Genomic DNA, 115,343 nt, shown 5'->3' with positions numbered 1-115,343 from the left:
CAACACCAACGGAACACCTGTCAATACAGAAAATATTGTAGCCGTAACTAAAGATAAAGAAACCTTAACTAAACAATATAACGAAAATCTTCCTGTTAATGCCGATCTTTTAAATAAGTCAAACCAAAAGATCATTGATGCTTATTATGAAATTGCCAGTTTCTATCTCCAGGAACTGGATGATCCGATAGAAGCTCAGGAGGTATACCAAACATTACTCAACAGATTTCCTGCTAACAATCACCTTGCAGCAACTTACTATAGCTTATTTCTGATCAATAAGAATGCTGATCCAAATAAATCGGCAACATATAAAGAAAAATTACTGAAGGAATTCTCTACTTCTCCATATGCCAAAATCATACTTGACCCATCATTCTCTATCAAGCAGTCAGAACTGGAAACGGTAGTAAATAAGCAGTACAATGATATCTTTGAACTATACACGAGGAAAGATTTCAACACCGTAATCCAGCAGGTAAGCGAAACTACGAAAAGCAGTCCCTCAAACTACCTATCACCTCAATTTGCTTATCTAAAAGCAATTGCTGTAGGCAGAACTAATAACGTAGATAGTTTATTAAATGCTTTCAATACAATTACCACACAGTTCCCGGAAGATAAGCTGATCACACCGCTGGTTAAAGATCATACCGCTTATATCAATGAGCACCTTGCGGATTTCAAAAAAAGAACAATAGCCCTGATCGACTTTGACCCTAATGAGCCTCCGTTTGCTGCTCAGCAAGTAGTTTCCAATAATCAGGTTACCCAAAATACCCTGCCTAAGGAACAAACTCCAAAAGCTGCAATACAACCTGAACCAACAGTTAAAAAACCGACAGATACAAAAACTCCTGAGGTGGCAAAACCTCTCCCAACGGCTGTTAAAACCGATGGGCTCTTTACAGATGCAAAATCTACAGCTTATTATTATGTAGTCCACGTTGCTGATGCATCTTTAACACTAAGTTCTTCACGATTTGGTATAGGACAATTTAACCGGGGAAATTACGGTGAAAGCAATTTAAGGCATCAGCTTAAAGAATTTGACAATGATCAGCTCATTTATGTAGGGAACTTTAGTAATTTTGACGATGCTAAAACCTATGCAGCAGGGATCACTCCTCAACTAAAACAAATCATGAAGGTTCCCGTTAACATTTACACCGGTTTCATTATCAGCAAGGAAAACTTTGACAAGATTAACAGTAAGTCATTGCTGAGCAGGTATATGGAATTTTATAAAAACAACTATTAAAATGAATAAATCACTTTCGCAGGACGATATTAGAAAGTATAATTATAGATTGTGGAAATTATTGATCGGGGCAATGGTCATATTTGCCCTCTTCATCGTTGCAATAGGATTTGGACTATTTGGAGAACTGCCTTCTTTCAGAGACATAGAACATCCAAAAAGCAACCAGGCTTCTGAAATTGTAACAGACGATGGAAGAATTCTGGGCACCTACTTTGTCCAAAACCGTTCAAATGTAACTTATCAGGAAATATCACCAAATGTAATCAATGCATTAATCGCTACTGAAGACATCCGGTTCAAGGAGCATTCCGGAATTGATTTCAAACGCACATTCACTATATTTCTATATGCCCTGATTGGCAAAAAGCAAGGCGGTAGTACCATTACTCAGCAGCTTGCCCTCAACCTTTTTTCTGAAGAAGGCAGACAAAAGAATTTTGCAAAGCGCTTACTTCAGAAATTTCAGGAATGGGTCATAGCCGTTAAACTCGAAAGAAACTACACCAAAGAGGAGATCATTGTAATGTACCTCAACACCGTAGATTTCGGGAACCAGGCATACGGTATCAAATCAGCCGCGAGGGTCTACTTCAATACAACACCTGATAAGCTGACAGTACCTCAGGCAGCAACACTTGTTGGAATCCTGAAGGGAATAACCAGGTATTCTCCAACACGTAATCCAGATAGATCACTGGCTCGCAGAAATACCATTATGGGCCTAATGGTCAAAGAAGACTTCCTCACTCAGCAACAATACGATACAGACAAAGAAACGTCACTTGGTTTAAAATTCAGTGCCGCTACTGTCAATGACGGTATTGCACCCTATTTTAGAGCGGTGTTGAAAAACGACATCAGAAGGATCTTCGAAGAACGCTCTATCACTAAACCGGATGGCACTCCTTATGATCTGGACCGGGACGGACTGAGAATTATTACAACAATCAATTACGACATGCAGATCTATGCTGAGGAAGCTCAGAAAGAATACATGAAGATACTACAGGCTTCTTTCGCCAAGAGTTGGAAAGGCCGTAATCCGTTTAAGGGTAAAGAATTGCAGATCGAACAGGGTGTTAAACGTTCTGACAGATATAAAGCACTTCAGATAGAAGGAAAGTCGGAAGCAGAGATTAAAGAAGATTTCAATACACCGACAAGGCTGACCATCTTTACCTGGAAAGGAAACATCGATACACTGATGAAACCTATCGATTCTGTAAAATATTATAAAATGCTATTGAGAAATGCCATGATGGCTATGGATCCGCAAACCGGCTATGTAAAAGCCTGGGTAGGCGGCATCAACTATGAGCATTTCAAATACGACCAGGTCAAAATGGGGACGAGACAAGTGGGCTCAACCGCAAAGCCATTTACTTACGCAGTGGCAGTTGAAAATGGATACTCTCCATGTTTCACTGTACTGAATGAGCCCGTTACGATAGAAGTACCAGGCAGTGCTCCATGGACCCCGCGTTCGGGAGGTACCGTTCCAGGTTATCTAACGCTGCAAAAAGGGCTGGCATTATCACAAAACTATATAGCCGCTTACTTAATGAAGCAGGTTGGCCCTACAGCAGTAGCGACACTTGCAAAGAAAATGGGTATATCATCAGACGTACCAGCTTATCCATCAATTGCCCTGGGTTCTTTCGATGCCTCTGTCTATGATATGGTTGGTGCATACAGTGTATTTGCAAATAAAGGAGTACTAACTAAACCAACTTACATCCTAAGAATAGAAGATAAAAATGGAGTAGTACTGCATACCGAAAAACCAATACCTGTTCCGGTGATGAATGAAGAGGTTGCCTACATCATGACCAGAATGCTAAGAGGGGTTGTTACCAATGGAACTGGCTGGAGATTAGCCGGAAAATATGGAGTAAAAGCTGCCATAGGTGGAAAAACAGGTACTACTCAAAATAACTCCGATGGATGGTTCATGGGCATCAGCCCTCAACTCGTTGCCGGTGTCTGGACAGGTTGTGAAGACCGTGCCTTCCATTTTACCAGCACTGCACAAGGTGATGGTGCCACTACAGCCCTGCCCATCTTTGCTGGTTTTATGAAACGGGTATACGCAAATCCCAAGCTCAAGATTTCTCAGGCTGATTTCGAACCTCCTAAAAACGGAGTGTCTATCATCTATGATTGTAATCAATATCAGCAACAGGAACAAAAAACCGAGCTGGACGAAAAATTAGGTTTTTAATTAGCTTATAATCCTTTGAATCAAATGAGTGCTTTTGATCATAAAAAGGCAGTAGCCGATATTCCTCATAAACCTGGTGTTTACCAGTTTTGGGATATTGACGGTACACTCATCTATATAGGTAAAGCGAAAGACCTCCGTAACAGGGTTGGTTCTTACTTTAACAAGGACAATCAGATGAATGGGAAAACGCGAGTACTGGTTTCCAGGATCCGCAAAATTTCCTTTACTATTGTTGATACTGAAATTGATGCCTGGCTGCTGGAAAACAGCCTGATCAAAAAGCACCAGCCCAGGTACAATATCATGCTTAAGGATGATAAAACCTACCCCTGGATCATCATCAAGAAAGAACCCTTTCCAAGAGTATTCTGGACCCGTAAAATGGTCAAAGACGGTTCTACCTACTTCGGCCCTTATGCCTCTGTAGGAATGATGCATACCATCCTCGACCTCATCAAGGAAACTTATCCGCTCCGCACTTGTAACCTGCCCCTTACGCCTAAGAATATTGATGACGGCAAATTTAAAGTGTGCCTGGAGTACCAGATCGGCAATTGCAAAGGACCGTGTCAGGCTTACCAGACCCTTCAAAATTATGAGGACAATATTGAGGAAATAAAAGACATCCTCAACGGAAAAATAGGTAATGTAATCAGGGATGTAAAACAGATCATCAGAACTGCTTCTGAAGAACTCAACTTTGAATACGCACACCAATACCAGAAAAAACTATTGGTGCTGGAAAAATATCAGAGCAAGTCGACCGTCGTAAACAGCGCCATCACAAATATTGATGTCGTAAGCATCGCTTCAGACGAAAGGTATGCATTCGTAAACTACCTTAAAGTCATGAATGGTAGCATCATCCAGACCCAAACCATTGAGATCAAAAAACGGCTTGATGAGACTGATGAAGAATTGCTCACAATAGCCATCACAGAATTCCGCACTAAGTTCCACAGTACATCGAAAGAAATCATTGTTCCATTTGAGATTGTACTGCTTGATACTAACCTTAAATTTACTGTACCGAAACTTGGTGAAAAGAAAAAACTGCTTGAACTCTCTCAAAAGAATGTACTCTTCTTCAAGAAGGAAAAGCTAAACCAATACGAAAAACTAAATCCAGACCTCAGAACTGATCGGATCCTTACACAAATGCAAAAGGATTTGAGGCTGACACAACTTCCTAAACACATCGAGTGTTTTGATAACTCCAATTTCCAGGGCGATTATCCCGTTTCAGCGATAGTCGTATTTAAGGATGCCAAACCCTCCAAAAAGGATTACCGGCATTTCAATGTAAAAACTGTAGAAGGCCCCAATGATTTTGCCACAATGGAAGAGGCCGTTTACAGACGATATAAGCGCATGCTAGAAGAGGAAGACACTTTGCCTCAACTCATCATCATTGACGGCGGCAAGGGTCAGCTATCATCGGCCATGACTAGTTTAAAAAAGCTGGGCATAGAGAAGCGTGTAACTGTAATAGGTATTGCTAAGCGACTGGAGGAATTATATTATCCCGGCGACTCCTATCCGTTATACCTGGATAAAAAGTCGGAGACGCTCAAGGTCATCCAGCAACTCAGAGATGAAGCACACAGATTTGGAATCACTTTCCATCGCAAGAAACGAGATCAGGGCACATTAAAAACCGAACTGGCACAAATACCGGGTATAGGAAAAACTACGGCAGACAAGCTGCTCATTCATTTTAAATCAGTTAAGAAAATCAAAGAAGCTACAGATGCTGAGCTTGCCGCTGTATTGAATAAAAAACAGGTTCAGACGCTGCTTGAATATTTTACTAAATAAAAAAGAGGGTTAATCATCATAGGATATTCCCTCTTTTATATGGTTATCATTCTCTTATATAGTTGTCATCCTTTTATATGGTTGTCATCCCGGGCTATAAACACGTCATCTCGACGTTAGGAGAGATCTTTGAACTATATCTAAAGATCTCTCCTAACGTCGAGATGACGAAAAAGTTAACACAAAATCTTTTCTAATATTCCCAAAGACTCTGCTCAAAATCGGAGATAGATTTTTTAATCCTTTCCGATTCATATAGCTTCCTTGGATCTTTAGGATCTGTAAGGCCTAACATATCTGTAATATTCTTATTCCCCGGATTTGTTTCCTTAATCACATAGCTGGAGAAAAGTCGTCTTACAAAGAAATCATCAAAAGACAATGTAGAGGCATCATTTCCTGGATTTATCAAACGTTTGGTACTCAGCAATTGTCTTGCATCATCATAGTAAACCCAAAATACAGGCTGCCAGTTACCTTCTACTTGTTTCATAGGCGCTATACCCACAATTCTAGGTTCAAAAATAGAACGCTTCGTATCCAGGATCCAATCTTCTTTAATCCTGTATTTTACAAATTCATCCGATCTCAGTCTCCTTAAAGTAGGATCACCGATCTTACCACTAACAGAATCTATCACACCTTCAGTTACCCCTTGTGCACTTTGTAAGGCCTGTTGCGCAGTTAAAGCAATCCTGAAAGAATCATTATCATCCAGTATCTTACCTGCAGTAGTATCTTTATTTGAATAAACAGTAAGCTCTTCATTCTTAACCGCCTCAAGAAGTACATCTATCAGCTTAGAATCAGCAGCATTCAAAACAGAATTGATGGTATCTCTTAAATCAATTTCACGCCAGATTCTTTTCGCATAATAAACGTCCTCTTCGCGTACATCTGCATAAGGAACCATAATGTTGCTATCAACTTCTTTCCTTACTACAAATCCGTCTCTAGGTGGAGTTTTGATTTTGGTCTTCTTCAGCGAATCAACAGCTACGGCCTTAACAGGTGGAAGCGTGTTCTGCGCATAGGAACTCATTCCCAGCAACACCAATACTATAGCGCTTAATATGTTTTTCATAATATGCTTATTTAGCTATAAATGTAATACCATCCAATACCTTGGATCTGCCATCCGGACCTTCACAAACAATGTCCTTAAAGATAATCGTTGCATTAGGCTTCAATGAATTCAATGCAGCTTTTACCTCTCCGCTAAATCCAGCGCCATTATTCTGTTTAGTTACAGCATCAGATTTAGGATTGATAAAAGTAACTGCAAATCTGATCACCCTGAATTTCACATCAAAGACAAAATCTTCAAGCTGAGTGTCAATGGCTCCAGCACTTTCAATAAATTCAAGTGAAACATTTCCGCCTGACTTGCCTTTCACATAAGCTCTCGGAGTAGGCAAACCCTTAACCCTGAACTGCTGCGAACCTAAATTTAAGGTTTTTCCGGCATTTGTAGCAGAAACATTGATACTTAATGTTTTACCTACCTGTGAACCATCTACCTTTACAGTATATTTTCCATTTCCACCACGGATAGAGCCTCCATCCATAGTCGCCCTTACACTTTCCAAAGGAAAACCTGCGGCAGAAACTGAGAATGGATTGTCCAGACCTGCATAAATTACGTTCATTTTATCAGGAGAAACAGTTGCCGAAGGCTTTGCTACCTGGTAAGTCTGTTCAGGTGTATAATATTCCTTTACCTGACCGTCCGTTTGTTTCACACGGATTAAACCTTTCCACCTGAAAACCCCTACACTTCCTGTTCCGCCCGTATAAGTACCTTTACCGCTTTTTACAGACAATGGACTACCATTTACTGTAATTGAAGGGTTAGATCTTGAATCACTTGCTGTCAAGAATACCTCAGCTGTATATGGCTGCCCTTGTATCACGTATGAACTCGGGGCCACAGCCACTGCATTGAACTGGTCAAGATTTACCAGCGCTTTGTCCATGTTGCCAAATAATTTCTTTACAATCTCTGCTTCCGCATTTTTTACATCAGACTGGATCTTACTCAAAGTAGTATTTGCAGCTGTAAGCGGCATTCCCTCTCCGAAATTGATGTCTTCCCATTTCTTATTGCCATTGATGCTTTTCGCAGCATCTTTAGCCTCCAAAGTGAAAGTTACACCTGCTCGGTCTTTCTCATCCAGCAACGCAATCAGGTTTTCACGGGTCTCATTGATTTTATTCTTCAATTTTACCCCTTCTTTCTGATTGATCATAATTCCCTGAGCAATATCCATATTGGCTCTTTCTACAAGGTCGCCAGTTTCTTCATCTATTCCATTTCCGGCGGTATGAAACTGGTCTTTCAATTTCTGAACATAGTTATTCAGCTCATCAGCATAAGCTTTTGCCTTATTTGCTTTTTCCCAGATCGGTTGCGCCCTAGCTGGTTCGTCTTTTAATTTTGTGTTTTGAAACGATGAGAATAACTGCTCAATGCTGGTATTTACGTTAGTTTTAGAACTGACTAAACTATCATTAAAGTTTTTAAAAGCATTCAGTATAGTATCTGATACGTTCAATGCGAGCATAGCTAACAATACCAAATACATGATATTGATCATCTTCTGTCTCGTTGTCTCTCTTCCTCCGGCCATTTTAAATAGGTCTGTTTTGGTTAATTAATAAAACTAATTGATTACTAATTACACACGTGGCTGATTCATCGCAGACAACATGTTACCATAAATAGCATTTAAAGAAGCTAAGTTTTTAGCCAGTTTACCTACCTCGTCCTTAAACTGTTTCGAATCTTCCATAGATTCATTGAAGTTGTTCATCGTTAATGATAAGTTCTGGTAGAATTTGTTCATCGACTTAAGGTGAGCACTTGAATCCTGTAATTCCAACTCATAAACCGCATTTAAAGCAGAAAGGTTTTTTGCGAGTGCATTTACCTGATCATGGTAAGCAGAAGCGCCTACATTACTATTACCCATCTCTACCAACTGCGCAGTAGCCTTTTCAAAAGCACCACTCAGGTTGTCAAAACTTGCAGAAGCAGTTTTTACCTTTCCGGTGAATTCAGTCGTCGCAGTAGAGGCATCAGCAACATTGGAAATTGCAGCAACTTTATCTCCGAAAGTACGTAAGCCCGTACCCAAACTTTCAATCAGTTCCGGACCTATTTTAGCATCAACCAACATTTTATCTAATGCTGCTGTTGAAGAAAATCCAGTAGCAGCAGGAGCAGCTATTGGTCTTGTAGTAGCTTTAGGCAATTCACCATCAAAATCCGGTCTCAATTCCGGATATACACGTTCCCAAGGAAGCTCCTGTTCTGGTTGTCTGAATCCGGTTAAAAAGAACAAAATAGCTTCTACACCCAAGCCTATACCAATCGCTAGGTTACCAAAAGCACCACCAATATGCAGGATTTTAAATAACGCCCCTAAAATAACGATACTGGCACCCCAGGAAATTGCCACGTGTAACCAATCAAATTTTTTCTTTGCTGCCATCTTCTTTTAAATAAGGATTCTGATTATGAATTTAGTTTTTGTTTTTAGTATTAGTTTCTGTAGCTGATATCAGTTCCCGGATATGCAGATACACATCTAAAGCCGATATAAGATCTGCCCTGATCCTGATATTCGTAAGTGCCTACTGAGTTTTGAAGGAAAAAGCCTATGTCTTTCCATGAACCACCTCTTACTACTTTACGTTTCAAATATTTACTGTCGCCGGTTTTAGCAACATAAGTATAGTTCGGGTTAAAATCCAAAAGCATTGGTGCCGAAGACTGGTTGTAAGCGGTGATCGTCCACTCCGCTACGTTACCTGCCATATTGTACAAGCCATAATCGTTAGGAAAGTAAGACTTTACATTTACTGTATACAATCCGCCGTCATCAGAGTAATTACCTCGTCCAACCTTAAAGTTTGCCTGCATACATCCTTTGGTATTACGCACATAAGGGCCTCCCCAGGGATATTTAGTTTTGACATTACCCCCTCTTGCTGCATACTCAAATTGTGCATCACTTGGCAACTGATATTCAGGTCTTGCATTTAACGGCTGTTTTCTTGCAACGGCTACAGATTCATAAAAACGGGTACGCCATACGCAGAAAGCAGAAGCCTGCTCCCAGTTTACACCAACCACCGGATAATCATCATATGAAGGGTGGTTAAAATAAGTTTTTACCATAGGATCATTCTGAGAATAAGAATAATCTATCTTCCAAACCATGGTATCGGGATAAACAGAAATAGACGGATGATGATTAGGATTCATCGGATCAGGCATATCAGTATAAGTAACAATAAAATCCTGTCTTTTCTTAGCCGGGTCTTTTCTTCCCTCAGCAGCAAGATCAGTACTTACATAACTGTATGCATATTTTAATTTTCTTACGTCGATTTCATTTCTTCCAGGAATGGCATCAGCACCGCTGTAATACATATCCGTCAGCTTATTGCCCAATCCATTACTCTTCGTACTCCAAAGCGCCGATCCGTTACCAACCTTTTTCCAGTCGATATTTCTGGCTCCCCCAAGTGAAGCTTGTCCCTGGGCACCCGTAGGCTGTGCTTTGTAAAAATTAGGTGCACCGGATGGACCTAGCATCGTAATGGCAACTGAATCCCTCACCCAGTTTACAAATTGCCTGTATTCAGCATTTGTAATTTCGGTCTGGTCCATAAAGAAAGCACTAAAAGAAGTCATTCTGCTTGGAGAGCTTTGAGAGTTATTGATGTCCTCGTCAGAAATACCAATAAGCGTTCGTCCGGGAGGTATATAAACCATGCCTAAAGGAACCCTGTTATTTCTGAATTTCTTATTATATACACCAACCAGTTCTCCCTGGCCGCCCTTTCCACAACTGGAAAGCATGATGGTAACAATAAAAAATCCAAATAGATATATGTTCTTCATATTATAGTCAAGCAATTTTATAACAATTTTATCAATTATCATTGATATAAACAATTATTAGTCACAAAAATATGACCCTGAATAAAAAATGAACAAGATATCGTTGTAGGTCAGTCTACTTATTTGACTTTTTGATATAATTTTCAATAGCCATAATCATAGACGGCGCCTCTGGTGAAGGAGCAGCAATATCTACAATTAGTCCGGCGTCTTTAACAGCTTTATGCGTATTTACACCAAATGCGGCGATACGTGTATTGTTCTGTTTAAAGTCAGGAAAATTTGTAAACAGCGACTGGATGCTTGAAGGACTGAAAAATGCAATCACATCGTAAAAAACCTCTGCCAGGTCTGAAAGATCTGAAACAACGGTTTTAAACAACACCGCCGGAGTAAAATCATACCCGTTTTTCTGCAAAAAGTTCATCGTATCTTCAGTAGCGACATCAGAACATGGATACAAGAACTTTTCAGTTGCATGCTTTTTCAGCACTTCTGCCAAATCAGCAGCAGTTTGTTTCCCAAAAAATATCTTACGTTTCCTGTACTGGATGTACTTTTGAAGATACAGGGCAGTTGATTCAGAAATACAGAAATATTTCAAATCCGCAGGGACTTCATACCTCATTTCTTCACAAATTCTGAAAAAATGATCTACCGCATTTCTACTGGTAAAGACTACAGCCGTAAAGTCGGCTAAGTTGACTTTATCCTTTCTGAAATCTCTGGCCGGAACTCCCTCAACATGAATAAATGATCTGAAATCAATTTTCAAATTGTATTTTTTTGCCAAATCAAAATAAGGAGATTTTTCTGTTTCTGGCTTTGGTAATGTTACTAATATACTTTTTACCTTACGCAACCTATCTTCTGTCTTTTCTTGCATTTTACAAATTACAGCGTTATAACCCTATTGCCTTGATCAATATTAATATGGGGCAAATTTCGAGGGCACAAAAGTACAAAAACAAATAGACTTTTGAAAATCGATGATGAGATAAAATATTTACCCCTGCCCTGATGAATTGAAATACAAATATCATAATCAAAAGGACAAATGAGATCGCAATGTAGTAAGGACCATATTTCAGGGGTGATAAAGCAAATGCAATCACCAGGGGAATGAAGACCAAAGACAGGTTAAAATAACTTAAATATAATATTGTAACATATTCATTAACCGGTTTTTGAATATTAAAAAGGTACCCCAGAAGACGTAAAATGATTATTTTAAAAATGTAGAGCATGACAATAAGTATCGATATACTTAAATAAAACTGGAAACCACTCCCCGAAAATGCAATACCGTAAAACTGCGAAACCAGATAAAAGAACATCCCAACTGTAAAACCAAACTGAACAAATAACAGCAGAAAAGGCCAGGATGTAAACAGGTTATCTTCCTTGTTCAGATTGTTTAACACCCTGTTGCTAAAAAATGATTGTACGATAGTCTGAAGTTGTTTCGTAAACGATATCTTAAGAACAGCAAACAGGATGAGCAATAAAGCTACGACTCCCATCACCCACAATTGCCCTTTAGGTACAGGCTTTCCTGCCTGGTATTTACTCAACTTCCTCGGGCCAAAATCTTTATACCTCATCATCAGGTTAGACCTACCCACGGTATTGGCTTTAAGAATACTATCGATAATCATTCCCCTGTCGATCGCGGAATCCGGGAATAACCAGGTATGCCTCATAATGGAATCGGTCACAAATTTTTGCCGGGCCAGAAAAGCTGAGTCACGTACAACCCTGCGCTTGTAGGGATTTACCGATGCGGTGGTATCCTTAGGAGGCACTGTAACTTGTGCGATAGCCTGATCAAAGACAAGCAGACAAAGTACATATACAAGAAAAGCTATGCGTCCTAAATTCATCACTGCAAACTTAGATAAATCTGTCCAAGCATTTATACGCAAGCGCAGATTATTTATATCAGACAACCATTCTCATCATTTTTTCACTTTTTCCATAGGATGTTCTTTCAGCAATTGTTCTGTTGTATAAATCGTCTTTTTATTTTGTGTGGCTTTCCTTACCGCTTTCACTTTCTCCGGAGAAATAGCAGGCCCGTTATTCCCGAATGAGTTGCGGATATAAGTCAATACGGCCGCTACCTCATTGTCTTTCAGTAACCCGCCAAATGGAGTCATTGGAACTTGTCCGGGGTACTTTTTACCATTTACCTCTATCGGACCCATTAGGCCTTTCAATACAAGTTTGATCAGCCTTTCGTCACTTCCGTTTACCCATTTGTTGGGCGTCAGCGGAGGGAAACCCGACGCAGTGAGCCCTTTACCATTTGGCTGATGACAGGTTTGACAGTATCCTTCTTTGTTGTAAATAATTCTCCCCTGGTTAAACAACGCAAGTGTTGCACCTTTGAGTTGCGTTGTTTCCTTGCTGTTTTTTTCTTCTTCCACGTTTTTCCCATTCAAATGCGCCACAGCGGTCTTATGGGCATTTACCATCCAGCTATCCAACGGCAATTTACTGGCCTCAGCCAAAACTGGGATTCCCTTTTCCTTACCGATCCATGAAGCCGCTACGATAGCCATGAGCCTCACGCGGCTATTTTTATCCCTGGCGGCTTCCATCAGTAAACTCGCCTGGTCTGGCAACTGGTGTCCGGCATAACGTACTACCTGCACTGCCGCAGCTCTTGCACGATAATCTTTTGCTTTCAATACCTGTTTTAAAAGCCGCTGATCTACTTTGTTCATTCCCCAGCTCACCCAAATGCCTTCTAGTAAATGATTTTCATACCTTGCGTCGCTGGTATCCAGCTTTGCCACCCAGGTTGTGAGTTTCGATAATACCTGAGCTACATCACGTCCCCTCAGTTCCCTTTTGGTCCTGTAGCGGGTACGGTATTCAGGCAGTTTGAGGTTGTCCAGAAGTTCTTCTATGCTAGCTCCCGCTATTTTTGCCGGTTTTACCAAAGGCCTGGATGGATAAGTAATGCGGTAGATCCTTCCATGTGAATGGTCACGTAAGGGGTCCCGCGCATTGTGCTGCATATGCCCGATGAGAATGTTATGCCAATCGATCACGAATAAGGAACCGTCGGGCGCAAACTCCAGATCTACCGGGCGAAAATTAGGGTCATCGCTCACCAGCAGGTCCTGACGGAACCGGCTTTTATAACCTGTGCCGTCATCTTCGAGTGTATGTTCTTTCGTTCCCAGGAAACCAATGGTATTGTTGATCAGGAAATCTCCCTGGATCTCATCAGGAAAATGGCGGCTGGATACAATTTCGATGCCTGATGTTGGTCTTACCAGATGCTTCTGCTCGATCAGTTGTTTTGATTTGTGTGTCGCCTGACCATATCTCGGCAATACTGTTCCGGGAAGCATCCAGCGAAAATCAGGGCTTGATGTTTCGGCATAGAAGGGTTGCCCCCAATCGTCGAATGTAATACCCCAGGGATTTGGAATGGCCATTTGCGCTGTACGTTCCAGTTTCCTGCGTCGGGTATCGTATCTGTAAAAACCACCATTGGTCGCATAAACAGGACCGTAGGAAGTTTCTACATTGGTACGAAGAAACACCCCTTCGCCCGAATAGATGGCTCCGGAGGGATCTGTGGTAAAGGCATGACTGCTATGATGTGAGTCGTGGTCATCAAAGCCGCTCAATAAAATTTCTTTCTTGTCGGCTTTATCATCACCATCGGTATCTGTCAGCAGGATCAGGTTATTCCCCTGCGCTACATACACACCTTCCGCCGCAATTTCAAACCCGAGTGGTAAATGGAGCCCATCTGCGAAAACGGTTTGCTTATCTGCTTTGCCATCCATGTCGGTATCTTCAAGAATAATGATCTTGTCGTTGGGCTTTGCATCTCCCACTTTATATTGAGGATAAGTAGGCATGACTGCGACCCATAGCCGTCCCTTGTTGTCAAACGATAACTGTACGGGCTTGGCCAGAAAGCTAAATTCAGCTTCCGAAGCAAATAATTCCACCTTATAGCCCGGCGGCACTTTCAGGCTGTTTATGGCTTCCTGCCCCATGAGGTATTTAAGGTTACCGTTCTTACTGCTGGGCGTATAATTGGTTTTAACCTCAGGCAAAATGGTTGTATGTTTGTCAGCAGCTTCCAGATCCATTTTCTTCCCCTTAGCAGCCAGCCAAATGGCGGTATCCCTGATTGCGGTCATCTCGCGGATTTTTTTTATCTCAGCAGGAAAATTATCTGGCCCATATGGTTGATACCTGCGGCCATATACGTGTACCCCGTTGGGAATTTTGAAATCGTTCAGCCACATCCAGTTCTTTTCCATTACGGCATCATGTACCAGTTTTCTGTTGCTTTCTGCCCCGGAAGAATTTTCCCCAAAAATCTGGTCTGCCAGTAATGCCCCGAGTTTTTTATATCCTTCTTCATTCAGCTGAGAGCCATCTATGGTCAATGGCCCTACCGCGTCTTCATACCATTTTAACGAAGGGTTGAATACGTCTACGAAAAGCACTTTATTCTGTGCGGCAATTTCTTTCATTGCACTGGTGTACAGCTGGAGGTTTTCATTTTCCTTTCGGCCGTCTGGCAGATCGTAGCTGCTTTTACCGCTCAGGTCCTCAAAAGCGATAGGTGAAACAATCACGAGCTTTGGCGCCGAAGTACCGTTATATTTCTGCTTCAGGGTCCATTTAATAAAAGCATCCAATTCTGCTTTATAATTTTCAAGCCCCGCTTTTCCCGCAAAAGACTCATTAAAGCCAAAAAAAGAAATGATCACATCCGTTTTGAGCCTGCTAAGCCACTGATCCGGCGTCTCAAAAAAACCTTCGCCGGGGTCATCCATTTCTAATGTGCCGCCCGCGTCTTTCCTTTTTACAAGGTTTGCTCTTTCTACCTGGAACTTTTCTGCACCAGGGAAGGCCCATGGAGAATTCCTGCTCGCATGAGGCCGGAAGCCAGGCGTTTCTCCCCCGTCACACATATTACGGATGAATAACTTATGCTCTGGAAAACGAAGCTGCAGTTCTGTTTCAAAATTATCATAATGGATCATCCTCGATCCAAGATTGTTGCCAATGAGCGCAATACGGGTTCCCTTAGCAATAGCCAATGGGGCATCTTTATATTTAAAGGCGTTTATCATTACGGCCACAGGCACAATTACGAAGAGGCATAGCAAGCTAATCTTTATCAATCTCATGATTCCTGGCAGATTTATTTAGCAACACGATAAGGCACCTGGATATCCATTTTACCTTTCCATTTCTTTGGTACTTTAAGACCCAGTTCATCGTGAACGGCATTGATCACGAGCCGCTGAAAAGACTCTATCCTGAAATCCTCGGGATGACCAAGCGTGGTCATAAAAATCTTTCCGCCAAAAGAATTGGTGCCAGTCCAGGCAACAGGGTTCTCCACCGCAGCTGTTTGCGGGTTCACCGCTTTGCCTGTGAGCAATAAAGTAGAGCCTTTCAACGGATAATCCGGCACAACATGGTACAACCATGAGCGAACGTGAAAATCCTTCGCTACGCCTGTGAGGATAGGATTGTCTGCTGCTTTGGGAACAACGCTTACATCTGTGCTGCTGTTGTGTCCGTAGTGGGTATGTTTGGCTTTCCCGCCCCAGCCCGGAGGCGCATTCAATGCAAACTCCCCGAAGGCATTCCACTTTTCGCTAGGGTGTCCTTTGGGAAAATTGAATGCATGCGTAGTGGTGCGGAAACCCATAACAGGTTTCCCTGACTTCAGGTAGGCTTCAATATGGGCAAGCTGCTCAGAAGGGAGTCTTCGCCAGCGCAAATAGAAAACAGCTAAATCAGCTTCTTTTAGGGCTTCAAGTCCGGGGATGTTCTCTTCGCTGTTGTGGTCAGGAGATGCTTTAAGAACAATCGTCCTCATGCCATAGTTCTTTTCCAACTCTGCCGCAATAATGGGAAGGGTTTCTTCACCACTGTATTCGTGGTCTCCGCATACGAAAACAACCAGTGGCTTTTTAGTCTTTTGAGAAGATGGTGTACAGAACAATACTGTACTGATGGTTAACAATAAACCTGCAAAAAAAGTATTCATCTTAATAAGAGTTTAATGGTTATCATACGAAAGAATTACGGTTATATACGCTGTTTAATTCGGGCTGCCGACCGGCAAGTATTGCCACTACGTTATTTACTGTAAGCAGACACATCTGCCGGTATGTGGAAGCAGTAAGACTGGCGGAATGCGGCGTTACAATTGCATTAGGGTGCTCTACAACGGCCATGCTCTGCACAGGGGGTTCATCTGGCAGCACATCTGCGGCAAAACCTGCAATGCTTCCCGCATTCAGAGCATCCAGGAGTGCGGCATGATCAATCAGTGCGCCTCTTGCCGTATTGATCAGAAATGCCTGCGGCTTCATTAATTCCAGTTGCGCAGCTCCGATGATGTATTTCGTTTCATCGCTTAAAGGGAGGTGGAGGCTGACTATATCTGATTGTCGTAACACTTCTTCCATAGGCAGGTCCTGTGCTGATCTGCTCCAGTATAGGACTTTCATGCCAAAAGCCTCTCCAAGTCTGGCCACCCGTTTTCCTATATTTCCCATTCCCAGTATGCCTAGAGTTTTGCCGTCCAGTTCATCGCCGGTATATTGATTGCGCGAGTTCCAGTCGTTCTGTTTAACACGGCTCACCGATCTGTATAGGTCGCGCATTAGCATCAGCATCAAGGCCAGAGTGTGCTCTGCAATGGTAGCAGCATTACTGCCCGGGGCATTGACTACCCTGATCTTTCTTGCGGTTGCTTCGGCCACATCTACATTATCCAGACCTACACCACATCTGGCTGCCACCTGCAAATGCGGGCAGGCTTCCATCAGAGCCTTATCTATATGCTTTTTCCCCCTGGTCATGATCGCATGTATTTCCACATTGTTCAGGGCATCTTTTAATTCGGCTTCATCGTATCCTGTGAAAACATTGACATTTTCCTGCAATACGACCAATGCTTCCTCTGCGATGGTTTCCAGCAACAATACGTTTTTCCTCATGGCTTGTTATGATATAAAGTAGCATCATCAGACTTGAGGCCTCTGAAATCATTCCTGTTTGAAACATACAAGCCCTCTTCATAGAATTCATCTTTAAAAATGCGGTCATCCACTTTCTCTCCGGGTATAGAAGAAATCTCTACCAAATTACCGGAAGGGTCACGTACAAACATCTGCATGGCACCATCGGGCAGCTTTCTCACTTTCCCCCAGGGATGTACATCAATGGCATTCAGTTCCTTCATGCGAAAGAAGATGCTGCTAAAATCGTCTACCTGCACACAGATATGCCCGCGAAATGAAGTACGGTCTTCCCATTCTGAAATATGCAATTGCTGTTCGTCGTTAAATTTGAAGAACATCACGGGATAATCGAACCGAAAAGCGGGAAGCGGTTCAAGACCTAGTTCCTGTTTGTAAAACTCGCCTGCTTTTTCCAGGTTATCTACGATGAGCGTAACATGGTTAATTTTAAGTGCTTTTGCCATACGTAATTATTTATACCAATTGCTTAAACTCTTTCACAAAATCCCAGTTGGGGGTGACTCCTAATCCCGGAGCTGAGGGTGCAGTGATCTCGCCATTTACAACAGAAATCTGTTCGTTCACCAGCTCATACATCATCGGGTTTCCGCCCAGAGAAAACTCAATAATCGTTGCAGAAGCTGAGGCAAATGCTACTGTCAGCCCTGCCATAAAAGAAAAGGCAGAACCCCAGCAGTGAGGAGCCAGCTCCACCTGGTGCACACTGGCCAAATGGCTTACACGCATCGCCTCTGAAATTCCACCAATGATGGCGGCATCCGGCTGGATAACATCTATCGCCCTAAGTTGTAAGAGGTCATGGATGTCAAAGCTGGTAAACTCGCTTTCACCTGCGGCGATGGGTATGTGGGTCGAGGCTCTTACTTCTGCTGTTCCTTTCCTGTTATCAGGACTGATAGGCTCTTCAAACCAATACACATTACAGTCTTCCACACCTCTGCAAAATTGCTTTGCCTCGGGCACGCTGAAAGTTCCATGTGCATCGACCATCAATTTGATGTCCGGACCCAGTGCGGTTCTCGCAGCCTTTACCCTGTTTATACTTTTCTGAACGGTATCATCCATCACTCCCACACGCATCTTCACGCCCTTAAATCCTTTGCTCACGTAGCCTTTCAGTTGTTCGCCGATATTGTGTTCATTTGCCCAGCCTCCACTTGCGTAGGCGGGCATTTTCTCTCTGCAGGCCCCGCCAAGCAGATCCAGTATGGGAACGTTCAGCATTTTTCCCTTTAGGTCCCATAACGCGGTGTCGATGCCACTTATAGCAGATATGGTAAGACCCCGACGGCCAAGGATAGGAAATTTTCTTCCCCTGGACAAGGCGTAGTGATCTCTTGTACCGTTGTACATTTCTTCCCACAGGCGGGTGATGTCTTTTACAGACTTACCCAGCAATATCGGTTTCAGTTCATTTTCAATACAATTTACAATCGAAGCGCATATTCCGGAAGAGCCTACTGCGGCTTTGGCTTCTCCAAATCCCTGCAATCCTGAATCGGTGGTGATGACTACAAGGGCCATGTCAAAATTGGTGAGCAGACCATAGTCCGAAGCATGTTGTTTTGCTTCCGGGATTGGGCAACGTAACCAAAATGCTTCTACATTAGTTATTTTCATTAAATAAGCTTTGATAAGGTTTGATATGATGCTTTGGTAAGCAGGGTATAAAATTCGTCCGTAACAGAAGAACTGCCATGATCTATGAGGAACTTCTCCTGCTCAGGGCTGAGGTTTTCCGGCATTTCATCGATAGATCCTGGGTAAGGATTGGCAGGTGTGCGGTCTAATGGTGCACAGAACTCAACAGATAGTACACCATTATAATTTACTTCCCGCAGTGTATCTACGATCTTTTGCCAGTCGAGGTCCCCCATTCCTGGCGCCATTCTGTTATTATCGGCCACATGGAAACCTACCAGCCTGTCTTTTGCCATTCTTATGGCGTCAAACATGTTCCTTTCTTCGATATTCATATGAAAGGTATCCAGACATACGCCACAATTTGGACCAACTTCGGCAGCCAGTGCCAGCGCCTGTTCTGCGCGGTTGATGAAATAGGTTTCAAACCTGTTGATAGGTTCTATGCCCAGCAGTACGCCTGCGGCTTCACTATATGCATATATTTCTTTCATGGAATCAACAGCCCAGCCCCATTCTTCTTCCGGTCTCCCGTCCGGCACTATCTTTCCTACTGTGCCCGGAACTACTGAAACCATATGACCATCCAGCTCTTTCACCATTTTCACTACATCCTTTACATACTGCACAGAGGCTGCACGTTGCTCCTCGTTGCCGGCCAGCAGGTTACGTTCCCCCAGCATCAGCGTCACTGAGCCCCAGCAGGAGAGGTTATGCTCCTTCATTAGTTTTCTAAGGTCTTTTGTGTTGTACTGATCCGGAGTTCCGGCGATCTCAAGCCGGGTATATCCGATAGCAGAAACCCTTCGTATAGTTGTTTCTATAGTCTCAGCACGCATCCAATTGTGTATCGCAAGTTCCATAACGAGTTGTATATAATAACAAACTTATTCAGATTTCGGTTAAAATAACAGTACTTCATTTGCCAATTTGTAATACTATATTTACCTTAATGCTCTATTTTCGCTTTAAAAAATAAGTATTGTACTAAAAAAATAGTCATATGAAAGCTTCTTACCGACATATACCTACTCCTGAGGATGCTAGTTTTGCCATCAAAGAATACTGTCAGCCACGTTTTACCAATACTTTTCACTTTCACCACGGGTATGAAGTGATCCTGATTGTAAAAAGTTCAGGCCATGTATATGTGGGCAACAAGGTGATGAATTACAACGAAGGAGAGATTTTTGTGTTCGGACAGGGGCTGGTGCATTGCTTTTCCAATGACAACTTTGCTAAAAATACACCTGAGGTAGCGCACGCCATAGTAGTACAGTTCACCGCAGATTTCATGGGGAAGGATTTCTTTGAGCGCCTGGAGCTGAGAAAGATAAAAGAACTGCTACAACAATCGGCTTATGGTATAAAGTTCAGTACCGCCGGACCTTCACTCAAAGAGCTCTTCTTCCAATTCCAGCCCAACCAGCAAATGAGGAACCTGATCCTGTTGCTGCAGGTACTCGAAGAACTGTGCCTCCGCAATAGCGAAGGTGCCTTATTACTCACAGACGATATCAGAAAAATACGGTTCAAGGAAAGTGATTCTAAAAAACTGGCCTCGATTTTCAACTATGTGTTTGAAAATTACCATCATGATGTAGATATCAGCGCGGCTGCTTCCATGGCCTGCATGAGCAAAGCTGCGTTTTGCCGTTACTTTAAAAGAAGCACCCATAAAACCTTCTCACAGTTTGTAAATGAGATCAGGATAAGTCATGCAACCAGACTATTAACAGGAAAAGAGGACAACATTACAGACATATGTTATGCCTGTGGTTTTGATAATGTCTCCTATTTCAACCGGCAATTTAAAATTCAGCAGGGTATATCACCCAGAGAATACCGCAAAGCATTTATGATTTCATAAATTGATCAGCTGGCGGCATGGCAAGCAAAATATACTTACATATCGTCTTTTAAGATATCCTTGGCATTGTCTTTACTACGGCTGATTTTTCCAAAACGATAGGAAATATTAATACTACCAATCAGCCTTCTACTTCTGTTATAGGAATGCATGTTGTACCCATCCGCCTCAATAATACTTTCATTTGTAAAATATGGTTGATGAAAATTGCTGATCATACATGAAAAATTCATTTTTCCCCGTGTGTAGGTAGCAGAGAAATTGGAGCCAAATCGCGCCGGTATCTTTGATTGAAAACTGGTTCCTCCATTATAACTCAGTCCGCTTCTCAAACGAAAACTTGGTGAAGGTGTATAAGCAAAATTTAGTCCTTCAGCCCATTGCAGGGTTTTCTGAACTGTGCTTGCATCTAAATGAAAGTTTACAAAGCTCAGGTTTGACGACAATTGAGCGGTAAGTCGTGGTAAGAGAAAAAAATTAAACGAAATATCGCCTTTATACTGATCTGAGGAAGAAAGATTACGATAGGTTTGAATGATGGTACTATCTACAGCCATACGGTATTGAGAAATGGCATTGGCAGTATGTGCGAACCTCCCTGTGGCGATAATACCCAAGTCGCCGACCGCTGTGTTCACCGTGCCGGAAAGGTCCAATATCCTGGCTGGTTTCAGATCGGGGTTACCTATGGTCTGCATCCCGCTGATGCTGAATTGCCCGCCATAATTGATTACCGTAGACATCATACTTAGTTCTGGACGGCGTTGTGAATATTGAGCTTCAAAGCGGAGACTACCGGTCTTTATGTTTCGCAATACCGAAAGATAAGGAGAGAAGGTTATAAAGCTTACTTTATCTCTGCCTTTGTAATTTTTAATGAAGTCATTGCTGTAATCCTCTTTGAGCACTAAGCGCATGGAAAAATCCCTGAATGCCCTGTCCCAGGAAACCAAGAAAGCCCCATAATTGTAAGTGATGTCATTATCCTGAAAAATGGTACTATCTGCACCTGCCTCATTTACCTGGTAATTGTAATCATATGTTTTGTACTGGCTCCTATTGAAGTATTTCATTACAAATTCAAAATTACCTGACTTCTGATGCTTATACTCGTAGCCTACCAGGCCATAAATGCCTTTATCTTTTCCTCCATTTATACTTTTATAATTGCTGTGTGGTATAAAGCCTCCGCTCAAAGCTGTTGCATAGGCATTGGCCTCATTGCTGCTATTTTTAAGCTCATATTCCAACGATACATCAAAGCGCTTACTGGAATACTCGCCCGTCCTGGGCTTATAGATATACCCTACATTTGCTTTGGCTATGTTATTCGGCCCTGCCTCGGCACTATTCTCCAACAGGATTTTGGTACGGCTTGACAATGCTCCAGCCCTGTACTGCTCATTGGTAGTAAGCATGTTATAGGTCATTTCATTTGCCGAGTAGTTAAAAGAGGTATTTAATGTATGACCCGCAGCGATAAAATAACTGTCATTGATCCCCAGTGAAGCGCTATTTGAATAGTTCTTCTGCTGCTCGTTTTTCCTTAACTCTTTATAATTTCTGTTGTAATAATCCGTTTCCCAGTTTACATCATTTTTGGGCGCATACATTAAAGAAGCTGATGGAATGATGTTTAGCAGGTGTTTCTTTTTACTCAATGATAATGAAGAATTCAGGGTACTTGAATTCGTCCCTAAAGTCCCGCCCACACTTCCAAAATAACCCTCCTGATAGGTTGGGGCAACAAAACTGAGTGTCGGCCTTTCTGTTTTGAGGTCAAACAGGTTTAGTTCTATTTTATCATAGGTAATTGCACTACCGCTATTCAGGGTGTTCAAGACCTGATTGTCAAATCCTGCAACTGATACACCATCCCTTAGTATGGAAACCTCTTTACCCATATAGGTAATTTTATTGGTCACCTCATCAATCTCAACACCGGGGATTTGTTTAAGTGCGTCGGCAAGCGTCCAGAACTTGGCATCCGGGATTTTAGTTAGATCCAGGCTACTTCCCCTGGCTGTTTCTTTCAGCGCCTTTTTTGGCACTGAAATGGTTACATTGTTCAGTTGTACAGGCTTGTCCTGGGCATTCCCATCCAACGAATACAAGGTAAAAACACAACTTAATGTGCAGAGCGTTAAAAACTTCATTTACTTTATTTCTTAGGCTCAGGCACCCTTTTTAGCAAGACTTCTACAGTATCAACAACCTCTTTCTTTGATGGGAATTTGACCATCACATCTACTGGTTTATAATTGATTTCGTTGCGATCTTCCTTCCATTCTGCCTTTTTATATTTATCGTCATTCATATTGATCTCTACTTTTGGATAGTAATTGCTCATGGTAAACCGTATGAGACCATAGCCTTTATCATCTGCCTTATTACTATTGATCACTGTTCCATTTTTGATCACAGCAAACTTAAGCCCCGGAAGCGGCACCTTCGTATCGGCATCTACAAAACGGAAAAATTTGGTAAAGAATTTCTTGCTGGTAGCTGAACCAGATCCTCCGCCACCTGCAGTAAAGACTTTTTCCTGGCCAGATGCACTATTGAACGAAAGGAGAATTATAACAGATGCCGCTATTTTAAAGTATAGTGTTGGTTTCATTCTATTTTTTATTTTCAGATACTCTGCGTAGCAATACTTCTACAGTATCTATGATATCTTTTTTTGATTTGAATACGATGATAGAATCTAATGGCTTATAAGCTATTTTATTCCGGCCTTCAGTAATATGCGGACGCATGTACTTATTGTCATTCATGTTGATCTCCAATCTGGAATAATAGTTATTCATGTTGAATAAGACAAGTCCGTAGCCGGCAGCATCAGAAATATTGCCAGTGATTACTGTATGATCTCTTACGACCGAGAATCTTAAACCGTTAAGTGGTTCTTTAGTGTCAGCATCAATAAAACGTACTACCTTTTTTATTGCCTTTTTACTTGATGCAGATCCGGAGCCTTTTGATCCGGCTACAACTACGGTTTCCTGTGCAGAGCCCAAAGTATAGGCAAAACACATCAGTATGATTAATATTGTTGTTTTCATAGGTCATAAGTTAAAGTGTTATTTTAAACCTATTGGGATAAGCTGGTAGCATTACCCCAATAGATTTTCTAAATTAATGCACTGAGCAGCCGCAGCTGTGGAAAATCAAGCTGGGAAAATCGCAGGTTGCAGTTTCTTCATTAAACTCTAAGCCTACTGGGCAAGAGTGACGATACCAGATATTGTCACCTTCGCAAATAAAGAAATCATAGCAGTAAATTGAACTGGCGCCATACTCTCCATAATTCAAACATGGTCCGCCTGGTGTATTCCACTGGGCTTTAACTTGAAGGGCTCCTGTAGCGAATACCAAAAGCAATAAAAAAAGATACATTTTTTTCATAATTGTTTTTTATTAGTGTTAGGAATTGAGAATTCAATTAATCTCCCAGTACAAGGCCTTTTATGGTCAATTGTAGAGGCGCATTGCTTGCATTTGATCCGATCTCCAGCATGTGAGCAAATTCACCTGATCTGCTGGCGGTGAAGTTCACCCGAATTATCCCTGTATCTCCAGGTCTGATCGCTGTTTTAGGATAATTGGCCACAGTGCAATTGCAATCGGCAACGATGTTATTTAAGAAAAGGTCTTTTTTACCGATATTTTTCACCGGGAATTCAACCATTGTTTTGGCTGCAAACTTCAGTTTACCAAGGTTCTTATCTACTTCTGGAAGGCCTATATAGGCATCGGTGTAAGCATTATAATTCTTGTCTGCTATCATTTTTAATTCTGTCCGCAATCCAGAATTAAAATACAATGCCGCCGGGTCTTCGACAAGCAGTGCTGTTTCTGCGTTTTTGGTTGCCTGGTCACTATTGTTATTTAAGGCATAGTATTTAGAAAGCAGGTAATTATTGTAAAAGGTAGAATAGGCATTTATACTTTCCTTTAACGGGGCTTCCATCTTTGCCAACGCAGTTTTTTGTTTAGATAGATTGTAACTGTCCCATTGGTACTGCGCTTCAATTACATTACCTACATAGTCGAGTATCTTTTCCTGCGACATATCCTTTTCAGTCCCCATCTGAAAATGACCGTCCACCCACGATTCTGAATTCCTGACCTTGTTCAGAAGTTTGCCCATTCTATCCTTTTTAATTGCTCCCATCTGAAGGCCAATTAACTTTCGCTCCTTATTAAAGAAAAGAAAGATAGGAAAGCTTCCCCTGTTCAGGATTCGTGACAACCATTTATTTCCTGTCGCATTCTCATTCACACGCTGAATGACAAAATCACTATAGATTTGATTTGCATAGGTTTCATCCTTCATTAAGTCTACTTCAAAGAGCTCGCACATACTACAGCCCGTTTTATTGGAAATCAGTAGTAACCCCTTGTTTTCTGCCTTAGCTTTTTCAAAGCCAGCATGCAATGATTTATCTTTCAGAAAGGTCTGAGTAGCGGGTTGTTTTTCATTACAGGAAAAACTGAGAGTTGCTACCAAAAGAAGGCAGGCGAGAACGATTTTCTTCATCATTAAATAATATTTATCCCTAAAATAAACCATGTATTCAACAACAACAATAGATTGCTTCTATCAAATCACTGACGTCCATTTTTCTCTTGCTTTTGTCTTGCTTTTCTCTTGCTCCTCTCTTGCTATTGTCTTGCTCAGGCAGGAAAACATCAAGATTTAGGCAGTATCTTAACCGGTAAAATAAAAGCACATACTTAAGCGCAGTAGAAAGGGTTCAGGAAGAGCCCGGAATATACAGGAGCCACCTCACATCAAAAGCATCAGTTACCTCAACGAGTTTCTGATCGTCATCAATTGCAGAAAAATTATCTTTATGAAATTTCAGCTTTTCAATAAGCACTTTTCTTTCATTGGTATTCTTGCAGCGTAAAAAAATAGACATGTAATTCCCTACCTTTCTTCCTTCATCGTGCACCAGGTCGGAACCATAAATGATCACACTGTCAGAAACCAGTGATCCGCTAACCACAGGTATTTCAGTGTAACCATCTAATTCTTTTTCAAAAGTTTCAAATTGTAATCGGCCACCAAAACAACTTTGGTAAAAGCTAAGGGCCTTTTTACAATTTCCCGAGAATGTTATAAAAACCGCCGCCACAATATTTTAATCATTATGCTGAATCTTTTTGCTATACACATAAGAAACAGCAAGTATACCCAAGACCACCAAAGGCATCACCATATACCCGATATTTTTATCTACACAGGCATGGCTGATGAAGGCAAAGATCAAACTAAATGTGAGTCCTGCATAGGCCCATTCTTTTAGCCTGGATGGTGTTCTAGGGTAAGAAATAGCAAAGACCCCAAGAACTTTACAGATGATCAGCGCGTAGGCAAAATAATCGGGATACCCCAAAGGTTTTGTACCCATATTCACGTACTCTGGTGCAAAAAGCATGGTACCAAGTGGCATTACTCCTTCCCAAAGGAGTATGATACCGGTTGCCACCCAAAAAATTACTTTATTCTTTTTCATATTATAATTTTGTTTATTTAGTCATTACTCAAAGATACACCGGGTTATAAAATCGGGTATGTTGTGAAAACGACAAATTAGAGGTGAATTGTGACAATAAGTATTTTCGTAGCTTAGTATTCTAAATCTTACAATTGATATGCGCATTTCAGTATTTGTGCCCCAATACGGGGTAATTGAAGCAGTGACACCTCCGTTTAGAAGCTTTCATACCGCCAATGATTTTTTAACCACATTTGGTAAAAAGCCAATTTTTGAGGTAGAATATGTGGGTCTGAACGAGTATGTACCGGCAAACAATGGGGAGTATACCATCAAAACGGATAGGTTACTCAAAGACGTTACCGAAACAGATCTATTGATTATACCTCCTACATTTGGCGACACCACAAAAGGAATACTGGCCAATGCAGCAGCGATACCTTATTTTAAAAAGCTATATCAAAATGGTTCAAGTCTTGCCAGTTTATGTATTGGAGCTTTTCTGTTAGCGGAGACGGGCTTACTTAACGGCAAAAAATGTTCTACTCATTGGGCACATATCAGCGATTTCAGGGAAAGATATCCGGAGGTGGAAGTAGAAGATGGGGCTATAATAACAGAACACGATAATATTTACAGTAGCGGGGGAGCAAGTAGTCTATGGAATCTGGTATTGTATCTGATTGAAAAATATGCCGATAGAGAAACGGCTGTAATGATTTCAAAATATTTTGCTTTAGATATAGGAAGAGATAGCCAGTCGCAATTCGCAATGTTTAAGGGTCAAAGAAATCACGGAGATCAGGAAATCCAAAAAGTACAGGATCATATTGAAAAGCACTATGAATGTAAAATAACGGTAGATACGCTCGCAAATCTAATTAATACAAGCCGTAGAACATTTGAACGACGATTTAAAGACGCTACCAACAATACATCCATAGAATATATACAACGAGTAAGAATAGAAGCCGCTAAAAAATATTTTGAGGCATCGCGGAAGAATGTATCAGAAATCATGTTTGACGTAGGCTATACGGATACAAAAACATTTAGGGATACCTTTAAAAAGATAACGGGGCTTACTCCAATTGAATATAGAAATAAGTTCGCGAAGGTGTCATACGAGATTTAAAAAGCCCCTACTGTTTAAACAATAGGAGCTTTCGAAGATTCTTATTCAGGATGCATTCACATATTTAAAATATCCTATGAAGAATTCCTGTGCTTCCAGCTTAAAAACTCCTGCAATCTGTACGATGCGTTCGACATGCATACTGGTACGCCCATTTTCAAGCAGACAGTACGCGTTTTGAGAAATATTTATAGCATTGGCCATAAAATATTGAGAGTATCCATTCTGTTGTCTCAATTTCCTAACATAGTCCCCTATGGTAGCCGAGTTGATGATCAATTGCTCTCGCATAAATTATATACTTAGGGGTTGAGAAGGTTAATTTAATGAGGCTTGAAAGTACTTATCACTTTTGTTAACAAGTCCGGCTTTTTTAATACCCCAGCCTGCGTATTGCTTTGCTTTTTCTTTCTGTTTTTGGTCCAACATAATTCGTGTGGCAGTACCCAGTAATTCATAGCTTGAACTTTCTTTAACTACCTTTTTCATCCATTCTGCATACAACTTCTTTTCTTCTTCATCTACTGTAGGTAATGAAAGATAAAAAGCCATATAACGAACTTTGTTGTCATCATCGTTGTAATTCTCAGCAGCATATTTAAAAAAGGTCTTGTGATCCTTTAACTGCTTGTAGTAGTACTCTTCGGCAATATCAAGCTTGGCATATGGCCAGTCTTCTTTAGAAAACAATGGCTTAACTTCTGCAAGGAAAGCCGCAAACTTTACATCGTCACGTTCCGGTACGCTGGTTTTTAGTTTAGCTGCCATTGCTGCAATGCGTTTGCTCCAAACCATGTCTTTTCCATACATCTTTTCCAGAGGATAATAGTTTTTCAACAAATATTCAGACAACTCGGGACTTACTGACCTGTTGAATAAAAATGGCACAGCATAACGCTCTTCTGTAATGTTATTTCCTTTTAAATAGTTCACCAGATCCTGTGCAGTATAAGCTTTACGTTCTTTGAAAGCCGCAACATAAAAATCCGGATATTCTACCGCCATTGAAGCGCTAAAGCCCTTCAATGTTTCTCCTTTTTTTGATTTGGCTATCGCCTCTTTTAAAAGGGTTTGAAATTTATCCGCTTCCTGATAGCCAGAAAACTTTGATACCAGTTCAGCATTGCTGTTCAATAAAAGAAATGTCGGGAACCCTGTAACAGCATATTTTACCTGAAGTTGTTTTCCCAGGTCTTCCTTCAGGAAATCTATTTTCACACTAATGAAGTTATCCTGCATTAATTTCATTACCTGAGGTAAAGGAAATACCTCATCATCCATTTGTTTACACGGGTGACAGCCAACAAAATAACTGTCCACGAATATCATCTTTTTCTCTTTCTTCGCTTTCGCAACCAGATTATCCCAGTCGGTAGCTGATATAAATTGTCCTTCCTGGGCATTTGCAGTCAGCACAAATAGGAGCATCAGGCTCAAATAAAATTTTAATGCTTTCATTTTTTGTTGTTTTTGTTAGGAATAATATAGATTTCTTTCTTTTGCATGTTGATGGTGAAATTGTAATTGCTGATCAATCCAACACCTATAGAACCATCAAAACCCGGGTTCCAGCTTTCACTTTGTCCGCCTCCTGCCATTAGCGTAACCGACATATCTTTAATCGGCTGCATTCCTGCAAAGGAAAAAGCAGCGGCCTTTCCGGCAAATGTCGGCGTACTCATGCCCATGCTCGTCGTACTTCCATGGCTATCGGCTTTAAAACCACTAACCAGCAATTTGTGTTGTTTTACAAATGGCCGAAAACAGATTAGGTTATATGCAGCACCTGTATCGAAAACAAAATTTCCAGTGTGTGGCTGGTCTGTGGTGATACTCAGTGTACCTGGGATAATAAATAATCCAGATGGGATGCTAAACGGAATTGCTATACCGCCTTTTTCTTCAAGATCGCCAAAATTGTAAAGAATCATCTCTTTACGATCGTAATCTACTTTAACGATATAATGCCTGGCCAGGGTATTGCCTATTATACCGTCTGTCCCCTCTTTGTGCATTTCTTTAAATATGGCGATACTCTGCTCTTTGAAATCAAAGCTACCCATATGTACCGTGTTGCCGGTGGAAACGGATATATCCATAGAGCCACCAACTACTGATGCTTTCTGTACGCGGGCTACTTTCAAGCCAATAGAATCAGCCAGTGGCTGACCTACTGCCATCCCATCAGCTCCTGTATCAAACAATAGTCTTAAAGGGCGTGAGAAGTCATTTAATTTGACAGTGAGGATGATTGTTCCATTGTGATTTTCAAACGGGATTCTGGCTACCTCTTTTGCCTGCTGTGCATATGAAAATGACTGAGTGACTAAAATCAGTAAAAAAGCCAATCCCACCGAGCTATATTTTAATTTCATCGATTTATTATAATTAGTTTATTGTTAAAGCGCTGATTAAAATCCATAGATTTTTTCCAAAGCTTTGTCTATGTCGTCTGTAGCACTTGCAGTAACACGCAAAATGATTTTACCTTGTGCATCTACCAATATTTTTGTTGGAAAGGCATTCACATGATAGGTCTTTACAACATCCTGCTTTTCTATACCGTCCTGGTTTAAGATGTGTACCCATGTAATCTGGTCATCCTGAATTGCCTTGAGCCAGCTCGCTTTAGAATCGTCCAAGGTCTTTCCCCGTTCTTGTGCAATAGCTACAATCTCAAAACCTTTACCTTTATATTTTTTATAAAGCTCTTTCAAATGAGGGTGACTGGCTCTACAAGGACCGCACCAACTTCCCCAGAAATCTAAAAGATAGGTCTTACCTTTTAGCAGTGCGGGACTCACTTTATTACCATCTTTATCTGTCCGTTCGAAGGCAAATGCAGCAGTACCGGCTAAAGTTGGGGCGAGTTTTTCAACTGTTTTCTGAATACTTTTCCCCGCTTCAGTATTTTTATAGGTTGGTGCTAATGCATTCCAGGCAGCAACATAATTGTCCGCACTATATAAATTGGTCATGCGGCTCAGCAGAAATACTGAGGTGAAATTATTTGGATGAGTTTTTACGAATTCCTTTTGTTTCGTGTAACCTGCCATGGAATTGTCTCTGATCTCCTGATGCAATGCCAGTGAATCTTTGGATGATAACTTTTTGCCAAGCATATTTAAGAGTTCCTGATACCTGATTTCAGACTTGGCAGATTGTTGTTTCAATTGATCATAGAGATTATTCTCTTCGTCTCCTTTGATCCGCATAGCAGGGATGCTATTTGCATCTCCGGTTAGGGATAAATCTTTATTCCAAACAAAAAAGTTAAAGGGCGCAATAGGCATCTGCGGCTTAGCAGAAGGATCTCTAGGCCAGGCAATTGATAACCTTGCACCAGCAGGGATGGCTTGCGCCTTGACTTTCCCCGAAAATTTGTCATTGATACCCTGAAGAGAAGTATATTGTGGTTTGCCATTCTCGTCAACATATGAAATCGCAACTTTATTATTATTGAGTCCTTTTAACTGACCGGAGATCGTGATGCTGTCGGTCTGCGATTTTGCCATTGTAATAGACAATAGCAATGGGATACATGTCAGAATTGCTCTCATGTTCTTTTATAAATATAGAGATGTAAAAAAGGACTGGCGATTGCCAGTCCTGTATTCATTATGAGTTACTTAGCTGCTAATGTTTTTTCTAACAATGCTTTCAGCTCCGGATTCGATGGTCTTGGAGAATCAACAGTAACGATCTTTCCTTGTTTATCAAAAACCAGAAAACGTGGGATAGTATTTACTTTATAATATTGTGAAAACTCATTTCCAGGACCACCTGCAAATAATTGGGTACCACCCAGGTTTTCATCTTTAATCATCTTCAACCACTTTGCTTTGTCAGCAGGTGCGTCAGTAGATAAGCTGATGATTTCTACATCTTTTCCTTTCATTTCCTCCTCAAGTTTTTTTAGATGAGGGATTTCTGCTTTGCAGGGGCCACACCATGTAGCCCAAACGTCTACTAAAACCACTTTACCTTTTAAGGAAGCCATGCTAACCGTCTTACCATCTTTATCAGGATAAGAGAATGCATAAGCACTATCTCCTGGTTTAAGTGTCAACAGAGGAGTCAGGATATCAAGATTTTTCTTTTTCTGACTTGCAGTAATTACATATTTTCCAAAAGCATCATTCAAATCCTTGTAGTCATTGAAGCTTCTTACACTTGCCACTCGCTCTATTAGAACATCTCCTTTAAGTGTATCATTAGGAATTAATGCGAAAGTGTTTTTTAAACCTTCTACACCCGGAAGATATTTGATATTTTGCTGTCTCATATTAAGACTTACTAAACCAGATAAGGTTCTGCCACCCCATGGATAAGCATAGATACCAGTTGTGTTTTTAGCAAAATCCTGAGCATTAAGTGTAGCGTAGTAAGGGCTATATTCTTCTACTGAAGGATGAGCAGAGCGTGGTGTATTGATGAAGTTGGTCGCATAGCTTGCAAGATCCCAAGCCATATACTGCTTCATGTTTTTATCAAACTTAGCATTGCCTGTAGCTTTTCCAGTCAGGAAAGTTTTGGCCTTAGCTGTAACACTTTCTAAATCCGGGAAGAAGTCAACAAAAGTACTCTGAACTTTCATAAAATTTACTGCCTTATGCTCGATCGGATGTACAAGGTCATGCCATTGAGTCAAAACAACGTTCTCTTTGGAGTTCAATTTGCCATTCAGTACATAGCTTGAATCCAGGATAGAAACTGATAGTTTATCACCACCTTTAAAGTAGAACTTATAGTTATCATTAGGGCTGCCAACAGTACCGGTACCGATAACATATAGGCCTTCATATTCAGGATAAAATATAAATCCGAATTTACCCTTTTCTTCAGGTGTAGTGTTTGAAATTTCAACTGATTTGCCTTCTACTACTTTAAATAGCTTTACAGGCGTAAGTCTTTTTTTAACCAATACACCGGTTACCTCTACAGGCAACTGTGCAAAAATTGAAGTTGTTGTGAAGCTTAGCAATAAAGCTGCTCCAAATAATTTTTTAATCATTGTTAGTTTATTTATGTGTGGTTATTAAGTTGTTTAAACACCTGAGTGTTAAAAACTCAGGTGTTCTATTTTCTAATAGGAATAACTATAAGTTGTCTCACTCACTGATGGAGACATATATAAAACGTCTCTTACAATACCTGTACCCTCTAAAGTAAATGCCGGGGTAGATGCCAGGTTGCCTGAAGATTTTGTGAACATTCGAACTTTGTAATTACTTCCGGATTTAGTGCCGATCATTACGTAGTTGTGTGCATAAGCTGCTTCTGACGTATATTTTCTGTGACGAACAAAAGTAACCTCTTCACCGGCAGGAGCAGTATATTGAAGCTGTTCGAATTTGTTGCTCAGGTTCCTCGACCATATTTCATTACCAAGAACAAAATAGATCATATTCTCATCACCATCCAATAAAGCAAATCTTGTGGCATTGTAAATTTTACTGGTGGTCTGCAACGTATCGTTTATCATTTTAAATGCCGTTCTGTTAGGGGTTATCGCAGACAATATTTTCAGGGATGGAACTGTTTTATCCTGGAACATCGCGTAGGCCATATTGCTCGCTTTATATCCCATGTATAACATTTTCTTGTTGTTGTTATTTGCCGGCATATCGGTTACTTTTTTACCATCAACAGGTGGCGCATCTGAAACTGATGTCATCACGGCGCCGGTACCTGTAGCAGATAAGAATGAACTGCTCGTTTCATCAAAAAAGAATGGATCAGCTATCCAATAGCCAAAAAAGTATTTTGAAAGATGGTACGGGGTGGCTAAATCATCTTTGATCTTAGCTACACCAAATTGTCCTGTATTGGCAGACATGGCGTAAAGACTATGGCATTGTCCGTTATTAACCAGATAATTAGCTTGTGACCCTAAAAATACTGCATCAGGAGCCTTCACCGCCGGAGCATCGTAAAACAAAGTATTATATCCCCTGATCTCCTTAAGTGTGTTGATGTTCAATCCGGAGACATTCTTGTCAGTTAGAAGAAATAAAGCACGGGTATTGCCAAGCACGCCTGTTACGGTCGATTTATAGGCTGAGAAAAAGGTTATCATGCTGGCTTTCCCCTCAAGTTTTTTTCCGTTATTTTCACTGTACACATTTTCTAGTTTGCCAACAGGTGTGATTGCTGTAGGTGTAAGAAAAAGGTCAAGATCTGACTGTATACCATCGTCTTTCGCAACATACCAACCTCTCGTAAACTGTGTAACAACATTTATTGATGAAGTAAAATACTGCGAATATTTTGTATTTACATTCGTAACCCTAAATACCAACACCCAGCCTTTTGCTGGCTTTAACACGAGATAATTAAGTTCTTTAGTACGCCCAATAGTATCAAGTACGGGCGCAGATCCTTGTACACTCGTTTCATATATGCCCCATAAGTATTCAAATTTAGCATTAGGATCAGTTGAAGATACTTCAGGATTTAATACCAAACTTTCTTTTTCAGATACCGTGGTATAATTAGCTTCTATTCCTTTAACCGTTATTACCTCTTTTGGCTGAAAGTCGTAATTGCTCTTGTCCTTTGCACAAGACGCCGTTAATAAAATCACGCCTAGGCATAAAATTTTATATCTATTTTTCATTGTTGTTTTTCTGTTAATTAAGGAAATACTACCAATTCACCAGTCTCATCTCTCAATGGATTTCCGGGATGTGCATTATTGTAATTGATAAGGGTTATTTTTAACATTCCAGTCCAGTATTGCAACAACGCATAATCTGACGGAAGTGGAGCCATAAAGTCCTGATCCCATTTCTCCCCGGTTTGATCGATCATAAATTGATGTTTTGTCACACTATATTTTCCGTAGTAGAACTGGACGGCACTGGCATTCCATGCAGCTGGTTGGCTCAATCTGTCCGTAAACTCAATCTTCCTCCAAAGGTTATTGATTTCACCTACCTGGAAATTGCCATCAGCTATCACTTTAAATTTCAACACAGGAGTTGAAGTTTTCAAGCTGGCGTCTCTTAGCAAAACGATGGGCACGCGGGTATGGGCAGTTCCGGCCTTTATCACGAAATTTTTAGTCGCTTTAGGATCATTAAAAGCAACATATTGTGTTCCTGGAATAGCGTTTGTTGCGCTGGTTACCTGCTCTTGCGCGAGGGTAAATGTCCTGTCTGTTTTTGAAACACCACCAATGGCATAGATATCAAAGAAAACAGTATCCTGGGTTACGCTTGCATCTTCATAAAAGAAGGTGTAAGGCTTTAGCGTATCCGCCAGATTATAAGATGTAGTATAAATCCGCGACGGTTCAGGACCAAACTGAATCCTTGCCACGTCATCATACAAATAATATTGGTCTTTTTTACATGAAGCAATGGCCAGTATAACCATTGCCACAATCATATATTTTAATGCTTTCATCTCTTTAGAATTTAGTATTAGTTTACCGCATCTGTTTTAGGAACCGGGATCAAATAGTTAAGCGTTGCAGCCGATGGCGCAAACAGGAAATTAGCCTTAGGTGCATTTATTCTCTTGTAAGCAAAGAAAGATTGTCCTTCCGCATAAAATTCTTTTCTGAACTCCTTCACTACCTCTAATGAACGCTGTAAGGGGTCTGTTGGGAGAATCGAGGTTGAGATGTTTCTAGATTGTCTGAAAGTCGCCCAGTAAGCCTGTCCTTCAGCCAACGGTGCCACCTCAGCAGCGATCAGGTACATTTCACTGATTCTGATCATCGGAATCTGTTTAAAGTCAGCAGCAATATTCGTCGGTTTCTCTACCACCTTGTATTTTTTGGTGATGTAACATTTTGCCTGATTGGCCAGTGTGATCAGTTCCCATAGATTCGCTTCACGGATATCGGTTCCCGTATTGCCATAAAGCTGGTTTGTGATGGTAGTGGCGGACGTACCCTTCTTTAAAATTCCTCCATTATAGTTAGTTGTAAACTTAGCATACATATTGAAGTCATACAATCCAAAAATGTGCTCTGCAGTCAATACATAATCCTGAGCAGTCATGTCTGCAGACGTACCCAATCTGAATTTTGGACTTCCGTCTGTATTTTTTGCCTCAATCAGTAATTTAGCACATTCATAAGCCTTGTCTTTATCATTGAACCATAAATAAGCTCTCGCCTGAATGCCCTTTATTGCATAGTAATTCAACCTCAGGTAACGATATGCCATATAAGTATCTGCCGGATTAAACACAGAAGTCTGTGATGGCGACCTAAGTTGGGCCAGACTGTACTGTGTAATCGGATCGATGTCTTTTACCAGGAGTTCTGCTTCAGCAAGGTCTTTTAGCAATGCCTGTTTAAACTGGTCGAATGTGATTTTTGGATTTGGCATTGTCGACAGCTTGGTTACATAAGGCAACATATTGCCTGCGTCAGTTGTAACCGGGATAGGGCCAAATAAACGCAAAACATCAAAATGGCAGTATGCACGCATTGCCAGGCATTCGGATTTGATGGTCTCGTACATTCCTGGAGTCGTAAACACATCCTTCCTGGCATCAATTTGGCCCAAAATAGCATTTAGACTTGCTATGACAGCATATTCTTTGGCATAAATACCCTCCAGACTTCCTTCAACGCCCGCATCGGCATAGTTAAAGAGCCCGATTCTTTGTTCTGTCGTATTATTGGTCACATCCCAACTTGAGGTCAGGTATTCCATTGTAGTTTGAGTCATGGCTAAGCCATACAATCCACTTTCTTTCATCTGAATGTATGCTCCCGTAAGTGCGTCTTTAAACCCTCCTTCTGTACTGAAAAGCACATTTTGAGGCATTTGTGTCTTAGGAACAACAGTCAGGAATTTCTTGCAGGAAATTATTGATAGTGTGCTAAACAGAACAAGTGCGATAAAACTTAATTTTTTCATCTCTATATAATTTAGAAGGTTGCATTAATGCTAAAAGAAAACTGTCTGGAGAAAGGATATGTTGTTCCTCTTTCTCTTCTTATGGTTGATAAGTACATCGGTTCAGCAACGTTGGCAGTGAAGTTTAGTGCCTCCAGCTTCAATTTCTGGAGTATTTTCTGCGATCGCAGGTCATACTGAAAATTGATGTTGTTACAGACCAGGGTATTTTCATCCTGAACAAAACGTGACGTTTTGAAGGTCGGAGTAGTCACCAGCAATCCTTTGAATGCTGCAATATCTCCTGGTTGTTGCCAGCGGCTATCATAAACACGTGAATCTACATTATATTTATAGCTATTGGTCTCAACCCTGGAAACTAGAGTACTGTTGTATTGCTGTGCGCCTACTGTGTATCTGAATGAAGCATTAACAGAGAACTCCTTATATTTCACCATGGTGCTGAAGTTTCCGAAAATAGTAGGATCTGTAGACCCCACAGACACGATGTCACTTGCTTTCCATGTATATGTTGGCAGACCATCTTTACCAAGATATAATTCCTTCCCTGTACTTGGATCGATACCCAGTGAAGGAACTACCCAGATGTCGTTGCTCGAATATCCTTCAATGTACAAACGGCCCGGATCTGCAGTACCGTTCAGGGTACCTGCCTGGGCATCCTTCAATGCCTGAGAAGTTTCTACTACTTTATTTTTGTTGTGCATTAAGGCCCCGGAAACACTCCATGTAAAGCCTTTTGGATCCATCATTAAAAATCCTGTCGCTTTCAGTTCGTATCCCTTGTTTCTTAATTTACCAATGTTTTCTATGTAAAAAGGGAATCCGTTTGAGCTAGGAAGGTTAATGGAGGAAATAAGGTCATTCGTAGTTTCCTGGTATACGTCCGCTGTAATCTTCAAATGCCTGTTCAGGAATTCCGCGTCCATACCTACGTTGTATTTCATTGCCTGCTGCCATTTCAGGTTCTCGTTGCCTAATCCCATCAAATCTGCACCCATCCAGTTAAAATAACGGTCATTGAGGTAATACTGATAGGTGGACAATGCCTGATAAGCGTTAAAATTTTGCGATCCAGTGATACCCATAGAACCACGCAATTTCAAACGGTTGACATATTTATTATCCCGAAGGAATTCTTCATTGTGCAAATTCCAACCTATACCTGTAGACCAAAAAGGAGCGAATCTTTTGTTCGAGCCAAACTGCGAAGATCCATCCAGCCTAAGAGAGCCATCTATGAAATAACGGTTCGCATAACTATAGTTCACGTTACCTGTAAAACCTACAGATCTTACCAGGCTTTCTCTACCGAAGGGCTTACCATCTTTTGCATATTGCAATGCCATAGACGGAAAATCAAAGCTTGCATTGGGGAAACCCTCTGCTAAAAAATTATTAGTAGAACTCTTATCCTGACGGACATTATAATCCATACCGGCAAACAAGATGTGCTTGCCTGCAAAAGTTTTGGAATAAGAAAGGTTCATACTTCCATCATACTGAAGTGCATTGGTAATCCCATATGCATAATCTCCCTTCCTAAACACATCCTGATCTATATAATTGGCAAAAGCGGTATGATCTGCCGGTCTGAATTTATCGTCCTGAACCGTCCCTTTTGTAATTCCAAACTGGCCTCTTAAAACAAGATCATCAGTCAAATTCCATTCTACCGAGGTGTTATTAATCAGTTCAGCATTCTGAGATTTTTCAAATGTGTTTAATGTAGCATTGTATAAAGGGTTCGTCGGCAAAACATTCCAGAAGTTGGAATAGTCAAAATTACCCGGATTGCCCACCACTTTTACAGGATTGCCTTTATCATCAAAAGCTCTCCAATATGGGTTCATCTGTACATATTCAGAGAATAACCCGTAGGGAGACTGGGTTTTTTTAGTTTGCTGGACCTGCAAGTTATTTCTGAACCTTATGGTTTTATAGGTATAGGCCAGCGTAATGTTACCGTTAAAGGTATTACGTCCCGAGCCCTTCATTACTCCCGCAATATTGTTTATCTGAGCGGATGCAGAATAACGGAAGGCCTGGTCACCTCCCTCTAAACGCAGATTATGACGTTGTCCAAGACTGGATCTTAACGGCAGTGCCATCCAATCTGTTTCAACTCCGCTATTCACTTCGTTTAGAATGAAGTTGTAATATCTTTTTAGCGGGAGATCTGTCTCCGCTCTTGCATTATTGTAATAGCCCGCTTTTAATTCAAGATCAAGTTTTTCTCTTGCTTTTAATAAACTATAGTCAGTTAAGTCAGGTGCTTCAAAATTGAAGTTGGCGCCATAGCTCAAACGCAATTTCCCCATCTTTGGAGACTTAGTCACAATAATAATAACCCCGTTTGATCCCCTGGAGCCATACATCGCGGTTGCGGCTGCATCTTTCAGCATTGTGATGGACTCAACTTCGTTCTCATTGATGTCCAGCATTTTCTGAAGTGTAGACTGGAAGCCATCCAGGATAATCAATGGGGTATTCAGGCCCACACGTGTCTGGTCCTGAAGTTCGCCAACATTCGGCAGACTTGAATTACCGCGGATCTGTATTTCAGGTAAACGATTTGGATCTGACCCAAAAGCATTGCTTTCAATGATGTTGAAAGAAGGGTCGATATTTCTTAAAGATGTAATCAAATTTCTATTGCCGAAATCTTGCAGATCCTTTGCTGTTACCGTAGTAGATGCTCCTGTAAAGCTTTTATCAGACTTTTTAAACAATCCTGTATTGATGATCTCCACACCTTTAAGCTGGCTCTCAGCTATACTCATTTTAATTGTAAGCTGCCCCTGGTTGCCTTTCAATTTAATCTCCTGTGGTTCATAACCAACATAATTAACCAAAAGCACATCATCTTCAGAATTAACAACGATTCTAAAGCTTCCATCAGCCGCACTTGCAATAGCCCTTCCATTTGCACCTTTAATCCTGATAGATGCACCTGGGATTGGCTTTCCATTTTCATCTAAAATCTTACCTGTGATGACTATAGCAGCATATGGAACCAATATACGTTCTGGTAGATATTGTACTACTATCGTTTTTTGTTCTATTCTATAAGTTAATGGCTGGTTCTTAAAACAAAGGTCAAGTACTTCCTTTACAGAAGCATCATTTACATTCAAAGTAACCGGGTTAGCTTTGGCTAACATACCAGCATTGTAAAAGAAATCGTAGCCTGTCTGTTTTCTGATTTTTTGTATAATCTGCTCTAATGGAGCCGCCTTTTCCTTGAGCGTAATTTGGGCAAAGCCAGTAGCACTAACTTGCAGAATTACTGTGGTTAATATTATAAAAGTCAGTTTCAATTTTAATAATATCTTGGCATAAGCATTGCCTGTTAAGCATCGCTTAAATGTCATGTAAAAATTCATACATTTGTTTTGTTTGGGTTTAGGATCCAATGTTTAGTAAAGTCGATTTATGAACAGCCTGTCCCGAACAACTACTCTTTAAGAGTAACACATAATTCAGGGGCGTCGCAACCGCTCCTGGATTTTTTTTGTTCCGGATTACTGTTTTGAGAAAGTAAAAGTTATGGCATCACAGTAATCCTCCTTCCTTCGAATTTAAAGTGAACCGTTTCGGTCATGTCCATTATTTTGAGTACAGCCTTAATATTTTTTTGTCTTGAAATTGTACCTGCGAATTCCATTTTAGCTAGTTCAGGCGGACAAACAACATCTACATCATACCACCTGGAAATCTTACGCATGATACTTCCGAGGTTTTCGTTATTAAATACAAAAGTGTCTGTAGTCCAGGCCACAATATCATCTGTATTCACCTCATCCACTTTGATATTGCTTTTGCCTGCAATAGCCTGTTCACCAGGCTTGATAACTACTGAAGTACCTTTATCTACACTAACTTTTACTTTGCCTTCAAGCAAAGTTGTTTTGATGTTTTCTTCATCATCATATGCATTAACATTAAAGTGAGTTCCCAATACTTCAATAGTATGATGATCTGAAACAACCCTAAATGGCATATTTTTATTATAGGCTACTTCGAAATAAGCTTCTCCCTTAAGTTCCACCTTTCGCTCGTTTCCAGCAAATACCATAGGATATTTTAATGACGATTCAGCATTCAATATAACCTTGGTTCCATCGGGAAGGTTAACTTCATATTTTCCACCACGTGGCGTACTGAAAGTATTATATCCAATAGACCCTCCTTTTTGCACTTCCGATTTATTTACCTGATAAACCAGCTGACCATCCTTAGTCTTAGTAATGGTTACTCCTGATTGATTGGCCAGACTTCCTTCTTTTACATCGGTAAGCGAAATTTTAGATCCATCAGCAAGTGTGAGCACCGCCTTGTTTCCACCAGGTAATATTTTAACAAAATCTGCAGACTTTTTTACTGTCTCCGCTTTTTTGGTGTTTTGGAAAAAGAACAATCCGGCGGCAACAATTATAATGGCCGAAGCCGCAGCAGCCATCATAGGCCAAAGCCTGAGTGTTTTCTTATGTTGGTGAACGGGCAAGGACGCCCAAACTTTATTTCTTGCAAAATCTAATACTTCGGGGGTAAGCTCAGATAAGGGTGCCTCATTATAATTTAGATACCAGCTTTCAAGCATAGCCAATTCAGCCTCAGTGCAATTGCCCTGACGGTATTTTAATAATAATTGTGCAGCATCTTTGTTTTTCATCAGTTTTTAACTGTTTGTAGTTTTTTATATATACCCTGTATAAGCATCCCCTTACTAAACATGTATAATCAATAAATAAGTTAGTTGTACAAAAGGCATCTCTTTAGAGAGACCCCCCTTTAAACTATAGACGGGGAGTGGGGTATGTATGGGGTAGAAAGAATTAATAAAAATTTAAAATAAATTTTATAAGCTAATAAAAAGCATCAACCCAAGCTTCACACGCAATATTTTTAAAGCATTGTTAACCTGTTTCCTGACAGTCTGTTCAGACAAATTCAATTGTTCTGCAATTTGCTTGTGGCTCATCTGGTGTCTTCTGCTCAATTCGAAAACCTCACGCATTTTTGGGGGCAGATCGGCAATTCCTTTATCTATGAGTTCAACCAACTGTCTTTCTCTGACCCTATGATCAGTAATACAGTGCCCCTCATCCAAAAAACCCTGAAGGGAACTCACATACTTTGATTCAACTTCCTGGTGAGAAATTACGTCAAGAATTTTATTGCGAACTGCAGTGGCCAGGTATGCCGACAAATTAGTTTTAATAAAAAAATCTCTTCTCTTATTCCAAATGTGCGCAAACAGCTCATGAATGACGTCCTGCGCCTCATCTTTATCCTGCAAACGTTTGTAGGCATGGACATACAGAACATCAAAATAGCGATTATAAATAACGGTAAAAGCAGAGGCGTCATCCTTTCTTAACAAGTCTGTTAATTCAAAATCAGAAAGTGAACTATAAGTCAACATTGCCCCCACAATTAAATTGAACTTTAAAAAATAAATTAGACCATATGTCAAGAAACTGATAAATTCAGGAGAGCATTTGTCAAAAATTCCTTTATCAAATAAATAACATAATGAGTATCAAAGATAATACTAAATAGATAATAATCAAATTGTGAGGAGTCAGCTCTGTCTAAACAAAGCAAAAACCGGTTGGATTCTGCACGGATACTAACCCTACAGAATCCCAGAACCGGATAACTATTACCTTTTGCATCTTCAATAAGCCGCAGGATACGGAAAAGCAATAAAAATAAATGGAAATTTAAATATCTTCATTGCACTGATTTATTGGACAACGCCTACGCCATAAGCGGTTTTCGATTTATTCCCTTTTGCATCAACGGCAATTAATTCAAAACTATAACTCCCGGAGGCAAGGTTGGGTATCTCTATATTTTCTATACGGCTGCTTGTAGGAATCACTTCCATACTATTCTTCCCCTCACTCCAGGAAATAATATACTTTATAACGCCGGGGTCTGCTGTCTTTTCGAAACTAACAATGACACCTTTAGTCCTAGCAGTAACCACAACGTTGTATGGAGCTCCAACTGCATGAAGTTCTCCCCCTTTCACATATTTCAGGTGCTGATCTTCCATTTTACTGCAAGATAAAACCAAACCGGAAACAACCAAAAACAACCAAACAATATTCTTCATTTATCAAGTTTTAATTATTCAAAAATTCATTTAATATTAATTTGAATCTCCCCAAAAATATATGGTTCCAATTCTCAATCTATTGGCATTCGGAAGGTTCCAGGTATCAAATGAAACGATCCTGATATACTTAGCCTGGATAACCGGATTAGGAAAATCAAAACTATGACCAGCGTTTGCCGCATCGATATCCATTTGCGTATTTTGACCAATCACTTTACCGGACGGCTTTATAATTTCATAACTACCTAGTTTGGTCCATGTCCCATCATCCAGTGCGCCCGTAGGTCCGGGAGCCATACTTGACCACATCTCAAAAGTCTTCAGATTCACAAAGTTATAAAGCCCCCCATCTGTTGTCTGGTAAAATTTAAAACGACTAAGTTTTGCGGCTTTACCTAAATAGATCGTAGTCATGTTACCGAATCCACCATAAAAACTAGCGGTAGCCCCTGACAATGCCAATACCTGCTCAAGTGTTTTGCTGGCGCCATAAAGTGAACTCATATCTTTTGGTAGCTGAGCGTTTGTCATAATATTTCTATTCAATAACGTTTCATATAGAGGTGTTACTGTAGTCCAGACCGTATCAGAAAGATTACCCCATTTGTCTATCACATAAGCACCCACTTTATAGGGTTTAGGAGAAAGTCCCCTCACATTAAAATTTATTGGGATCATTTTTGTATACTCTGTATACAATGTCTGGGCTCTTCCTGTGGTATCAACTATGACAACCACCCCAACTTCTGCTTGCGTTTGATTCTGACAGGTAACGTTCACACCACTAAATGTCTCCTGAATCTTTAATGTTGATGCAATAGAACGATAAGGGGGTATCATTGGTTTCACGACGAGATCCACGGGATCTGATTTGATTTCACTGCTGCTTACACTGTACAAGGTTACTTTGTATTCCGCTACTTTAGCAAAGCCATTTACAAAAATGGTATCGGAAAAGTAAGACACTTTTTCCTGTCTTTGTAACTTATCGTTGATCTTGTAGTCGGCCTGAATATACAGAATAGAAGGATCGTTGGGCACCTTATAGGTTATGATTGCGCCCCCCGCAACATTCTCCACTTTTAGATCCGTAACAGGCAAAGGCTTCTTTCCGTCAGAAAAAAGCGGTGATCGCTCATTGTCAACTTTTCGGCAAGCAGTCATACTGCTAATGGCCAAAAAATTCATCAATACAAAAATAATATTTCGCATATTCAATTTTTTTATAGTTACTAATTAACAATTATCTTTAAACCGATATTACCATTTTGGATTCTGAACCAGATTATGATTCACGGACAGGTTATATTCTCTTATTGGGGCCAGCAAATCCCTATTCATAGCAACGGGCTGAAAATAATTCACCTTCTTATAATAAAGTGCTGCTGCATCCGCTGGTACCGAGGTCTTCTTTAAAACATCCCACCCGGTAATGGGTCTGTTTAAAATGTCGAAACGCTTCCAACGACGGGCATTCCAATAATTATTCCCTTCAAACATGAACTCAATTTGTGTTTCTTGTTGTATAATCTCTCTCAAACCTTCCTTAGTGGCAAATTTTGTAGGTTTCTTAGAAAACTGAGTCCAGGACTCCACCACTCCTTTTAGTCCTGCCCGCACCCGAACGGAGTCAACATAGCTATAAACTTCGGCCGAAGGACCTGATGATTCATTCAATGCTTCTGCGTACATCAAATACAATTCAGATAAACGAATGGCCGGCCATGTATACGGGACAATCGTTCTTGTATTGTTATCTCCTGTAGCTTTGTAATTCACTAACTTTTTAGGCCAATAACCTGTCATCGAATATTTGTCATTTGAAGCTGTACCAATCCCTGTATAATAGAGCAAATCTTTCATATAAGTCTTGTACACAAAAGAAGAGCCCTGGAAAGTTAAATCCGCATAAAAACGGTTTTCCCGTTCAACATTAAAGCTAGAGGTTATGAAGCCTCTTTTTAATAAACCCGTATCAAGGCTATTAGGAACGGTTACCAACTTTGTATATCTATTGGCATAATCCCAGGTCGGATCTTCATCAATCGGCACTCCATTTTTAGTATAAAATACTTCACAAGCTTCCATATTGGCACCATAGAAGGCATTCCCGATTATTGCCGGCCTTGAACCGCCATTATTAGGAATCGCCAAAAGTTGTAAGGCATTGGGTTTTGAATTTTTAAAGCCCCAGATGGTCTCTACATTAAAATCTTCAGTGATGGCACAACGAATATCAAGACCAGCTTTTGTGCTTGGTAAAATAGCCGGAGTTCCAACAGGTGCTGAAAAATAATACATACTGTGGCCTACTCCCTGCGCTTCCTGAATAGCAGCTTTACATGCATCAGCTGCATTTTTCCATTTCATTGCATCAAAAGTGATATTCACCAGAGATTGCCCATCTTTGTTTTTGAAGTCCGCATAGTCTGCATTTCCATTAAATAACGGGCTGGCCGACAATACCAGGGCTTGTGCCTTAATCGATAAGGCGACAGCCTTCGTAATGCGGCCCATTTCTTCTGTTGTATTGAAGATTGCAGGAGGCAAATCAGGTGTGGCCTCATCAATCAATTCAACGATGTAGGTAACCACATCATCCACAGGTTCTCTTTTTACTTGTACCTCATCGACATCCGCTGAAATTGGTAAATTCTTCCTGATCACCGGAATAGGCCCATACATGCGTAATAGGAAGAAATGGTAATAGGCTTTGAGAGTCTTAACCTCCGCTATCCACTGTTTTTTTTCATCTTCAGTCATGTCCGGAACTTTATTAATATTTTCAAGAAAAATATTGCAGTCCCTAAGTCCCCTATACATGGGCACACCCGCCCGGGCTCCGTCCCAATAGTTGGCTATAGGGTCGTTGACGCTCTGAGATCCATAAGCGATGTCCAAAAACTGCTGAAGCGCCGGCGCAACAGATAAGGTTACCCCGCCTGTAGGGGCCACGATCTCCCGGGAGGCAACAAAAGTGAAATTGTCTGAATACTCTCCTAATCTGGGCAAATACGAATAACAGGTTGCTAAATATTTTTTAGCCTGTGTCCTGAGTGCAAAAGCATTTTCAATGGTCGGAGTAAAGTCAGGTACAACATCCAGATACTTTCTACAGGATAGGTTGCTTAAAACCACCATCAAAAGAAATAAAATATTTTTTATCTTACTCATCGTTATTATTTTAAAAACTAGTTGAATCTATTTTGTTAGATCCTGATTCTGTTATTTGAATGAAATATTTACGCCAAGGTTTGATATCCTTTGAATAGGGTAAGCCAAACCGTTGCCACCCATTTCTATATCCCATATTTTGAACTTACTGAAAGTGAAGATGTTATTACAAGAAAAATAGAAACGCGCATTTGCCAGACCCAATTTATCCATCACTTTTCTAGGGAGCGTATAACCCACCTCGGCTTGCTTGATGCGAAGGAGTCCTCCGTTACGCATAAACCAAGTGCTCTTTTCTACGTTATTTGCGACTACAGTAGGACTCAATCTAGGCCATAAAGCATAAAGATCCTTATTCTCTTCACTCCAGTGATCTTCTGCATAGGCCTGCAGCAATAATCTTTGATCTCCTACGAAGGGTGAGGTTGCATTGGCGTCAATCCAAAAAGACCGACGCGCTAGTCCTTGAAAGAATACAGAAAAATCAAAATTCTTATAACCTGTTGAAAAGCCAAAACCATATACAATTTCCGGAACGGTAGGAAAACCTATTGGCACCCTGTCAAGGTCAGTGACTGCTCCGTCCTTGTTCACATCCCGGTATTTAATATCGCCTGCGCCATAAGGTCCGAAGGACTGCAAAGGAGAATTGGCCACATCCTTTTCATCTACAAACAGCCGTTCGGCTATAAAGCCCCATTGCTGAGATAACGATTTACCAACATGCGTCAAATTGTCGAGTTCCGTAACTTGTCCATCGATCAACGAGATATACCTTGGCTCTTCATACTGTTCATACCTGCTGGTGGCATAGGTAAAATTAGCCAGACCTTTCAACCACCAGTTTGTTGTTGGCTGAAAATTCATATCCAGCGAAAAATCAAGGCCTCTGGAAGACGCCTTACCAACATTAGCTCTCGGGATCGCGTCGGGATCCAGACCCATCGTAGTCGGAATCGAAGCTCTGGTCATTAGAATATTTTTTCTTTGCTCACTGTAAATATCTACTTGGATATTAAGGTTTTTCAGAAGGGTCATTTCTAAACCCAGGTTGCCCTTTTTTGCGATTTCCCAGGTAATATCATTATTAGCATAGCGACCGATTTCAATCCCATTGACCACATAATCCGAAGGCGTACCGAAAATTGCTCTCCGCTCTGCACTATTCATATTTATACTAGACAAATAAAAGAACCTATCCTGAATACTTCCAATAGCATCGTTACCTACTAAACCATAAGTTGCCCTGAGCTTTAATTTAGATATCATATCTTTTAATGACCCAGCCCAGAACTTTTCATTGGAAGGTGTATAGGCAATACCTCCTGAAGGGAAGAAGCCCCAACGTTTAGAAGCATGAAAACGTTCTGAACCGTTGTAGCCGAAGTTAAACTCCGCAGCATATCGCGAATCGTACACATAAGTAGCACGCCCTGATATCCCTAGATTTCTGTACGGCAAGGAAAGGATTAAATCACTTGATTCTCCAGCATTTAAGCTATTTTTTGCAATACCTACAAGTGTTCCGCTAAAGCTGTGGCGTTCTGCAAATACATGTCGGTAATCCACTGCGGCCTCGCTATAAAATTCCGAAGCTACGTTCTTAGAGGCATTAGCGCCCGTCAGGAATTCTGTCCCAACTGGCGGGACGATTCCCGTTGTAGCTTCGGCATTAATCGGGTACAGATCGTAGCTTCTGGTAATGTAATCATAGTTTGATAACGTATAATAAAAAGGGTTATAAGATCTGGTGATAGAAGAAGAGGAAGACCGTTGAATGCTGATTAAACCCCTGGCAGTTAGTCCTTCTGCAAGGAAACTTAAATTCTGATTCAGTTGTACCTGAGCATTAATAACTGAGGTACCTGATTGACGATATCCTCTCTGCAGTGCTGCATAGGGATTATTATAACTGCCATTTCCGTAGTTACCAAACATGATATGTTTAATGTAGGCGGTCTTAGCAGTAGGTTCGTAATAGGCAGGGAATAATACAGGATTGGTTTGCATGATATTTGCAAAAATCTGGCTCCCTCCATTAATGGGACCTGTATAATCATCAAAACTTCCCGAAATGCGTGTCTGTAACTCTGTGGTTTTACCTAAATCGATATTTACATTGGAACGAATGGAGTAAGTTCTTAATTTAGGATTACTATTGAAATTACTTTTTTTATCTACATTCAATATTCCGTTATCCACGCTGATTGCGCCTGATACATAATAACGGGCAACACCACCTCCGCCACTTAAACTCATGTTTCCGCTTTGGTTAAAACTGCTCTTTTTCAACAACATCTTCTGCCAGTCCGTGGCCGGGAATATCATAGGATCCCCACCAAGCCTTGTCTGTTCAATTTTAGATTTATCATAGCGGTACCCATTTAACGGGTTACGCGTAAGATTCGCTTCATTTGCCAATTCCATGTAGGTAACAGGATCCGCCAGTTTAACATTTCTGGTTGACTGCGTAAGTTTATTGTCCATTCTGGCTGATACGACCACTTTTCCGGTTTTTCCTTCTTTGGTTCTGATCAGGATTACACCATTTGCTCCTTTGGCACCATATAGAGCCGTTGCAGTAGCATCTTTCATGATACTAAAACTAGAGATATCATCTACTTGTAAACGTGCCAAGTCAGTGGTTGAAGCTTCGATATTATCAATCAGAATCAATGGCCCGTTTCTATAACCAAAAGTTGAAACACCTCTGATAAAGAAATCAGCATTATCTGCCCCCGGCTCGCCGCTACTTTGGTAAGCAACCATCCCGGCAATTTTACCGGCAAAAGCATGGGTAAGATTACTGGAAGGAATCTTTAAATCAGCAGGTTTTACTGAGGTTACGGAACCGACAACTTCAGATTTCTTTTGAGTACCGTAGGCAACAACAACGACTTCATCCAGGCCGCCAGTTTTCTCAATCAGTATCACGGTATAGCTATTATCCTTACCAATGGTCAACGCTTGTGATTCGAACCCTATCAAATCAAACCGTAAAACATCTCCTTCGTTGGCTAGAATCTCAAATGCGCCATCATTATTGGTGGAAGTTGCCAAACCCGTGCCCGACTTTACCGTAACGCCGGCAAGTTTGTTTTTGTTAACATCTAATACTGTCCCTGTGATTTTACGCTGTTGATGTTCTTGCCCTTCGGGTATAGGCTTGACATCAGGTAGTTTTACCTTGTCGACGATAATCCTGTTGCCTCTAGTAGTGTAATGGAGGCCTCTTTCTGAAAGCACCTTATCGAGCGCCTCTTTTAACGAGACGTTTTCTAACTTCAGCGACACGCGCTCCATGGGCCTCAAATCTGTTTCTAAATACAAAATGTGGTAACCTGATTGTTTACTTATTTTAGTGACAATCTCCTTTAAGGTTGAGTTTTTAGCATCGATATTAATTCGTTGCCCAAATACATTTGCACTCACCTGACTACTCATCAATAGAATAAGAAGAATGGTAAATTTGGTCATAATGAGATACTTAATTAAGCCATAATTATAAAAATATAGGCTATATTTTTTATACATTTGATTTAGATTTAAATAGTAATAAATTGGTTTGCTTTTTAATCTATAACATAGGCAATCTTGATCAGGAGTGCTTGCAACGCTTCTGATCAGCCTATAATTAGATTTGGTGTTTTTCTACGTAATGATCAATTCATAATCAAAACCTCCTCTCCTTTTATTTTAAATTTTAAACCACTCAACAGCGATAGATCTGCCAAAAACTCTGACAACGGGACATCATTGGGAAATGTACCCCCGATTTTTTTATTATTTATGGGTGACTGAGCAACTACGTTGACATTGTACCAACGAGAGGCAGTTTTCATCACTTCTAATAGCTCTGTGTTGTCAAATACAAAGTACCCCGATTTCCAGGACAGCAATTTATCGGCATCGAAAGATTGCGCAAGAACTTGTTTCTTGTCGATATCTGCCAAAGTCTGCTGTCCAGCCTGCAATTGATAGACTTTTTTATCCATAGAGAAGGTAACATGTCCCTCTAAAAGTGACGTTTTTACAGCATGGTCTTCTTCAAAAGCTTGCACATTAAATTTGGTTCCAGTCACTTTCACCTCGGTTCCCAGCGCCATAACTTTGAATGGCTGTGCTTTATTGGAAACCACTTCAAAATAGCCTTCACCTTCCAGATTTACGACTCGTTCAGATTGCCGATTGAAGATCGCGGTGAAACGCAATACAGCCCCCGCATTCAGCCACACCTTCGTTCCGTCATCTAAAGTCAGGTTAAATTGTCTCTGACTGGGTACTTTTACAGTAATCATGTTTTTATCTTTCTGGGAAGCCAGATTATTTAAGTGCATGTTTTGTCTGAAATCGGATATTGATGCCGATGCGCCTAATTTAATTTCTTTACCATCTGGCATGATCAGCACTACTTCGTTACTCGTATGAGCTTTTGCCTTAGCAATTTCATAAGTTTTTACGGTAGCTATTCTAGTCGAATAGAAATATATAAAAGTGCAGAAACAAGCCAGACAAGCTGCGACGGCCCATCTAATTAAGATTCGGGTATTGTTGGCTTTTTTTCTTTGGGGCCATTTCGGTTCCAATTTCTCCCGAATCTTTCTCTCTATGACTTCCTTATGTGTATTGTCTTCCCAATCCCATGGTTCGCCAACAGGATACTTCAAAATAAGGTGTTCAAGTTTTTTAACTTCCCTATTGGATAATTTGCCTTCGGCATAGTCCAATAGGATTTTCCTAAATTGCTTTTCTTTGTTCATATTAAGACTAGTAGATTTGGCTCGTAGATTTTAGGTCTATATTATAAAGAGCCATAAACAAGCCTTAGGTAGTAGAAGAAAATTAAAAAAGTATATCTGTAATAATTAAAGCTAAAAGTAGCGGCTGATATTCCTTGTCTACCTTTAAACGAAGAATCTTAATTGCATTACTAATCTGCTTCTTAACAGTCTTGTCAGATATATTTAGTTTTCGGGCAATCTCTATATAAGACATGTCATAATTGCGGCTGAGTATAAAAACCTCTTTCATTTTAGGGGGGAGCTTATCTATCTCAATCTCCAGCACTTGATTCAATTCTTTAAAAACAATCCATTCTTCCAATATTGGGGATTCTTCCTTGTATTGTCCTGCATAAAAATCTAGATAGGTAGCATTAGCTAAGTTCCTTCTCAATTTCTTAAAGGCGATATTACGACTCATAATAAATAGAAAGGATTTGATAGATTTAATCTCAGGGATCTTTTCTTTCATCTCCAAAAGGTCTAAAAAAGTCTGCTGCACAACGTCCGCCGCTTCATCTTCGTCTAGAAGAATCCGCATCATCTGCTTAAACAAAGCCGCCCAATGTTCTTCATAAATGGCAGAAACATCCCATTCTGTTTTTTTTTCAGAACTATCTTTATAACGCATGCTTGACCCAGACATGAAATGTGCGATTTTTTAATATTGGTTATCCAATGCAATCTTAATTAAAGAAAAGCATAATTGGAGACAATTTCATATTATTTTTAGTTTAAATGACTGTATAAATTCCTTTCCAATGCCAATTTTTTATACCTTATCTTTCTTAGTTGATTACTCAATCCAGTGAAACCATATTTGTTAGATATTCATTTTATTCTATTAAGGTGCTTTAAGGCAACAAAGCTTAACAGCTTACTATTCAACTGCTGGATCATTAATGACTGCTTCCCCCTATAAGTAAAGTTTTAACTTAACAATTGACAGGCAAAAGTAAAGTCATAGCTTAACTTTTTTTAGCCCCTACTTTGTCGAGTGTCCGCGGATAGCGACAAATGAGTAACATCACTCCTTATGGTCTTCATATTTCTGACTAAAGACATCATCTTCTGCACACAAATCATTTTTATACCTTATTTTTGCCAGATGTCAGGAATTTATATCCACATACCCTTCTGCAAAAAAGCATGTAACTATTGTGACTTTCATTTCAGCACTTCTTTTAAATACATTGATGAACTAACTGATGCCATCTGTAAAGAAATCACTTTAAAAAAACATAGGATATCGGATCAGGTCGGTACAATTTATTTCGGAGGAGGAACTCCTTCGGTACTACCTCAGAAACATTTTGAGAAGATATTCGATACGATTACCCAAAACTTTTCTGTAAAATCCGGAGCTGAAATTACCATTGAGGCAAACCCTGATGACCTGGATGCAAAAAAGATTGCTGAGCTAAGACAATTACCTGTAAATAGATTCAGCATAGGTATTCAATCTTTCTTTGATGAGGATCTTCGCTGGATGAACAGGGCTCATAACGCAGGAGAGGCAGAAACATGTATTAAAAGAAGTCAGGATGCAGGTTTTGAGAATTTGAGTCTAGATCTTATCTATGGTTATCCGCTATTGAATGACAACAAGTGGCTTAGCAATATCAATAAAGCTGTTGAATTTCAAACACCGCATATTTCTGCTTATTCCTTAACGGTTGAGCCGAGAACGGCTCTTGCAACTGCAATAAAAAAGGGGCAGCAACCACCTGTTAATGATGAACAAAGTGCAGCCCAATTCACGATTTTAACTGAAAAACTGAGTGCGTCAGGCTTTGAGCATTATGAGATTTCAAATTATAGTCAGCCGGGTAAGTACGCTGTCCACAATACCAATTACTGGCGAGGCATCCCCTATTTGGGAATCGGCCCTTCTGCTCATGGTTTTGATGGGCACATACGTTATCTGAATATCGCCAATAATGCCTTGTACATGAACAAGCTCCTGGAAAACGAATTACCCGAAACTATCGAAGAGCTTGATCAATACGATAGATTTAATGAATACATTATGACCTCTATTCGTACAATGTGGGGCACAGATCTTAATAAGGTAAACATAGAATTTGGCAAATTATTTATAGAAAACACATTAAAAGCAATCAAACCTTTTATAGATAGGCAATGGCTCGTTAATCAGAATGACCATCTGATTCTGACACAGGAAGGTAAATTATTCGCCGATTACATCGCATCAGAGTTATTTTTGATACAAGATGACCATCTTTAAATATTATTTATAAGAACCATAGATGAAGAATAAAGTAGTTTGGATTACCGGTGCTTCATCCGGTATAGGTGAGGCACTTGTTTACGCTTATGATAAGGCTGGTGCCAGGCTCATCATATCATCACGTAACCGTGACGAATTATACAGAGTTAAGATGGCCTGTAAAAGTCCTGTCAACATACATGTTTTGCCAATAGACCTCGAAAACACCGCTTCATTAATAGATAAGGCCGCTGATGCCATTAAAATTTACGGCACAATTGATCTCCTGATTAATAGCGGCGGAATCAGTCAGCGCGGACTAGCCTTAGAGACAGCGCTTCAAACTGAACAACGGCTCATGAATATTAATTTCTGGGGTACAGCTATACTTAGCAAGGCAGTTCTGCCTGTAATGATAAAAAATGGTGGAGGAACTATAGTCTGTATCAGTAGCCTGGTCGGGAAATTTGGTACAAGAATGCGTTCAGCATACTCAGCATCTAAACATGCGCTTCATGGATATTTTGATTCTTTACGTTCCGAAGTATTTGACAAGAATATTCAAATCACCATCATTTGCCCTGGCTTTATAAGAACCAATGTGACGCTAAATGCATTAACTGCAACAGGAGAAGCTCAGGGGACTATGGATGCAGCTCAGGAAAATGGAATGTTGCCAGAAGAATGCGCAAACCAAATCATAGATGCCATTAAATCAAAAAAGGAAGAAGTCTACATCGGAGGAAAAGAAGTAAAAGGGGTTTTATTTAAACGGCTCTTCCCACTGAGGTTTTCAAAATACCTCAGAACCGCAAAGGTAACCTAAATAGTAATTACAGACACTAAACTCGCTATTGGATTGCCCTGCGCAAACGTTTGCGCTATAATTATAGAATCGGAATAATAAAATATTGATAGTCAGTTAATTACAAGCAACAAGCATTCTATCCAAAATATGACAGAATCAATAAAAAAGGGTTTTCACAAACATAAACATTTGTGAAAACCCTTTTTTTACTATCATCAGATAATATTTATTTAATTGGTTTTATCCAATATGAGTATTCATGTTTTGCAAAAGGAACTCTATACTCTTTCATTGGCATTGAGCCCCAACTGTCAATTCCCTGCATACCACTTTGTATTAAGTCCACATGCATATAAATCTTATCACGTTTGACAAGTTCACCGGAATGATATTGTTTCTTTTCAACTTCAGGGTCAAGATCATCAAGTGAATAAGGAAGTGCCGCAAAGCTCAATAAACTATCCGCCATACCAAAACTCAGGCCCTTGCCTTTTTTATCTGTAAAATTTACCCACCTTACATCTGTCTTGTTGCCACTCTCCTGCGGACGGGCATATGGGAAATACTGATCATCTATGGTTTGATTATATAAACCTACAAACGATCCGGTTTTGCGGTCCCAGTAATTTTCACCTGGTCCACGGCCATAAAATGTGACTTTACTGAACTCTTTATTCAGCTGCAAATCATTACCTACACGCAACATCAATGGATATTTACCCTTATTTGCAGTAAATCTATTGTCTACTTTAATGGCCCCATCTGGCCTGACTGTGAAGACTTGTTCTACACTGGCATCTCCATCAATCAGATCCTTTTTGAAAGTAACTATCGCCACTCCCCCTGCACCATACTGTACGTCGGCAGAGATCAATTTACCTTCGGTATAAGCATTACGCCATTTTCTTAAATTTCTATTGAAACCTGCACCTATATCATTGTCTGTAGGAGCACGCCAAAATCCAGGAGTTGGTCCTTCAGTTAGTAGCTGAGTTCCTTTTACTGTGTAAGCAGTCATTGTTCCTTTGTTCAGATCAAATTCAACAGAGAAATCTTTACCTTTTACCAATGTTTTTACAGCAGGTTTTTCAATTGTCACTTTACCACTGGCCGCAGCCATATTAACTGGCACTGCAATTCCATTCCAGGCAAATTGTTCCGCAGATATATTGTAACCAGCTGGCAAGAATGGCTCAGCGGTTTTTAAATCGTAATAGACATTTAAAAAGTACTCAGCGCCTGCTTTCGCCTTAGTCTTAACGGGAAGAACAATTTCCTTTTCTGTTCTTGGATCAATACTTAAAGTACCTAGTGTGCCTTTTTCTACAACCTTTCCGTTCTCCAACAATTCCCAGTCAAGCTTTACATTATCCAGTCCTTTAAAGAAGTAAGAGTTGTTAACTTTTATCTTGTTGTTTCCTTCGTATGCAGTCTTAATGTACTGGTAAACTTTTTTAACCTCTACAGCCATTGGAGTCATTCCTCTATAGTTGGTAACCACACCTTTTACAGAGAAATTATTATCACTAAAGTCTTCATTTACAGGGCCACTTAGCGGGAAATCACCTCCGTAGGCATTAAATCTCTTGCCATTCCTCACCGTATCGATTGCCTGGTCTATCCATTCCCAGATAAAACCACCTTGTAAATTCGGCTGACTTTCAATCACATCCCAGTATTCTTTGAAGTTCCCTAAGCTATTACCCATAATGTGAGCAAATTCACTCATGATCAACGGCCTGTCAGGATTGCTGTTCGCATATCTTTTTAGCCAGTTCGGATCAGGATACTGAGGTACGATCATATCTGTGTTGTAGTCATTTTCGGCACGTTCATATTGAACAGGTCTAATATCATTGGCCTTTAACCAATCGTATCCTTCATAAAAATTTACGCCGTTACCAGCCTCATTTCCTAACGACCAGGTAATTACTGAAGAATGATTTTTATCACGCTCATACATTCTTTTGATACGTTCCAGGTGGGGTATTCTCCACTGCTTATCATTAGCAAATGTATAAGCCAGATCATAATAACGGCCATGGGATTCAATATTTGCCTCGTCCACTACGTATAAGCCAAATTCATCGCAAAGCTCCATCCAATAAGGATCCGGAGGATAATGTGAATGCCTCACAGAGTTTACGTTTAGCTTCTTCATCATTTCCATGTCCTTACGCATGTCTTCATGCGTAAGCGTATGACCTTGTGTAGCATTGTGCTCATGCCTGTTTACGCCTTTAAAAAACACCCTCTTGCCATTTACCAGGAAATTATTACCTATAAGCTCTACAGTGCGGAATCCAATACGCTGAGGAATTACTTCGAGCGTTTCTCCCTTTTTATTTTTTAGTGTAATGAACAAGGTATAAAGATTTGGTATTTCAGCACTCCACTGAGCAACATCTCCAACTTCTGTATTGAATTGTACGGTGCTTTTATAGTTACCAAGCACTGTTTTTATGCCTTTTGTCTCATCCTTATAAACTGATTTACCTTTTGGATCTATCAGTTCCAGCTCTACAGCAAACGTATCTGGCTTACTATGATTGGTTCTCCTGTCGATTCTATAATTGTCAATTTCAGCAGTCAAAGACAGCAACCCGTTTTTGTAGCTTTTATCCAGAGTAGCTATGGCCTTAAAATCCCTGACGTCAAGTTTTGGAGTAGAGTACAGGTAAACATCCCTCTCAATACCGGAAATACGCCACATATCCTGGCACTCCAGGTAGCTGCCGTCACTCCAGCGGTACACCTGTAAAGCAACCAGATTCTCTCCGGGTTTCACATATTTGGTAATGTCAAATTCTGCTGCAAGCTTACTGTCCTCACTGTAACCTACTTTAACGCCATTAATCCAGATAAAAAATGCTGATTTTACTGCTCCAAGATGGATAAACACCTGTCTTCCGTCCCAATTTTGAGGAAGGTTAAATTTCTTTCTGTAAGAACCTACAGGATTATTATCGGCTGGAATATCAAAAGGAGGATTCATTTTTGCTCCCGTATTCCGGCGCCCAGCAAATTCATAGGGCTGATTTACATAAATTGGCAAGCCATAACCATTGGTCTCCCAATTTGCAGGGACTTTAAAGTTATCCCATTTACTATCATCAAATGCAGTTTTATAAAAATCATCCGGACGCTTACGTGGGTCTTGAACCCAGTTAAACTTCCATTGTCCATTGAGCGTTAAAAAATAGTCCGACTTCTCTTTCTCTCTTTTTGATGCAAGCGCTTTGTTTTCAAAAGCAAATGCTGAGGCCCTCATAGGCATCCTATTGACAGAAACAACTTCAGGAGTCTGAAGCTCTGTTGGAAGCTGCTGAGCCATTATTGCTGAAGAGGCTAATAATAGAGAGAATGTTGTAAAAAAATTCTTCATTTGTGTGTTTAGATTGTATTTAAGTCGAACTTAATATATTTTTAAGTAAAATGCCAACGCAAACGTTTGACTGAATTTTAGCAGCAAAAATTCCTTGCCCTTTTCATACATTCATAGCAATAAACAACACAAACCACACATTAACAAATGAATATGAAAAGAATCTTATTTATTCTGCTCGCATTTCAGCTAACCCTTAGCTCAATTTGCCTTGCAGATTACAATGCGGCAGTAGACCCCATTACTGTGCCACTTGGTGGAAATGGATGGGTTAGTAAAGACTCAAAAGCCCGAATTAGAAATAACGGAATCACCAACTGGTCAGCAGAATCAGATGTCATTTCTATCTATTTCAGAACAGAAAATGCGGGTAAAGCTGATCTTTCTTTAAAACTTAGTGTACCTGAAGGGAATAGCAAAATCAGCATAACTGCCGCAGGAACAACTTTAACAAAGGAAGTAAGCAACCTGGGATCTGCTATTGTTCAAATTGGGACTATTGACATCAAAAACCCTGGCTATGTGAAAGTTGAACTCAGGGGTCTTTCTAAAACCGGCCAGGTATATGCGGAGGTATCAGACCTCATCATTAGTGGTCCGGCTCTTGAAAAAGGCGCAGCTTACGTAAAAGATAATGAAGGCAACTTCTTCTACTGGGGACACAGAGGCCCATCCGTGCACTTAAACTACCGCATTCCAAGTGCCGCGGAAGCCAACACAGAATGGTTCTACAACGAAATAACAGTACCTGTTGGCGATGATGTATTAGGCACCTATTATATGGCTAACGGTTTCAGTGGCGGATATTTCGGTATGCAGACCAACTCTCCTACTGAACGCAGAGTTCTTTTTTCTATCTGGAGTCCATTCAGTACAGATAATCCAAAAGAAATTCCGGACAGCATGAAAGTAATCATGTTAAAAAAGGGCCCAAATACAAAGACAGGAGAGTTTGGCAATGAAGGTTCAGGAGGACAAAGCTATATGCTGTATCCATGGGAAGCCGGAAAAACTTATGCCTTCCTGATTCGTGCACAACCTAACACCATTAAAAAATCTACGATATACACGGCATATTTTAAAGATGTTCAAAAGGGTGACTGGCAATTAGTAGCCAGTTTTGAGCGCCCGAAATCAGGCACTTACCTGAAAGGTTTGCATTCATTCCTGGAATGCTTCTCTCCCCAAACAGGAGATCAGACCAGAAGAGGCGACTATAAAAACCAATGGGCTATAGATGCAAAAGGCGCCTGGCATGAAGTAACTGCTGCCAGCTTTTCTGCAGATAACACTGCAAGAAAAAATTATAGAAAGGATTATGCAGGCGGGTCTGATGACAAATCTTTCTACTTAAAAAATTGTGGGTTCTTTAGTGATTTCACTCCAATATCAACGCCACTGCAAAGAAAACCATCAGGAAAACCACATCCTGTAATAGATTTCAACAAACTGCCTTAAAAGGCAACTGACTAGCATTCGTTAGTAAAAAGCGCCACATTCTATGAATATGGCGCTTTTTATTTATTGAACTAACTACCTGAAGCCTTCTGATCCGGGCGCCTTCCCCAATCTGGTAAATCAATATCCAAATCATCATGCGTTTCCCTCATTTGCTGCTTTAATAATTTCCACATTTTTGTTATTCTATCAGACTGCCCCTTTGCTTCTGCTAGATTATGTATTTCCCATGGATCATTTTTCAAGTTAAAGAGTTGCCTTGATTTATTGCCGTTCACATTATAAACAATCAACTTATAGCCATCCGAAGTTTTAATGCTTCTGCTCCAATGCCCATAAACATTGTAAATAGAGTTTCTTACAGTAGCATTCGAGTTCTTAAATATAGGCATCAGACTTTTTGCTTCGACAATCGATGGCTGCTTCAATCCCAAATAGTCATATAAGGTTGGACTGATATCACTAAGATAGGTAAATGCTTCGCTGCGGACATCTGTGGGGATGCCTGGTCCGGAAAAAATCATAGGTACCTTTATGCTATGCTCATAAAGGCTTTGCTTACCTAACAAACCATGTTGCCCTACTGCAAGGCCATTATCTCCTGCAAAAACAATAATCGTATTTTTAATCAGCCCGGTTTTCTCTAAGGCATCAAGGATTCTCCCTACCTGGGCATCCATTTCACTAATCATTCCATAATATAAAGCAATTTCCTTTTTTACATCCTTCGCGATTCTTGGATGCGGCAAAAGCATTTCATCACGAACCTTAAGATCTCCATTATCAAAGGGATGCTCAGGCAAAAAGTTAGGTGGAAGACTCACTTTTTCAGGGTCATACATATCCACATATTTCTTTGGTGGTGTACGCGGGTCATGTGGTGAAGTGAAAGCGACATAACAATAAAAAGGAGATTGCTTTGCCCTTTCGCTCGTTAAAAATCGAATAGCTGAATTCGCATACAATACAGAACTAAAGGTATCTTTTACCATACTTAGCGATTTATTATATATCCCGCTGCTATCAAAAGGAAATACTGTCGGATGAAATTGTCCTCCCTCTCCAGGAAAATGCATGCCCAGGAACGAGATATTTTCTCCCGCACTGAACATCCGGTGATGAGAAGCTTTATCGCTATGCCATTTTCCCGTATGAAACGTGGTATATCCTTTTGCTCTTAGTACTTCGGCCAAGCTAACAAGACTGTCGGGAATTATCGCCCCGTCTTTTGGTATCCTGTTCAAATACCGCCCTGTGAGCAGCATTACCCTGCTGGGCAAGCATACAGCCCCCTGATGTCCTCCCATAACATGCGCTTGAGTAAATGCCACGCCGCTTTTGACTAACCTGTCCAGATTAGGGGTATAGATTTCCTGATTACCCAATGCATGAATTGTATTGTAGCTCTGATCATCACTATAAATGATCAGTACATTTTTTGCAGGGATATTTGCTTTTTGTGCAAATACCGGAACCCAGGAAAATGCAAAAACAACAAAAAGAATTTTTTTCATAGCTCTATTTACTTACGCAACGAAAGCCGGTATTTTCCAACCCCGTATCTATTGATGTCTTCATTCTTGAACTGACCCTATAGCCTTTACAATAAGAAAAATGACACATGAAGGAGCCGCCCCTTACCGTCTTCTTAGGCACTGTCGGCTCATCAGGATCATAGCTTTTTACCGGGCCTTTTGGGTTTGCAATGGTACCATTTAACGTTTGATAATAATCCTCAGTATACCAGTCAGCGGTCCATTCCCACACGTTACCCGCCATATCATAAAGTTCATATCCATTTGCAGCAAAAGACTTTACCGGCGCAACACTACCAAACCCGTCAGTTTTCTTGTCAGAATAAGGAAACTCGCCCTGCCAGGTGTTTGCTTTGATTCTTCCTGCTAGCGGATCTTCATCTCCCCAGGGATATTTTTTTGATTTCAGGCCTCCTCTTGCGGCGTACTCCCATTCGGCTTCCGTAGGCAGTCGCTTACCAGCCCACTTGGCATAGGCTTGCGCATCAATCCAGGAAACCTGGGTAACGGGATAATTATCTTTACCATTGATGGTACTTTTAGGGCCTTGAGGGTGCTTCCAGCTCGCACCGACGGTCCAGCTCCACCACTGTGATACATCATTAATATCTACATGTTGTTTTGGTTGAACAAAAGTTAATGAAGCGGGTTGTAGTAATTCCTCCGCAGGCTTAGGAGTTCCCTGAGGCAATTGCTTTTTTAGCTCCTCCCAATCTGGTTTACGTTCGGCCTGTGTCACATACCCAGTAGCCTTTACAAAGGCCGCAAATTGTGCATTAGTCACTTCAGTCTCATCTATCCAAAAACCATCGAGTTTGACCTGATGTGCTGGATATTCATCCCGCCTACCCTCTTTGTCAATCGCACCCATTGTAAATGTACCTGCGGGAATAAATTTCATGCCCTTATGAGAAGCGGGGCGTTCTTCACTTCTTACAGTATCCAATTCTCCCAATCCACCATATCGCTTAGGTAAATTTGAACTGCAGCTCATTGTACTGTCAGGCATCTCCGCACTTTTTCCAATCTGCGACGCACTGTCTAAAGCAGGTGAATCCTTTTGGTTACTTTGACGACAGGCTGATGCCAATACCATCAGACATAAATAAAAAATCTGTTTCTTCATATAACATTAGGGGCACCTGGATTAAGCACCTGAGGTTGTGACCGGAAAATTAGCCATAAAAACATTAGCATAAAAGTCCTGCTAACTCATTACACCAATTTTGTTACCATTCCAATCCGGGAACAATACTTTGTCATTAGAAATCCCCAAGTGTCTATCCGCCACCTCACTAAACACACTCCTGAAGTCTGTTGTAACAGCCAGATCTCTGCCATCTTCCAAATTCTCAACAGCAAGTTGATTTACAGTGCCATGCACCAGGCCTCCTTTTACGCCATTTCCTAAAATGAAATTACATGAGGCCCTGCCATGATCTGTTCCCCCCGTGCCATTTTGTTTAACCGTACGTCCAAATTCAGTCATAGTCATCACCGTAACATCGTCCTGAAGCGTGCCCATATCAGTCCAAAAAGCCATAATACTTTCGCTAAGGTCATTGACATTACGTGAGAATATGCCCGTATCTGTGCCCTGGTTAAAATGAGTATCCCATCCACCTGATTCTGCAAATGCGACTTCCATACCCACATCCATTTTAATGAGTTGCGCAATTTGTTTTAAAGAATTCCCCAATGCCGTATTTGGATAAATCGCATTATTAGCAGGCTTATAATTCTTAGTATCTGTTTTTTGCAGCATCTTAATGGCATCAAAACTTTCCTTTCCGGTTTCTTTTAATAAACCCGAAGAAGTTTGATCATAAAGATCTTCAAAGCTTTTGGCCGCCATGTTTGCCCCTTTTATATTGCCACGCATTTGTATATTAAAGTCCTGAAGATTACTGATCGCAACCGCAGGATTGTCTCCATAAAATGATCTTGGCAAAGATGAAGTCAGACTCACTCCCTGAAATGGCGTAGCTGCATCGTGTCCCAATAAACCCACCGCCCGGTTTAGCCACCCCGTTTCAGTTCCTTTCTTAAATGGTGTACCTGATTCCATATAATCCTGTGCATCAAAATGAGACCTGGTCGCATTTGGCGAACCAATACCGTGTACTATTGCCATCCTTTTATCTCTGAAAACACTTTCAAAACCTGCCATTGAGGGATGAAGCCCAAAATGTCCATCAAGGTCAATAAGGGGTTTCACTGCTGAGTTTTTTGCCGCCGACATGAACAAGGTAGGTCTTGCTGCCTTTAAGTATTGATCTGTAAAAGGGGTCACTGCCATCAGGCCATCCATAGCTCCACGCTGAAAAATGCATACCATAATTTTTCTTCGTTTAAATAAACCTAAAGGTTTTGCACCCGCGACAGCATCCATTAGAAATCCCGGAACACCTCCTAAACCAATACCAAATAAAGCTAATCCGCCAGCTTTTAAAAATCCTCTTCTTGATGTCATGGCTATTTCTTTTTAATTATTTACGTTGAAATTCGGGAGAGCCGATAATTACACCGACCACCTGGGCCAGCATGGTATTGTTACCATTTGCTATCTGCACCGCATTAGCATTTCTGCGTGGTTTTTCTTTATTAAGCCCCGCCATCATCACATCACCCGACTCTTCCTTCATTTGCATTTCCGGCTGTGCTATAGGAGCTTTAGCTGCGGCTTTCTCAACTTTATTTACCAATTCGGGATCGCTAAGCATAGGTTTCAATCGCTCAATAGTCTCTTTCAGGTTACGTTCGGGCATGATCAATTTACCATAAGTAATTAATGCAGCCTCTGCACTCTCAGGTTCATGATTATCATTTAGCGAAGATAAATTGAACTTAATGCCGGGAATCCGCTGAGAAGCCAGCGCTAAACCAAAATTCATCCTGTTCAGCAAAGAGCCTGTATTGATCCAGTATTGTCCCCTATCAGGAAATCCTGTAGGGGCCTGATAGTAATACATTTTCTGACCCATTTTATTGATCCAGCTAAACAGTTGGTAGGGTTGTGTAATTTCTGCGTCTAGACTACGTACAGCACTTATAGCCAACTCAAATGGCGATTTTGTTTTTTCCCTTAGCGCATCTGGAGTCCAGAACTCAGCTGAAGAAACCATCGCTATCATTACCTGTTTGATATCTCCATCGCTACTATTAAATGTCTTTGCCATTTTGTCTACCAGTTTTTGAGAAGGATGATCATTTACAAAGCGGGTAGCCAGTTTTTTTGAAATGAATTTCGCAGTACTCTGATGATGGGCCAGTATACTCAACAATTCCACACCCTCCTCGTAACCACCCCCCGCGGCAAACTTTTTCCCTAGCACAATTTTTTCTCCGTTATCATGACGTGTAGGCACAAATAGAAAATCTCCGTTCCTCACAAACCCTCTTTTTTGAAGATTGGCTTCGCCAACTTTTTCAATCACCTTTTCCATGGCAGCACCGTAACCGTCACTACCCATAGGAGCTAAAGTCCATCCTGTTAAAACTCTGGCGGCTTGTGTAACATCATTTTGAGTATATCCCCCATCTACACCCAAGGTGTGAAGTTCCATTACTTCACGGGCGTAATTCTCATTTAATCCACCCGATTTCTTTTTATTCTGTAATTGCTTCAATCTGTTGAGCGCGGCAGGCTTGAGTTTTTCACCCATCTGCATATCTTCTATACTGGTTGTTGCACCCTGCTCGCCTGTACTGGTAAAATTGTCCAGAAAAATCAGCATCGCAGGTGATTTTGCCGTCGCCATCAATAGGTTCTGAAATTTCCCGGTTACATTTGGCCTGATTACATCCCGTTCAAATGCAGGCACGAATGACGCACATTGATTTTTCGTAAGGGAAACATTAAAATGATTAAACCAGAAATCTGTTAGCAATTCATGTAACTGGTTATTTGTATAAGCTGCTCTCAGTATTTTTTGATTGATGAATTGACGCAGCAACTCCCCCTCAGCTTTCAGACCATTAGCAGCCATATAATCCTGAAGCTGCTTGCGATAAGCTTTTTGGTCACCCTTTCCAACGGAATCCTTATTTACAAAACCATCCCTAATGGCCATTCTTAATACTTTTGCTTGTCTTGGATATTTATTCTCAACTTCTGAATTCGTCAGATTAATATCTTCATATTGGTCTAACATTTTATCCAAAGACTCATCCTTAATATTGCCGTCGAGTTGCTGTTGAAACCATTTTTCCAAACCCATTTTTAGCACCCTGTCAACATCTCCTGATTTTGCACCGTAGGTAAACCGGCTCAACAAATGTGCAGCGGCCTGGCGTTCAGTCAATCCTGCTTGCTTATAAGGAAATACGATTTTCACTGTTTCAAACGCTCCCTTGTCAAAAGAGGAAAACAATAAGGCACAGAGCAGGAGAAATACAAATGAACAGATAACCTTTAGTGGTGCTTTCATAGTAATTGCTATTATTTAAGACTTATTACTCAGTAAGACAATTAAAACGCCAAAAAGATTAAAGAGTGTATAATAATTCCTCTACTTCTAAAACCGCGGCTATCTTTTCATCGTAATTGTGTAAAAGAAACAAAACTTTATTATGAAAAAGATAATCTTATCAGTAGTTGCCTTAGTAGCTTTGGCATTCACCACACAAGTTTACGCGCAAAAAAACCCAATGGTAGGTGGCGCAGCAATGTATGCTAACAAAGACATTGTCGACAATGCAGTAAATTCTAAAGACCACACCACACTGGTGGCAGCAGTAAAAGCAGCTGGATTAGTGGAAACATTAAAATCAGCAGGACCATTTACCGTATTTGCACCAACCAATGCAGCATTCGATAAACTACCTGCGGGAACGGTCGCAACTTTGGTAAAACCAGAAAACAAAGCGATGCTTACAAAAATCCTAACTTACCACGTAGTAGCTGGTAAAATGGATGCGAAAAGCATTGCAGCGGCAATTAAAAAAGGAAAAGGTAAAGCTGAGTTAACTACTGTAAGCGGAGGCAAATTATGGGCCTGGATGGAAGGAAATAAATTAATGATCAAAGATGAGAAAGGTGGATCTGCTACAGTAACCATCGCAAACGTAATGCAAAAAAATGGTGTTATACATGTTATTGATACTGTATTAATGCCTAAATAATTCAGATAAGGACGAGGGGGATTTGAGGACCCGGCGATATTATATCGCCGGGTTTTTTATTTTAAAAAACCAATACACCTTGACTTTTTGTTTTCTATAATTTTACTTCATCTTAATCCTTTGTTAACAGGAAGTTTGATTTATGCCTACTTGCTATTGGCATTGGATGAAATACCTTGATGGTCTTTTTCCATTAGAAATATATGAGTTGGATAGAGCAGTTGGCAATAAAACGAGCACACAGGGCCCTGGCTAGCCGTAAACCAAATTAAGTAATCAGCGGTTGTTAAATAACCAGATATACATTTTGTCTAAATACCAACTACAGAATACTAAATTCTAATAAATAATTTACATTTGTTTTAAATAAGGTCGGTAATCAGGCATTAAGCCTCTTATGAGTACTTTATAACAAAACTTATGAGCTTTATTTTAAAGCCGGTAGATACCGTTGAGAGCATCAGCCCCGCTGATTTTAAAAAAAATTACCTGGATGCAAGGCGTCCTTTAATCATCAAAGGTCTAACAAAATCATGGCCTGCCCGTGAAAAATGGACAACTGATTATTTAAAGCAGATAGGCGGCGATATAAAGGTTAGTTTGATGGATAATTCTAAGGCAGATCCTTCAAAGCCCATCAATGCCTCTGTGGCAGAGATGAAGTTTGGAGACTATCTTGACTTGATCAAAAGAGAGCCTACAGAGTTGCGTATTTTCTTTTTTAACCTTTTTAAACACCATCCCGATCTGATCAATGATATCGTCATTCCGAAAGATCTTATGGGAGGATTTATTGAAAGTATGCCTGCCATGTTTTTCGGCGGATCAAACTCTGTTACTTTCCTGCACTACGATATAGATTTACCTCATCTTTTTCATACGCATTTTGGCGGCAGAAAGCACATTATCCTGTTTGATAATAAGTGGAAGAAAAGACTTTATTGCATTCCAAATGCAACTTACGCACTGGAAGACTACGATGTGGCAAATCCTGATTTCGAAAAATTCCCTGCACTTAAAGGGGTTGAAGGTTATGAAGTTTTCCTGGAACATGGCGATACCTTGTTCATGCCCACCGGAATGTGGCACTGGATGAAATACCTTGACGGTTCTTTTTCACTGAGCCTCAGAGCCTGGGATGCGTCTATAACCCGTAAAGCTCAAAGTGTATTTAACCTGGCTATTAAGGGTGGTTTAGACAGTGTATTAAAAATGGCATTCAAAGCGCCTTATGCCCATTGGCGGGAAAAACTCGCTGTTAAACGAGCCGAAAAAGCACTGGCAAACGGTAACCCGAAATAACAAGAAGGCCTCATTTTAAAAATAATGAGGCCTTTTTATTTTACAACAGTATAACATTAATAGCCTGCCAAACTTTTAACTTCGATAATTCGTTTATCATGAATATATGAGAGGTTTTCATTTTTCTAATTTCCAGCCTGATGACTTGCCAAAGGGCGGGTTTGATGAACTGCTTAAGCTATTCACACAACTGCTCAATTATACCGCAGGTGATGCAGGCGAAACACTCGCCTGGATGAATGAGCTGGACAAGAAATATAAGTTCACCAATAACGATTATGGTATGGGTGACTTCATAGATGAGCTTAAAGAAAAAGGCTATCTCAAAGAAGATGGTAAAGGCGATATAAAAATTACTGCTAAAACGGAGCAAACCATCAGAAAGTCCGCACTGGAAGAAATATTTGGCAAACTTAAGAAAGCCGGAAGAGGTAACCACAATACCAACATCTCAGGAATTGGTGAAGAAAAAAATGCGGATAGAAGAGAATTTACTTTTGGTGACAGTCTGGATCAGATTGACATGACTGCATCCATACAGAACGCACAAATTAATCATGGAATAGGCAACTTCACGTTAACAGAACGCGATCTTGAGGTTGAAGAAAAGGATTATAAGACTTTGACTTCTACAGTGCTGATGATAGACATTTCACACTCAATGATCCTATATGGAGAGGACCGCATCACCCCGGCTAAAAAAGTTGCCATGGCTTTGGCGGAACTCATCAAAACACGTTACCCGAAAGACACGCTGGATATCGTTGTTTTTGGCAATGATGCCTGGCCGATCAACATAAAAGACCTCCCTTATTTACAGGTGGGCCCGTATCATACCAACACCTTTGCTGGTCTGGAGCTTGCGGCGGATCTATTGCGTAGAAGAAAAACGCATAACAAGCAGATATTTATGATCACCGATGGCAAGCCCACTTGTTTAAAAGAAAATGGCCGTTATTATAAAAATAGCATGGGACTGGACCGCAAAGTGATTAATAAAACCCTGAACATGGCAGCCCAATGTAAAAGACTCAACATACCAATTACTACTTTTATGATTGCACAAGACCCTTACCTCCAGCAATTTGTAAGGGAATTTACGCAGATCAATGGAGGAAGAGCATTTTACAGCTCATTAACAGGTCTTGGTGAATATATTTTTGAAGATTATATTAAGAACAGAAGAAAAACAGTCAGATAATGGATCACAATACCATAAAAACACTTGGCGAATTAAAAGCCAGCAACTATAAATCTTTATCTGTAAAAGAGGAGCTTCGTAAAAACCTGATCAAACAACTTCAAAATAAAGAAGCTGGATTTGAAGGTATCCTCGGATATGATGAAACCGTTATACCTGAATTACAAACGGCCATTTTATCCAGACATAATATTCTTTTACTCGGTTTACGAGGACAAGCCAAAACACGGATAGCTCGTTTAATGGTTAATCTTTTAGATGAATACATTCCCTACGTAACGGGTAGCGAAATCTTTGATGACCCCCTCAATCCGATCTCCTGGTTTGCAAAACACGAAATACTGATCCATGGAGACAATACACCTATCAGCTGGCAGCACCGGTCAGAAAGATATACAGAAAAACTTGCTACCCCGGATGTTACTGTTGCAGATTTAATCGGAGATGTAGACCCCATCAAAGCCGCTACCTTGAAGCTCACCTATAATGACGAACGGGTAATTCACTTTGGTTTGATCCCAAGGGCGCATAGAAGTATATTCGTTATTAATGAACTGCCAGATTTACAGGCACGTATACAAGTGGCGCTGTTTAATATGCTTCAGGAAAAAGACATACAGATCCGGGGTTTTAAACTACGTTTGCCTTTGGATGTTCAATTTGTCTTCACTGCAAATCCTGAAGATTATACCAATCGTGGTTCTATTGTAACTCCGCTAAAAGACAGGATAGAAAGTCAGATCCTTACACACTACCCGAAAACAATTGGCATTTCCAGAAAGATCACTTTCCAGGAAGCCAGGCTCACAGAAGAACAGAGACTTATAGAAGCGGATGGACTGGTTAAAGACCTTGTAGAACAGGTTGCTTTTGAAGCGCGTAAAAGTGAATTCATTGACCAAAAATCAGGTGTATCAGCAAGGTTAACCATCTCTGCATATGAAAACCTCATCAGCACAGCAGAGCGGCGAATGCTGATCAATAAGGAGAAAACCACATTTGTTCGTCTTTCAGACCTTACAGGGATTATTCCCGCAGTAACCGGAAAGATTGAACTTGTTTATGAAGGAGAACTGGAAGGACCTGCCAAAGTAGCAAATACTTTGATCGGAAAAGCCGTAAAGAGCCTGTTTGCACGTTATTTCCCCGATCCGGAAAAGGCGAAGAAGAGCAAGTCTGCCAACCCGTATACTAACATTACGGAATGGTTTACTGAAGGCAACACGCTGGATATATCTGACGCATTAACATCGGCAAAATATAAAAAGACGTTAATGGAAGTGCCAGGATTGTATGATCTTGTTAAAAAGTTCCATCCAAAACTAAGTGAAAACCAGACGCTTTTATTAATGGAATTTGTTCTCCATGGACTTGCTGAGCATTCACAACTAAATAAAAAGTATCTTGATGGAGGTTTTGGCTTTTCAGACATGTTTGAAAGTCTATTCAATACCGGTGATTTTGAGGAAGATGAGGATGACGTTGATTTCAGATAATTTTTAATTACAAATATTTTATGACAGGCAGACTACAAGTCCTTATTATTTTATCAGTTTTTCTTCTGGCTTTTGATTATTATTGTTTCAAAGCTATTTTATCTGTTTTTAAAAACTGGAAACCCCGCACGAAAAGATTTTTTGGTGTTGTCTGGTGGACATACACCTGCGTTCTGGTAGTCGGTGTTTTTGCCGCTATTTTCATGCCGACTTCCTTGCCGCGTTATTTGAGCATACGTTCTATAATTATGGTGGCATTTTTCCTTACTGTAGCCTGTAAACTGGTCATGCTTCCATTTTTATTAGTTGATGACCTGAGAAGGGGAATAATTAAATTGTCGGGATCATCCAATAAAAAGGACATTCCTCTTGCAGGGGATGAAACTGCAAATCTTGTAGCAGAAACAAGCGGCTCTACAATTAGCCGATCTTCATTTCTGATCAAAGCCGGCATGATTACCGCAGCAATCCCCTTGAGTTCTCTGAGCTGGGGGATCATTTCAGGAGCCTATGATTATAAGATCAAACGCAGAACACTCATCCTGCCAAACCTGCCTAAGGCTTTTGATGGAATTAAAATGGGTCAAATATCAGACATTCATTCCGGCAGTTTTTACAATAGAAAAGCTGTGCTTGGAGGAGTAGAGATGCTGCTGGGAGAAAAACCGGATTTCATTTTCTTTACAGGAGATCTGGTAAATAATGTTGCTACAGAAATGAGAGATTACCAGGATATCTTCAGCAAAGTAAAAGCCCCTCTCGGAGTATACTCAACTTTAGGAAATCATGATTATGGAGATTATCAGTTCGGTAGAGATCCTTCTCCTGCAAAAGCAAAGAACCTTAAGGATTTAATAGCGACTCACAAGGTAATGGGTTGGGATTTGCTAATGAATGAGCACAGAAGATTAAAAGTCGAAGGGGAAGAAATTGGCATTTTGGGTATCGAAAACTGGGGAATGGGTAGATTTCCAAAATACGGCCGTATGGACCTTGCTGTAAAAAATACCGATGACCTTCCTGTAAAGCTATTGCTATCTCATGATCCTTCACACTGGCGTGGACAGGTACTTACAGACTACCCTCAAATAGATGCCATGTTCAGTGGCCATACTCATGGAATGCAGTTCGGTGTCAGAACAGAACATTATCAATGGAGCCCGGTACAGTACTTGTATAAAGAATGGGCAGGTCTCTATCAGGAACAAAACCAGCAATTGTATGTTAATGTAGGTTACGGATTTTTAGGTTATCCGGGCAGAGTTGGAATATTACCGGAAATCACGATATTTGAATTGAAACGGGCATAACAAACCGCTTCTGCAGATGTTAAAAAAAGGACTGCTTGCTATTCTTGATTTTCTGTTGTTCAGCAACTTGTTTATTGGCATTTGTGCTGTAGCTCAGGGTCTCGTTACCTATCATCTATTACAGGTACCTCCGGATACTTATATCCTGGCCTTCCTGTTCTTCGCAACCATAGGTCTGTACAATTTCAGTATGCTGCTTGCAAAACCGGTCAATCCGGAAAAATCTCCCTTTATAAGGGTTCGCTGGATATTTTCCCATCACAGGATGATCATTTCAATCACATTGATTTCTTTACTTTGTCTCATTCCACTTGGACTATGGTATTTAAGTATTGAATCAAAATTATTGATGGCATTTACAGGCCTCCTTGCTGTCGGTTATAACGTTCCCTTTTTAACTTTAAACCAGCAGAAAATCGGACTCCGGAATATCCCTGGAATTAAGTTATTCTTAATTTCACTGGTATGGTCTGTAAGCTGTGTTTTACTACCGATCGTGGAGCTGGAACGTAGCTATCAGATTAATATTTCTTCTGCAGACACCCTATTGCTGGTCGCCAAGAGATTTTTATTCATCGCAGCCATCACAGTGCCATTTGACATTAGAGATCTGTTTCAGGACAAGCTATATGCCCTTAAAACCATCCCGGTAATGCTGGGAGAGAAAAAGGCATATATCTTTTGCCAGTTTTTATTGATCGGATATCTTGCGCTATTGTTATTGTTCAGACAAGCAACTTATGCCGATGTAATTGCGACAACGTTAACCCTTGGCCTAACAGGCTGGCTTATATTCAAATCCAACATCAAAAAGAATGAATATTATTATTTCTTCTATCTTGATGGGACCATGTTACTGCAATACCTCATGCTTATCCTATTTGGATGGCTCTCAATGTTTATCTAGCTTGGATTAAAACGATATCCGACTCCACGAACTGTTTGCAACAATTGAGGATTGTCAGGATTGATTTCAATTTTTTTACGCAACCGCACGATGTGCATGTCAAGCGTCCTCGTATTTACATCTGAATTATATCCCCATACTACCAGCATAAGTTCATCACGGTTGATTACTTTACTCGGATTTCTTAAGAAATAAAGTAGAATTCTATTTTCCAATATGGTGAGTTCTATCTTCTTACCATCTCTAAACAAAGTATGTATATTAGGATGATGCTCCATATTACCAAAGCGATGAATCTCCGAACGGTCGTTATTCAATATGAACTTCACCTTACTATCGAGCATCGCAACCAATACATCCATGTTAAATGGCTTTGTTACATAATCAGAAACACCAAAGTTATATGCATCAATCTTATCCACATCCTGGGCCTTTGCTGTCATCATAATAATCAGGTTCTCAAACCCCTGTTTGCGTACTTCTTCGCATACCTCCGCACCCTGTTTACCGGGCAGCATCCAATCCAAAAGAACAATATCAGGCTTTTCACTCAATATCGTTTTTTCTGCAGTCTCTCCGTCTCCCACTTCCAGAACCTCATATCCTTCAGCTTTTAAGCGGTGTACTACTAAAAAACGTAAATTTTCATCGTCTTCAACTATTAATATTTTAATTCCTTTAGACATAATTTATTTCTTATTTAATATAAACCTACTTCGCATTTATACATATCGTCATGCTGAATTTATTTCAGCATCCCGGATATGCTATTCAAGATCTGCTCAAACGGGATACTGAAATAAATTCAGCATGACGACCGCCGCAACAGACAATATTAATCATTATATGGTAGTACAATTTTAAACTCTGTTCCTTTATTTACTTTACTTTTAACGGAAATTTCACCATCCATAAAGTTAACCAGTTCTTTACAGAAAGCCAAACCTAAACCCACACTACCGTTTTGGTTGTATTGATTCTGGATGCGGAAAAACTTCTTAAATATATTATTAATTTCTGATGCAGGAATACCTATACCCTGATCCGTAAAGCGAAGTACAACTTTTCCCTTGATCAACCTTGCACTGATGTGCAGTTTTTTACGTTCTGCCGGCGAATACTTATATGCATTCTCGGCAAGGTTATCAAATAAGCTACCCAATAACACCGGATCTGTCACAAAAGTCTTAAATCCCGTTACTTCATAGGTAAAATTAAAATCAGGATGCTTTAATCGGTGAGATTCCACGGTACTTTCTATGAAATCTTCAATATTGATCTTATCCTGATTGAGTTCTATCGCCTTATTTTCAATTTGGGTAAAAGCCAGCAGCTTGTTCATCAAACCATTGAGTTTGTCGGCTTCCTCGTCTAATATCTTCCCATACATCTTCAACTCCCTTTCTGTCAGGCTGGCTGCACTTTTTATATTATTGCCTGCAATCTTAATCACACTGACCGGCGTCTTAAATTCATGCGTCAGGTTATTCATAAAATCATACTGCAGCTTAAACATCTTTTGATTAATGTTTAGGTTTCGATAAATTAAAACAGCAACGAGCACAACAATACTATAGAAAAGAAGAATACCCAATGCAATGGGTAGAAAATAGCTGAGGATTTCCTTATCTATAAAAGATTTTGAGGAGATAAAATAAAGTTTATAATCAGAAAATGGGCCCGGTAGCGTAATTTCTGTAGTCATATATGAATCCGATGTATCGAGAGGATCATATGTCAGAGGCTCTATTTTAATGTATTGATACAATAATGGCCGGGAATTGACAATCTTTATTTTATACGGATCGAGAAGAAACGAGACCATATCCTGCTGATAAACCGGCTGAGGATCAAGTGTCCTGCGCGACATCGCCTTATAAACCTTTAAATCCTCGATTGTGGGTATGCTCAAGTAGGTGATTTTATTTGCCCTTACATTGCTAAAGTTACTAAACAGTTCTTCCTGACTAGGCACCTTGCTCGTATCCAAGCCCTGAATATAAGAAGCCAATTTTAATACCAGGGCATTAAAATCATCCCCAACCTTAAAATTCCCTGTTTTATCTCTGGTAAAAAGCAATACCGAATCTGCAGGTACCAGACTCCCAAACTGATATATCTTTTTAGGACTAAAGGTTAACCTGCCTATATTGAGTCCATCATTTACCACAGGAGTATTACGAACCTCAGAATCGTAAAAGATAACCTTGGCCACAAATGGATATTCAAGCAATACTGTATCTACAAAACTGGAAGCAGTAGCAGAATCCAGATAACCGTTATAATAAGATACTTCGGGAAGTTTCTTTTGAAAAAATTCATTGTAAGATTTAATACTTTGCTCCAGCACATTAACTTTCTCAGAGACAAATTCATTTTCAATAAATTTTGTACTGAAACGGTAGGCTAACAATAATGAAAAGGCAAAAAGGACCGACATCATAATGATGAAGGTCATAATCAATGAAAAACTCTTACGGTATCCGCTTTTTTTCTCTGAGGACATGCCCTAAGTTACTTCTTTTTCAGGTTAGCTTCTAAAAACTCCTCTAAACCCAGGTAAAATTTCTGCCTGCTTTCATCGCTTTTTCCATGAAATGGATCTCCCTCCATCTCCAGATAATTGACACTGATATTTCGTTTTTGTAAGTTCTTTACAAATTGAATCGTTTCTCCTGAATTGATGTTCCTGCTTTTTGTGTTATGTGCAATAAATACAGGAAAATTAATCTTATCTACCTGAAACAACGGAGAAGCTTGTCTCATCCGTTCTACATCGGTCAAAGGATTCCCAATGATCTCATAATACATCTGGAGACTGGGTTTCAGATAAGGGGGAATCGACTTAAGATAAGTAAAGAGATTTATAATTCCGGAGTTTGAAGCGGCACAGACATATGTTCCTTTACCTGAATATAGACCGGTCAGTGCAATTTGTCCGCCAAACCCACTTCCATAAATAGCAATTCTCTTAGGATCAGCAATTTTTTTACTGATTAGCCACTTCACACCATCATTGATATCCTTCTGTATTTTACAGCCCCATTCCTTAAAACCTGCGGCCATAAAAGCTTTTCCATACCCTGAAGATCCGCGATAATTTACCTGAAAAACAGCATAACCTCTATTTGCCAAAAACTGAACCTCGGGATTATATCCCCATAAATTACGCCCTACAGGGCCGTCATGCGGCAAAACTACTACAGGTAGGTTTTCTGCCTTTTTATTCAACGGCAATGTAAGATATCCATGAATTTTAAGCCCGTCTCTTGACGTGTAAACGATAGGTTTCATCTCACACATTTCGTCTTCTCTGATCGCCGAATTAAAGTCACTCAGCTTCCTGAGTTTACCGGTCTCAGCTGTATACAGATAGTAGGATCCAGGATTGCGATCGGTAAAAGTTCTCACCAGATATACATTCTCCGCTTTATCCCTGTCCATAATACGTGTCTCTGTCTTAGGCAAGAGCCTATCTAAATTGTTATATAATATTTTTGCAGAATCATCCAGATAGTACTTTTCCTTTTTCCAGGTTTCATACACCACAAAAGACAACCGTTGCTTTCTTCGTGAATACTGTGCATCTGTTATATTGATGGTATCATTACCAAACAAAACCTTATTTTCCTTACCGGTATTACAATCTATTTCAACCAAAGCAGCCTTATCACGGTTTACATCAGAAATCGCATAAATGATATTAGGCTGATTATGAGCAAAGGCAATAGGCCGCACAGAAGTCTTAAAATTATTAGTCATCACCGGTTTAAAAGCCTGTGCCTCATTTGCCCTGTAAAGCATGGTTTCATTCACCCCGTCACTGCTGATTGCAAGTCTCAGTTTACCTTCCGCATCGGTGATCCAATCTGTGATATTACCAGGGTTTTTTGCAGCCATCACCATCTCACCATCACGGACATTCAGCCGGTAAACATCAAAAACAGTCGAATCTCTTTTATTTGATGAGACCAGCAAATACTTATCGTCCATAAGCTGATCATCAAGAACTCTTATCCTGCTTTTTTCATTTTCAGTGAGCTGTCGTTCATTACTTCCATCTTTACTAATAATAAAAATGTCAGATTCCCTACGCGCATCTCCATTTTCCTTGTAATAGATAAGATCATTATTGCCCACCCAGAAATAGAAATTGATATTTTTTTCCTTCAACTTTGTGACCTTCTTGTCTTTTCCTGTTTCAATATCCTCTATATATAGATTTTGGTTCTTACCCTCAAGTTTTAAATAAGACAAGTTCTTTCCGTCGGGCGATACCCTGTAACCCACCTTGTCCTGGGACTTAAAAAAATCCTCTACCGGCATAATACGTACTCCCTCTCCTTGCCTGCAGGACATGCCCAGCAGCACTACGAAAAGGAAAAAGTATCTTTTATAGACCATCATATTATTTTCTACTGCAAAGCTACACAACACCAACTTTGTAAAGCGGCTATACACCAACATTGTTACTTTGAAGCTTTTATCATTCATAAAGCTCAAAATAGATATTTCCTCAAATATGAAAACAAATCCTGAGTAACATTTAAAATACGCATCAGTATTATTGTTATGGTAATAAAGATATTTTTAAGCGGCAATTTGCTATTTTAGGATCTCCGTTGATCAATACATAATGATGAAGAAATTAACCCTGATTGTTTTATGCTGTATGACCTACCTGTTTTGCATTGGTCAGGATAATATGGATGATGCCCTGGCCTTCCAATATTATCAGCAAGGCAAATATCAGGAGGCTTCAATCCTGCTTGAAAAACTCTTCAACAACACAAAAAACGACGCTTATTTTAACCTTTATGCTTCGTCGTTAATCAAGCTTAAGAAATACGAGGATGCAGAAAAAATCATTAAAAAGCTCATTAAACAAAGTCCTCAAAACCTACAATATAGCATGGCACTCGCCAGGGTTTATCAGGAAAAAGGACAAACTGATGCTGCCAATAAAATGTACATGGAAACCTTAAACAAGCTACCTGCAGATGAATTTAAAATCCGTGAAATAGCCAATCAATTCTATAGTTTTCAAGCTTACGACCTTGCTGTGTCTACTTTTCTGCAAGGCAGAAAAGTATTAAATAACGACAAGATGTTTACCTATGAGCTGCTGACCATTTACCGGTTTAAGAAGGATAAAAACATGTTGGTGCAGGAGTATATAAATGCTTTACCAGAAATGCCGGAATTGTTGCCTCAGGCAGAAAGTGTACTCTCAACAGTGTTCGAAGACAATGCAGATTACCAATTACTGCAAGCCGCATTACTAAAGAAAATACAAAAAGATCCTCAAACAGAAATTTACAGCAAACTCCTGATATGGCAATACCTGCAGCAACAGGAATATGAAATGGCGCTTCGTCAATTAATTGCACAAGATAAACGCATCAAAGACGATGGTTCAATATTATTTAATGCAGCCAATACTTTCCTCACAAACAAAGCTTACCCTACTGCAATAAAGGCTTTTGAATTCATTATTAGTAAAGGCAAAGACAATCCCTATTTCCTCCCCGCAAAAGTAGAAATGATTGATGCACAATATCAACTGGTAATTGCAGGTCAGTTTGATAAAAAGGCAATTGCTGATCTTGCAGCAGCCTATACCTCCATTATCGATGAATATGGAAAGACCGCGCAAACAATTTTTGCGTTGAAAAAATTAGCCCACCTTCAGGCCTATTATCTCGATCAACCAGAAAATGCAGAAAAATCCCTGGAAGCAGCGCTTGCAATATCGGGTATAAGTGCTACTGAAATCGGCGAAATGAAACTCGAGCTGGGTGACATCTATATTTTAACCCAGCAACCCTGGGAAGCATTCCTTGTTTATGAACAAGTAGCTAAACAATTTGAAAATCAATCCGTCGGAAATGAAGCACATTACCGTTCGGCAAAGCTTTCTTTCTATCAGGGCAATTTTATTTATGCAAAGTCGCAGGCCGATGTCCTTAAGGCTTCAACGTCGCAATTAATAGCCAATGATGCGCTAAACCTAAGCTTGCTTATATCAGACAACCTTCAATCCACTGCAGACTCTAATGCACTTAAAATGTATGCCGATGCTGAAATGCTGCAATTCAGAAATTTGTCAACAAAGGCATTAGCTAAATTGGACAGTATTGCCATTGTTTACCCAAATAATAGTCTTCTCGATGACATTATGATGGCTAAATCCAGGATATACATTAAGGGTAATGACATTAGCAATGCTGTAAAAATGCTAAAGGAACTGACAGAAACTCAAACAACCAGTATTTGGGCTGATGATGCCCTCTTTACACTTGCAGATCTTTATGAAAAAAACTTAAAGGATGTTGAACAGGCTAAAATTCAATACCAAAAGCTAATCAATGACCATCCGGGTAGTATGTTTACTACTGAAGCCCGCAAACGCTTTAGGAAACTTCGCGGAGACAATGTTGGCACATAGTTCATATCTTTGCAAAATGTTATTATACAATGTAACCTCAATAATTGAAGATGCATCAGCAGACCGCTGGTTGCAATGGATGCAGGACATTCATATCCCTCAGGTAATGGCCACCGGCATGTTTGTATCTCATCGTCTGCTTAAGGTTCTTGATTCGCCAAATGACGGCGTAACTTATTGTGCTCAATACGTAGCCGACAGCATGGAAGATTACCAAACCTACCAGCAACAATTTGCCCCTAACTTACAGGCCGAAGCAGCAGAACTTTTTGCAAATCAGGCTGTCTCTTTCAGGACCTTAATGGAGTATGTAGCTTAACCTTTATGAACATCACAAAAACACCAATAGAAGATCTTCTTGTCATTGAGCCGAAGGTTTGGAAAGATAACCGTGGTTATTTCTACGAAAGCTTTAGCACCAAATTATTTGCCGAAGCAGGAATTAATGGAGGCTTTGTCCAGGACAATCAGTCGTTCTCACAAAAAGGGGCATTGAGAGGCTTGCATGCACAGAGTGATCCATTTGCACAAGGTAAGTTGGTACGTGTAATTCAAGGCAGTGTTCTGGATGTTGCAGTAGATATTCGAAAAGATTCCTCAACTTTTGGACAGAGCTACAATGCTGTACTTAGCGGAGACAATCATAAGCAACTTTGGATTCCTCCGGGTTTCCTTCATGGCTTTCTGACACTTGAAGATGATACCATCTTTACCTATAAAGTAACAAATTACTACGATAAAAACTCAGAAATTGGCGTCATGTGGAATGATCCTGACCTAAACATAGACTGGGGCACTGAAGTAGCCTCTGAAGATTTTCTGTTTTCTGAAAAAGATCTTGCGCTACCGCTATTTAAAGACTTTAAAAGTCCATTTTAATAAAAAGCCCCGGTAAATATACCGGGGCTTTTTATGTTATTGCTTTATCAAATCGTATAACTCGTCCAATTTCGGAGACAACACAATTTCAATCCTGCGGTTCTTACTTCTGCTCTCCGCCGATGTATTTGGACCTAATGGCTGGAACTCACCTTTACCGGTAGCAGTCATGCGCACGGCCTCTACTTTGCTAACCTCAGTCAAATACCGGACTACAGATGTTGATCTCAAAACACTCAAATCCCAATTGTCTTTAATCTGCCCAAGATTTGTGATCTTCTGTGAATCAGTATGGCCTTCAACAGCAATATTGATCTCTGGTTGTTGTTTTAATACTTCCGCAAGCTGGCTCAATGCCTGTTTACCTTTCTCATCTATAACAATACTGCCTGAAGGAAATAACAGCTTGTCGGTAAGCGAAACATATACTTTTCCGTTTCTAATTTCAACAGTCAGCCCATTCTTCGTAAAACCAAGTAAGGCCTGCTGAAGTTTTTCCTTCAGCTGATTGGTAGCAGCATCCCTTTTACGCAGGATTTCCTCCACTTCTTTCAAACGTTGCTCACGTTTTTCCAAGTCGCTCGAAAGCTTTTTAATTTCAGATGAACTATTACTACGCAATTTGTCATAGTTGCTGTTCATTTCAGAATACTGATTCCTTAGGTCATTTAATGCGCTGCTCAATCCTGTGGTGTCCTTGCGAAGTTTAGCAATCAGGCTTTCAAGGTTTTCATTCATCAACTGTGATTCTGTCCATCCGGTACTTAATGAATCTTGTTTGGCCAGTAAAGCCTTATACTTCTTTGGGGAAAGGACTACACAAGAACTGAATGCACTTGCCAGCAATCCTATAAATAAAAATAAACTGATTTTTCTCATTTGTGTGTTTGGTGTTTATGATTGTTATTCCGCTACTGCGTTTCTCAAAAATACTATAAATGGATAAACTACTTCGAAAGCAGTTTTCAACTTATTAACGATTCCCGGTTTTAAAAATTCTTCATCCTTAATTGGAAAAGTAGCAATGAAACTTTTAAGCTTTAAAAGGTCAATATGTGGATGGTCCGTCTCATATCCCTTCGGTGCATTCTTTAAGGTATCTTCTTTACTAAGTTTAAAAAGATCTTTAAACTTTTTAGCATTAATAATATCCAGAAATTCTGAAGTATTGTAATCTATTTCTTCTCTTATTTTTTTCAGATGGGCAGCTTCCGGCATCCATACGCCAGCAGCAAAAAAACAACCACCTGGTTGAATGTGAAGATAATAACCTGGTTCATTTACCCCCTTACCCTTTACCGCAAAATAAATCCCATAATTGTTTTTATAAGGATCTTTATTCTTGCTAAAGCGAACATCCCGGTAAATTCTCAACAGACATTTTTTAGCTTGTGTATCCACAGAAAACTCTGGATCCGCTGCCGCTAAATTGGGAATCAACTGATCAACAAAAGCCAATACATCTGCCTTCGCAGTTTCATATCTGACTTTATTTTCCGCAAACCATTCGCGGTTATTATTTTGAGCTACATCAGTTATAAAAGATAGTGTATCTGATTTAATCATGGTTTATCGTAAACGGCCTTGTATTTTATTTTTGGCGAGAGCCAATGTAATAAAATCACACGGGAATAACGATAGTTAAATGGCGCCAAAAGTAAGCACCCTGTAAAAATAACAGTAAGGTAAAGCCAAAGTGATTCGAACTCAAGATTACCTCCCGATAGTATATAAGTCGCCACGCCAAGTGTAATCATTTCAGCACAATTCATTGCATAGCTTACATACATTGCCGCATAAAAGTAACCCGGCTCTATTTCGAATCGCAAGCCGCAATGACCACAAATTGTATTGGTGCGTTGTATGTTAAAACCATATAGACTTCCGGTAAAAATGTCACCCCTTCTGCATTGTGGACATTTACCTTTTACTATTGCATAGAGCTTAGATGTTCCCTGCATACCCAGTCGATTTTTTACGGTATTTTAGATACCACAATACACCCATTCCGGATATGAGAAGATATGGAATTGCAAGAAGATATAGGATACCTGAATTCAGACCTTTACCCTGCGTATTACCATTCTTTACGCTCTGCTCAGCACTAACAGTACACATGGCACATTGAGCACTGGCTGTATTGTTAATCGCTATCGACGACAATACTGTAAAGATGAAGACAAATGCTATCTTTTTCATACCGCAAATATAAGTAAAAGAAACAAAAAAGGGGCAATTGCCGTAGTGCTCCCAAAGCTAAACACTTTCTGGAGCACTCCATCAAATAGGAAATTTGACGATAGCCGCCAGTTAAAACCTCTGGCTAAAAATTGTAATACGGAGAGATCATAAGGTACACAATTACGCCGGTAACCGCCACATATAACCATACCGGATAAGCCCAGCGAACAATCTTTCTGTGGCGCTCTACTTCCATGCTAAATCCTCTTAAAAAACTAATTAAAATCAAAGGAAGTACTACCACAGCAAGAATAATATGTGTAGCAAGAATGAAGAAGTATATATAGCGTGTCGCACCCACTGCAGCAAGCTCTGCGGCATCAACTATATTGTTGTGATCTATATCTCCAAACTTGGTGTCTTTTTCGTACAGATGAAAAAGAATATAAAAAACAAGAAAGATCGCGGATAGAATGAAAGTAATTACGTTGGTTACCTTATGTGCCTGAATGTTCTTCTTCTTTATGAAAATCAAAGAAACAACCAACAGGACTGAACATGTTGCATTAATACCACCAATTAAATGCGGCAATAAATAAATAAATGAAGGTTTTGTCTGAGGCGGCGGAACCAGTTTAAGCGCAATTACGACTAAAAGCACTACCGCAGTAACAATCCAGATTAAGCGTAAAAAGAATTTGTCATTCATATCTCAATAATTTGGGGGATTATCTCCCGTCTTTGGTATTTCTTAGCTCCTCTGCCAATAGTACCTTAATTTCGTCATCCAATTTAGATAAAGCTTCCTGACTGGTCGCTTCGTAATATCCTCTAATGCGTCGCTCTGTATCCAATAAGACAAACATATTACTGTATACAAATCGCATTTCCCCGCGAACAGGCTCCTGCCTGGCATCAATGATGAGCCCGTTATTGATCAGGTTATATAGCTGCGTACTGTCACCAGTAAGGATGTCCCACTTACCTGCCGGAGCTGATAATTTTTGAGCAAAATCGGCAATTACTTCAGGGGTATCGTGTACCGGATCTATCGTTAGACCAATAAAATTAACAGCCTTATTGTGGGCATATGTTGCATCAAAAGCTTTCATCGCCTTATTTGCAAAACCCACACCATCGGTAGCCCCTTTTGTGTAAAACACATTTAATACTACAATTTTACCGGTATAGTTTTTCCAGGATAAAGTATCGCCTTTCTGGTTGATGAGTTTAAAATCATTAACATGATGATAAATCGTATCAGGGATCATTTTACCCCGTACAGAATGAAAGGTTTTCCCTACCTCTTTTTTACCAAAAAAGGGCAATGGCTTATACCTGTTTTTACCCTGGTCCTGAAGTAAATAATATAAAAATCCTGGTACCGCTAATATGGTGACCAGGATTAATACTTTTTTTATTGAAGCTCCCTTCATTAAACTAATGGCATATGTAAGTGTAAATATCCACCTTCAATAAGCATCAGTACAATAAAGTAAATGATAAAAATAAATGAAACCGTTAAGGACAATTGAAGTCCAAGCTTCTCATATTTAAGGTGCATAAAATAAGCAACAATATAATATGCTTTTAATAATGTTAATGCAATGTAGATGAAGTTACCTACTCCATGAGACATGTGCTTGTTTGGAATTACCCATAAAGCGATGATAAATTCAATTACAGTGATTAGCAATAGAATACCAAATACCTGCCAAATCTTTTTCTTATCTAAACCCGCATGTTCGCCATGCCCGTGATCGTCGTGTCCGTGTTCTGTATGTATTTCTGACATAATATTTTCTTGAATAATTAAACCAAATAGAAGAATGTAAATACGAATACCCACACCAAATCAACAAAGTGCCAGTATAAACCAACTTTCTCTATCATCAGGTAATGTCCGCGTTTCTCGAATGTACCGTTAATGGTCATGCACAAGATGATGATATTAATGATCACACCACTAAATACGTGGAATCCGTGGAAACCAGTAATCGTAAAGAATAAATTTGAAAACTGAAGTGCAGATACAGTAGATACTTCGCCTGTAAACAAATGGTGCAGCGTTTCCATATTAGGAATCTTACCCCAACCAAATCCTTCATGGAACAAGTGGGTCCACTCAGCTGCCTGACAGCCTAAGAACATAAAACCACCAATGATAGTAGCAATCATCCAACCAATCACTTCTTTCTTAGAGCGTCTATGACCAGCTTCTACAGCCAATACCATAGTTACCGAGCTCATGATCAGGATAAAAGTCATGATACCCACAAATACTAGTGGATAACCGCCATCTACTAAACCCGGAACAGATTGGAAAACCAAATCTGGATCTGGCCATGTAAACTTACTGAAGCGTTGCGCTCCATAATAAATCAATAATGACGAAAATGTGAATGCATCAGAAACCAGAAAAAACCACATCATTATTTTGCCGTATTCGACTGACCACGGCGAGCGGCCTCCACTCCATGGAGTAGTTTTTACCTGATCTAATTGTGATAATGAACTCATTTTGTAAATAGTAATAGTTTGTTAAAAAATCTAACTGTTCAAAAGTAAAAAAACATACAGATATATCCATAATATATCTATAAAATGCCAAAATATAGAAGCGATTTCCATCCGGTATTTCCGCTTCTCAAAAGACATCTCTTTATAAGTACCCACAAGGGCAAATAATACAAAGCACAATCCCCCAATGATGTGTAGTAAGTGAAATCCAGATACAACATAGATCATGGAAATCGCAGCATTATTGTTGGTAAAAAAAGCTCCTGTATTTACCAGAGTAGACCACGCTTCTATCTGAAGGTATCCAAATCCTAAGCCCAAAGCAAATGTAGCCCACAACAACAATCGCTGTCTGGTGATACTCCCTTTCTTTAAGGCCTTAAACGCAAGGAACAAGCAAACACTACTGGCCAATAATACCAGCGTGCTGTATATAAAGAGATTGGGTAATACCAGCCCGTGTCCTTTGCCTTTTGAAGCCGAAAACACAATATAATAACTAGTAAAACCTCCAAACATTATTGTAGATGATACCACAAAAAGCCACATAATAAACTTCTTAGGTTTAGTATCCTCTCCCGCATCTACACTCACTTCTTGTTTATTTAATGTATGTACCATTTTTTTATTTATTTAGCAATGAAATCGAATAACAAAACCAATTGGACTAATGGAAGATAAAAGAAAGAACAGAACATTACTTTTCTCGCACTTGCCAAATCCATATTGATCCACATTTTAAATGCCAGCCAAGCAAATACCAGCCCTGCCAGCAGCGATACCCCGGCTATATAATAACCACCAAACCCATAAAAAGTAGGTAGCAAACTCACAGGTATCAAAATCAACGTGCTAAAAAATGTGATGAAAGCACTGATTTTATCTCTTTTTGTAGTAGGCAACAACCTGAACCCGGCTTTTTTATAATCATCATCCAGTACCCAGGCAATGGACCAGAAATGTGGAAACTGCCATACGAACTGAACCAAAAATAATATTACAGCGATACCATCGATTCTTCCATGTGCTGCTACATATCCGATAAGCGGGGGTAACGCGCCAGGAATAGCCCCTACAAATACCGCAATCGGACTTTTACGTTTCAACGGTGTATAAGCGAAAGCATATAGGAAAATGGAAAAAACAGATAATAACCCAGTCTCTATATTCAGTTTACCTAAAAGCCAGGTACCTAACATGCCCATCACCAATCCTGAAACAAGTCCCTGACCAGTTGTCATATGCCCGGCAGGCATCGGACGGTCCTTGGTACGCGTCATCAGTTTATCCAAATCCACCTCAATTACTTCATTAAAGCAATTGGCAGCAGACGTCACTAAAAACCCTCCGGAAATCAGTATCAGCCAGTTGATCCAGTCTATTCCAGGCGCCTCTCCTCCTCCAATCGAAACCTTCGATCCAATCAGAAAAGTAATCGACGCAGAAAACACCACCAGAAACGTTAGTCTGAATTTTATGAGCTTAGAGAAATCTGCTAAAAACTGTTTCAAATTATATACGATTAATGTCCCTGATGATAAGTATCCGTTCTGTAAACCAGTAAATACAGATAATATTGTAAACTAAACAAAAGGGTAGAAAATAAAATATGTAATGCCTGTGCATATGGAGGCAGTGCAAAGTTAGATAATAATAATCCGCTTGCAATCTGAATGATCAATGTAATTGCAATTCCATTAGCCACCATTAAAGCTGTTGCTTTTCCACTAAATCTATCTTTTACCAATTTATAAATGATGATGTTCAATATCAATACGAACATCGCCAGATCTCTGTGATAGGAAAAAGTCTTACCTACCATTTCAACCCATCCTGCCCGACCGGTATACTGCAGGTTTTTCGCGATTGCATCAATAGCCTCACGAACTTCAGTTCCTAAAACGATCTGCAATACACTAGCTGCAATAGCGACAAAAATAATTGCCTTCAGCCAGATTACGTTTGCCATAACCACTGTCGTCTGCTTATGCAATTGCTGCGTATAGTTATAAGTATACACAAGTATAGCAAGGATCACAAGTGCAAGAAGCATATGTACGGTAACTATCCACGGCATTAAATTCGTAGAGACTACGATAGATCCTAACCATGCCTGAAACCCAACTACGATTAAATTTGTAAAACTCAAAACGATCACTCTTTTTGCTGACTTTACATAAGCAAAGGAATAGACTACCAGTCCCAATAAAAGAAAACCGGTGATGGCACCCATTAATCTGTTGATATATTCCGTCCAGGTCTTAGCCACATTGAAAGTCTCTGGAAGCAGTATAGATTCATCATGCCTGATGCTATCTGCCAAATGAGCCTTACCCATTCTTTCCAGAGTTTTTGCAAAACGCTCATTTTTCGCTACGCGTTCTGAAACATACTTTTCTTTATAATCGGCAGGAAGCTGAGAAGCATGGGTTGGAGGTATATATTGATCAAAACACTTAGGCCAATCAGGGCACCCCATACCAGATCCAGTACTACGTACGATTCCCCCTGCCAGTATCAGCAATAAGGTAACGACTATAGTAATGAGGTTTAGCCTGGTAAATCTCTTTTCAGATTTAAGAACCATGGTGTGTATTTGAGTTAAAAAAAATGAGGTATCTGTTGTAAGTACTTACCTACTGCAGATACCCCATTATATTATAAACTATAAATTAGTCTAATTTTTCTGTATCGTCAGCAGCTTTATTGTTTGCTTCCCATTCTCTTTGTATGCGTTCAGATTCAGCATCACCTTCAAAATCATGAGGCATGTTAGAACTCATAGTCTGAGAGAAAGGAACAGTCTGCGGGATAAAGTCCTCTTCAGCACCTGGCTTGCTATAATCATATGGCCAACGGTATACTGTAGGAATTTCACCTGGCCAGTTACCATGCAGGTGCTCAACAGGAGTAGTCCACTCTAATGTATTTGCTCCCCAAGGGTTTTGAGGTGCTTTTTTACCTCTGAAAATTGAATAGAAGAAGTTCCATAAGAAAGCTACCTGAGCCAATGCTCCGAATATAGCTGCCCATGTTACGAATACGTTCACGGTTAACCATTTCTGCATGAACTCAAATTCAGTAAATGCATAATAACGACGAGGTACACCATCAAGACCTAAGAAGTGTAATGGGAAGAATACCAGGTATGCTGCAATAAATGTTAACCAGAAATGCAAATAACCTAATTTACTGCTCATCATTCTTCCGAACATCTTAGGGAACCAGTGATAAACTCCTGCAAGCATACCAAAGATCGCCGCAGATCCCATTACAAGGTGGAAGTGGGCAACAACAAAGTAAGTATCATGCAGGTTAATATCTAATGATGCATTTCCTAAGAAAATACCGGTCAAACCACCAGAGATAAAGAAAGATACCAAACCAATTGCAAAAAGCATCGCAGGTGTAAATTTGATATTACCTCTCCATAATGTAGCCAGGTAGTTGAAAGTTTTAACTGCTGAAGGTACAGCAATGATCAAAGTAGTGATCATAAACACACCACCTAATAGCGGGTTCATACCCGTTACAAACATGTGGTGACCCCAAACGATAAATGAAAGTATAGTAATACCAATCAATGAATAAATCATCGCATGGTAACCAAAGATCGGTTTTCTTGAGTTTACAGAGATTACCTCAGACGAGATACCCAATGCAGGCATAATTACAATATATACCTCCGGGTGACCAAGGAACCAGAATAAGTGCTGCCATAAAATTGGCGATCCACCCTCATTAGGTAATACCTGAGTTCCCATAACGATGTCAGACAAATAGAAACTTGTTCCAAAGCTACGGTCAAAGATCAACAATACCACACCTGCCACAAGAACAGGGAATGATAAAATACCCAAAATAGCTGTTAGGAAGAATGCCCAGATTGTCAAAGGCATTTTCCATAAATCCATACCTTTTGTACGCATGTTCAATACAGTACTTACATAGTTGATACCACCCATTAAAGATGATGCAACGAAGAGAACCATACTGATTAACCATAATGTCATACCCAAACCAGAACCGCTGATTGCAGTAGGTAAAGCAGACAAAGGAGGATAAACCGTCCATCCCGCACTTGCCGGACCTGTTTGAATAAAGAATGAGCTCATCATGATCACACAGGCAGTAAAGAAGAACCAATATGAAAGCATGTTAAGGAATGGCGATGCCATATCTCTTGCACCTAATTGAAGAGGGATCAATAAATTACTGAATGTACCACTCAGACCGGCAGTCAATACAAAGAACACCATGATGGTACCGTGTATCGTCACCAAAGCAAGATAAAAGTCGGGTTTAATCCTTCCTCCCTCAGCCCATTTTCCTAAAAATGTTTCCAGAATAGGGAAGCTTTTGTCTGGCCACGCCAATTGTAAACGGAACAATATGGATAAGCCCATTGCTATTACAGCCATGATAATACCAGTTATCAGGAACTGCTTTGCGATCATCTTGTGATCCTGGCTAAAGATGTACTTCGTTAAAAAAGTCTCTTTGTGATGTCCATGATCATCATGGCTATCGTGGTTATGTGTATCGTGTAATGATATAGTTGACATAATGTGCTATTCCAGTATTATTATTTTTTTAAAGCTATTTGATTTGTCTTAACTGCAGAAGTATCTTTTGCTGCTGTGTCGGCTGGTGCTGTTGCAGGAGCAGCAGTTACAGGCATGTTAAATTGCTTTCTCAAATCGTCAGTTAAATATGTTGGCAACTGTGCAACCCAGGTATCATATTCCTGTTGCGAAACAACCCTTACTTTTCTTTGCATCTTGTAGTGACCTTCACCGCAAATCTTAGCGCAAAGGAACAAATATTCAAACTTAGGATCATTTGTTTTAGCCTTCATCTCTTCCGTTGTGATAGTAGGTGTAAATTCGAAATAAGAAGTCATACCTGGTACAGTGTTCAACTGAACCCTGAAGTGAGGCATATAAAAACTATGCAAAACATCTTTACTTGTAAGGATCAAACGTACTGGCTTGTTAACAGGCAGAACCATTTCTTCAGCAAGCTGATCGTCAAGTGTATTTTTATCTTTAAAGTCAATACCTAAAGCATTGTCAGAAGTAATCAGTTTGTAGTTTTTCGTACCCACAACACCATCGGCACCTGAATAACGGATAGCCCAAGCAAACTGAGATGAAGTGATTTCAATACTCAATGGCTTATTATTAGGATCAGGGATTTTATAGAATATTGATCTCCAGGTAAGGAAACCCATCAATACCAATACTGTTAATACAACGGCAGGAATGATTGTCCAAAGACGTTCCAACGCATTGTTGTGCGGATAGTAGTAAGCTTTTCTTTTGCCAGTGTATCTGTAAACATAAGCAAAGGCAAATAGCACAATATGCGTCAGGATAAATACGATTGTCGTGATGATCAACGTGATGTTGAACATCTGGTCAATCTTCTTACCATGCTCTGATGCTGCCTCTGGCAGGATCATCTTACCATGAACTGTGTATTCCCAGTAAACACCATACAGCCCTACGATAAGGAATAGCGCAAAAAGTACTCCGTTTATTGTATTCCAGTTGATTCCTTTAGGCTTGTCCTGAGCCTCACGGGTCAGTTCATATACCTTTAGTGCTTTACCTATGATTGCGATGAACAAGCAAAGCAGTAAGAATGCCATGGTGTAAAAAATCACCGATTTATAAACCGGCCCCATGTCCACTGGTTTCGCAGCGGCAGCTTCCTGTGCAAATGCACTCGTACTTGCAAACGCAGTTACAATCACTGCTAGTGCCGCTATTGTTTTATTACTTATAAATTTTCTTAAACTCATTTCCTTAAAAGTAGTAACACTGTACTTCTACTATACTATTATTTATTTATGCTATCCACCAATTACAAGTGGTGATTTAAACTCTCTTGTAAAAACGGATGGTTCTTTGCAATCAAAGGCTTTTTACTTAATGCACTTAAAACGGTAAAGGTAAACAATCCTACAAAACCAACTGCAGTTCCGATTTCAATAACCCCAAAACCATGGTGTTCTTCTACCGTACCCGGCATGATCATCTGATAGTAATCCACCCAGTGACCGCACAATACAATAATAGATACGGTTAACAATATGTTCTCTTGTCTCTTGTTATCTCTGTCCATCAACAGCAATACAGGCGATAAGAAGTTAAGAACAAGGTTCAGATACCACCAGAATTCATAATTTTCCCATCTCTTGTAAAAATATACTGTCTCCTCAGGCATATTTGCATAATAGATCAGCATAAACTGAGCAAACCATACATAAGTCCAGAAGATAGAGAATCCAAAAATAAACTGTCCAAGGTTATGAAGGTGGCTATTATTTACCCAGCTCATATAACCTGCTTTTCTCAAAAGAATGATGATGATAGCGATCGTAGCTAAACTACTCACCCACATCGCGGCAAAATTATACCATCCAAACATGGTAGAGAACCAGTGTGCTTCTAATGACATCACTGTATCAAAAGCAAATATCGGTGTAGTAAATCCGTAGATTACAAGAAATATACATGAGTATTTAAAGCTCTTTCTATAAGAGTTTAATCCTCCTTCTAAATCTTCATTATTAGACAATTTCGCAAGTAATACAGCAAAGATACTGTATACCCCTAAAAAGATAACCTGACGTGCCATAAAGAAAGGCACATTTAGAAATGCAGACTTGCCGTCAATTAATTTATCATAGTTTGGATCACCTTCTACAGTAAGGCCAGGTGCATTCCAGTGATGATATAAGTTATGTGTGTATAAACCAAGTCCAACTACCGCAATTAAGATCACTACCGCAATTGGTAATGTTTTTGCCATAGCCTGAGGTACACGTAGTATTGAAGCAGACCATCCTGCCTGTGCAACAAATTGAACAGCTAAAAAGAATGCTCCCGACATGCAAACACAAGCGAAGTAATAAGCCATTAATAACAGGTTAGCAAAAGTACGCTCATGAAGCGCCTCTTGAGAAAAACCAAAACCTATAGCCGCAATCCCTACTACGATAGCGATGATGCTTAAAGTTTTTGCTTTACCTGTAAACTCAAACTGCTCAGTTAAATTATAATTATGAGTTCCCATTTATTTCTTCTTTACTATTTTGCTTTTTGTAATTCTTGTACGTACAATACCACTTTCCATCTTTCATCAGGCGACAACTGAGAGGCATAAGAACCCATCATGTTAACACCATATTTAATGGTATGATAAATCTTTCCTGCTGATAAATCTTTCATCAGACCACCTCTTGATGATTCTTTCAAAGGATCGTGGAATGAAGGAACACCACTGAATTTCTCAATCTTAACCAAATGGCCCTGACCATCGCCTTTTTCACCATGGCAAGGTCCGCACATAACAATGTAGAGGTGTTGTCCTTTTAACAGGTTTGCTTCTGTCAACGGCATGTTATTTACCAGGTTAACACCTGCCGCTTCATAACCTTCTTTAGTATTTGGATAAATATCATCTTCTACAAATCCAACCGGAGCAGTATGCTTAGGTGGAGTCTGTGCAGTTTGCCCTTTAAAGCTCTTTAACATTTCATTTGTAGTAGAAACTGGTTGATCCGGATTAAGTGCAATCGGATCATACATATTCCTTGCGTATTCCAAGCCTGTGCTCTGTTTATCTCTGCATGCTGAAAATACGACAGCACTTGCAAGGATACAAAATGAGGCTAAAACTACTTTATTCTTATTCATAGCTAATATACTTCCTTTCATTATGCTTTACTTCCAAAGCACCTGCATCTTTTAATAAACCATCAATTTTACTATGCTCAACATTTTGTTGTGCATCGATAGCTATAATGAACCTGTCATCAGTTGCCCTAAGGTCCATTACTCTTGGTGCCCTTCCCGGGAACAAATGTGTAGATGCATAATATGAACCTACCAAACTGAATGCACAGAACAGAACAGTCAACTCAAACATAATCGGAATAAAATCCGGAAGTGCCAGAGCTGGCTTACCACCAATATTGTGTTTCCAATCTACTACCGAGGTAAGATAGATCAGTGCAAATGCAGATGCAGTTCCGGTTAATCCGCAGAAAAATGCGAGTATATCTAACCTGGATCTTTTAATCCCTAATTTAGCTTCGATGCCGTGAATAGGCATTGGCGTATAAACATCATAAATCTTAATGTTATTTTCCTGCAACTTATCGATGCCATGCATCAATTCATCAGGATCACCAAAACTGCCTAAAATATATTTGATATTACTCATTGTTATATTTTTGCGTATTCTTCTTGTTTAACACTATCAAATTTCCCTAAAGATTCCACGTATTCAGCTACATGTTCTTTATCCAAATGACCTTCTTTAATCTGCTCTAATTTTGCTTTCTCACTGGCGCTCTTCAAAATCATCTTCACCTCAGCTATCGCAATCGAAGGCAATACCCTCAAGAACAACAGGAACAAAGTAAAGAACACCCCAATCGACCCAACGAATACACTTACGTCAACCCAAGTTGGATAGAACATCGCCCAGCTCGAAGGGATATAATCACGGTGTAATGAAGTTACAATGATTACAAAACGCTCAAACCACATACCTATATTTACTACAATAGATAAGATCCAGGTAGCCGGGATATTGGTACGGATCTTTTTAAACCATAGCAACTGAGGAGAAATTACGTTACAAGTCATCATCATCCAGTATGCCCACCAGTAAGGACCAGTAGAACGGTTGATGAATGCATATTGCTCATATTCAGAACCTGAATACCATGCAATAAAGAACTCTGTCAAATAAGCCACACCTACGATAGATCCAGTCAAAATGATGATCTTATTCATCGATTCGATGTGGAACATGGTGATGTAGTTCTCCAATCCCAATACTTTACGTGCCACCAATAATAAGGTTAATACCATCGCAAATCCTGAGAAAATCGCCCCTGCCACAAAATAAGGAGGGAAGATCGTAGTATGCCATCCCGGAATTACTGAAGTAGCAAAGTCCATGGATACAATCGTGTGTACAGAAAGTACAAGTGGAGTTGAAATACCTGCTAAGATCAATGAAACTGCCTCAAAACGCTGCCATGTTTTTACGTTACCATTCCAGCCGAATGAGAAGATTGAATAAATTCTACGTCTCACACCTGTCGCACGGTCACGGATAGTCGCGATATCAGGCAATAAACCTGTATACCAGAATAACAATGATACCGAGAAGTAAGTTGAGATCGCAAACATATCCCAAACCAACGGCGAGTTAAAGTTAACCCATAGTGATCCGAATTGATTTGGTAAAGGAAGTACCCAGTAAGCTAACCAAGGTCTGCCCATGTGGGATACTACATATGTTGCCGCACAGATAACGGCGAAAATTGTCATCGCCTCTGCAGAACGGTTGATGGAGTTACGCCAGTTCTGGCGGAAAAGTAATAGTACCGCAGAAATTAGTGTTCCTGCGTGACCGATACCTACCCACCACACGAAACCGGTGATGTCCCAGGCCCAGCCTACTGTTTTATTCAAACCCCATGCTCCGATACCAAACCAGAAGGTGTAACCTACAGCTACTACCCAAAGTGTGGCACCACAAAGTGAAAGTATAAAACCTATCCACCATGCCCTGTTAGGCTTATTTTCTACTGGCATCAAAATATCATCCGTAATTTTTGCATACGTGATATCCTGTCCGGTAATTAATGGTTCTCTTAATATTGATTCGTTATGTCCTGACATAATTTATGTTCTTTTAATATCAGCTTACGCTCTTACGCTTGTACTGTTGTATCTGTATTTCTAATTTTTGTCATATAACCTATACCCGGTTGTACGTTGATCTCTTCCAAAACATAGTAGATACGCTCACTACGCAATGCTTTAGATACTTCTGAGTTAGGATCGTTGCCATCACCAAATATGATTGCATTTGCAGAACAAGCTTGCTGACAGGCCATCTTGATATCGCCATCTTTCAACGGACGTTTTTCAATCTTAGCTTGCAGTTTACCTGCCTGGATACGCTGAATACACATCGAGCATTTCTCCATAACCCCTCTTGAACGTGTAGTAACATCTGGGTTCAATACCAGCTGAGTAAACTCATTGTTCAGGTAGTTGTCAAAGCGTGAATCATTCCAGTAGTTAAACCAGTTGAAACGACGTACTTTATATGGACAGTTATTCGCACAGTAACGTGTACCTACACAACGGTTGTAAGCCATGTGGTTCAAACCATCTGAAGAGTGTACAGTCGCCAATACAGGACATACTGTCTCGCAAGGTGCGTGGTCACAGTGCTGACAAAGCATTGGCTGGTGAACTACAGAAACATTGTCCATCTGATTATCTTTCAGCTGTGCAATTTCTTTCTCTTTAGTTACCGCATTGATTCCATTACCATGTCCGTGTGCTCCATGAGCAGCCTCATCATGACCATCACTCTCCTGGTTGAAACTGTAGTAACGGTCGATACGGATCCAGTGCATCTCTCTGCGCTTACGTACTTCCTCTTTACCTACAACAGGAATGTTATTTTCTACGTTACAAGCTACAATACAAGAACCACAACCCGTACAAGCATTCAAATCGATTGCCATAACCCAGTTGTTACCTGGTTTCTCATATTTATCCCATAGATCGTATGATTTATGTTTGCCGTGCTCATTACCTGAACCAGCTGCCGGATTCTTTTTGTATTCTGTGAAAGTAGCCTCGCGAATGATATTTCTACCTTCAAAAGAGTGGTGAGTTTGCGTTTGTGCAAGTTCTTCTCTCTTTCCTGTACCATCTAATTTAACTGTAGTCGCATATTTAGTGGTACCGTTTGTAAAGCTTACAAATGGATAAGCGTTCTGACCTACACCATCACCTGCTTTACCAACCTTGGTACGTCCGTAACCTAAAGCGATTGAAGCAGTACCCTGAGCTTGTCCTGGCTGAATCAGCACTGGCAATTCAATTGTATAACCTTTATCGTCCTTAACAGAAACTACATCAAATTCTTTGAACCCTAATTTTTCAGCAAACTTAGGCGCAAGGGCGATGTAGTTATCCCATGTTACTTTAGAAACAGGATCAGGCAATTCCTGAAGGAATGCATTGTTTGCATGTTTACCATCGCGCATCGGGATACTTTCGTAAACCTGCAATTCGATATCTTTAGCTAATGCTTTGCTGTTATTTAAGATAGAAGGAATTACAGCTGTAAGTGATAAACCAAAGGTATAAGCACCTGCTGGTTTAGCTGTAGCTGCAAATACTCCTGTTTGCAATACATCTTTCCATGTTTTACCCAATGCAGGTAAAATTGTTTTCTCCCAGTTGTTACGCACATACTGGTAGTATTCTTTAACCGGCGCATCAGACCAGATCAATAAACTTTCTTCAGCCTGACGAGAGTTGAATACCGGATTAATTGTTGGCTGTACAATTGAATAATATCCTTCGTACGCATTTGCATCACCCCATGACTCTAAATAGTTATGGTTGATTGCTATTACATTACACAATGAAGCAGTTTCGTCTCTTCTATCTGAGAATGAAACTTTCAAACCTACTTTTGCCAATCCATCAGCAAATGCTTTCGCATTTGGAGCATCATAACCAGGATTACTGTCTAAAATGAAAACAGCTGCAACTTCGCCTCTGTTCATTTCATTGATGAACTCAGCAAACTCAGCATCGTTACCTGCGTAACGTTTGCAAGGATTGTCAAGATCTATTGTAGTACCGTAGCTACCGATTGCAGAGTTGATCGCATTTACCAAAATCTGGGTAGACACGTCATTTGAACCTGAAACTACTAATGCTTTTCCTTTATTCTGAAGCAACTCTTTAGCTACCAGCTTAAGTGCTTTATCGGCAGTTACATTGTTAGGCAATGTTCCGCCAGCCAATGTATTTCCTGTAATTGCATTATATAAAGTGATCAATGCAGGTCCCTCTTCTGATAACTTAACCGGAACGCGTGTATCTGCGTTAGTACCTGTTAAGCTCATACCAGCCTCGAACTGGAAGTGACGTGACATTTTTCCTGCTTTCAAAGATTTAGCATCTCTGTTAGATACATACTGGGAAGTAAACTCTTCACCGCTGATCCAGGTACCCAAAAAGTCTGCACCAAAACTTACGATCAGGTCAGCTTTATCAAAATTATATTTAGGAACTACTGCTTTACCAAAGCTATTCTCGTTTGCTTTGATGATACCTGTATAAGAAACAGCATCATATTGAACGTGTTTAGTATTTGGGTATGCAGTAATAAAATCAGCAATAACGGCTTTAGAAGACGGGCTGCTAATTGAAGATGAAATCACACGGATTTTCTTGCCTGAAGCCTGAGCTTTATTCAGTTCACCTTTTACAAACTCATCAATTTTAGACCAGTTAACCTCTGCTTTATCTAATACAGGAGATTTTAATTTAGATACATCATATAAATCTAAAACTGAAGCCTGAGCCTGTGCATCTGTACCGCAATTGAATACACCTGCATTTGGATTTGGTTCAATCTTAATAGGACGACCTTCTCTGGTTTTAACCAAAACGCTCTGACCATTAAAACTTGATACATAGTAGTTAGGTATACCAGGAACTACTTCTTCAGGTTTAATTACATAAGGGATTGATTTATGAAGAGGGGCTGTCTGACAAGCTGCAAGTGTAACTGCACCTAACCCAAAGCCTAACGCTTTTAAAAAGTCACGGCGCGGAGTTACTGTACTTAATCCTGCTTCATTTAAAACATCTTCAATTGGAAGGGGCTCAGCAAATTCGTTCTTGTTGTTTTCAACAAAATCCGGAGTGTTTTTATACTCTTCTAAGCCTTTCCAGTATTTTTTATTGCTTTCCATTTAAGCTATATTACTGTTTATCGAACGTTCTTTTTATTAAACTCTAATTAATAGTGGCACTTACCACACTCTAAACCACCCAAAGCAGCCGGCGTAATTTTTTCGCCTTTTTTGATTTTCTCATGCGTTTCTATAACCTTATCATAGAATGCATTTCCTTTAACCTCCAGCTTGGTATCTTTGTGACAGTTGATACACCATTTCATGGTCAGCGGAGAGTACTGATAAATCTCTTCCATCGTATCAACCGGACCGTGACATGCAAAACATACCGGCTCATTTGGTTGTAAACCTTTTTCTTTTCTGATCGCTTCTTCACCAACTACAACGTGTTGTGAGTGATTGAAGTAAGCAAAATCAGGCAGATTGTGTACACGCACCCACTCCACTGGTTTTTCTTTAGACTTGTCATAAGACATCGTCGCAGGATCATAACCAACAGCATTGTAGATCTTTTGGATTTCAGGAGAGATTTCTCCGTCATATTTCTCAGTAGCCTGTACTGATTTGTGACAGTTCATACAAACATTCATAGAAGGAATGGTTGAATTCTTAGATTTGAATGCCCCTGCGTGGCAGTACTGACAGTCAATCTTATTTGTACCTGCGTGTAATTCGTGTGAGAATTTAATTGGCTGTACTGGCTGATAACCTGTGTGAACACCTGTTTCCCACATACCCATCCAACCAAACGAGCCTAAGCACACAATCAGACACAATATAAAGAAGAATACAAATTTCTTGTTTTTAAACAAACGCTTGATTCCTGTGCTAAACGGCACTTCTTCAGCCAGCTCTACGCCTTGTCTCTTCAAGATCAAACGTTCCAGCATTTTGATGGCGCGACCTAATACTACCAATATAACTATTGATACTAAGATAATGGCTGCGATACCAGCGATAGAAAAACTGGAAACTTCATCTGACCCAGTTGTTGCAGAAACAGCAGCTTCACCTTCTTTTTTAGGTTCGCCTGCTTTAGCGTAAGCGATGATGTTTTTAATCTGATCATCAGTCAAACGCGGGAAAGTAGTCATCTCCGCAGGAGAAAACTTCGATGCCTCTATCGCTTGCTGATCACCTGACGCAACTAATGCTTTCCAGTTTTTGATCCATTTGATTGCAAAAGCTTCATCAAGTTCGTTCAATTTAGGAGTTAATGCAGGACCAGTACTGTTACGATCCAAAGTGTGACAAGACCCACAATTATCCTTAAATAGTTTGCGGCCCTCTACTACATCTTGTGCCTGTGTTGCAGAAACGATTAAAACAGATAGAGCCGTAAACATGAATGCCGACTTCCAAACTCTTCTAACGATCAATGAGATATCCCTCATAATGAGTATTTTATGCTATTTTTTAAAAAACTTATAAAACGTATTTGATGTTTAAACTTAGGTTCCCCACCAAAACGTCCACAAAAGTAAAATTTATTAACTTACCAATGACAAATAAATGACAGTAAATACAATTTATAATCAATCTAAATAGTTCGTTTTTTATGCTTTAAACGAAGAAAATCAGCAATTTTTAAAAAACTGCTGATCTTTTATTTGTCTCCCAATCTCGGTGAGACTTGTTTATTTAAATTACATTTTTAAGATCCATGCAAACATCAGCGGAGCTACAATTGTTGCATCGGATTCTACAATGAATTTTGGTGTATGTATGTCTAATTTACCCCAGGTAATCTTCTCATTAGGCACTGCACCTGAGTAAGATCCATAAGAAGTGGTGGAATCTGATATCTGACAGAAATAACTCCAGAAAGGAATATTTTCCATTTCCATATCCTGGTAAAGCATAGGCACCACGCAAATCGGAAAATCTCCTGCTATACCTCCTCCAATCTGAAAAAAGCCAATTCCTTTACCTTCGCTATTTGCGATATACCAATCTGCCAGCCAGCCCATGTACTCAATACCGCTTTTCATCGTAGTAGCTTTCAGCTCTGATTTCATTACATATGATGCAAAGATATTTCCCATAGTGGAATCTTCCCAACCAGGTACTACAATCGGCAGGTTTTTTTCAGCCGCAGCCAGCATCCATGAATTCTTAGGGTCTATTTCATAATATTGTTCTAAATCACCGCTCAACAACATTTTGTACATAAATTCATGAGGAAAATAACGCTCGCCGGCATTATCTGCATCTTTCCAGATTTTATGGATGTGTTTTTGCAACCTCCTGAAAGCTTCTTCTTCGGGAATGCAGGTATCCGTAACACGGTTATAGTGGTTTTCGAGCAAATCCCATTCGTCCTGAGGGCTCAAGTCACGATAGTTTGGTACCCTTTTATAATGTGAATGCGCAACAAGGTTCATGATATCCTCTTCAAGGTTTGCACCGGTACATGAAATGATTGCCACTTTATCCTGACGGATCATCTCAGCCAATGAAATCCCCAACTCAGCAGTACTCATCGCACCAGCAAGCGTGATCATCATCTTACCGCCTTCATCCAAATGTGTTTCGTATCCTTTGGCCGCATCCATCATCGCCGCAGCATTAAAATGGAGGTAATTACGCTCCATGAACTGAGATATAGGTCCTCTTGTTGTACTCATCTTAATCTATATTTTTATTGCTTTGCCGCAAAAATAGCTATTTAATCAGAGCTTCCATAAAAAGAATGGGTTGAATTAGCATCTCGCTCTAACCTTGTTTATAGTGAGTGCACCATGACTGCACCATGAGTGCACGGTGAGTGCACCTTTTCCCTAGAAAAACGTGGACTCATCGTACATTTATTACATTATCAATGTGCTCGCACACGCACCATAAGCTAAGCCAGATATAAACATATCCGATATTAATTAGGCAACTGTTCAATTAATGGCCTTAAACTTGCTTGGCTGAACGAATAATTAAAACTTTCTGCTATTTTAGGCCTATGAAGAAAATTTCGCTATGCACCACTTTAGTTTTGATAGCTGCGAATGTGTTGGGACAAAACAAATTTATTGATCGCTATCTTTCTAATAAGACAGATTCTTCACGCAGAGCGAGTTTTATGCCGGTGCCCATTTTAAGGTATTCTCAGGAAATAGGCCTTGAATTTGGTGCAGGATTGCTCTATTCAGCATATTTAGATAGAAAAGACCTAACCAACAGAAGTTCAAATTTCTCCGGCCTGGTTTCAGTTTCTACTAAAAGCCAGTACAATATTTCATTAAAAAGCGACATCTGGACAAAAAAGAATAAGCATCATTATATCGCCGAAGTACGTTTTAAGAAAATGCCCTTTGATTTTTTTGGTATAGGCAATGAAACCATTGAGGCAGACAAAGACAGATTAGTGCAGGACTATATCAAAGTGGTTTTGGAGGCGGAAAAGCGGTTTTGGCCAAATATGTATACCGGATTTTCGGTAGGTTTCGAAAATTACCATTTTACAGATAAGGAAGTTGGCGGAATATTTAGCACTGACCAGTCTATAGTTCATAAATTCGGTGGATCTGTTGTTTACGCCGGTGTCTCTCAGACCTACGATACTAGAAATTCAAATAATTATACTACAAAAGGTATGATGGCAAAAATTTCCTATCAATACGCTCCCGATTTCTGGGGCGGGGAAAACTTCACCGGAAGTCTAATCAAAGCCAACATTCGTAATTTCTGGTCGTTATCGCCCAAATTTGTGCTCGGCGTACACGGTATGTTCAATACTGTTCAAGGCAAAAACACACCCTTTTACCTATTACAACAAATGGGTAATGATGAAATGATGAGGGGTTATTATACCGGCAGATATAGAGAACGCAACCTGCTTGCTGCACAAGCAGAATTAAGGTATCGCTATAACAACCGCTTTGGACTAGCGATATTTGGTGGCGGCGGTCAAGTTTTTGACAATGGCGACCTTTCCCTAAAAAGCTTTAAGCCTTCATATGGTGCGGGAGGAAGGTATTTCTTTGATCCTGAAAAAGGACTGAGCGTTCGCGTTGATTATGGTATCGGTGAAAAGCGTGCAAATGAAAAACGCCAGACCGGTTTTTACATCAGTCTGGCGGAGGCGTTTTAATATGATTACTTTGCGGAATAGTAAACTTCATTTTGTCTAGTAGCACCGGTTCTCTCATCGACCACTGGTCTGTTATGATCGAACAGCACCTTCCCGTTTTTGACGAGCTTACTACTTTGTATTACAATGGAATTTTCGTTTTTCCAATAACCAACGTTCTGAATGATAATGGTCAGAAGATCAGATTTCTTTAGTTGAGCATTGATTTGTTTCGCATACTTTGCCTCTATAAATACTTTCAATTTTTCTCCAGCCTCAGTTTCAACGTAAAATCCGTCCATCAGCTTGTTGGCTACAGAAGAATACGAATAATCTACCACTCTGACCTTGAGCATTTTGCCTTGATACTTAGTAAATGCTTCCCTGCTTTTTTTTGTTTCAAGTTTAAGTTTCGGCTCATGACCAAACCAAAATACCCAATCATGGTTATCCAGCCCGGCTTGATCATAATATCCAGCAGGACCCGATCCTTGAGTAGCGCTCAGCTCCGCTATGAATTCTTTATCAAATTTTTCAGCCTCCTTTAAAGAATATACTTTCCCATCCACAAAGAATTTCGGGTTTGTCTTATCTGACCCCATAATGGTCATCTTCTTTCCTTTTGGAGATTTTACGTCGTAAACATATTGAACATGATCTTTATACTCCTTAGTTGATTTCTTTATAAATGGTTCCTGTTGATGGCTTGGATTTGTATTCACAGCTTTTTGATCAGTCGGAACTTTTTCGTAAAAGCGATAAAACATTTGTTTGTTCTTCACTCCATAAGCTTTCATATCTTTTGAAATTGATGTCCAATCTGTAATGGAATAGGTTGCCGCTCCGGTTTTCACCTCATGCACAAATCTTAACCAGACATGATCCCCTTGTTTGAATGAAGCCAGTTCAGAAAGTGCGACCTGATTGGAATTGATCTTAATGATGAATTTAAAACCATTCGCAGTCACCTCCATCGTTCTTTTTCCGGCAACTACACTTCCTGCTTTAGTAATAACACCGTCATTATACCTGACCCTATTCGCCTCATATAAAAACGGTGCAGGCTTCCTGTTTGGATCTATCTTCGGCATCTTCATTTCATAAATCAGATGGCCGTCTTTTACGATTTTCTCAGGCGTGATTCCCATAATTGGATTTTGGGAAAAACTAAAACTATGAACCTGTATATCCAATTTGTCGCCGGCTTTTACCAGACTAGTGATTCTATCAGATCCATCGGGTACATCGCTGCCCAGATAATAATCCTTGTTTTGATACTCCACCATCATTTTCACGTCCCTTATAGATCCAGCAGGCATTTTCACCTCCCCCTTCACCAAAACATTGACATTCTTTCCCATCATACTTCTGGAAAATTCAATCTTCGTTTTAAAGTCTTCAGTCTTCATCCATGCCTCATGATCCGCCCTTGCCTTTTCGGTTTCAGGGGTCCATTTAACCTTTTGCCTGTATTTTACACTATCTTGTGGCTGAGGCGTAAGGGCTTTATAAGTGGTTTCTTCTGAATACTTTCCCATCGATGGTTTATCGATATAAGCTACGGAGAAGCTCCACAACAGTATTGACGATAATGGCAATGCTGTTAGATACGTTAACTTTTTCATATTTTTTGATTGATTAGTGAATAACATTTTAATACGCGCCTTTAATGGGCTTTTCACAAAACTGTGCACCAAAGGTGTGTTGTTCTTACGAACGGCTATGGTCAGTAATAAATTGGCATAGGAAGTATTTCCAATAATTGATGATGCCTCCTGGTCTGCTTCGTATTCATGTACCTGCTCCAATGACTGTGCATAGAGGTAAATCAATGGATTGAACCATAAAAACACTTTGCACACATTCACGAACAGTTTGTCGAGGGAATGAAGTCTGTTGGCGTGAACTGCTTCATGCTGAAGGATCACTGCAATTTCTTCTTCTTTCAGATCCTGCTGATCTACAAAAACATAATTTAGGAAAGAACAATTGGTAAAACCTGTTGGTTTATAGACAACCTTCAAACGGCCTACCCTCTTATTTACTTTAGTAATGTGTTTTAACAACTGTATCATCTGATAAACAAACAACACCAACATTGTTGCTGCGATCAGCCAGTAAACGACATTCGTAATCTCCTGCCAGCTGTATTCAGAAAAAAGAGAGTCTTCTGATACTGAATTTGGAACGCCTACTGGAGCAAATGATTCAACAGTCAACATTGGTATGTCCTGTGCCACTTCCTCCTGCACTTCTACCTGCCTTTCCAGTTCCAGCTGCAAAGCTGGAATAAGAAAACTAACAGCCAGAGCCGACAATAGGTAAAACCTATTGAAGCTAAAAAAAGTAAGCCTTTGTAAAAACAAATAATACAGCGCATAAAACAAGGCCATACAGGCACTTACTTTCAGCAGGTAGATTAGCCATTCCATTATTTCTCGTTTTTGTTGATGAGTGCTTTGAGTTCGGCGATGTCTGCTTCACTTAATGATTGTTCCTTTACCATAAAAGACAACAGGTTTGCCGGTGAGTTATCGAAATACCCGGAAAAGAGTTTAGAGAAAGTCGTGCGGGCATATTCTTCCTTACCGATTGCAGGATAATATTCATACGTCTTCCCATAAGCTTTATAGCTCAGGTATCCTTTTTTTTCTAAAAGTCTTACGATAGATGAAATGGTATTATACGGAGGCTTGGGTTCCTCATCCATTTCCTCAATGATGTCTTTCACAAATCCTTTCTGAAGCTTCCAGATGATTTGCATAATACGCTCTTCTGCTTTAGTTAATTCTTCCATAACATAAAGCTATAACTTATATTTCAGTTTTACAACTGTAAATTCAGTTAATGAACGTATTTACCAGTTTTAAAAGATTAAAATACTGATAGTCAGATAAATAATTTTAATACTTGATTTTAAAATGTTCTTTAGCCTGCCCCTTTCTAAAGTAAACCAGTCCGATCCAGAACAAGTCAACGGTCACAGTTACATCCGGATGGCTCTTAATTTCTTCCCAGGCCTCTTTCATGCCTTTACTCCAATAGATATCGTCAAATATCAGGAGCGAGCCTTCATGCACTTTTGGCAAACACCAGTTGAAGTAATCTATGGTAGCCTGCTTTCTGTGATTGCCGTCTATGTAAACGAAATCTAACCGGTCTGCCCTTTCAATGATTTCCGGAAAAAGCAAGTCAAAGTTCCCAACCTGCAACTCTACATTATCAAGATCAAGCTCCTGGAAGTTTTTATAAGCTACCTTTGCAGTTTGAGGGCACCCTTCTACTGTAATGACATCAGCATCGGGAACGGCTTTGGAAAGGTAAGCCGAGGTGATGCCCAGGCAGGTGCCGAGTTCGATGATATTTTTAGGATTGTTATCTTTTGCCAATCTATAAATCAGCTGCGCCAGTCTTGGGTTCTTCAGTGCATTCTTAGCAATTTGGCTCACCTTCTTAACCCTATTTTTATTCAGATGCGAACCTGCACCTAAATCGGTCACAGTGACCTCAGAATGGTCATTAAAAAGTTTTTTTCTTTGGGCTTCTATGCTTTTATAATCATTTTTAGGACTAAAATCGTAAATTACCTCATCCGTAAGTTTATAAACAAATGGGGAATGTGTACCATGTCTGCTTTTTGAGGTAAAGCGATGTTTCAGATAATCACTGATAAAGTTAAAAATCATAACCGCAAAAATAGGCATTCAAATTTGTATGTTTAATGGAAAACGTTAAAGAAATAAGCGCTTTAGTAAAATTACTTGATGATCCGGATCAGGAAATCTACCAGCATGTGGAAGGGCGTCTCCTTGAGTATGGTAATGAAGTCATCGATTACCTGGAAAATGCCTGGGAACAATCGCTGGACTCATTACTTCAGCAGCGCATTGAAAACATAGTCCATAAGATACAATTCACCAATGTAAAGGAAGACCTCAATTTATGGTACCAAAGCGGTGCGTTTGACCTGCTGCAGGGTGCACTTGTTGTCAACCGCTACCAGTACCCTGACCTCGACGAAGAAAAGATCATTCTTCAGATCGAAGAAATCAAACGGGAAATTTGGCTTGGACTACAATATGAAATGAGTTCTATTGAGAAAATTAAACTCATCAACCATGTGTTCTATAACATTTATGGTTTCAGCGGAAATACCAAGAATCACCACGACCCTCAAAATTCATACATCAATCAGGTCATTGAGAGCAAAAAAGGCAACCAGATCTCATTAGCCATCATTTATGCTACCCTTGCTCAAAAACTGGACATCCCGGTTTACGGTGTCAATTTGCCCCAGCATTTCATTTTGGGTTATATTGATGAGAGCAAACGTGAAGAGCATGAATTTGGCGTATTGTTTTACATCAATGCCTTTAATAAGGGTGCCATCTTTGGCAAACATGATGTAGACCAGTTCCTGCGTCAGCTCAATCTTGATCCTATGCCTGGTTTCTATGCGCCTTGCAGCAATGTGGAAATCATCAGGCGTGTCATCCGCAATCTGATTTCTGCTTATGAAAACCTCGGCTCAAAAGAAAAGGTCGACGAACTGAAGCAATTGCAGGATATACTGATCAATACAGATTTATAGAAATTTATTGGCTTTCATCCAGTTGACCAGACGTTCAAACCAATCGTCTTTTGTCGTCTTATTGTTCAGTCCAAAGCCATGACCTCCACCCTGATAAAGGTGCATTTCGGCTTTTACCTTATTTTTAACAAGAGCCTGATTAAAAAGGATGCTATTTTCAACTGGTACGCCACCATCATCATTGGCATGCACCAGAAAAGTAGGTGGCGTATTCGTATTCACATGTTTCTCGTTAGAAAAATATTCCTTTTGTTCTGCCGTGCCGTTTTTACCGATCAGGTTGATTGCAGATCCCTGATGGGCAAAGGCACCAAAGGAGATCACCGGATAGATCAGGATAGAAAAATCCGGACGCAAGCTTAATTTTTCAACGTTGGGGATCTTTATATCATCGTAATGAACGGTAAGTGTAGACGCAAGATGTCCGCCTGCGGAAAACCCCATAATACCAATTTTGGAAGGGCTAAGGTTCCATCTGGCTGCATTTTTCCTGATTAAGTAAATGGCCTGCTCTGCGTCCATCATCGGCCCTATGGATTTATCGTCCATAATCGCATCACCAGGCAGACGGTACTTTAAGACAAATGCAGCCACACCAATTTCATTAAACCGTTTGGCTACATTAAAGCCCTCATGGTCGATAGCAAGTATGCCATAGCCTCCACCCGGACAAATGATCACGGCGGTGCCCGTTGCCTTTTCTTTGGCAGGCAAAAAAACGGTCAGGGTTGGCACAGATACTTTCGATGTTCTGGTGATGTGGTCTGCGCCAACAGGTGACTGCTCCACATAATCAGCAGGAGTGGTTTTTGATCCGGGAATCTTTCCCTCATAGAGTTTAACAATTTCCTGGGCCTCCAGACCTGTTGAAGATGTCAGTATCATGAGCAATGCTATAAAGTATTTCATTAAAACTCCATTAAGTATGCTTTTAAAAAGTCGTTGATGTCTCCATCCAGCACAGCCTGAGGATTTGAAGTCTGGTAATTGGTCCGGTGATCTTTCACCCTCCTGTCGTCCAGCACATAACTCCTGATCTGCGAACCCCATTCTATCTTTTTCTTACTGCCTTCTACCAAAGCCGTGGCTTCCATACGCTTGCGCATCTCAATCTCATAAAGCTGTGATTTCAGTAAGCGAATGGCATTTTCTTTATTCTGAAGCTGTGAGCGGGACTCCTGGTTCTTGATGATGATCCCCGAAGGTTTGTGGTACAGGCGAACTGCTGTTTCTACCTTATTTACGTTTTGTCCGCCGGCCCCACCTGAGCGAAAGGTCTCAAACTCTATTTCAGAAGGATTGACTTCGATTTCTATAGTGTCATCTACAAGGGGATAAACATAAACGGAAGCAAAAGAGGTATGCCTTCTTGCATTAGAATCAAACGGAGAGATCCTCACCAGTCGGTGCACTCCATTTTCTCCTTTCAAGTACCCATAAGCGAATTCACCGGAGATTTCGATCGTTACCGTTTTAATACCGGCAACCTCTCCCTCCTGGTAATCCTGTTCGGCTACCTTATAGCCATTTTTTTCTGCCCACATCAGGTACATGCGCATCAGCATATAAGCCCAGTCGCAACTTTCTGTACCTCCGGCACCTGCAGTGATCTGCATAACTGCTGGCAGCTGGTCTTCCTTGGTCTTGAGCATATTCTTAAGTTCAAGACTTTCAACCGCGTTTAGACACAAGTCAAACTGCTCCTTCATCTCTTCTTCTGTGGCGTCTCCGCTTTGCCAGAAGTCAAAAAGAACCTGGGTATCTTCCATCAGGCTATTGGCGTGCTGCCAGCCATCTGTCCACACCTTTTTGGAGTTGATTTCAGCAATATGTTTTTCGGCTTTCTTTGGGTCATCCCAAAAATTTGGCTGCAGGGTAAGTTCCTGCTCTATACGGATATCTTCTAAACGGTTTTCGACGTCAAAGATACCTCCTCAGCGACGCTACTCTGTCCCTTAAATCCTGAATTTGTTCTTTTGTCATAATCGCAAATATAGGATAAAAATGTAAAGTAAGTGAGGAGGAGGTACGGTAGGACTAACTAAATAATCCTTTTACTTTATCTATAATGCTATCATCTTTACCATCTCCATTTGCATCTGTTTTCTCGGTAAACATCCTGGTTACATCCGACAGGTCAAATTTACCATCATCACCGGAAACCTTACTCAATACATCCTGGATATTGAAAGAGCTGTCATTCGGATCATTGGTCTTTTTTATGAATTTATCTACTATGCCCGGCAAAACTGAAGCAGCAATGTTCTTGGCAGATTCAAGATTGATGCCCATTCCGGCCAGCTTCTCTGTGAGACCTGAAGAAGCCTGGTCTACAACTGCACTGCTATTGCCATTTTTAAAAGCATCTACCAATCCGGCAATATCACCCGACGCGAGCTTATCTTTCAATGCATCTATAATTGATCCTGAAGTAGCTTCGATTGCAGCTTCATTTTGTTCGTTAGGAACTGCGCTGTTATTTACAATCGCATCCTGTACATTTTCTTTTACAAGTTGTTTTAAATTTTCTATCATGGCTGATGTTTTAATGGTATTAAAATACCGTTTTATATATTAAATGTAATCAAAATAATTCCATTAAAAACAGGCCTGAAACCAGTTTATTTCAATGCATTTTATCAGTTAACTTACAGATGTATGTAGGAATTTATTTATCGTTATAAATATTTTCATTTGGATTTTATGAAATAAAATAAACCATTACATTTACAAAAACACTTAGATTATGCTTCCTACAGTAAACTTTACAGAAACCGCTGCCTATAAATATCTTGCTGATCATTTCATTAGCATCAATGAAAAAAACCTAAAGCAATTATTCCTTGAAGATGATGGGCGTTTTGAAAAATTCTCCCTGCTATTTGAAGATATTCTGGTAGACTATTCAAAGAACCGGATTGATGATACAACAATTGCACTGCTCATCCAGCTGGCAAGGGAATGTAAACTCGATGAGGCCATCAAAGCCATGTTCAGCGGAGACAAAATCAACCAGACTGAGGGCAGACAGGTACTGCATGTTGCGCTTAGAGAACCGGCAAATGGAGAGATCCTTGTTGACGGTAAAAATGTAGTAACTGATGTACACCAGGTGCTCGGCAAAATGGAGAAATTCAGTAATGCTATAATTTCAGGCAGCTGGAAAGGATATACAGGAAAACCGATCACAGACATCGTAAATATCGGCATCGGGGGATCAGATCTTGGCCCGGTAATGGTGACTGAGGCCTTAAAGGCTTATAAAAATCACCTGAATATGCATTTTGTGTCAAACATAGACGGCACGCACATTGCAGAAACGCTAAAACAGGTGGATCCTGAGACCACTTTGTTCCTCATTGCCTCCAAGACTTTTACTACTCAGGAAACTATGACCAATGCCAATACGGCGAGAACATGGTTCTTAGACAATGGTGCAAAGAAAGAAGACGTTGCGAAACATTTTGCGGCATTGTCTACCAATGCCAAAGATGTGTCTGCTTTTGGCATTGACACTGAAAATATGTTTGAGTTCTGGGACTGGGTAGGTGGCAGGTATTCGCTATGGAGTGCCATTGGACTGCCAATTGCATTGAGCATTGGCTTCGACAACTTCAAACAGCTTCTCGCAGGAGCTCATGCTGCTGATCAGCATTTTGAAACTGCTGAGTTTGAAATCAACATACCAGTTATCCTTGGACTTATCGGGGTCTGGTACATCAATTTCTTTAATGCAGAGACCCAGGCGATACTACCATATGACCAGTACATGCACCGTTTTGCTGCCTATTTTCAGCAGGGAGATATGGAAAGTAATGGTAAACATGTAGATCGCAATGGCAACGATGTAAGCTATGAGACAGGCCCTATCATTTGGGGAGAGCCCGGAACCAACGGACAGCATGCCTTTTATCAACTGATCCATCAGGGTACCCGCCTGATTCCTTGCGACTTCATTGCACCGGCACAGAGTCTGAACCCTATTGGTGACCATCATCCTATCTTGTTGTCCAACTTCTTTGCGCAGACAGAAGCGCTCATGAACGGCAAAACAAAAGAACAGGTTGTCGAAGAGCTTAAAAAGGATGGGAAAACAGCTGAAGAGATCGAGAAACTGGCACCGTTTAAAGTATTTGAAGGAAACAGGCCGACCAATTCCATTTTACTTAAGAAGGTTACTCCTTTTAGCTTAGGTAGTCTGATTGCCTTTTATGAGCATAAAATCTTCGTACAGGGTATCATCTGGAATATATTCAGCTTCGATCAGTGGGGCGTAGAACTTGGCAAACAACTGGCAAAAAGCATCCTCCCTGAATTGGAAGGTGAACAGGAAGTTTCGTCTCATGACGGCTCTACAAATGGCTTGATCAACCAATATAAAGCCTGGAGATAACACTTTAATATGACACAGCTAAGCGTTTTCTCATTAAACCTTTTATAGATTACTTTGTTCTAACTCCGTAGTATAACAGCTTTTATACGTATATTTAGGATAAATCAATTATATAAAATCAATAATGATGAAAACGCTTAAAAATCTTTTAATCCTTGCAGTTGTATTTACAACGATGCAAGCATCAGCTCAGACAGACAAAGAAACGACTGCAAGACTGGTAAATGCTAAAACTCTTAAATTTAATGCGACGAGCGCTCAGCCACTTGCTGTTGCGGATTTAAATGCGGTATTGAGTAAAATGCCGGGCGGCTTAGGCGGAGGTGGCTCTATCCAGCTGAGTGGATCATCATATGACCTCAAAATCGATAAAGATAGCGTGGAAGCTTATCTTCCTTATTTTGGCAGGGCTTATACTGCTAATCTCGACCCCAATGATTCAGGGATCAAATTCAAGTCTAAAAACTTCACTTATAAAAGTGAACAAAAGAAAAAGGGCAGTTGGTTAATCACCATAAAACCTAAGGACACTAAGGATGCACAGGAACTGTCGCTAACTATAGGAGCCAACGGATATGCTTTTTTGAATGTTACCAGTAACAATAGACAATCCATTTCCTACATGGGGTACATCAGCGACCCTGCTGATAAGAAATAGGCATAAAAAAAGCCCGGTTTTTTAAGACCGGGCTTTTTTATGCCTATTTCTTCGAAACCAATGAAATCTCAAACAGTTTAGGCCATTTTTTACCAGTAACGAATAGTCGTTTCCCTTGTTTGTCCCAAGCAATTCCATTGAGTACATTATTACTGATATCCTCTTCTGTTTTAAAGTACCCATCTTCCAGTAAACCAGAGAGATCAATTTTCTTTTCTACAATACCAGATGAAGGATCTATAACCACCAGGTAGTTTTTCGTATAAATATTCGCATAGATCTTACCATCTATATATTCCAGCTCATTGATAGAGTCTACCATACCCTCGTTGTCGTATACATCAATAGCGTGCTGATCTTTATAGGTGTCTTTATCCATGAAATACAACCTGTTGCTACCATCGCTCATGATTAGCTGCTTACCATCATAGCACAATCCCCACCCGTCTCTGCTCGTCTGATAAGGAAATGTACTCAATTGTTTAAAAGTTTTGGCATCATACACCATCCCCATATTTGCCTTGTAGGTCAACATCACGATCTTATCCCCAACAAGTGTTGACCCTTCTCCAAAATACTGTTTATCCAGGTCTGTCCGCTGTAAAGCTTTACCTGAAGCAATGTCTACCCACCTCAACGTCGAATGCCCCTCCCGTCCGGTACTTTCCAATAGCCTGCCATTGTGGTATTCTAATCCCTGGGTATAAGAGCTCGTATCGTGAGAATAAGTCTTAATGATCTTATAGCCATATAATTCCGGTTTTACATTTGACCTCAGCTCAATATTTGTTGTCAATGTATCCTTTTTATCTTCAGTCTCTACAATTGCAGTTATCAGTTTAATCCCTACTGACTGTCCTGTAGTTTTGATCATTACAGCATCAGCATTATTTTTAGTGATAACAACCTTTCCGTCTAACAGATAGGTAGCAGAAGTAATATTGGCGTCCTTGGGAACATCTAGTTCCACTTTAATATCTTCTCCAAGGCTTAAGCTCTGATATTGCTCGGGAAATTTAAAACCTATAGCTGAACTGCCAGCCTGATCTTTACAAGAGCTGATAAAAAGAATGCTAAGCAATAAGCATAGCACAGAAACTAATTGAGTGATTTTTTTAACTTGGCCAGAATGCATCTTCTATATGATTAATTTTATAAAGGTGTTTATTTTCAAAAACAATTGCAATAATATCGTAACGAATCTCTCCCTGGTGACCACTCATCTCTATATATGCTTCCGCAGCATACTCAAGCTGTCTTTCCTTTTTAATATTTACAAAATCTTCAGGTTCTCCATAATCTGTCGAACTGCGTGTCTTTACTTCTACAAAAATGATTGTCCCATTATGATTAGCAATAACGTCTACTTCAGCTCTTCCGTATGCCCAGTTTAGGTTTAAGATGCGGTATCCAATGTTTTCTAAATAGTCTTTCGCGATTTCCTCGCCCCGTCTGCCCAGATCATTGTGACTTGCCATCTTACTTTAATATAACTGAGCCTAAAAATTTAGATATTTCCTTTTCTACTCCTTTGATAAAAGAGTAGCGTTGCATCAGGATCTCCTGATTAACAGGATCACTTTCTGTCTTTATTTCCTGCAGGATATCGAGTAGCATCCTGTCAACCTTACGTTTCTTAAGGTGGAATATACCCCCCAGAATTGTCGCCTTAAGGTTTACCGTTTCATCACGTACATAGATCTGGTGTTTGTTGTACCAGTTTTCACTCAGGGTGTGAGGAGATGTAGACAGCGTTATGGCTAGATTGGCAATTTCCCTGTCTTCGCCTTTAATGAACTGGCTCGCAACAGGCAAATGCCCATTTTCTATCTCATCCCTGTAAGTATCAATGATTCGTTTGCACAATTTATCTTCAAAGCTTACATCAGAAAGGTTTTGCATGATAAATGAACCGATATACATGTTATCGATCTTATCCCAATTCACCAGCTCATGGCCAAAAGCCAGTAATAACCGGACAATTTCCTGTTCCTGAATCTCGTCAGTATCCGGAGCATTGGATTCCGGCTCTAAACCGGCAAGCGGGTCAGGATTTTCGAATAAATTATCCGGTGGGCCATCCTGATAGGGGTCTGTCTGCTGATATTGGTTTTGCTGGGCGTTATTATTGTTATTGCTTGCTTTCTTAAACTTCGCCGCTCGTATTTTGTTCAGTTCTGAAAGCAGAATACGTTCTTCCAGCTGCAGCAAACCGCTGCATTCTCTAATGAAGACCGCAGCTTTGATATCGTCAGGTATTTTGGCGATACTCTCTACAATGTCCCTGATGATACCTGCCCGCTTTATCGGATCTGTACCTGCCTCTTTAAGCAGTATTTCTGCTTTATAAAGGATAAAATCCTTGCGGGCATTCTCTATGTAATTTTTAAATTCTCCTGCCCCTACATGGTGCATGTAAGAATCCGGGTCATGCCCATCCGGGAAAGACACTACCTTCACGTTTAGTCCTTCTTCAAGGATCATATCCAGACCACGCAAAGAAGCCTTTATCCCCGCGGCATCTCCATCATAAAGTATGGTTACATTCTCTGTAAAACGTCCGATAAGCCTGATCTGCTCTGTGGTCAATGAAGTTCCGGAAGAAGCTACTACATTCTCAATACCCGCCTGATGTACAGCCAGCACATCCGCATAACCTTCTACCAGGTAGCAGTTGTCAAATTCTCTTATGGCTTTCTTCGCATGGAATAAACCATATAGTACATTCGACTTATGATAAATATCACTTTCCGGAGAGTTGACATACTTCGGAACATTCTTATCTGTTTTTAACGTGCGCCCGCCAAATCCAATAATCCTTCCTGTAAAGTTATGGATCGGGAACATGACCCTGCCCCTAAACCGGTCGTACAACTTACCTTTTTCATTCCTGATGGCAAGACCGGTCTTTTCAAGATATTCTTCCTTATGACCACCAGCAACGGCACTCTGAATCAGTGCGTCCCATACATCCGGGGAGTAGCCAAGCTGAAACTTCTTGACGATGTCTTCTCTAAAGCCTCTTTCCTTAAAATAGCTTAAGCCAATGGCACGGCCCTGTTCGCCTGTCCACAGCTCATTGGCAAAGTAATTGGCTGCGTACTCTGAAACGATATATAAACTCTCCCTTGCATTCTGGGCTTCAATATTCTGAGGTGATTGTACAATTTCTTCAACTTCGATATTGTACTTATTTGCCAGGAATTTTAATGCTTCAGGATAGGAATATTTTTCATGGTCCATGATAAAATGGACAGAATCCCCTCCTTTGCCGCAACCAAAGCACTTGTAAATACCCTTGGCGACAGAAACGTGAAAAGATGGTGTTTTTTCATTATGGAAAGGGCAGTTACCAATTAAACTGGTACCGCGCTTTTTCAGGGATACAAAATCACCTACTACCTCCTCAATACGGGCGGTATCCATGATTTTATTTATGGTATCCTGATTAATCATTTTCTATCTGCGAAGTTAGGGAATTACTTTCCTTTTCCAAGGTGATAGTCCTTATGAAGAACTAAAAAACTGGCACGTTCTTCCTTTTTAAAAGGGTAATCCCAATTGCCCTGATAAGTGATCTTTGTAGGAAGTTTTTCTCCCTCAAAATAACTCGTTTCGATATTCATCTGCACATCAAAGTCAAACAGCATATTGCTGTACTTCATGTCTACGTACCTGCCAAGAATCTCAAAGTTCCGTTTATCAAAAATGGTGGTAAGCTCTTTAATCATTAAACCGTCTTTAGTACCACTGCTCAGGTCTTGCTTCATGGTTACTTTAAAACGGTAGACCGGGATGGAATCCAAATAAGTACCGCTGTGGTAAGCATAATCATAATACTGACGCATATTAGCCGTAAAGATCTGAGTCTTGCTTCCTATAAAAGGCAATCCTTTAATAGGCCTTCCAGGCGCAAAGATCAATGTTTTTAACTTGTCTTTATAGCTCTGATTAGAATCCTCCGCTTTACCTGAAATCATCGGGCCTTCGGCTACAAAGTCGGTCTGATAGGCATTCATAAAGATATAATCAAACATTTCAATGGTATAAAGCTGGTATTTACCATTCTTCTTATAGACATGCCCGGTATCCTGCTTTACCAGGTATTGAATTTTATTAGGACCCGAATTACTGTGTTTGATCTTACGGTAAATCCGTCCATCTACCTTGTTCTTTTTATTATAGGTATAAATTCTGTTCTCAGCAATGAAGTCATACTTCTTCATATTCCTGAATGCCTGATAAAAGCTATTGTCCGTAATGATCGCATTGATAAATTTCTCTACACCCAGCTTTTCGGCCTTGATATTGATCACAGAGTCCAGTTGAATGGTCTTTAGTGTATCAGGATTGAAACGGTTAATCTCCTGGGCAGAGGCTTTCAGAAAACCCATCATCAAAACCGCCAGTAAAAATCCTCTTCTCATTAATTACCCAATTGCTTAAGCGTAATGTAAGCCATCAAACCTGTAGAGGTTTTCAATGCATCTTCATCAATATCGAAATTCGGTGTATGCACAGAATATGTGGTCCCTTTTTCTTTATTTCCTGTTCCCAATCTATAAAAACAGGCATTGGTCACCTGCGAATAATAAGCAAAATCTTCCGCTGCCATCCATATGTCCAGATCAAGTACATTTTCTTTACCAAGATAATCTTCCGCAAAAGCACGTGCATTCTCTGTCAGCTTTGGTTCATTGATCAGGTAAGGATAGCCATCCATAATCCTGAAGTCACAGCTACCACCCATACTTTCAGCAATACCTTCCGCCATTTTCTTCATGAGACGCTTCGCTTCCTTACGCCATTCTTCGTTCAGCGTTCTGAAGGTACCCTCTATTTTCACCTCATTAGGAATAATATTCGTAGCCCCATTGGCCTGTACTTTCCCAAAAGAAAGTACCGATGGAAGTCGCGGATCAGCATTTCTGCTTACAATCTGCTGTAATGCAATGATGATATGGGAAGCAATCAGAACAGGATCTATATTTTGATGTGGCTGTGCGCCATGTCCGCCTTTTCCATGTACGGTCACATATAATTCATCTGTGGAAGCCATATAAATTCCGGAACGGAAACCTACTTTACCTGTTTCAATTAAAGGCATTACATGCTGGCCAACGATCGCTTCCGGTTTAGGATTTTCAAGCACCCCTTCTTTGATCATGATACTCGCACCTCCCGGCAACAGCTCCTCCGCAGGTTGAAATATCAGTTTCACTGTACCTGCAAACTCTGCTTTTAAGCTATTCAGAATATATGCTGTCCCCAATAATGAAGAACTGTGTACATCATGTCCGCAAGCATGCATGACACCTGCATTCTTAGAGGCATAAGGTTTTTCATTAGCTTCCAATATCGGCAAAGCGTCCATATCTGCACGCAAGGCAATCACCTTATCCGAAGGAATACCTCCTGTGATCAAACCTACAACTCCTGTATTCGCCATATCTGAAAAAGGAATACCCCATTCCGTCAGGTGTTTCTTGATATAGGCTGAAGTTTCAAATTCATGAAATGAAAGTTCTGGATTTGCGTGTATATGCTGACGGTAGCCAACTACCTTTTCAAAAATATCGTTAGAAATTGCTTGTATTTTATCTTTATTGATCATTGTTGTAATCTAAATTGGGTGCATTAATCTTTTCCCTGAAAATAAATAGCGTTGGAAAGTTAGGTCTAAGCTCGTTGATTAAAC

At 40.1% G+C, this 115,343-nt stretch carries 97 protein-coding genes (2 of these 97 running past the window's edge); 21 read left to right on the top strand and 76 right to left on the bottom strand.

The window, feature by feature from the left end; all coding sequences use genetic code 11:
• The 3 genes in view from R2Q78_RS14895 to uvrC are tightly spaced (at most 24 nt apart) and all read left to right on the top strand, a layout consistent with a single transcriptional unit that may run on beyond the window.
• On the top strand, window positions 1-1,261 hold the 3' end of the coding sequence (locus R2Q78_RS14895; protein WP_316793268.1) for a tetratricopeptide repeat protein. It extends 1,412 nt beyond the left edge of the window; the window shows 1,261 of its 2,673 coding nt (coding positions 1,413-2,673); its start codon lies beyond the left edge, outside the window; its stop codon occupies window positions 1,259-1,261.
• A gap of 1 nt (window position 1,262) precedes the next feature.
• Window positions 1,263-3,485: a penicillin-binding protein 1A gene (locus R2Q78_RS14890; protein WP_316793266.1), complete on the top strand. Its 2,223-nt coding sequence runs from the start codon at window positions 1,263-1,265 to the stop codon at window positions 3,483-3,485.
• A 24-nt stretch (window positions 3,486-3,509) separates the two neighbouring features.
• Window positions 3,510-5,306: an excinuclease ABC subunit UvrC gene (gene uvrC, locus R2Q78_RS14885; RefSeq protein WP_316793264.1), complete on the top strand. Its 1,797-nt coding sequence runs from the start codon at window positions 3,510-3,512 to the stop codon at window positions 5,304-5,306.
• A 193-nt stretch (window positions 5,307-5,499) separates the two neighbouring features.
• Here uvrC and gldN read toward each other — a convergent pair whose 3' ends face one another.
• The 12 genes from gldN to R2Q78_RS14825 all read right to left on the bottom strand — a co-directional run bounded on the left by gldN (window position 5,500) and on the right by R2Q78_RS14825 (window position 19,771).
• Window positions 5,500-6,390: a gliding motility protein GldN gene (gene gldN, locus R2Q78_RS14880; RefSeq protein WP_316793261.1), complete on the bottom strand. Its 891-nt coding sequence runs from the start codon at window positions 6,388-6,390 to the stop codon at window positions 5,500-5,502.
• Between the two features lie 7 nt (window positions 6,391-6,397).
• Entirely contained in the window at window positions 6,398-7,936 is a 1,539-nt protein-coding gene (gene gldM / locus R2Q78_RS14875; RefSeq protein ID WP_316793260.1) for a gliding motility protein GldM, read from the bottom strand.
• A gap of 48 nt (window positions 7,937-7,984) precedes the next feature.
• Window positions 7,985-8,800 carry a gliding motility protein GldL gene (gene gldL / locus R2Q78_RS14870; protein ID WP_316793258.1) on the bottom strand — a complete coding sequence of 272 codons (816 nt, stop codon included), beginning with the start codon at window positions 8,798-8,800 and terminating at the stop codon, window positions 7,985-7,987.
• A 50-nt stretch (window positions 8,801-8,850) separates the two neighbouring features.
• Window positions 8,851-10,218: an SUMF1/EgtB/PvdO family nonheme iron enzyme gene (locus R2Q78_RS14865; RefSeq protein ID WP_316793256.1), complete on the bottom strand. Its 1,368-nt coding sequence runs from the start codon at window positions 10,216-10,218 to the stop codon at window positions 8,851-8,853.
• 115 nt (window positions 10,219-10,333) lie between these two features.
• On the bottom strand, window positions 10,334-11,104 hold the full coding sequence (locus tag R2Q78_RS14860) for a uroporphyrinogen-III synthase (protein ID WP_316793254.1): 771 nt from the start codon (window positions 11,102-11,104) through the stop codon (window positions 10,334-10,336).
• Window positions 11,105-11,120: 16 nt separating this feature from the next.
• Window positions 11,121-12,101: a DUF4271 domain-containing protein gene (locus R2Q78_RS14855; RefSeq protein ID WP_316793252.1), complete on the bottom strand. Its 981-nt coding sequence runs from the start codon at window positions 12,099-12,101 to the stop codon at window positions 11,121-11,123.
• Between the two features lie 75 nt (window positions 12,102-12,176).
• Window positions 12,177-15,392, bottom strand: coding sequence for a PVC-type heme-binding CxxCH protein (locus R2Q78_RS14850; protein ID WP_316793250.1), 3,216 nt, complete (start codon window positions 15,390-15,392; stop codon window positions 12,177-12,179).
• A gap of 14 nt (window positions 15,393-15,406) precedes the next feature.
• Window positions 15,407-16,264, bottom strand: a complete 858-nt coding sequence (locus R2Q78_RS14845; protein WP_316793249.1) for a ThuA domain-containing protein — start codon at window positions 16,262-16,264, stop codon at window positions 15,407-15,409.
• A gap of 22 nt (window positions 16,265-16,286) precedes the next feature.
• Window positions 16,287-17,222 (bottom strand): hydroxyacid dehydrogenase, encoded by a 936-nt coding sequence (locus tag R2Q78_RS14840; protein ID WP_316793247.1) that lies wholly within the window; start codon window positions 17,220-17,222, stop codon window positions 16,287-16,289.
• Window positions 17,219-17,710, bottom strand: coding sequence for a VOC family protein (locus R2Q78_RS14835; RefSeq protein ID WP_316793245.1), 492 nt, complete (start codon window positions 17,708-17,710; stop codon window positions 17,219-17,221). The genes R2Q78_RS14840 and R2Q78_RS14835 overlap by 4 nt, the downstream gene beginning before the upstream one ends.
• Before the next feature lie 10 nt (window positions 17,711-17,720).
• Complete coding sequence (locus tag R2Q78_RS14830; RefSeq protein WP_316793244.1) at window positions 17,721-18,887, bottom strand: mandelate racemase/muconate lactonizing enzyme family protein; 1,167 nt, start codon at window positions 18,885-18,887, stop codon at window positions 17,721-17,723.
• The gene (locus R2Q78_RS14825; RefSeq protein WP_316793241.1) at window positions 18,887-19,771 is read right to left on the bottom strand and encodes a sugar phosphate isomerase/epimerase; all 885 of its coding nucleotides are present in this window, start codon (window positions 19,769-19,771) and stop codon (window positions 18,887-18,889) included. The genes R2Q78_RS14830 and R2Q78_RS14825 overlap by 1 nt, the downstream gene beginning before the upstream one ends.
• A gap of 140 nt (window positions 19,772-19,911) precedes the next feature.
• Between R2Q78_RS14825 and R2Q78_RS14820 the strand changes: the two genes are divergently transcribed.
• The gene (locus R2Q78_RS14820; protein ID WP_316793239.1) at window positions 19,912-20,778 is read left to right on the top strand and encodes an AraC family transcriptional regulator; all 867 of its coding nucleotides are present in this window, start codon (window positions 19,912-19,914) and stop codon (window positions 20,776-20,778) included.
• A gap of 35 nt (window positions 20,779-20,813) precedes the next feature.
• On the opposite strand, the gene R2Q78_RS14815 is transcribed toward R2Q78_RS14820, so the two are convergent.
• The 7 genes from R2Q78_RS14815 to R2Q78_RS14785 all read right to left on the bottom strand — a co-directional run bounded on the left by R2Q78_RS14815 (window position 20,814) and on the right by R2Q78_RS14785 (window position 26,303).
• On the bottom strand, window positions 20,814-22,934 hold the full coding sequence (locus R2Q78_RS14815; protein ID WP_316793237.1) for an outer membrane beta-barrel protein: 2,121 nt from the start codon (window positions 22,932-22,934) through the stop codon (window positions 20,814-20,816).
• Window positions 22,935-22,939: 5 nt separating this feature from the next.
• Window positions 22,940-23,398 (bottom strand): hypothetical protein, encoded by a 459-nt coding sequence (locus tag R2Q78_RS14810; RefSeq protein WP_316793235.1) that lies wholly within the window; start codon window positions 23,396-23,398, stop codon window positions 22,940-22,942.
• Between the two features lies 1 nt (window position 23,399).
• Window positions 23,400-23,843 (bottom strand): hypothetical protein, encoded by a 444-nt coding sequence (locus R2Q78_RS14805; RefSeq protein ID WP_316793234.1) that lies wholly within the window; start codon window positions 23,841-23,843, stop codon window positions 23,400-23,402.
• Between the two features lie 73 nt (window positions 23,844-23,916).
• Window positions 23,917-24,186, bottom strand: coding sequence for a chitin binding peritrophin-A domain-containing protein (locus R2Q78_RS14800; RefSeq protein WP_316793233.1), 270 nt, complete (start codon window positions 24,184-24,186; stop codon window positions 23,917-23,919).
• A gap of 37 nt (window positions 24,187-24,223) precedes the next feature.
• Complete coding sequence (locus R2Q78_RS14795) at window positions 24,224-25,324, bottom strand: DUF1573 domain-containing protein (protein WP_316793232.1); 1,101 nt, start codon at window positions 25,322-25,324, stop codon at window positions 24,224-24,226.
• 214 nt (window positions 25,325-25,538) lie between these two features.
• Window positions 25,539-25,922 carry a glyoxalase gene (locus R2Q78_RS14790; protein WP_316793231.1) on the bottom strand — a complete coding sequence of 128 codons (384 nt, stop codon included), beginning with the start codon at window positions 25,920-25,922 and terminating at the stop codon, window positions 25,539-25,541.
• Window positions 25,923-25,928: 6 nt separating this feature from the next.
• Window positions 25,929-26,303, bottom strand: a complete 375-nt coding sequence (locus tag R2Q78_RS14785) for a DoxX family protein (RefSeq protein WP_316793228.1) — start codon at window positions 26,301-26,303, stop codon at window positions 25,929-25,931.
• A 139-nt stretch (window positions 26,304-26,442) separates the two neighbouring features.
• Between R2Q78_RS14785 and R2Q78_RS14780 the strand changes: the two genes are divergently transcribed.
• Window positions 26,443-27,420, top strand: coding sequence for a GlxA family transcriptional regulator (locus R2Q78_RS14780; RefSeq protein ID WP_316793226.1), 978 nt, complete (start codon window positions 26,443-26,445; stop codon window positions 27,418-27,420).
• A 45-nt stretch (window positions 27,421-27,465) separates the two neighbouring features.
• Here the strand turns inward: R2Q78_RS14780 and R2Q78_RS14775 are convergent, their stop codons facing one another.
• The 17 genes from R2Q78_RS14775 to R2Q78_RS14695 form a co-directional block, all read right to left on the bottom strand.
• The gene (locus tag R2Q78_RS14775) at window positions 27,466-27,711 is read right to left on the bottom strand and encodes a helix-turn-helix transcriptional regulator (protein ID WP_316793224.1); all 246 of its coding nucleotides are present in this window, start codon (window positions 27,709-27,711) and stop codon (window positions 27,466-27,468) included.
• 27 nt (window positions 27,712-27,738) lie between these two features.
• Window positions 27,739-28,878, bottom strand: coding sequence for a thioredoxin family protein (locus tag R2Q78_RS14770; protein WP_316793222.1), 1,140 nt, complete (start codon window positions 28,876-28,878; stop codon window positions 27,739-27,741).
• A complete protein-coding gene (locus R2Q78_RS14765) occupies window positions 28,875-29,795 on the bottom strand; it encodes a retropepsin-like aspartic protease (RefSeq protein ID WP_316793220.1) in 921 nt (306 codons plus the stop codon). The genes R2Q78_RS14770 and R2Q78_RS14765 overlap by 4 nt, the downstream gene beginning before the upstream one ends.
• Window positions 29,796-29,831: 36 nt before the next feature.
• Complete coding sequence (locus R2Q78_RS14760) at window positions 29,832-30,980, bottom strand: AhpC/TSA family protein (protein ID WP_316793218.1); 1,149 nt, start codon at window positions 30,978-30,980, stop codon at window positions 29,832-29,834.
• 65 nt (window positions 30,981-31,045) lie between these two features.
• Entirely contained in the window at window positions 31,046-32,434 is a 1,389-nt protein-coding gene (locus R2Q78_RS14755; RefSeq protein WP_316793216.1) for a TlpA disulfide reductase family protein, read from the bottom strand.
• 72 nt (window positions 32,435-32,506) lie between these two features.
• A complete protein-coding gene (locus tag R2Q78_RS14750) occupies window positions 32,507-34,039 on the bottom strand; it encodes a PKD-like family lipoprotein (protein ID WP_316793214.1) in 1,533 nt (510 codons plus the stop codon).
• A gap of 17 nt (window positions 34,040-34,056) precedes the next feature.
• The gene (locus tag R2Q78_RS14745) at window positions 34,057-34,830 is read right to left on the bottom strand and encodes a DUF4843 domain-containing protein (protein ID WP_316793212.1); all 774 of its coding nucleotides are present in this window, start codon (window positions 34,828-34,830) and stop codon (window positions 34,057-34,059) included.
• 17 nt (window positions 34,831-34,847) lie between these two features.
• Window positions 34,848-36,302 (bottom strand): RagB/SusD family nutrient uptake outer membrane protein, encoded by a 1,455-nt coding sequence (locus R2Q78_RS14740; RefSeq protein WP_316793210.1) that lies wholly within the window; start codon window positions 36,300-36,302, stop codon window positions 34,848-34,850.
• An 11-nt stretch (window positions 36,303-36,313) separates the two neighbouring features.
• Window positions 36,314-39,688 carry a SusC/RagA family TonB-linked outer membrane protein gene (locus R2Q78_RS14735; protein WP_316793208.1) on the bottom strand — a complete coding sequence of 1,125 codons (3,375 nt, stop codon included), beginning with the start codon at window positions 39,686-39,688 and terminating at the stop codon, window positions 36,314-36,316.
• Window positions 39,689-39,849: 161 nt separating this feature from the next.
• Window positions 39,850-40,977, bottom strand: a complete 1,128-nt coding sequence (locus R2Q78_RS14730; RefSeq protein ID WP_316793206.1) for a FecR family protein — start codon at window positions 40,975-40,977, stop codon at window positions 39,850-39,852.
• Between the two features lie 186 nt (window positions 40,978-41,163).
• Complete coding sequence (locus R2Q78_RS14725) at window positions 41,164-41,730, bottom strand: RNA polymerase sigma-70 factor (RefSeq protein ID WP_316793203.1); 567 nt, start codon at window positions 41,728-41,730, stop codon at window positions 41,164-41,166.
• Between the two features lie 324 nt (window positions 41,731-42,054).
• Entirely contained in the window at window positions 42,055-42,429 is a 375-nt protein-coding gene (locus R2Q78_RS14720; protein WP_316793201.1) for a DUF4998 domain-containing protein, read from the bottom strand.
• Window positions 42,430-42,465: 36 nt separating this feature from the next.
• Entirely contained in the window at window positions 42,466-43,644 is a 1,179-nt protein-coding gene (locus R2Q78_RS14715; protein ID WP_316793199.1) for a DUF4959 domain-containing protein, read from the bottom strand.
• Between the two features lie 48 nt (window positions 43,645-43,692).
• Entirely contained in the window at window positions 43,693-45,606 is a 1,914-nt protein-coding gene (locus R2Q78_RS14710; protein ID WP_316793197.1) for a RagB/SusD family nutrient uptake outer membrane protein, read from the bottom strand.
• Between the two features lie 51 nt (window positions 45,607-45,657).
• On the bottom strand, window positions 45,658-49,083 hold the full coding sequence (locus R2Q78_RS14705) for a TonB-dependent receptor (protein WP_316793195.1): 3,426 nt from the start codon (window positions 49,081-49,083) through the stop codon (window positions 45,658-45,660).
• Window positions 49,084-49,268: 185 nt separating this feature from the next.
• Complete coding sequence (locus tag R2Q78_RS14700; protein ID WP_316793193.1) at window positions 49,269-50,366, bottom strand: FecR family protein; 1,098 nt, start codon at window positions 50,364-50,366, stop codon at window positions 49,269-49,271.
• 82 nt (window positions 50,367-50,448) lie between these two features.
• Window positions 50,449-51,018, bottom strand: coding sequence for an RNA polymerase sigma factor (locus tag R2Q78_RS14695; RefSeq protein WP_316793191.1), 570 nt, complete (start codon window positions 51,016-51,018; stop codon window positions 50,449-50,451).
• A 477-nt stretch (window positions 51,019-51,495) separates the two neighbouring features.
• On the opposite strand from R2Q78_RS14695, the gene hemW reads away from it, so the two are divergent.
• Both hemW and R2Q78_RS14685 read left to right on the top strand, forming a co-directional pair.
• Complete coding sequence (gene hemW, locus R2Q78_RS14690; protein ID WP_316793189.1) at window positions 51,496-52,635, top strand: radical SAM family heme chaperone HemW; 1,140 nt, start codon at window positions 51,496-51,498, stop codon at window positions 52,633-52,635.
• Between the two features lie 22 nt (window positions 52,636-52,657).
• Entirely contained in the window at window positions 52,658-53,443 is a 786-nt protein-coding gene (locus R2Q78_RS14685; protein WP_316793187.1) for an SDR family oxidoreductase, read from the top strand.
• 208 nt (window positions 53,444-53,651) lie between these two features.
• Here the strand turns inward: R2Q78_RS14685 and R2Q78_RS14680 are convergent, their stop codons facing one another.
• The gene (locus tag R2Q78_RS14680) at window positions 53,652-56,810 is read right to left on the bottom strand and encodes a glycoside hydrolase family 2 TIM barrel-domain containing protein (protein ID WP_316793185.1); all 3,159 of its coding nucleotides are present in this window, start codon (window positions 56,808-56,810) and stop codon (window positions 53,652-53,654) included.
• Between the two features lie 153 nt (window positions 56,811-56,963).
• Here R2Q78_RS14680 and R2Q78_RS14675 point away from each other — a divergent pair, with 153 nt between their 5' ends.
• Window positions 56,964-58,268 (top strand): DUF3472 domain-containing protein, encoded by a 1,305-nt coding sequence (locus R2Q78_RS14675; protein ID WP_316793183.1) that lies wholly within the window; start codon window positions 56,964-56,966, stop codon window positions 58,266-58,268.
• A gap of 71 nt (window positions 58,269-58,339) precedes the next feature.
• Here the strand turns inward: R2Q78_RS14675 and R2Q78_RS14670 are convergent, their stop codons facing one another.
• The 4 genes from R2Q78_RS14670 to R2Q78_RS14655 all read right to left on the bottom strand — a co-directional run bounded on the left by R2Q78_RS14670 (window position 58,340) and on the right by R2Q78_RS14655 (window position 64,233).
• Complete coding sequence (locus tag R2Q78_RS14670; RefSeq protein WP_316793181.1) at window positions 58,340-59,782, bottom strand: sulfatase-like hydrolase/transferase; 1,443 nt, start codon at window positions 59,780-59,782, stop codon at window positions 58,340-58,342.
• Window positions 59,783-59,786: 4 nt separating this feature from the next.
• Complete coding sequence (locus tag R2Q78_RS14665) at window positions 59,787-60,929, bottom strand: formylglycine-generating enzyme family protein (protein ID WP_316793179.1); 1,143 nt, start codon at window positions 60,927-60,929, stop codon at window positions 59,787-59,789.
• A gap of 81 nt (window positions 60,930-61,010) precedes the next feature.
• The gene (locus tag R2Q78_RS14660; protein ID WP_316793176.1) at window positions 61,011-62,276 is read right to left on the bottom strand and encodes a DUF1501 domain-containing protein; all 1,266 of its coding nucleotides are present in this window, start codon (window positions 62,274-62,276) and stop codon (window positions 61,011-61,013) included.
• A gap of 16 nt (window positions 62,277-62,292) precedes the next feature.
• Entirely contained in the window at window positions 62,293-64,233 is a 1,941-nt protein-coding gene (locus tag R2Q78_RS14655) for a DUF1800 domain-containing protein (protein WP_316793175.1), read from the bottom strand.
• A 142-nt stretch (window positions 64,234-64,375) separates the two neighbouring features.
• Here R2Q78_RS14655 and R2Q78_RS14650 point away from each other — a divergent pair, with 142 nt between their 5' ends.
• The 6 genes from R2Q78_RS14650 (at window position 64,376) to R2Q78_RS14625 (ending at window position 71,143) form a co-directional block, all read left to right on the top strand.
• Window positions 64,376-64,927, top strand: coding sequence for a fasciclin domain-containing protein (locus tag R2Q78_RS14650; protein ID WP_316793174.1), 552 nt, complete (start codon window positions 64,376-64,378; stop codon window positions 64,925-64,927).
• A 420-nt stretch (window positions 64,928-65,347) separates the two neighbouring features.
• Entirely contained in the window at window positions 65,348-66,229 is an 882-nt protein-coding gene (locus R2Q78_RS14645; RefSeq protein ID WP_316793172.1) for a cupin-like domain-containing protein, read from the top strand.
• A 106-nt stretch (window positions 66,230-66,335) separates the two neighbouring features.
• Window positions 66,336-67,430, top strand: coding sequence for a vWA domain-containing protein (locus R2Q78_RS14640; protein ID WP_316793170.1), 1,095 nt, complete (start codon window positions 66,336-66,338; stop codon window positions 67,428-67,430).
• Entirely contained in the window at window positions 67,430-68,926 is a 1,497-nt protein-coding gene (locus R2Q78_RS14635; protein ID WP_316793169.1) for a sigma 54-interacting transcriptional regulator, read from the top strand. Before R2Q78_RS14640 ends, R2Q78_RS14635 begins: the two co-directional genes overlap by 1 nt.
• 20 nt (window positions 68,927-68,946) lie before the next feature.
• Window positions 68,947-70,236, top strand: coding sequence for a metallophosphoesterase (locus R2Q78_RS14630; protein WP_316793167.1), 1,290 nt, complete (start codon window positions 68,947-68,949; stop codon window positions 70,234-70,236).
• A 16-nt stretch (window positions 70,237-70,252) separates the two neighbouring features.
• Window positions 70,253-71,143, top strand: a complete 891-nt coding sequence (locus tag R2Q78_RS14625) for a hypothetical protein (protein ID WP_316793165.1) — start codon at window positions 70,253-70,255, stop codon at window positions 71,141-71,143.
• On the opposite strand, the gene R2Q78_RS14620 is transcribed toward R2Q78_RS14625, so the two are convergent.
• The 3 genes from R2Q78_RS14620 to R2Q78_RS14610 all read right to left on the bottom strand — a co-directional run bounded on the left by R2Q78_RS14620 (window position 71,140) and on the right by R2Q78_RS14610 (window position 75,637).
• On the bottom strand, window positions 71,140-71,829 hold the full coding sequence (locus tag R2Q78_RS14620) for a response regulator transcription factor (protein WP_316793163.1): 690 nt from the start codon (window positions 71,827-71,829) through the stop codon (window positions 71,140-71,142). The two genes, R2Q78_RS14625 and R2Q78_RS14620, sit on opposite strands and share 4 nt — an antisense overlap.
• A 149-nt stretch (window positions 71,830-71,978) precedes the next feature.
• The gene (locus R2Q78_RS14615) at window positions 71,979-73,649 is read right to left on the bottom strand and encodes a HAMP domain-containing sensor histidine kinase (RefSeq protein ID WP_316793161.1); all 1,671 of its coding nucleotides are present in this window, start codon (window positions 73,647-73,649) and stop codon (window positions 71,979-71,981) included.
• An 8-nt stretch (window positions 73,650-73,657) separates the two neighbouring features.
• Window positions 73,658-75,637, bottom strand: a complete 1,980-nt coding sequence (locus tag R2Q78_RS14610; protein WP_316793160.1) for a S9 family peptidase — start codon at window positions 75,635-75,637, stop codon at window positions 73,658-73,660.
• Between the two features lie 142 nt (window positions 75,638-75,779).
• Here R2Q78_RS14610 and R2Q78_RS14605 point away from each other — a divergent pair, with 142 nt between their 5' ends.
• The 3 genes from R2Q78_RS14605 to rfbC are packed head-to-tail and all read left to right on the top strand — an operon-like array spanning window position 75,780 to window position 78,470.
• Entirely contained in the window at window positions 75,780-77,591 is a 1,812-nt protein-coding gene (locus R2Q78_RS14605) for a tetratricopeptide repeat protein (protein ID WP_316793158.1), read from the top strand.
• Window positions 77,592-77,607: 16 nt separating this feature from the next.
• Window positions 77,608-77,910 carry a DUF4286 family protein gene (locus R2Q78_RS14600; RefSeq protein WP_316793156.1) on the top strand — a complete coding sequence of 101 codons (303 nt, stop codon included), beginning with the start codon at window positions 77,608-77,610 and terminating at the stop codon, window positions 77,908-77,910.
• A gap of 5 nt (window positions 77,911-77,915) precedes the next feature.
• Window positions 77,916-78,470, top strand: a complete 555-nt coding sequence (rfbC, locus tag R2Q78_RS14595; protein ID WP_316793154.1) for a dTDP-4-dehydrorhamnose 3,5-epimerase — start codon at window positions 77,916-77,918, stop codon at window positions 78,468-78,470.
• Between the two features lie 36 nt (window positions 78,471-78,506).
• Here the strand turns inward: rfbC and R2Q78_RS14590 are convergent, their stop codons facing one another.
• The 20 genes from R2Q78_RS14590 to R2Q78_RS14495 all read right to left on the bottom strand — a co-directional run bounded on the left by R2Q78_RS14590 (window position 78,507) and on the right by R2Q78_RS14495 (window position 98,567).
• Window positions 78,507-79,349: a flagellar motor protein MotB gene (locus R2Q78_RS14590; RefSeq protein WP_316793152.1), complete on the bottom strand. Its 843-nt coding sequence runs from the start codon at window positions 79,347-79,349 to the stop codon at window positions 78,507-78,509.
• Between the two features lie 24 nt (window positions 79,350-79,373).
• A complete protein-coding gene (locus tag R2Q78_RS14585) occupies window positions 79,374-80,036 on the bottom strand; it encodes a DUF2461 domain-containing protein (protein WP_316793150.1) in 663 nt (220 codons plus the stop codon).
• Complete coding sequence (locus R2Q78_RS14580; RefSeq protein WP_316793149.1) at window positions 80,033-80,431, bottom strand: DUF983 domain-containing protein; 399 nt, start codon at window positions 80,429-80,431, stop codon at window positions 80,033-80,035. Before R2Q78_RS14580 ends, R2Q78_RS14585 begins: the two co-directional genes overlap by 4 nt.
• The gene (locus R2Q78_RS14575) at window positions 80,415-80,669 is read right to left on the bottom strand and encodes a hypothetical protein (protein ID WP_316793145.1); all 255 of its coding nucleotides are present in this window, start codon (window positions 80,667-80,669) and stop codon (window positions 80,415-80,417) included. Before R2Q78_RS14575 ends, R2Q78_RS14580 begins: the two co-directional genes overlap by 17 nt.
• A 124-nt stretch (window positions 80,670-80,793) precedes the next feature.
• The gene (locus tag R2Q78_RS14570; RefSeq protein WP_316793142.1) at window positions 80,794-81,360 is read right to left on the bottom strand and encodes a DUF420 domain-containing protein; all 567 of its coding nucleotides are present in this window, start codon (window positions 81,358-81,360) and stop codon (window positions 80,794-80,796) included.
• Between the two features lie 19 nt (window positions 81,361-81,379).
• Window positions 81,380-82,087, bottom strand: a complete 708-nt coding sequence (locus R2Q78_RS14565) for an SCO family protein (RefSeq protein ID WP_316793140.1) — start codon at window positions 82,085-82,087, stop codon at window positions 81,380-81,382.
• Window positions 82,087-82,446, bottom strand: a complete 360-nt coding sequence (locus tag R2Q78_RS14560) for a cytochrome C oxidase subunit IV family protein (RefSeq protein WP_316793138.1) — start codon at window positions 82,444-82,446, stop codon at window positions 82,087-82,089. The genes R2Q78_RS14565 and R2Q78_RS14560 overlap by 1 nt, the downstream gene beginning before the upstream one ends.
• Window positions 82,447-82,463: 17 nt before the next feature.
• Window positions 82,464-83,171, bottom strand: a complete 708-nt coding sequence (locus R2Q78_RS14555) for a cytochrome c oxidase subunit 3 (RefSeq protein ID WP_316793136.1) — start codon at window positions 83,169-83,171, stop codon at window positions 82,464-82,466.
• Window positions 83,172-83,201: 30 nt separating this feature from the next.
• On the bottom strand, window positions 83,202-83,792 hold the full coding sequence (locus R2Q78_RS14550) for a heme-copper oxidase subunit III (protein ID WP_316793134.1): 591 nt from the start codon (window positions 83,790-83,792) through the stop codon (window positions 83,202-83,204).
• An 8-nt stretch (window positions 83,793-83,800) separates the two neighbouring features.
• Window positions 83,801-84,682: a heme o synthase gene (gene cyoE / locus R2Q78_RS14545; protein WP_316793132.1), complete on the bottom strand. Its 882-nt coding sequence runs from the start codon at window positions 84,680-84,682 to the stop codon at window positions 83,801-83,803.
• 11 nt (window positions 84,683-84,693) lie between these two features.
• The gene (locus R2Q78_RS14540) at window positions 84,694-85,758 is read right to left on the bottom strand and encodes a COX15/CtaA family protein (RefSeq protein WP_316793129.1); all 1,065 of its coding nucleotides are present in this window, start codon (window positions 85,756-85,758) and stop codon (window positions 84,694-84,696) included.
• An 85-nt stretch (window positions 85,759-85,843) separates the two neighbouring features.
• Complete coding sequence (locus R2Q78_RS14535) at window positions 85,844-87,736, bottom strand: cbb3-type cytochrome c oxidase subunit I (protein ID WP_316793126.1); 1,893 nt, start codon at window positions 87,734-87,736, stop codon at window positions 85,844-85,846.
• Between the two features lie 20 nt (window positions 87,737-87,756).
• Window positions 87,757-88,977: a cytochrome c oxidase subunit II gene (locus R2Q78_RS14530; protein WP_316793124.1), complete on the bottom strand. Its 1,221-nt coding sequence runs from the start codon at window positions 88,975-88,977 to the stop codon at window positions 87,757-87,759.
• Window positions 88,978-89,039: 62 nt separating this feature from the next.
• Window positions 89,040-90,254 (bottom strand): quinol:cytochrome C oxidoreductase, encoded by a 1,215-nt coding sequence (locus R2Q78_RS14525; RefSeq protein ID WP_316793122.1) that lies wholly within the window; start codon window positions 90,252-90,254, stop codon window positions 89,040-89,042.
• Between the two features lie 14 nt (window positions 90,255-90,268).
• The gene (locus tag R2Q78_RS14520) at window positions 90,269-90,877 is read right to left on the bottom strand and encodes a cytochrome c (protein ID WP_316793121.1); all 609 of its coding nucleotides are present in this window, start codon (window positions 90,875-90,877) and stop codon (window positions 90,269-90,271) included.
• Window positions 90,870-91,406 (bottom strand): DUF3341 domain-containing protein, encoded by a 537-nt coding sequence (locus R2Q78_RS14515; RefSeq protein WP_316793118.1) that lies wholly within the window; start codon window positions 91,404-91,406, stop codon window positions 90,870-90,872. Before R2Q78_RS14515 ends, R2Q78_RS14520 begins: the two co-directional genes overlap by 8 nt.
• A gap of 2 nt (window positions 91,407-91,408) precedes the next feature.
• Window positions 91,409-92,881 (bottom strand): NrfD/PsrC family molybdoenzyme membrane anchor subunit, encoded by a 1,473-nt coding sequence (nrfD, locus tag R2Q78_RS14510; RefSeq protein WP_316793116.1) that lies wholly within the window; start codon window positions 92,879-92,881, stop codon window positions 91,409-91,411.
• A 32-nt stretch (window positions 92,882-92,913) separates the two neighbouring features.
• Window positions 92,914-95,997 (bottom strand): TAT-variant-translocated molybdopterin oxidoreductase, encoded by a 3,084-nt coding sequence (locus R2Q78_RS14505; protein WP_316793114.1) that lies wholly within the window; start codon window positions 95,995-95,997, stop codon window positions 92,914-92,916.
• A gap of 47 nt (window positions 95,998-96,044) precedes the next feature.
• Complete coding sequence (locus R2Q78_RS14500) at window positions 96,045-97,334, bottom strand: c-type cytochrome (protein ID WP_316793112.1); 1,290 nt, start codon at window positions 97,332-97,334, stop codon at window positions 96,045-96,047.
• Between the two features lie 252 nt (window positions 97,335-97,586).
• Window positions 97,587-98,567 carry a deoxyhypusine synthase family protein gene (locus tag R2Q78_RS14495; RefSeq protein WP_316793111.1) on the bottom strand — a complete coding sequence of 327 codons (981 nt, stop codon included), beginning with the start codon at window positions 98,565-98,567 and terminating at the stop codon, window positions 97,587-97,589.
• A 326-nt stretch (window positions 98,568-98,893) separates the two neighbouring features.
• On the opposite strand from R2Q78_RS14495, the gene R2Q78_RS14490 reads away from it, so the two are divergent.
• Window positions 98,894-100,024: a BamA/TamA family outer membrane protein gene (locus R2Q78_RS14490; protein ID WP_316793109.1), complete on the top strand. Its 1,131-nt coding sequence runs from the start codon at window positions 98,894-98,896 to the stop codon at window positions 100,022-100,024.
• 5 nt (window positions 100,025-100,029) lie between these two features.
• On the opposite strand, the gene R2Q78_RS14485 is transcribed toward R2Q78_RS14490, so the two are convergent.
• The 3 genes from R2Q78_RS14485 to R2Q78_RS14475 all read right to left on the bottom strand — a co-directional run bounded on the left by R2Q78_RS14485 (window position 100,030) and on the right by R2Q78_RS14475 (window position 103,689).
• On the bottom strand, window positions 100,030-102,435 hold the full coding sequence (locus R2Q78_RS14485; RefSeq protein ID WP_316793106.1) for a M56 family metallopeptidase: 2,406 nt from the start codon (window positions 102,433-102,435) through the stop codon (window positions 100,030-100,032).
• Window positions 102,435-102,800, bottom strand: a complete 366-nt coding sequence (locus R2Q78_RS14480) for a BlaI/MecI/CopY family transcriptional regulator (protein ID WP_316793104.1) — start codon at window positions 102,798-102,800, stop codon at window positions 102,435-102,437. Before R2Q78_RS14480 ends, R2Q78_RS14485 begins: the two co-directional genes overlap by 1 nt.
• Window positions 102,801-102,906: 106 nt before the next feature.
• Complete coding sequence (locus R2Q78_RS14475) at window positions 102,907-103,689, bottom strand: O-methyltransferase (protein ID WP_316793102.1); 783 nt, start codon at window positions 103,687-103,689, stop codon at window positions 102,907-102,909.
• 35 nt (window positions 103,690-103,724) lie between these two features.
• On the opposite strand from R2Q78_RS14475, the gene R2Q78_RS14470 reads away from it, so the two are divergent.
• Window positions 103,725-104,594 carry a transglutaminase-like domain-containing protein gene (locus R2Q78_RS14470; RefSeq protein WP_316793100.1) on the top strand — a complete coding sequence of 290 codons (870 nt, stop codon included), beginning with the start codon at window positions 103,725-103,727 and terminating at the stop codon, window positions 104,592-104,594.
• Here the strand turns inward: R2Q78_RS14470 and R2Q78_RS14465 are convergent.
• From R2Q78_RS14465 to R2Q78_RS14455, 3 genes are all read right to left on the bottom strand, one after another.
• Window positions 104,589-105,503 carry an alpha/beta hydrolase gene (locus R2Q78_RS14465; RefSeq protein ID WP_316793098.1) on the bottom strand — a complete coding sequence of 305 codons (915 nt, stop codon included), beginning with the start codon at window positions 105,501-105,503 and terminating at the stop codon, window positions 104,589-104,591. The two genes, R2Q78_RS14470 and R2Q78_RS14465, sit on opposite strands and share 6 nt — an antisense overlap.
• Window positions 105,503-106,577, bottom strand: a protein-coding gene (gene prfB, locus R2Q78_RS14460; RefSeq protein ID WP_316793097.1) for a peptide chain release factor 2 whose coding sequence is annotated in 2 segments (ribosomal slippage) — window positions 105,503-106,516 and window positions 106,518-106,577 — 1,074 coding nt in all. Because the reading frame shifts where the segments join, the coding sequence is not laid out codon by codon here. The genes R2Q78_RS14465 and prfB overlap by 1 nt, the downstream gene beginning before the upstream one ends.
• A gap of 54 nt (window positions 106,578-106,631) precedes the next feature.
• Window positions 106,632-107,129 carry a hypothetical protein gene (locus R2Q78_RS14455; protein ID WP_316793095.1) on the bottom strand — a complete coding sequence of 166 codons (498 nt, stop codon included), beginning with the start codon at window positions 107,127-107,129 and terminating at the stop codon, window positions 106,632-106,634.
• A gap of 211 nt (window positions 107,130-107,340) precedes the next feature.
• On the opposite strand from R2Q78_RS14455, the gene pgi reads away from it, so the two are divergent.
• Both pgi and R2Q78_RS14445 read left to right on the top strand, forming a co-directional pair.
• Window positions 107,341-108,987, top strand: a complete 1,647-nt coding sequence (gene pgi, locus R2Q78_RS14450) for a glucose-6-phosphate isomerase (protein WP_316793094.1) — start codon at window positions 107,341-107,343, stop codon at window positions 108,985-108,987.
• A gap of 124 nt (window positions 108,988-109,111) precedes the next feature.
• The gene (locus R2Q78_RS14445) at window positions 109,112-109,645 is read left to right on the top strand and encodes a DUF4251 domain-containing protein (protein ID WP_316793092.1); all 534 of its coding nucleotides are present in this window, start codon (window positions 109,112-109,114) and stop codon (window positions 109,643-109,645) included.
• Window positions 109,646-109,688: 43 nt separating this feature from the next.
• Here the strand turns inward: R2Q78_RS14445 and R2Q78_RS14440 are convergent, their stop codons facing one another.
• The 6 genes in view from R2Q78_RS14440 to R2Q78_RS14415 are tightly spaced (at most 23 nt apart) and all read right to left on the bottom strand, a layout consistent with a single transcriptional unit that may run on beyond the window.
• Complete coding sequence (locus R2Q78_RS14440) at window positions 109,689-110,780, bottom strand: glutaminyl-peptide cyclotransferase (protein ID WP_316793090.1); 1,092 nt, start codon at window positions 110,778-110,780, stop codon at window positions 109,689-109,691.
• Entirely contained in the window at window positions 110,761-111,123 is a 363-nt protein-coding gene (locus tag R2Q78_RS14435) for a YraN family protein (protein WP_316793088.1), read from the bottom strand. Before R2Q78_RS14435 ends, R2Q78_RS14440 begins: the two co-directional genes overlap by 20 nt.
• A 1-nt stretch (window position 111,124) precedes the next feature.
• On the bottom strand, window positions 111,125-113,101 hold the full coding sequence (gene dnaG, locus R2Q78_RS14430) for a DNA primase (RefSeq protein WP_316793086.1): 1,977 nt from the start codon (window positions 113,099-113,101) through the stop codon (window positions 111,125-111,127).
• Window positions 113,102-113,124: 23 nt separating this feature from the next.
• Entirely contained in the window at window positions 113,125-114,072 is a 948-nt protein-coding gene (locus R2Q78_RS14425; RefSeq protein ID WP_316793084.1) for a hypothetical protein, read from the bottom strand.
• Window positions 114,072-115,259 carry a M20 family metallopeptidase gene (locus tag R2Q78_RS14420; protein WP_316793082.1) on the bottom strand — a complete coding sequence of 396 codons (1,188 nt, stop codon included), beginning with the start codon at window positions 115,257-115,259 and terminating at the stop codon, window positions 114,072-114,074. Before R2Q78_RS14420 ends, R2Q78_RS14425 begins: the two co-directional genes overlap by 1 nt.
• Window positions 115,249-115,343 carry the 3' portion of an SPOR domain-containing protein gene (locus R2Q78_RS14415; RefSeq protein ID WP_316793080.1) on the bottom strand. It continues 352 nt past the right edge of the window, so only the last 95 of its 447 coding nucleotides appear in the window; the start codon falls outside the window, past its right edge — the gene reads right to left on this strand; its stop codon occupies window positions 115,249-115,251. The genes R2Q78_RS14420 and R2Q78_RS14415 overlap by 11 nt, the downstream gene beginning before the upstream one ends.

The sequence above is a fragment of the Pedobacter frigoris genome (genome assembly GCF_032678645.1).
Taxonomy (GTDB): domain Bacteria; phylum Bacteroidota; class Bacteroidia; order Sphingobacteriales; family Sphingobacteriaceae; genus Pedobacter; species Pedobacter frigoris_A.
Note: the sequence above shows the minus strand (reverse complement) of the source record. Positions and strands in the feature narration are given on the sequence as shown.

Excerpts from the sequence above, each read along its gene's own strand:
- R2Q78_RS14890 (WP_316793266.1), top strand. The coding sequence starts at position 1,263 with ATGAATAAATCACTTTCGCAGGACGATATTAGAAAGTATAATTATAGA.
- uvrC (WP_316793264.1), top strand. The coding sequence starts at position 3,510 with ATGAGTGCTTTTGATCATAAAAAGGCAGTAGCCGATATTCCTCATAAA.
- gldN (WP_316793261.1), bottom strand. The coding sequence starts at position 6,390 with ATGAAAAACATATTAAGCGCTATAGTATTGGTGTTGCTGGGAATGAGT.
- gldM (WP_316793260.1), bottom strand. The coding sequence starts at position 7,936 with ATGGCCGGAGGAAGAGAGACAACGAGACAGAAGATGATCAATATCATG.
- gldL (WP_316793258.1), bottom strand. The coding sequence starts at position 8,800 with ATGGCAGCAAAGAAAAAATTTGATTGGTTACACGTGGCAATTTCCTGG.
- R2Q78_RS14865 (WP_316793256.1), bottom strand. The coding sequence starts at position 10,218 with ATGAAGAACATATATCTATTTGGATTTTTTATTGTTACCATCATGCTT.
- R2Q78_RS14860 (WP_316793254.1), bottom strand. The coding sequence starts at position 11,104 with ATGCAAGAAAAGACAGAAGATAGGTTGCGTAAGGTAAAAAGTATATTA.
- R2Q78_RS14855 (WP_316793252.1), bottom strand. The coding sequence starts at position 12,101 with ATGAATTTAGGACGCATAGCTTTTCTTGTATATGTACTTTGTCTGCTT.
- R2Q78_RS14850 (WP_316793250.1), bottom strand. The coding sequence starts at position 15,392 with ATGAGATTGATAAAGATTAGCTTGCTATGCCTCTTCGTAATTGTGCCT.
- R2Q78_RS14845 (WP_316793249.1), bottom strand. The coding sequence starts at position 16,264 with ATGAATACTTTTTTTGCAGGTTTATTGTTAACCATCAGTACAGTATTG.
- R2Q78_RS14840 (WP_316793247.1), bottom strand. The coding sequence starts at position 17,222 with ATGAGGAAAAACGTATTGTTGCTGGAAACCATCGCAGAGGAAGCATTG.
- R2Q78_RS14835 (WP_316793245.1), bottom strand. The coding sequence starts at position 17,710 with ATGGCAAAAGCACTTAAAATTAACCATGTTACGCTCATCGTAGATAAC.
- R2Q78_RS14830 (WP_316793244.1), bottom strand. The coding sequence starts at position 18,887 with ATGAAAATAACTAATGTAGAAGCATTTTGGTTACGTTGCCCAATCCCG.
- R2Q78_RS14825 (WP_316793241.1), bottom strand. The coding sequence starts at position 19,771 with ATGGAACTTGCGATACACAATTGGATGCGTGCTGAGACTATAGAAACA.
- R2Q78_RS14820 (WP_316793239.1), top strand. The coding sequence starts at position 19,912 with ATGAAAGCTTCTTACCGACATATACCTACTCCTGAGGATGCTAGTTTT.
- R2Q78_RS14815 (WP_316793237.1), bottom strand. The coding sequence starts at position 22,934 with ATGAAGTTTTTAACGCTCTGCACATTAAGTTGTGTTTTTACCTTGTAT.
- R2Q78_RS14810 (WP_316793235.1), bottom strand. The coding sequence starts at position 23,398 with ATGAAACCAACACTATACTTTAAAATAGCGGCATCTGTTATAATTCTC.
- R2Q78_RS14805 (WP_316793234.1), bottom strand. The coding sequence starts at position 23,843 with ATGAAAACAACAATATTAATCATACTGATGTGTTTTGCCTATACTTTG.
- R2Q78_RS14800 (WP_316793233.1), bottom strand. The coding sequence starts at position 24,186 with ATGAAAAAAATGTATCTTTTTTTATTGCTTTTGGTATTCGCTACAGGA.
- R2Q78_RS14795 (WP_316793232.1), bottom strand. The coding sequence starts at position 25,324 with ATGATGAAGAAAATCGTTCTCGCCTGCCTTCTTTTGGTAGCAACTCTC.
- R2Q78_RS14785 (WP_316793228.1), bottom strand. The coding sequence starts at position 26,303 with ATGAAAAAGAATAAAGTAATTTTTTGGGTGGCAACCGGTATCATACTC.
- R2Q78_RS14780 (WP_316793226.1), top strand. The coding sequence starts at position 26,443 with ATGCGCATTTCAGTATTTGTGCCCCAATACGGGGTAATTGAAGCAGTG.
- R2Q78_RS14775 (WP_316793224.1), bottom strand. The coding sequence starts at position 27,711 with ATGCGAGAGCAATTGATCATCAACTCGGCTACCATAGGGGACTATGTT.
- R2Q78_RS14770 (WP_316793222.1), bottom strand. The coding sequence starts at position 28,878 with ATGAAAGCATTAAAATTTTATTTGAGCCTGATGCTCCTATTTGTGCTG.
- R2Q78_RS14765 (WP_316793220.1), bottom strand. The coding sequence starts at position 29,795 with ATGAAATTAAAATATAGCTCGGTGGGATTGGCTTTTTTACTGATTTTA.
- R2Q78_RS14760 (WP_316793218.1), bottom strand. The coding sequence starts at position 30,980 with ATGAGAGCAATTCTGACATGTATCCCATTGCTATTGTCTATTACAATG.
- R2Q78_RS14755 (WP_316793216.1), bottom strand. The coding sequence starts at position 32,434 with ATGATTAAAAAATTATTTGGAGCAGCTTTATTGCTAAGCTTCACAACA.
- R2Q78_RS14750 (WP_316793214.1), bottom strand. The coding sequence starts at position 34,039 with ATGAAAAATAGATATAAAATTTTATGCCTAGGCGTGATTTTATTAACG.
- R2Q78_RS14745 (WP_316793212.1), bottom strand. The coding sequence starts at position 34,830 with ATGAAAGCATTAAAATATATGATTGTGGCAATGGTTATACTGGCCATT.
- R2Q78_RS14740 (WP_316793210.1), bottom strand. The coding sequence starts at position 36,302 with ATGAAAAAATTAAGTTTTATCGCACTTGTTCTGTTTAGCACACTATCA.
- R2Q78_RS14735 (WP_316793208.1), bottom strand. The coding sequence starts at position 39,688 with ATGAATTTTTACATGACATTTAAGCGATGCTTAACAGGCAATGCTTAT.
- R2Q78_RS14730 (WP_316793206.1), bottom strand. The coding sequence starts at position 40,977 with ATGAAAAACAAAGATGCTGCACAATTATTATTAAAATACCGTCAGGGC.
- R2Q78_RS14725 (WP_316793203.1), bottom strand. The coding sequence starts at position 41,730 with ATGTTGACTTATAGTTCACTTTCTGATTTTGAATTAACAGACTTGTTA.
- R2Q78_RS14720 (WP_316793201.1), bottom strand. The coding sequence starts at position 42,429 with ATGAAGAATATTGTTTGGTTGTTTTTGGTTGTTTCCGGTTTGGTTTTA.
- R2Q78_RS14715 (WP_316793199.1), bottom strand. The coding sequence starts at position 43,644 with ATGCGAAATATTATTTTTGTATTGATGAATTTTTTGGCCATTAGCAGT.
- R2Q78_RS14710 (WP_316793197.1), bottom strand. The coding sequence starts at position 45,606 with ATGAGTAAGATAAAAAATATTTTATTTCTTTTGATGGTGGTTTTAAGC.
- R2Q78_RS14705 (WP_316793195.1), bottom strand. The coding sequence starts at position 49,083 with ATGACCAAATTTACCATTCTTCTTATTCTATTGATGAGTAGTCAGGTG.
- R2Q78_RS14700 (WP_316793193.1), bottom strand. The coding sequence starts at position 50,366 with ATGAACAAAGAAAAGCAATTTAGGAAAATCCTATTGGACTATGCCGAA.
- R2Q78_RS14695 (WP_316793191.1), bottom strand. The coding sequence starts at position 51,018 with ATGCGTTATAAAGATAGTTCTGAAAAAAAAACAGAATGGGATGTTTCT.
- hemW (WP_316793189.1), top strand. The coding sequence starts at position 51,496 with ATGTCAGGAATTTATATCCACATACCCTTCTGCAAAAAAGCATGTAAC.
- R2Q78_RS14685 (WP_316793187.1), top strand. The coding sequence starts at position 52,658 with ATGAAGAATAAAGTAGTTTGGATTACCGGTGCTTCATCCGGTATAGGT.
- R2Q78_RS14680 (WP_316793185.1), bottom strand. The coding sequence starts at position 56,810 with ATGAAGAATTTTTTTACAACATTCTCTCTATTATTAGCCTCTTCAGCA.
- R2Q78_RS14675 (WP_316793183.1), top strand. The coding sequence starts at position 56,964 with ATGAAAAGAATCTTATTTATTCTGCTCGCATTTCAGCTAACCCTTAGC.
- R2Q78_RS14670 (WP_316793181.1), bottom strand. The coding sequence starts at position 59,782 with ATGAAAAAAATTCTTTTTGTTGTTTTTGCATTTTCCTGGGTTCCGGTA.
- R2Q78_RS14665 (WP_316793179.1), bottom strand. The coding sequence starts at position 60,929 with ATGAAGAAACAGATTTTTTATTTATGTCTGATGGTATTGGCATCAGCC.
- R2Q78_RS14660 (WP_316793176.1), bottom strand. The coding sequence starts at position 62,276 with ATGACATCAAGAAGAGGATTTTTAAAAGCTGGCGGATTAGCTTTATTT.
- R2Q78_RS14655 (WP_316793175.1), bottom strand. The coding sequence starts at position 64,233 with ATGAAAGCACCACTAAAGGTTATCTGTTCATTTGTATTTCTCCTGCTC.
- R2Q78_RS14650 (WP_316793174.1), top strand. The coding sequence starts at position 64,376 with ATGAAAAAGATAATCTTATCAGTAGTTGCCTTAGTAGCTTTGGCATTC.
- R2Q78_RS14645 (WP_316793172.1), top strand. The coding sequence starts at position 65,348 with ATGAGCTTTATTTTAAAGCCGGTAGATACCGTTGAGAGCATCAGCCCC.
- R2Q78_RS14640 (WP_316793170.1), top strand. The coding sequence starts at position 66,336 with ATGAGAGGTTTTCATTTTTCTAATTTCCAGCCTGATGACTTGCCAAAG.
- R2Q78_RS14635 (WP_316793169.1), top strand. The coding sequence starts at position 67,430 with ATGGATCACAATACCATAAAAACACTTGGCGAATTAAAAGCCAGCAAC.
- R2Q78_RS14630 (WP_316793167.1), top strand. The coding sequence starts at position 68,947 with ATGACAGGCAGACTACAAGTCCTTATTATTTTATCAGTTTTTCTTCTG.
- R2Q78_RS14625 (WP_316793165.1), top strand. The coding sequence starts at position 70,253 with ATGTTAAAAAAAGGACTGCTTGCTATTCTTGATTTTCTGTTGTTCAGC.
- R2Q78_RS14620 (WP_316793163.1), bottom strand. The coding sequence starts at position 71,829 with ATGTCTAAAGGAATTAAAATATTAATAGTTGAAGACGATGAAAATTTA.
- R2Q78_RS14615 (WP_316793161.1), bottom strand. The coding sequence starts at position 73,649 with ATGTCCTCAGAGAAAAAAAGCGGATACCGTAAGAGTTTTTCATTGATT.
- R2Q78_RS14610 (WP_316793160.1), bottom strand. The coding sequence starts at position 75,637 with ATGAATGATAAAAGCTTCAAAGTAACAATGTTGGTGTATAGCCGCTTT.
- R2Q78_RS14605 (WP_316793158.1), top strand. The coding sequence starts at position 75,780 with ATGATGAAGAAATTAACCCTGATTGTTTTATGCTGTATGACCTACCTG.
- R2Q78_RS14600 (WP_316793156.1), top strand. The coding sequence starts at position 77,608 with ATGTTATTATACAATGTAACCTCAATAATTGAAGATGCATCAGCAGAC.
- rfbC (WP_316793154.1), top strand. The coding sequence starts at position 77,916 with ATGAACATCACAAAAACACCAATAGAAGATCTTCTTGTCATTGAGCCG.
- R2Q78_RS14590 (WP_316793152.1), bottom strand. The coding sequence starts at position 79,349 with ATGAGAAAAATCAGTTTATTTTTATTTATAGGATTGCTGGCAAGTGCA.
- R2Q78_RS14585 (WP_316793150.1), bottom strand. The coding sequence starts at position 80,036 with ATGATTAAATCAGATACACTATCTTTTATAACTGATGTAGCTCAAAAT.
- R2Q78_RS14580 (WP_316793149.1), bottom strand. The coding sequence starts at position 80,431 with ATGCAGGGAACATCTAAGCTCTATGCAATAGTAAAAGGTAAATGTCCA.
- R2Q78_RS14575 (WP_316793145.1), bottom strand. The coding sequence starts at position 80,669 with ATGAAAAAGATAGCATTTGTCTTCATCTTTACAGTATTGTCGTCGATA.
- R2Q78_RS14570 (WP_316793142.1), bottom strand. The coding sequence starts at position 81,360 with ATGAATGACAAATTCTTTTTACGCTTAATCTGGATTGTTACTGCGGTA.
- R2Q78_RS14565 (WP_316793140.1), bottom strand. The coding sequence starts at position 82,087 with ATGAAGGGAGCTTCAATAAAAAAAGTATTAATCCTGGTCACCATATTA.
- R2Q78_RS14560 (WP_316793138.1), bottom strand. The coding sequence starts at position 82,446 with ATGTCAGAAATACATACAGAACACGGACACGACGATCACGGGCATGGC.
- R2Q78_RS14555 (WP_316793136.1), bottom strand. The coding sequence starts at position 83,171 with ATGAGTTCATTATCACAATTAGATCAGGTAAAAACTACTCCATGGAGT.
- R2Q78_RS14550 (WP_316793134.1), bottom strand. The coding sequence starts at position 83,792 with ATGGTACATACATTAAATAAACAAGAAGTGAGTGTAGATGCGGGAGAG.
- R2Q78_RS14540 (WP_316793129.1), bottom strand. The coding sequence starts at position 85,758 with ATGGTTCTTAAATCTGAAAAGAGATTTACCAGGCTAAACCTCATTACT.
- R2Q78_RS14535 (WP_316793126.1), bottom strand. The coding sequence starts at position 87,736 with ATGTCAACTATATCATTACACGATACACATAACCACGATAGCCATGAT.
- R2Q78_RS14530 (WP_316793124.1), bottom strand. The coding sequence starts at position 88,977 with ATGAGTTTAAGAAAATTTATAAGTAATAAAACAATAGCGGCACTAGCA.
- R2Q78_RS14525 (WP_316793122.1), bottom strand. The coding sequence starts at position 90,254 with ATGGGAACTCATAATTATAATTTAACTGAGCAGTTTGAGTTTACAGGT.
- R2Q78_RS14520 (WP_316793121.1), bottom strand. The coding sequence starts at position 90,877 with ATGAATAAGAATAAAGTAGTTTTAGCCTCATTTTGTATCCTTGCAAGT.
- R2Q78_RS14515 (WP_316793118.1), bottom strand. The coding sequence starts at position 91,406 with ATGAGTAATATCAAATATATTTTAGGCAGTTTTGGTGATCCTGATGAA.
- nrfD (WP_316793116.1), bottom strand. The coding sequence starts at position 92,881 with ATGTCAGGACATAACGAATCAATATTAAGAGAACCATTAATTACCGGA.
- R2Q78_RS14505 (WP_316793114.1), bottom strand. The coding sequence starts at position 95,997 with ATGGAAAGCAATAAAAAATACTGGAAAGGCTTAGAAGAGTATAAAAAC.
- R2Q78_RS14500 (WP_316793112.1), bottom strand. The coding sequence starts at position 97,334 with ATGAGGGATATCTCATTGATCGTTAGAAGAGTTTGGAAGTCGGCATTC.
- R2Q78_RS14495 (WP_316793111.1), bottom strand. The coding sequence starts at position 98,567 with ATGAGTACAACAAGAGGACCTATATCTCAGTTCATGGAGCGTAATTAC.
- R2Q78_RS14490 (WP_316793109.1), top strand. The coding sequence starts at position 98,894 with ATGAAGAAAATTTCGCTATGCACCACTTTAGTTTTGATAGCTGCGAAT.
- R2Q78_RS14485 (WP_316793106.1), bottom strand. The coding sequence starts at position 102,435 with ATGGAATGGCTAATCTACCTGCTGAAAGTAAGTGCCTGTATGGCCTTG.
- R2Q78_RS14480 (WP_316793104.1), bottom strand. The coding sequence starts at position 102,800 with ATGGAAGAATTAACTAAAGCAGAAGAGCGTATTATGCAAATCATCTGG.
- R2Q78_RS14475 (WP_316793102.1), bottom strand. The coding sequence starts at position 103,689 with ATGATTTTTAACTTTATCAGTGATTATCTGAAACATCGCTTTACCTCA.
- R2Q78_RS14470 (WP_316793100.1), top strand. The coding sequence starts at position 103,725 with ATGGAAAACGTTAAAGAAATAAGCGCTTTAGTAAAATTACTTGATGAT.
- R2Q78_RS14465 (WP_316793098.1), bottom strand. The coding sequence starts at position 105,503 with ATGAAATACTTTATAGCATTGCTCATGATACTGACATCTTCAACAGGT.
- R2Q78_RS14455 (WP_316793095.1), bottom strand. The coding sequence starts at position 107,129 with ATGATAGAAAATTTAAAACAACTTGTAAAAGAAAATGTACAGGATGCG.
- pgi (WP_316793094.1), top strand. The coding sequence starts at position 107,341 with ATGCTTCCTACAGTAAACTTTACAGAAACCGCTGCCTATAAATATCTT.
- R2Q78_RS14445 (WP_316793092.1), top strand. The coding sequence starts at position 109,112 with ATGATGAAAACGCTTAAAAATCTTTTAATCCTTGCAGTTGTATTTACA.
- R2Q78_RS14440 (WP_316793090.1), bottom strand. The coding sequence starts at position 110,780 with ATGCATTCTGGCCAAGTTAAAAAAATCACTCAATTAGTTTCTGTGCTA.
- R2Q78_RS14435 (WP_316793088.1), bottom strand. The coding sequence starts at position 111,123 with ATGGCAAGTCACAATGATCTGGGCAGACGGGGCGAGGAAATCGCGAAA.
- dnaG (WP_316793086.1), bottom strand. The coding sequence starts at position 113,101 with ATGATTAATCAGGATACCATAAATAAAATCATGGATACCGCCCGTATT.
- R2Q78_RS14425 (WP_316793084.1), bottom strand. The coding sequence starts at position 114,072 with ATGAGAAGAGGATTTTTACTGGCGGTTTTGATGATGGGTTTTCTGAAA.
- R2Q78_RS14420 (WP_316793082.1), bottom strand. The coding sequence starts at position 115,259 with ATGATCAATAAAGATAAAATACAAGCAATTTCTAACGATATTTTTGAA.